Below are 115343 nucleotides of genomic sequence, written 5' to 3' on the forward strand. Positions count from 1 at the left end.
CCGCCGCCGCTGTCGTTTCTCAGGCGGCCGGCTGGAGTTCGCGTCGCTCGAGGGGCGCGACGGCCGAGCCGGCCCGGCGCGCCCCGCGCAGCCCGGCCCGCAGGAACAGGAAGAACAGCACGAGGAGCAGGGCGGTGCGCAGCCACACACCGAACTGGACGATCCCCTCCATCAGCTCCACCCCCTCGCCCGAACCCAGCGCGGCGAAGTAGCGGAACACGCCGACGCCCACCGCCGCGTCGGCCACCAGATACGCCGCGACCAGCGACCACGGCACCCGCAGCAGCACCAGGAACGGAATTATCCACAGGGTGTACTGGGGTGAGTGGACCTTGTGGAAAAGCATGAATCCGCACAGCATCGCGCCGCTCACACCCACCCACGGGAAGGGCGAGGCCGGCGTCCAACGACGCAGGCCCAGCCACATCGCCAGCACGAACGACGCCAGGATCAGCGCGGGCGAGGCGAGGGCGACCATGTCGTGCCAGGTGGTCGTCGTCTCGGCGTCGCGGCCGAAGATCAGCTGATGTCCCCAGTACCAGATCGAGTTCGTGGTGATGTCGGCCTGGCGCATCTGCTGGAAGGTGATCGAGGCCCGCCAGCCCTCCACCCCCGCTACCACGAACGGCAGATTCACCGCTGCCACCGTGCCCATCGCCGCCAGCAGTGCCTGGGCCGCGCCAGCCACGTCCAGATCGCGCACTCGCCGCGCGTCTCGCGGCGCGCCCCCGGTGAGGATGTAGACCGCCAGCGGCAGCAGGAAGATGCCCGGATAGAGCTTGAAGCAGAAGCCGATGGCGAGCAGTACCGCGGCGATGATGCCGCGGGTGCGTATCGACAGGCCGGTCAACATGGACATCACGTAGACCGCCGCCACCGCGGTGCACACGACCGGCAGTTCCCAGTTGTGGAAGGCGTAGAGCACCAGCGGCGGGCCGATCGCCCACAGCAACGCGGCCGGGCCTGCCAGCCGGGCCAGCATCCAGGCCGTCAGCAGCGCGAACGGCGTGAGCAGCAGCGCCGAATGCCACAGGAAATCCGCGTCGTTGGTGACCCCGATCGCGCCTGCCCACATGAGCACGCCGCTGAGCACCGGATACTCCACCGCGCCGCCGGTGAGCGCGCCCTCCTCGGTGATCCCGCCGTCGACATACGGGAACACGTGATTGTCGATATCGCGGCCGATCCAGAGGAACTGGATATCGGAATAGCAGACATCCGAATCCTTGCGGACGTCGAATACCTGGCTGCGACCGGATTCATCGATCGCGCCGCCCGCGCAGCGCGCCTTGTTGGCGTAGGCCATCGCGAGGGTGAGCGCGCACAACAGCACGATCAGGAACGTCAGCGCCGTGGCCCGCGCCGCGCCACGTGCTGCGCGCTGCTGTGGGTCGGCTGTGGTCATGTCGACCACATTATGCGGCGGCGCGGCGATCCAGGAGCCCACCCGCGGGGTAGATCGATTTCGCTGCTCAGGACCCGCTCATGTAGCCTTACCGGGTTGCTGACGCAACGAACCCTCCTGCCATGGAAAGTCCATGGCCGTTTCCTAGTCCACAGGAGGTGATTGGTCCGTGCGTCAATATGAAGTGATGGTCATCCTCGACCCCAGCCTGGACGAGCGCATCGTCGGGCAGTCCCTGGATAACCTGCTCAACGTCGTCAAGACCGAGGGCGGCAAGGTCGACAAGGTCGACATCTGGGGCCGCCGCCGGCTCGCCTACGAGATCGCCAAGCAGGCCGAAGGCATCTACGCGGTCGTCAATCTGACCGCGACCCCGGCCACCGTGAGCGAGCTCGATCGCCAGCTGGGCCTGAACGAGACGGTGCTGCGCACCAAGGTTCTGCGCAACGACAAGTAGTCCGCAGAGCGAACTCTCGTTTTCGTCGGTGCCTATCTTTAGGCTCTAGCGCGACAGCGAGACGCGGACTGCACCCCGAGCAGGAGGAACCCCCATGGCAGGCGACACGGTCATCACCGTCATCGGAAACTTGACGGCAGACCCTGAGCTTCGTTTCACGCCCGCGGGCGCAGCGGTGGCAAATTTCACCGTCGCTTCGACTCCCCGCGTGTTCGATCGCAATTCGAACGAATGGAAAGACGGCGAGGCCCTGTTCCTGCGCTGCAACATCTGGCGTGAAGCAGCGGAGAACGTCGCCGAGAGCCTGACCCGAGGCGCTCGCGTGATCGTGAGCGGACGGCTCAAGCAGCGCTCCTACGAAACCCGCGAGGGTGAGAAGCGCACGGTCGTCGAACTCGAGGTCGACGAGGTCGGCCCCTCGCTGCGCTACGCGACTGCCAAGGTCTCCAAGGCCGGTCGCGGCGGCGGAGGCGGTGGCTTCGGTGGTGGTTCCGGCAATGCCGGCGGTGGTGCAAGCGCAGGCGGCTACAACGCCAACAGTGGCGGCGGACAGTCGGGCGGCGGTAACGCCGGCAACGACGATCCGTGGGGTAGCGCGCCCGCGGCCGGCTCCTTCGGGGGCGGCGGCCGCATGGATGACGAACCGCCGTTCTGAGGAACGGCACTCATAGTACGGAGAGAAGACCATGCCTAAAGCGCCCGCGCGCGAAAAGGTACTGAAGAAGAAGGCTTGCACTTTCTGCAAGGAGAGCAAGTCCGGAATCGTCAATATCGATTACAAGGACACCACGCTGCTGCGTAAGTACGTCAGCGATCGCGGCAAGATCCGTGCTCGCCGCGTCACCGGCAACTGCGTCCAGCACCAGCGTGATATCGCTGTCGCCGTCAAGAACTCGCGTGAGGTGGCCCTGCTGCCTTACGTGTCGACCGCTCGCTGAGAAAGGGAGTCAGACAGATGAAGCTCATCCTCACCGCTGATGTCGACAACCTCGGTGCCCCGGGCGATCTCGTCGAGGTCAAGGACGGCTACGGCCGCAACTACCTGCTGCCCCGCGGTCTGGCCATCGTGGCCACCCGTGGCGCCCAGAAGCAGGTCGAGGGCATCCGCCGGGCGCAGGACGCCCGTAAGGTGCGCGACCTCGATCACGCCAACGAGCTGAAGCAGGCCATCGAGGGCCTGGACTCGGTCTCGCTGGCTGTGAAGACCGCCGACAGCGGCAAGCTGTTCGGTTCGGTCACCACCGCCGATGTCGCCGCCGCCATCAAGGCTGCCGGTGGCCCCGTGGTGGACAAGCGCAGCATCGAGCTGCCGAAGTCGCACATCAAGGCGACCGGCAAGCACGGCATCGTGGTGCACCTGCACCCCGATGTGGCTGCCAAGTTCAACCTCGAGGTTGCCGCGAACTGAGTTCGCTGAGAACCACCCCCGTGTTCGACATGGGGGTGGTTTCTCGTTGCCTTTTTCCGGTCGAAATAGCGATAACTGGACGATAGCCGAAGATCGCTCCCGTGCAGGTCACCCGAGGCGGCCGACGGTCGGCAATTCGCTGACCTCCGGTTATTCAGCCTGTGGATGACTGCGGAAACCGACCGGCAGATTTGTGACTCCAGTCATAGCGTGCACCATCGCTGTTTACCCAACACGCCCGGCCGTTCACCTTGACCGACACGCCGGAACTTCTTTCATCCACAGGTGGAGAGTTGGGTAAAAGGGGGCCTAGCAGGGCGTTCCACCGCACTGACCAGGGTTTTCCCCACGTTTTCCACAGGAGCTGCACAACACTGGGTGAACTACCCCCAAGTTATCCACAGTTGTGTGCACATATGGGGTTGGCGGCGCCCCGAAACGTCGCCTAGGTTCGTCGCATTGCCCTGCGCGCGACCCCGGGAATCACGCAGGCAACCGATTGCTGACATCCGTGTCGGTGCCCGGGAGTACAACGAGTTCATCGATGTGAAACCCCCGGTTCTGCGGGCAGAGAGGACGGTCGATTCTGGTGACCACCACCGGTGACCGCGCGCATACTGACTTCCCGCCCGAACCCCCCGGCGAGGACTTCGGCCGCCAGCCCCCGCACGACATGGCCGCGGAGCAGTCCGTCCTCGGCGGCATGCTGCTGAGCAAGGACGCCATCGCCGACGTGGTCGAGGTGCTGCGCCCCGGCGACTTCTACCGCCCCGCCCACCAGGCCGTCTACGACACCATCCTCGACCTGTACGGCCGCGGCGAACCCGCCGACCCCGTCACCGTCGCCGCCGGACTCGACCGCCGCGGCGAACTCAAGCGCATCGGCGGCCCGCCCTACCTGGTCACCCTCACCCAGACCGTCCCGACGGCCGCCAACGCCGGCTTCTACGCCGAGATCGTCGCCGAGAAGGCCATCCTGCGCCGCCTCGTCGAAGCGGGCACCCGCATCGTCCAGTTCGGCTATGCGGGCGCCGACGGCCAGGACGTCGCCGAAGTCGTCGACCGCGCCCAGGCCGAGATCTACGAGGTCACCGAGCGCCGCACCACCGAAGACTTCACCCCGCTGGAGGAACTCCTCCAGCCCACCATGGACGAAATCGACTCCATCGCTTCCCGCGGCGGCATCTCCCTCGGCGTCCCCACCGGCTTCACCGAACTCGACGAACTCACCAACGGCCTGCACGCAGGCCAGATGATCATCGTCGCCGCCCGACCTGGAGTTGGTAAGTCGACCCTGGGAATGGATTTCATGCGGAGTTGCTCGATCAAGCATGGGATGGCCAGTGTCATCTTCTCGCTCGAGATGAGCCGGACCGAGATCGTCATGCGTCTGTTGTCGGCGGAGGCGAAGATCAAGCTCGGTGATATGCGGTCGGGGCGGATGAGTGATGACGACTGGACCAAGCTGGCTCGGCGGATGAGTGAGATCAGTGAGGCGCCGTTGTTCGTCGACGATTCGCCGAACTTGACGATGATGGAGATTCGGGCGAAGGCGCGGCGGTTGAAGCAGCGTCATGATCTGAAACTCGTTGTGGTGGACTACCTCCAGCTGATGAGCTCGGGTAAGAAGGTCGAATCCCGGCAGCAGGAAGTCTCGGAATTCTCGCGACATCTCAAGCTTCTCGCCAAGGAACTCGAAGTTCCGGTGATCGCGATCTCGCAGCTGAACCGTGGTCCGGAACAGCGAACGGACAAGCGGCCCATGGTGTCCGACCTCCGTGAGTCCGGCTCGCTGGAACAGGACGCCGACATGGTCATCCTGCTGCACCGCCCCGATGCCTTCGAACGCGACGACCCCCGCGGTGGCGAGGCCGACCTCATCGTCGGCAAGCACCGTAACGGCCCCACCGCCACCATCACGGTCGCCCACCAGCTGCACCTGAGCCGGTTCGTGGACATGGCGAGGGGCTGAGTCGCAGGCGACTTTCGTGTCGGGTCAGTCGACGACGGCGTAGGCCTCCACCTCGACCAGGACGTCGGGTTCGAAGAGGTAGTCGACGCCGATGGCGGACAGGGGTGGGAGCGGGTTGGGTAGGGCGAGTTCTGCGGCGACCTGGTTGATGCCGTCGAGGAAGTCGGCGTATTTGTCGGGGGTCCAGTTGGTGACGAAGAAGCGGAGGCGGACGACGTCGGCGAAGGTGGCGCCTGCGCCGGCCAGGCCGCGGGCGGTGTTGCGCAGGGATTGGGCGAGCTGGCCCGCGAGGTCACCCTCGGCTACCCGGTTGCCGTCGGCGTCGCGGGCGATCTGACCGGCGACGTGGACATGGCGCGTGCCGGTGCTGATCGAAACATGGTGGTACGGAACGGGACCGAACATGTTCGGCGGGGTCATGAGCTGCACTGTCATGGGTGGTTCCCTTCACGATCGGACTAGGTATCCGATGTATACGTGGTATTCGAAGGGCACTTCAACGAGACTAGGTGTCATGCAGGAAACCGACGAGGTCCCCCAGCTCACCGCGCAGCACCGTGAGTTGCTCGATCAGATGCTCGACAAGTGGTCGCTGCAGATCATGGAGGCGCTGTGCGATCAGCCGTTGCGGTTCAACGAACTCCGCAGGGCGATTCCGGTGGTGACGCAGAAATCGCTCACGGCGGCGCTGCGTCGACTGGAACGCAATGGGATGGTCGAGCGGGTGGTGACCCAAACCCGGCCGGTCGCCGTCGAATACCGCATCTCCCAGATCGGCCGGACTCTGCAGGGACTCATCGACGCACTGCTGCTCTGGACCACCGACACCTTGCCCGAGGTCGAGCAGGCACGTGCCCGGTTCGACGACTTACAGCGGGAAGAGGTCCGATCGCGGTGAGGCGGAGGCGGGGCCTGCGGTTTTCCAGAGTGTCGGGATGAAGTCCGCAGGCCCCAGGTCCGCTGCTCAGCGCACGACGTCGTAGACGAGCTTGGCCACGCCGTTGGAGTACGTCGCGGAATCCCGCAGGCGCAGCTGCTGCTTGTCCCGATCGACCCTGTTGAACAGGCTCTTGCCCTCGCCCAGGAGCACCGGGAACACGAGCAGGTTGTACCGGTCGATCAGATCGGCGTCGGACAGACGCCGGGCCAGCTCGGCGCTGCCGTGGATGAAGATGGCACCACCCTCGCTTGCCTTCAGCGCGGCGATGTCGTCGATCGACCGCAGGATCGTGATCGGACCCCATCCCTCGATCACGGCGTCGTCGGTGAGGCTGGTCGAGACCACGTACTTGGGAAGCTCCTTGTAAGCGGCGTGATCCGCGGAGTCGCGCCAGAACGGGGCGAACGCCTCGTAGCTGCGCCGGCCGAACATCAGTGCGGTCGTGTGAGCGAGTTCTTCACCCTTGAGCGAGTAGGCCTCGGGGACGAACTCGGTGTCCATCACCCAGCCGCCGCTGCGGTGCCCTTCCTCCTTGCCGCCCGGCGAGTCCACTACGCCGTCGAGCGACATGAAGCCCGTGTAAACCAGTTCACGTGTCAAAATTCCTCCTGCGGTGTGAAAGTGGTGTCTATCGTCGCCGGTCCGACTGACACCCACCTGACACCGACCTGACACCGCGTCGGCCATCGACGCGCCGGTTGTTCAGTTCGCGTCGCGAGCGACTGGTAGTCCGAGGCTCGCGACGGCGACGGATACCTCGCGTGGCACCAGTCCGCTGCGGAAACCATCGGCTGCCCCCCGCGACGGTGACCTGCACGCGGTGGCCTGGTTCGAAGCGGTGCACGGCAGCGGGCACCGTCACCTCCACGGTGGTGTCGGAGCTGACGCGCGTGGGAACGGAGTTGCCGACGCGCGTTGCGGTGCCGTCGGGGGCGAGGTCGTACACGGTCACGAACAGCACCGCCGCGTCGGCGGCGGTCGCCGCCGACGCCCCGGAGACGTTCAGTGTCACCTGGGGTGCCCCGACCTGCACGAGATCACTGGTGAGCGGCTCGCTTGTCCAGGCCGCGGCGTCCTCGGGGTTCGCATCGGGGCCTGAGCGCACGGAGTGGGCACCGGGGCCGAGCGGAAGGCCGGTGAGGACGGCCGCGGCGTCGAGATCGGGTGCGGTGGCGTATGCGGGTTCGGAGTTGCCCTCGTAGGAGATCCAGTCGCGGAACCAGGAGAACTCGGGAGCCGGTGCGACGGACTCGTCTTTGAGGTGGCGGTCGAACCAGTCCAGATAGCGCGAGACCAGGTAGTCGGAGTCGCGGTGCGGCGCCAGTTCGTTCAGCTCGCCCGGTATCGGGTCGCCGCCGTGCCCGCGGTAGTGCCAGAGCCCTCGACGCCGGGAGACAACACCCCGATGGTCGCGAGCCCGGTCACCCACGTGGACTTCGTGGCGCCGGTTCCGCCCTTGCCACGTCCCGCGGGGCCGACAGCACCGTCGGGTGACAGCGAGTAGCTCAGGTCGTTCCAGGTGATCATCGGCACGATGGTGTCGCTGGTCGGTCTGGATGAAGTCGACAGCAGCCGCCGGATTCTGCAGCGCCGGATCGGTGTACGCGATCCCAGCCGCACCGCCGAGGAAACTCACCAACTAATGCAAAGCTGGCCCAATTAGCGTTAAGTAGGCTCGAAATTCAGGCCTCTGACCTGGGCAGACCGAGCTGGTTGGCGAGCATTTTGGTGAATACTCGCATGCCGGCGACCATGTCGAAGTTCTCGTCCAACAACCACAGGTGCTCCAGCCCGACGAGGAGGGTGGCGATGATCAGATCAGCCATTCCCGTGATGTCGTTCCGCTCGACCGCCGACACCTCGCCGTCGCGCAACGCGTGCTCGGCCACCACCTCCGCAGCGCCGCGCAGTCGTTCCAGCCGCAGGCGCGACCAGTGCGCGGCCAACTCCGAGCTGTCGCCGGGAGCGAGCGCGCACACGTGCTCCAAGCGAATGTGGGAGTATCGGCTGAATGCGACGCCGGGCGGAATTGTCGCGGTGACGAGGATCGGAATCAGGGTGGGGACTTATCCGTTCGCGCGCCGCGACAGTTCGGCCCGCATCTGCAGGAATCGAAACAGCCCCGGCCTGCCGATGACGGCTTCGTAGCGGTCGACCACCTCATCCACGAAAGCGGGGACGTCGGTGGCGGGTAGACGGGCGGTCCAGTCGGCGAAGCCGACCGTGCACCACCGGGCGAAGGCCGCGCGGGAGCCGAAGTCCCATTCGCGGTCGGTCACGGATTGCGCGGTGAGCTCGAAGCCTGCGCTCGCCGCGATCGCGATCAGCGCGCCGGGTTCGATATGCACGTAGGGGCGCGTGAAATCGGCGAATGCCGCCGCCCACCGCGCATCGCCGGTGACCGCCATCGCGATGTCCTCGACGCTCGGGCGAGGTCCGCCGCAGACGTACTGCACGAGCGCCCGTCCGCCGGGTGTGAGGGCGGCGGCGATGTGCCGGTAGGCGGTTTCCTGGTCGACCACCCAGTGCAGGGCGTTGAACGAGACGACGAGATCGAACTCGCGGGTGAAGGTCATGGTCGTGACATCGCCAACCTGGAATTCGACGTTCGTGAGCTGGTCGTCGGCCGTGCGGGCGACCTCGATCATCCGCGGTGACGGGTCGACGCCGAGCACGGAACCGCCGGGCACCCGCGCCGCGATCAGACGCGTCACATAGCCGTCGCCACAACCCACATCGAGCACCCGCTCGGCACCCGCGACCGTGACCGACTCCACCGCGTCCGTCGCCATCGCCCGCTGGAGTGCGCTGATGTGGGCGTAGCCCGCGCCGTCCCAGTCGGCCATCGGCTACGACCCGCCCTGCGGCGGAACATCTTTCTTGACCGGCGGGGCGTCGTCGGGCGCGAGATACGCACCGATCTTGCGGAACAGCGTGTCACCACCGTTCGAGTAGCCGCCCGAGGCGCTGAACGCTTGGGGCAGGAAGGTGACGGCGACCGCGATCGCGATCTTCTGCGCCGGCAGGTAGGCGTTGACCGCGGCGCCGCCGAAGAACAGCGGGTTCTGGTAGGACCAGTCGCCGGTGAGCCACAGGCCGAGACCGTAGGTCTGGAAATCGTCGAGCGGGCGGCAGTTGACGCAACCGGGGACCGTTGTCGTCTTGCCGCGCAGGTCCGTGGTCGTCATCGCCCGGTACGACTCCTCGGACAGCAGTTCGCCGCTGCCGATGGCGACGGCACTGCGCTCGAGGTCGTAGATGTTGCTCGTCTGGATCGCACCGTGGCTGATCGTCCACGACGGATTCCAGTAGGTCGATTCCTCGTAGAACGGGACGTCGGGCGCCAGTTCGAAGTACTCGCGTCGTTCCGAGGTGAACGAGTGCAGGACCGGCTCGGGGATGTAGGGCGTGAGGTTCGGCACGGTGTTCTTCAGGTCGAGCGGGCCGAGGACCTTCTCCTGCAGGGCATCCGCGAGCGACTTACCGGTGACCTTCTCCAGCACCAACCCGAGGAGTACGTAGTTGGTGTGCGCGTAGGCCCAGTTGGTTCCCGGCTCGAACCACAGGGGGTCGTCGATCGCCAGCGCGAGTTGTTCCTGGGTGGTCCACGCCTTGTACGGATCCGCGAATGCGATCTCCGCGAATTTCTCGTTCCCGAGCACGAAATCGTGGTAACCCGAGGTCATCTGGGCCAGCTGACGCAGATTCACGCGGTCGGCGTCGGGAATTCCGGGCAGGTATTTCGAGAGCTTGTCGTCGAGGCTCAGTTTCCGCTCGTCGGCCAGGATCAGCAGCAGGGTCGACACGTAGGAGATCGCGACGGCGCCGTTGCGGAAGTGCATGTCGGTGGTGGCGGGCACGCCCGTCATGGACTCGCCTCTGGCCGCGGTGACGATCTCTTTGCCGTCGACCGTCACGCGCACGATCACCGACTTCAGGTGCGCTTCCGCCATGTAGTCGTCGACGATCTCCATGATGGCGTCGGCTTTCGCCGGGTCGTCACCGGAGAACGTCGGGTGCGCGCCCGAGGTCGAGCCCGAATCCTGCGCAGTGTCGTTCGATGAACATGCCGCCGCCAGGAGACCCAGCGTGCAGGCGAACACCAGAACATTCCGAGAAACGGACATTGGTCACCTTCCTGGTTACCGGAAAATCCGACTGCCCTGGTGTCCTCCGCAAATGTGCGAACAGCCAATTCTATGGCCGCCTAGCCGAGTCGGCGGGAAACCGCGCGGTGCGGTGTCAGCGGATGCGTCAGGCGCGTGTCAGGCCGGTGTCAGGTCGGGTCGTGAAAGTAGTTGTCATCACGAAGGACGAACCGAAGGGGTGATCGCGACATGACCGCGCAGCACACGAACCGCACCGAATCGAAGAACACCGCGTGGAGCGGCATGGTGGCCGTCGACGATACGGCGCTGGCCGTCACCGACAGCGGTGGTGACGGGATCCCGGTCGTCTATCTCAACGGGCAGTTCGCTACCCAGGGCTACTGGCGCAAGACCATCGCCGAGCTCGGGCCGGGGTTCCGGCACATCACCTACGACGAACGGGCGCGTGGCAGGAAGTCGAAGCTGTCCGCCGACTACTCCTTCGAGGCCGCCGTCCGCGATGTCGACGCGGTGCTCGCGGCCAGGGGCGTCGACCGGGCGCTGGTGGTCGGCTGGTCCTACGGCGCGGTGGTCGGGGCGCATTGGGCCGAACGGAATCCGGAACGGGCCATCGGCGCGGTGCTCGTCGACGGCGCGTTTCCGTACGATTGGCTCGACGATGCCATGGAGCAGCGGATTCGCACGCTGTTCAAGCGATTGAGCTGGTTCATGCCGTTGATGCGGCCGACCGGGTTGGCCCCCCGCATGACCGCCGCGCAGCAGGCCGAGAGCAATATCGAGCTCGGCAAGCTCTCCCGCGAGAGCGAACTGGGTCCGGTGCTGGACGCGATCACCGTTCCGGTGCGGTATGTGGTCGCCTCGGGCACGTCGTTCGGCAGCAAGCGCGACGAGCAGGAGAAGATCCGCAGCGGGCTCGACGCGGCGACCACCCGCAACCCGAATGTCCGCATCGGGGCTAAGGTGCCCAGCAATCACGGTGCCATCCTGGGCAAGGACTTCCGGGCCATCGCCGACTCGGTGCGCGAAGTCGCGGAACTCGACCAGGCGGGGAAGTAAGGAGATAGGAAGCGAGTATGACTGCGCTGCTGCACGAACGGTTCGAAGAGCTACGGAATACGTTGCCGCACATCCGGCTCGGTTCCGGGCCGACTCCGGTACGCACGCTGTCCGGGCTTTCCGACGGGTCAGCGCAGTTGTGGCTCAAGGACGATGGGGTTTTCGGAGACGGGGGGTGGGGCGGAAACAAGGTCCGCAAGCTCGAGTGGCTGATTCCCGATGCGCTGCGGCGGGGACGGCGGACGATCTTCACCGTCGGTGGGCTGGGAACGAATTGGGGACTCGCTACCGCGTTGTACGCGAAGGAGTACGGGCTGAAGACGGCGCTGGCGCTGGTCGATCAGCCGGTCGACGAGCATGTGCGCGCTCAACTCGAGCGGCTCGAACGCAGCGGTGCCACACTGCATTTCACCCATACGAAGGCGCGCACGATCGCGGCTGTCCCCTATCTCCTCGCGCGGCATTCGGCAGGCGGCAAGCTTCCTTATCTGCTGCCCGCGGGTGGGTCGTCGACGGTCGGCGTGCTCGGCTATGTCGAGGCTGCGCTGGAGTTGGCTGACCAGGTCGCCGCGGGTGTGGTGCCGGAACCGACGCATATCGTCACGGCGATCGGGTCGGGTGGGACCGCGGCCGGGCTGCTGCTCGGGCTCGAGCTCGCGGGGCTGTCGACCAAGGTGGTCGGGGTGGTCGTCAACGATCAGCTTCGGCTGGATGCCACCACCCTGCTGCGGTCCGCGCGACGGACCGAGGCGCTCTTGCGCAAGCGTGGCGCTCCCCTGCCACGGCTCGAGCTCGCGCCCGAGAGGCTGATCTCGGTCGAGGACCAGCTCGGTGCGGGCTACGGGCACCCCACCGAGCAGGGTGAGCGTGCCCGCGCACTCGCCGCCGACGCCGGGCTGATCCTCGAGCCCGTCTATACCGCGAAGGCCATGGCGGCGACTCTCGCCCTCGATGCCGGCGGTGCGCTGGGCAAGGGCGATGTCGTCTTCCTGAACACCAACGGACCCCGCCTTCCCCAGCGGTAGCCAAGTGCGGCGATATTGCTGCCACGCTGCGACATTGGCGATAGCCAGGGCTGTGGGGAACGTCGCCGGTCGTCCAGGCCGGGCGGTCGAGTTGCCGAGGGGTCGCCACTGTAACCTCCCCGACTATGACCACGATCACAGCTGCGGTACCTGCAGATGACACTGTGCGACCGGACACGTCGCGCGGGGATCTGCATTTTATTGGCCGGTTGAGTTCGTTCAGACCACGGATGGCACACGCATCGTTGATTGTCACGGCAGTGGTGGCGGTCAATTCGTTTCAAATGTCCTTCGCCGCTTTACATGATCTATCGATACGAAATCTGGTGCCGCCCGAACTCGCGGCGAACGTGCCGATCGCCATAGTCGGGTTGGTCGCCGCTTCCATCATCGCCACCGCCTCGTTCCGGCAGTGGAGCGCGGGCTGGTGGTACGCGACCGTGTTGTTCGCCTTCTCGACCTTGATTTCTGTTTCCGGAAATATCCAGTATGCCAACGAGATCGGTGGCGGCGTCGTGTCGATGTCGATCTACGCCGGCATGCCGTTGACGATGCTGTTCGCCGTGCATCTCACGCTGATGCTCTGGGAACGCGGCCGACAGGTCTCGGCCGAAGGTAGTGCCGAGGCCGCGGCACCAGAGCCCACCGTCACACCCGTCGAGGTGGAGGTGGAGGTACCGAAGGTCTACCCGCTCGACAACACCGGGCCACTGTTCACCAGACGGCAGACCACCGGTGTCGGATCGCAGCACTGGCCGACGTCCGTGGATGTCATCGACGGACCCCAGTTCACTACGACCGGCATACGTTTCTGACTATGCACGCCGCTCGACGTTCTCAGTCACCCCAAAACCACTCGAGGGAGCAGAAAATGGCGATGACCGTGTGGCAGGACCAAGGTTTGGAACAGTTTCGGGAACTCGCGATCCGATTGGCTTCGATCATTCAGAGCAGTCTGGATCGATCGGGTTCGATGACCCAGCTCACCGAAGCGATCGGCAATGCGGAAGCATTCACCGATCTGATGATCGAATACTCGGGACGCTGGTTCATCGAGACAGGTGGTCGCTCGACCCTGATGGGGCCGGAACTGTTCTGGATGCTGTCCGAGCCGGGACCTCGGCGCGGCGCCGCGGCCGGAGTACGCGGTCAGGAAACCTCCTCCGAACCCGAGCTCAGCGGCGGACAGCGTGGCCGGAAATTGCTGTTGATCTGCGTTTTCGAGGCGCTCGCGCACACCCAATGGCTGCCCGAGGGTATGGCGGAGCATCCGGTGACCAACGGAAGCGGAATAGGCTGACCTACCACCGAGAATCCGCCCACCCCGGAGACGTTCCGGTAGCCGAATGTTTCCGGGCTGGGAGGTAGGACCGGTAGGCCGGACCCGGCGGCCGGGCCGGGTGCCCCCGGAACCGGGGGCAATGGTTCCTGTTCGCGGCAGTAACGATCTTGCTGAGTGGGACGACAAAGGTCGTGACAAACGGCCCGTCGGGGGGCCTGCCCACCTGTAGGTCATTCGAACGGGATCAGAATATGAATCTGCGCGAGTTCCTTGCGAAACATCGCATCGCTTCGGCTGTCGCCGCACCGGCGGCGCTCGGTGTCGCGGCCATTGTCGCCGCGTCGTTCGCGGTGACGTCGCAGCCCGAGTCCCCCACCTACCAGCTGACCACCTCGGTCACCGAGTGCCGCGAGATGGTGACCATCTCGGTGGCCGGTCGCAACGACACCCCGGTCGAGGGCACCACGGCGATGCTGCTCGACGCCAACGGCAACCCGCTGCCGGCGGCGCTGTCGGGCGATCACAGCAGCGTCTGGGTCGACCCGGTGGTGAACGCGCCGCGTGACGACCTGGCCGAGGGCCAGTACGCGGCGATCTACATCGCCTACCCGGCCGACATGCGGACCTACGAGGACGCGGTCAACCAGGGCGTCGCCAACACCCAGCAGGTGATGCGCGAGATCTCCGCCGCCTGCCCGGACACCAAGTTCTCCATCGTCGGCTACAGCGAGGGCGCCGACGTGGTGCGCCGCGTCGCCGAGGGCATCGGCAACGACAACCCCGCCGACGGCTACTCGGTCGTCGACCCGGACGACGTGCTCGGCGTGGTGATGTTCGCCGACGCCGGTCGCAAGGCGGGCGAGGGCACCTTCATCGGCGCCGAGGACCCGTTCGCCAACCCGGACGGCTTCGACCAGAAGTACCAGGACGGCACCAAGCCGATCTCGGGCAAGGGCGTGACCACCGGCGGCGACTTCGGTGCGCTCAACGGCAAGATCGCCTCGTTCTGCTCCGAGGGCGACCTCACCTGCGCGGCGCCGGAGAACATCTCCCTGCTGCAGCTGGCCGCCAATGTCGGCAGGCAGATCAACGTCGACGACCTGCAGCGCGACGGCCTGACCCCGGCCACCGGCCAGGACATGGCCTTCACCCTCGGCCGGATCGCGATGGCGGCCTTCTCCGACATCGCCGCCAACCCGAACTGGATGGCCAGCGACGAGACCTTCCTCGACGTGCTGCTGAAGGTGTCGGATCCGGACTACAAGCCGGGCGAGACCAAGGCGCCCGCCAAGGTCGACACCATCGCCGGTGAGCAGCTCTCGCCGCTGGCGTACCTGCCGCAGAAGGTGTTCAACGAGATCGTCGGGCTGATCGTGACGAACCAGAACACCATCCCGGTGGCGATGAGCGATCCGTACCAGCTGACCCTCGGCCCGAACGGCACCGGTCATCACTTCGACTACTGGCGTGACTCCGACGCCGCCAACGGCAAGCCGCTGACCTCGGCCGAGTACGCGGCGGCGTGGCTGACCCACCTGGCCAAGCAGGCGCAGGCAGGCGAGACGGTGGACACCAAGGCGGCGCCGACCGATGACGACGTGACCGCCGCGCTGGCGGCACCGACGAAGCCGGCCACGACCACCACCGCGGTGGCGCCGAGCACCACGACGGCGAAGTCGACGACCACGGCCAAGACGTCCTCGCCGACCACCACGTCGAAGACGGGCACGAGCACGACCACCTCGACCACGACGGTCGCCCCGTCCACGACGACGCCGTCGACCACCACGCCCGCTCCGGCGCAGGAACCGGCGACGAACCAGGCCGCGGCGCCCGAGCCGACGACCACCACCCCGGCACCGACCACCACCACGGTGGCGCCGACCACGACAGTCGAGCCGACGACCACCACCCCGGCTCCGACGAACTGATCGAGACCGAGCAATCCCCGGTGGGCCACGCCGCCCACCGGGGATTGTCGTTTCTCAGCAGCTGTCGGCGGGCGCGGGCAGTCTGTCCTTGACCCGGGTGGCACTCCGGGTACCGATGATCGAACCGATGACGACCAGCGGGAACCCGATCGCCATCCCGATCGTCAGCGGTTCGCCGAGGGCCGCAACGCCGAGGACGATCGCGACCGCCGGATTGATATAGGTGATGACGGTGGCGCGCGCGGGGCCGACCTCGGCGATGAGCGCGAAGAAGACGAGAAACGCGATGGCCGTGCAGATCACGGCGAGACCGAGCACCGACCAGGCCGCGTCGGCGGGGATGTGCGCGGGCCAGGACGCGGCGGTGAACGGGGTGTAGACCAGCGCGGCCAGCAGCAGCGACGCGGTGACGACGCCGAGCGCGGGCAGGTCGGCGAGGGTGCGGTCGTAGATGATCGGGCCGATCGCGTAGCCGATCGTGGTGACCGCGACGGCGGCCAGCGCGGCGGGGTCGGTCAGGTCGAGGTCGAGGCCGACAAGTGTTGCGACACCGGCGAAGCCGATCAGCAGGCCGATCGTGCGCCGTCCGTCGAAGCGATCGTGGCCGAGCAACGTCACGATGACGATGGCGATCAGCGGCACCGCGGCCACGAGCAGGCCGACGGTCGAGCTGTGCAGTGTCTTCTCGGCGTAGCCGAGCAGCACCCACGGGCCGACGATCTCTACCGCGGTGTAGGCGAGCAACATTCGCCAGCGGGCGGCGATACCACGGAAGGCGTTGGTGTACAGCGCGATCGGCAGCAGGAGCAGCCCACCGATCGCGGTCCGCCCGAAGGCGACGACCACCGGGTCGACGCTCTCGACCGCGATGCGGATCATCGCGTACGGCACACCCCAGATCACGCCGAGCGCCAGGAACAGCACCCACCCGCGCTTACTCACACGTCACCACCATTTCGATCCCGCGACGAGATCCACCCTCGCGCAGTTCATCCTATGATTTGAAACGGCCACTGCGAGTGGCGCGACCGACATCTTTCGTCGATATCCGGCCACGACACTCCGGGCGACATCGCCAGGCAACGCGCCGATCATGATGACTGTGCGGTGCCTCGGTGCAATGATCGGCGGGTGACTCAGTGGCTCCCACTCCTCGGTTCGCTCGTCGTCGCCGCCGCAGTTCTGGTCGGTGTCATCGCCAACAACCGCACCCACCGCGACGGCATCGCCGCGGCCGACGAGCGCGGCAGGCAGGCACTCGACGCCGCACAGCGCAATGTCGAGCTGTCGAACATGGTGGGTGACCAGCGCGATCACGAGGCGTGGCGCCGGGAGGCGGTACTCGCCGCGGTCGCCTCGATCCTGGAGACCTCGGCCTCGGTGCGTGCCGATCTGACCAGCTGCGGGGAATGGGATCTCGTCACCGCGGAGGAGATCGACAACGTCGGCGCGCAGATCCACAAGGTGATCTGGGATCGGCCGAACGGCATGCTGACCCGGCTGCGGGTCGTGGCGCACCGCCGGATCCCGAACAAGTGCGAAGACCTGCTGCGCACCCTCACCGCCGCCCAGCACATCACCATGCAGCGGCTGAAGCTGCATATCGACGTGGAGGCCACGGTCGAGGAGCTCGAGGAGATGGCCTCGCTGTGGCAGAAGGCGATGCGCCATGCCGCCGAGCAGGAGCGGGCGCTGGTGGAGACGACCCGGATCGAACTCGGCATCGACATCGCCACGAAAGGCCCTGCGGTCCCGCCGGTTCCGGCGCCCGCGCCGCCGGTGGCCGAGCCGGTGGTCGAGCCGGTCGCCGAGTTGGTCGACGAAACTCCCGTCGAGGAAGCGGCTTTCGAGCCGGAAGCCGAGGAGCAGACCGCCGAGCTGCGCGTCACCGAGGTCGCCGAGGACGAGGTCGAGGCGCTACAGGCCGAGCCCGCCAAAGTCTGACCTGGGTGCGGCAACGGCGCGTGCGCCTGTCCGCTCGAGCGTCCAGTCGGGTTCGCGGATCGAGCATCCGGCGTCGGCAGGTACGGCGGAGTGGCCGTTCACCTGACGTGACCGGGGTGAGCCGGGTAACTTGGAACCCGGCATGTGATGCGTCACCATGCCGGCCCGACAGCGTGGTCGATTGTCTACAGACTTGCACCGAACCACTCTCGTCAGGGGGCGATTTGTGATGGAGTTCATCGCGCCGTTGGATGCGCTGTTCCTGCTCGCGGAATCCCGTGAGCACCCGATGCATGTGGGCTCACTGCAACTGTTCGAGCCGCCGGAGGACGCGGGCCCGGACTATCTGCGCGAGTTCCGCGACACCTTGCTCGCCGACAACACCTGCAGGCCGACCTTCCGCAAGCGGCCGGCCACCTGGCTGGGCGCGCCCCAGCTGGCCTGGACCCAGGACCACGAGGTCGACCTGGACTATCACGTCCAGCGCAGCGCGTTACCCGCGCCGGGCCGGATCGGGCAGCTGCTCGATCACGCCTCGAAGCTGCACAGCGCCCTGCTCGACCGGCACCGCCCGATGTGGGAGCTGCACTTCGTCGAGGGCCTGGCCGACGGCCGGTTCGCGCTGTACTCGAAGATGCACCACTCGCTGATCGACGGCGTGTCGGCGCAGCGGCTGTTGCGGCGCACACTCACCACCGATCCCTTCGCCACCGAGATCAAGACGCCGTGGAACCTGCCGCGCAAGCAGCGCACGGACGAACCGCGCGAACACCGATCCCGGCTGGGCGGGTTGCTCGGCAACCTCAACTCGGCGGGCTCCTCGACCGCCGCGCTGATGCGGGCGACCCGCACCGGCCTGCTCCAGCAGCAGCTGACGCTGCCGTTCGAGGCGCCGCGCACGCTGTTCAACGTGCCGATCGGCGGTGCGCGTAAGTGCGTGGTGCGCACCTGGTCGATGGACCGGGTCAAGCAGGTGAAGAAGGCGACGGGCACCACCGTCAACGATGTGGTGCTGGCGATGTCGGCGGGCGCGCTGCGCGCCTACCTGCTCGAGCGCGACGCCCTGCCGGACAAGCCGATGATCGCGATGGTGCCGATGTCGCTGCGCGACGAGGACGACACCGACACCCAGGGCGTGAAGATCGCGGCGCTGCTGTGCAATCTGGGCACCGACATCGCCGATCCGCTGGAGCGGCTGCGGGTGGTGAGCGAGTCGACGCGGCGCAACAAGGAGGTCTACCGCTCGCTGACCCCCGCCCAGACGCTCGCGGTCGCCGGGGTGATGCTGAGCCCGATGGCGGCGATGCTGCTGCCCGGTTTCGCCTCGATGGCGACGCCGCCGTTCAACATCGTCATCTCGAATGTGCCGGGCGCGCGCGAGCCGCTGTACTGGAACGGCTCGCGGCTGGACGCGAGCTACCCGCTGTCGATCCCACTCGACGGCCAGGCCGTGAACATCACCCTCACCTCGAATGGCGACAACCTCGATTTCGGCCTGGTCGGCTGCCGCCGCACCCTGCCCGACCTGCATCGACTGCTCGATCACCTGGAGGACGCGCTGACCGAGCTGGAGGCCGCGGCCGTCTGAAATTTGCCCTTATCGAACAAACTAGAACGTGTTACAGTTCGGTATGCGTACCGAATTCTGCGAACAACTCGGCATCGAGTTCCCCATCTTCGCCTTCACTCACTGCCGCGATGTCGTGGCAGCGGTGAGCAACGCGGGCGGACTCGGCGTGCTCGGCGCCGTCGGCTTCACCGCCGAACAGCTCGAAGTGGAGCTGGCCTGGCTCGACGAGCACGTCAACGGCATCTACGGCGTCGACCTGGTCATCCCGTCGAAGTACGAGGGCAAGGGCGTCGAAGGCCTGACCCCCGAACAGCTGGAGAAGCAGCTGGCGCAGATGGTTCCGCAGGGCCATCGCGACTTCGCCCAGAAGATCCTGGCCGACCACGGCGTACCCGCGCTGCCCGACGGTGAGCACCACAACGAGCTGCTCGGCTGGACCGCGACCACCGCGGGCCCGCAGGTCGACGTGATCCTGAACCACCCGAAGGCGAAGCTGGTCGCGAACGCGCTCGGCACTCCGCCCGAGGATGTCGTCAAGCGCATCCAGGATTCCGGCCGCGTGATCGGCGCCCTGTGCGGTTCGGTCAAGCACGCCATGAACCACAAGGCGGCCGGGCTCGACTTCGTGGTCTGCCAGGGCACCGAGGGCGGCGGGCACTGCGGCGAGGTGTCATCGCTGGTGCTGTGGCCGCAGGTCATCGACGCGATCGGCGATACGCCGGTGCTGGCCGCCGGTGGTATCGGCAACGGCGCGCAGGTCGCGGCGGCGCTGGCGATGGGCGCGGCGGGCGCCTGGACCGGCTCGCTGTGGCTGACCGTCGAGGAGGCCAATGTGCCGCCCGCGCAGATGGACACCTACCTCGAGGCCACCAGCCACGACACCATCCGCTCGCGTTCCTGGACCGGCAAGCCGTGCCGCATGCTGCGCAACGACTGGACCGACGCGTGGGAGGACACGGAGAACCCCGACCCGCTGCCCATGCCGCTGCAGATGATGGTCGCCCTCGACGGCGTGAAGCGCGGACACCGCTACCCCGAGGCGGCCAAGGACGTGAACTTCAATCCGGTCGGCCAGGTGGTCGGCATGATGAACAAGATCGAGCGCAGCGCCGACGTGGTCAACCGGCTGGTCGAGGAGTACGTCACCGCGTACGACCGGCTGACCAAGCTCAACGGCTGACCGGTCGGGTGCGGCCGGTCAGTCACCGGCCGCACCCGACCACCGGCCGAAATCCGACCCAGACAGCCGCGCCGGCGCGCTCAGGCGGTGGCGGCCGCGGATTCGACGGGCGTCGCGCCGACGAGCTCGTCGAAGCGGGCGATCACCTTCTCGTGATACAGCGCGAACAGATCCTCGAACAGGGCGAGCTGGGCCTCGGTCGGCGCCGATTCGGCATCCCACACCGCCAGCAGCGCCCGCCAGACGAGCACGTGCAGATCCGGCGCCACCGCGAAGTAGGCGGCGATCGCCTCGGGCACCTCGACGACCATGTCGGCCACCGAATTCAGCACGGCGCGTTGCATGCTCATCCCGAGGACGCCGAGCAGCTTGCGCACGAGGGCGATCTCGGCGTCGATGATGCGGACGTGATCGGGCACGGACTGGCGGGCCATCGCCTCCAGCTCGTCGACGGCGGCGGCCAGCTCGGCGGGATCGAGCACCTTCTCCGCCTCGGTGTAGCCGAGCAGTGCCTCCAGCACGATGCCGCGTTCGACCTCGACTATGTCGGTGAACATCTCGGCGGCGACGTCGGGCGCCGTGACGGAGAACCGGAACAGGTGGCGGTAGACATCCATCCCGCCCTCTTCCCTGACGTCGCGGATCGTGAAGCCCTTGCCGCGACGGGCCTCGACGAAGCCGTAGGACTCGAGCCTGCCGAGGGTGAGTTGTGCGGTGGCGCGGTTCATCCCGAACTCGTCGGCGACCTGGCGGACCGACGGCATCAGCTCGCCGGGCCGGTACTCGCCGGTGGCTACCCGGCGCGCCAACTCGTCGGCAACGTCGGCGACCACCGTCCGGGATCCCATCGAAACAACACCTCTCGGTCATCATCCGGCTACGTCCCAGACAGTTTATGCGCAGAATCCCCACCCCGCACCCACCTGCGGTCGCTGTGGGACGGTTCACGTCGGGCGGCCGATCATCGCGAAGAACCAACCGACCGGCCCGATCGGCAATCCACCGGTTATTCCCCACGACCCTGCCACCGACAGAGGAACCGGCGGAAACATCGCGGCACAGCACCTGGCGTGGATCAGACAGCGTTGCGCGCCACCATGTTTGAATGCGCGGGCAACTGGACAGCGATCACTGTGGCGACCAGCTACGTCAGATCATTTCCTTCTCGCCCATCCAGCGCATGATCGGCCAGCCGAGGGCGACGGGGATCCAGCAGGTCAGGACGCGGTAGAGCAGAACAGCGGGGACCGCGATCTCGGCGGGAACGCCGAAGGCGGCGAGACCACCGATCAGCGCGGCCTCGACCGCGCCGACGCCACCGGGTGTCGGCGCGGCCGAGGCGAGCGTGCCGCCGATCATGGTGACGATCGTGACGGCGACGAAATCGGTACCGCCGCCGAAGGCTTCGACACTCACCCACAGGGCGAACGCCTTCCCGAGCGTGATCGCACCGCAGCCGCCGACGATCAGCGAGAACCGGATCGGGTCGCGCGCCAGGTCGGCGAGTTCGCCGAGGACTTCCGTCAACTGCGGGCGCACCGATTGATTCACCCAGCGGCGCAGTTTCGGCACGAACATGAACGCGCCGATCAGGCCGACACCGACGCCCGCTGCCAGGTACAGCACCGTCGCGTCGGGCACGATGTGGGCGAGGTTGGTCGACGTACCCGCCACCACGCTGAACACGATGAGCAGCACGACGTGGGTGATCACCTGCACCGATTGCTGCAGCGCCACCGCGGCGGTGGCGCGCATGGTCGTCATGCCGGCCTGCTGCAGGAACCGCACGCTCAGCGCCAGACCGCCGACGCCGGCGGGGGTGGTCGTGGCGACGAAGGTGTTGGCCAGCTGCTCCAGGAACAGGTAGCGCATCTTGACCACCCAGTCCGCGCACGCGCCGAGCGCGACGGCCGCGGCGAGGTAGGTGAGCGCCGTGATCACCAGGCCGAGCAGCGCCCACCACCAGTTCAGGGTGCGCAGCTGACTGAAGAAGGTCGGCACCTGGCTGAAGAACGGATAGGCCACGTAGACCAGCGCGAACAACAGCACCAGCTGGATGATCTGGTTGCGGGTGAAGCGGGTGAGCTGCGCGGACTGGATGCGGTCGTGCCCGGTCTGCTCGCGGATCTCCTCGCGCGCGGTGGCCATCACCTTGGTCCAGTCCGGCACCGACTTGCGGATGCCGGTCGGCATGGCCGATTTCGTGAGCCGCCTGGCCGCGGTGACAACGGTGCTCTCCCCGAGCACCTCGATCGCCGCCGACACCGCTTCGTGTTTGCCGTACAGCGAGGTCGTGGTGACCAGGAGCTGGGCGATATCGGTCTGCCGCTGCGACTCGGAGGCGCCGAACTCGGCGGCCGCGAAGCCCCCGAACAGCGTGTCGCCCTGGTGGACTCGCACATTGCCGGGCTGCAGATCACCGAGGCTGATCTGGTTCTCGTGCAACCGCAGCAGGGAACGCCACACCCCGGGCAGCACCTGCGCCGACAGCTTCTGGATCGGCGTGCCATGGGGAACGGTGTGCGCGTACAGCATCCAGCCGCGGTCGAGGCCCGCCACGGCGACCTGGCGGCAGTCGGCCATGCCGAGGTCGCCGATCGCGATGCCGAGCAATGCCCGATGCTCCACCGCCCGGTGCATCGATCCGTGCAGCGGCGCGGTTTCGCTGGAACGGAAGGTGATCCAGCGCCACAGCTGTTTGACCGCGCCGAAGCTGCGCTGGTTCTTGCCGTACATCTCGACGACGAGCTCGGACTCCGGGCCGTCGACCTCCGTCGCGAGCAGCAGCGGACCGCGCCCGGCGGGCCGGTCGACCCGGAAGGCACGCACGGTATAGCCGCGCCGGGCCAGCACCCGCACCGCCGCCTCCAACGGCACCTCGAGCGCGGGCGTGCCGACCAGCCACACGATCACCGCGCCGACCAGCCAGCCGACCACCAGCCCGAGCATGGCCCTGGCGGGCACCACCGAGCTGACCAGCAGGTGAATGGGCGCGAACATCAACAGCAGGAACCACATCCAGCGCCGCGGCCGCACCGGCAGCCACGGGCTGGAGACGGTGAGCATCGCGGCCAGCATCGCGATCCAGCGCGGGTCGTCGAGGAATTGCGCCAGGAAGGTGTCGAACCGGTCCGGCACCGGCAGATGCCATTTCGGCGTGGAGATCCCTGCCCCGGTGATGGAGAGCGCCAGCGCAGCGAGCAGACCCGCCGCCGCGTATCCCGCGAGCAGCTTCCACTGCCTGCGCACCACCAGTTCGATCAGGATGGCGAACGGCAGGGCGAGAATGAGCATTCCGTAGACCAGGTAGACCATGGTGGACTGGTCTTGGCTGAGGAAGTCGACGATCTTGGACACCGACCGTTCCAGCGCCAGCCATTCCGGCCTGGTGATCAACGAGCCCGCGACCACCACCCCGACCCCGATAGCCGCCAGCACGACCCGGATGATGTCGCTGGTCCGCCGGGTCAGCGGCTGCAGGAGACTTCCCGTGACCGGGATCTCCCGACCGTCGACTCGCATGAGCCGCACGATACACACCGACACGCCGTCGACCCGCCGTGACATCGCACAAGTTTCCGGTCGCCGCAGGCCAGGTGAAGCCGGTCACAGAGCGTCACATCGTCGCGTCGAAGCTCGTCCAGGTAGCAGGGAAACACTCGCTCGCCCGGAAGGAACTCTCATGCAGGTTCTGCTCGCAGGCGCCACCGGCGCCATCGGCCGCCCGCTCATCCGCGCGTTGACCGCGAACGGTCACCACGTGTCGGCCATCGTGCGTAATCCCGATTCCCATCCGCTCGTGCGCGAACTCGGCGCCGAGCCGATCACCGCCGACGTGCTCGACCGCGACGGGCTGCTCCGCGCCCTCGACGGCGCCGCCGCCGACGCCGTGATCCACGAGGCGACCGCGCTGCGCGATGCGAAGGTGCAGCGCCGGATTCCGGCCGACGATCCGACCGGCCTGCTGCGCACCGTCGGCACCGCCAACCTGCTCGAGGCCGCCGGGCTGGTCGGCGCGGGGCGCTTCCTCACCCAGTCGCTGATCCTCGGGTACGGCTATCACGATCACGGCGACCGGCCGGTGACCGAGGGCGATCAGTTCGGCGTGTACAACGGCGGCGTGGCCGACGAGGTCGTGCGCGCGACCGTCGCCGGGGAGGATCTGGTGTTCGCGGCGCCGGTCGACGGAATCGCGTTGCGGTACGGGCTGTTCTACGGCCCCGGCGCGTTCAGCGATCTGTTCGCCGACATGATGCGCAAGCACCGCCCGGTCGGGCCGCTCGGTTCCGGCGGGGTGAACAGCTGGATCCATGTCGACGATGCCGCCGCCGCTACGGTCGCCGCGCTCGAACGCGGGAAGGCGGGGCGGGCGTACAACCTGGCCGACGATACGCCGATCACCTGGCGTGAGTTCTTCGGCGAAGTCGCTCGCAGTCACGGCACGCCGCGGCCGATCCGGTTGCCCGCGTGGATGATCCGCCTGGCTGTTCCTTATATCGGCGCGCTCATGTCCGATACTTCGATGCGGATCTCCAGCGCGCTGGCGCACGAGGAGCTGGGCTGGCGGCCGCGGTACGCGAGCGTTGCGGAAGGACTCGCCGGCTGAGGATCAGTGCGCGGTGCGCGCGGTGACAGCGGCGCGGTCGTGACCAGGGATCAGCTCGATTTCCGCGGGCAGCGCGTGCAATCGGTGCACGGTCTCGAAGGCCGCGTCGCGATCGTCGTCGAAGAGTTCACCCGGCATCGGCGCCTTCTCCCGCAGCAGCTCGACCTGCAGCGTGCTCCACACCGCGTCGCCGGCCAGCAGCACCCGCGACCCGTCGTCGACGGCCAGCAGCACGCCGACGCTGCCCGGCGTGTGCCCGGCCAGGTCGACCAGCAGGACCGAACCGTCGCCGAACAGGTCGTGGCTGCGGGCGAAGGTGAGCACCGGCGGTCCGTCGAGGTCGTAGAGATCGAAGACGCGGCCGCGCAGCGGACCGCGCGCGACGCCGATCGGCGCGTGCGATCCGCCCATCGCCCAGCGGTATTCGATGTCGGGTACCCGGATCGGCACCCACCCGGGCAGCTCGTACAGCCCGGCGACGTGGTCCCAGTGCAGGTGGGTCGGCAGGACGAAGTCGATGTCGGCGCCGGTCAGCTCGTTGGCGGCGAGCAGCTCGCTCAGGCCGTGCACCGGCTGCTCGGGCGCGACCAGCAGCGGGACCGGGAACGGCAGCTCAGGCAGCACCCGCTCGTGCACGCCGGCGCAGATCGCCGGGTCGACCAGGAAGGTGGCCGACGGATGCCGGACCAGGAAGGTCGCCATGGTCAGCGGAGTCGAGCGCAGTGTCCGCACGCCTTCGGCGACGATCGCCGTCGGCGCGGTCAGGTCGGCCTGGACCAGTGCAGTGAGTTCGACGGTGTTGTGCGCCGGGGGAAGCGGGGCCGACTCGAGTTCGGCGAGAAAAGCGGCGTTGGCCTGCCGCGGCCACAGCAGGCGCGGGACCGTGGCGGCGACGGCGACACAGCAGGCAAGAAGCGTCGATAACAACGGCCTGCGCTCACCCATAGCTGCCACCGTAGGCGATCGCCCACAACCCGACCACCACGTACTTTTCGGGGAGGGGCGCGCACATACCGATCGCGCAAACAAGCGACAACATCCAGCGACTGTCCCGCTAACTCCGACGACACCGGCGGATGATGATCCGATGGCAGACCAAATCGTCCAGGTGCAATGGAAGGCCGCGCCCGAGGAACACGACTATCCGGCCGCCGCCGACTATCTCGAGCTACTCGGCGACGCGGCGGTGGTCGAGGCGATCGTGGCCGCACTCCGCAGCGCACCGGTGGTCGTGAAGAAGGCGAAGGACATTCTGCGCGCCTCCCAGCTCGAAGCGCTCACGCCCGACAACCCGCACGTGCGCAAGGACCTGCTCAAGATCAACGAGGGCAAACGGCTCTCGCCGATCCTGCTGGTGCGCGGTGACTGCCGCAAGAATGTGCCGATGCTGATCGCCGACGGGTACCACCGGGTGTGCGCGCTCTACTTCGCCGATGAAGACGCGGAGATCCCCGCCAAGATCGCCGCGATGCCGTGACCTTCGCGACCCTGGCGCTGGTCGTCGCGCTCGGGGTCGCCGGGCCGCTGCTCGCCCTGCCGCGACGGCTGCATCTGCCGGTCATCCTCGGCGAGCTGATCGCCGGGATCATCTTCGGCACCACGGGATTGCGGATCCTCGACGCCGAGGACCCGATCTTCGTCTTCCTCGCCGATATGGGTTTCGCGCTGGTGATGTTCGCGGCGGGCACCCATGTTCCGGTCCGCGATCCGGCCGTGCGCGGCGCGCTCGGCGCCGGGTTGGTGCGGGCCGCACTGGTCGGCGTCGTCGCCGCGGTCGCGGGCTGGGCGGTGGCACAGGCCTTCGGCATCGGCCACGGCGCGATCTACGCGGTGTTGATGGCGTCGTCCTCGGCGGCGATCGCGCTGCCGATCGTCGACTCGATGCGGTTGAGCGGACCGCCGGTGCTCGCCCTCACCGCCCAGGTCGCCATCGCCGACACCGCCTGCATCGTGGCGTTGCCGCTGGTGATCGACCCGGGCAATGCGGCGCGGGCCGCGGTCGGTGCGGTGGTGGTCGCCGCCTGTGCGGTCGTGATGTTCCTGATCCTGCGGTATCTGCAGAAGACGGGCGCGCAGCGGCAGGTGCATGAGGTGTCCGAGGAGCGCAAGTTCACCCTGGAGCTGCGGGTGAGTCTGGTACTGGTGTTCGCGCTGTGCGGGGTGGCGAGCGCGACGCACGTGTCGATCATGCTCGGCGGTTTCGCGGCCGGGCTGGCGGTGGCCGGTGTCGGCGAACCACGCCGGGTGGCCAAGCAGGTGTTCGCGATCAGCGAGGGTCTGCTGGCGCCGTTGTTCTTCGTCTGGCTCGGGGCGCGGCTGGATCTGCGTGAGCTCGGGGAGCATCCGCAGTTCATCCTGCTGGGGCTGGCGCTCGGTGTCGGCGCGGTCGCGGTGCACTGCACGACGCGAGTCATCGGGCAGCCGCTGGCCCACGGTGCGCTGGCGGCGGCACAGATCGGGGTGCCGGTCGCCGCGGTGACGGTGGGTAGTCAGCTGGGCGTGCTGGTGCCGGGTGAGAGTTCGGCGATCATGCTGGCCACCCTGTGCACGATCGTGATCGCGACGGTGGCGGCGAGCAGGCTGGCGGCGAAAGCGCCGGTTTAGTCGGAGCGGCCCATCAGCCGGTCCGTTTCGCGGCGTTCGCGTTTGGTCGGCCTGCCCGCGCCGCGCTCACGCTGCGGGATGGACGCGAGGACTTCCTTCGGCGGTGGCGGCGGGCTGCGGTCGATCATGCACTGCGCGGCGATCGGTGGTCCGACGCGCTTGTGGATGACCCGTTCCACGACGACGATGCGTTCGACGCCCGCGTGCCGGATCCTGACCTCGTCCCCGAGCTTCACCTGGTGCGCCGGTTTCACGGTCACACCGTTGACACGCACGTGCCCGCCACGACAGGCTTCCGCCGCGGCCGAGCGCGTCTTGAACAATCGCACCGCCCAGATCCACGAATCGACGCGGACCTGGGTGATGGAGCGTTGTTCGGCGGGGCTCACCCCTTAGACGATACGGCGAGCCGTGACGACGTCGTCGGCGCTGAGGTGGGTGTAGGACACCGGGGTGCCCGACTGCACAGCGTTCAGCAGCTGACCGTTGCCGGCGTAGATGCCGACGTGGCCGCCACCGTTGGTGATGACGATGTCACCGGCCTGCAGGTTGTCGAAGGACACCGGCGCGCCGACGTGCGACTGCTCGAAGCTGGTGCGCGGCAGTTCGATACCGGCCTGGCGGTAGGCCCACTGCACGAGGCCGGAGCAGTCGAAGCTCGAGGGGCCTGCGGCACCCCAGCTGTAGACCGCGCCGAGCTTGGTCCGCGCTGCGTCGAGAGCGATGTTGCCCGCCGACTGCTGCTGCTGGAACGGGTTGTCGAAGGTGACGCTCGGCAGCTGCGGGGCGGCCTGGCCCTGCGGCGCGACCATCGCCTGGAGCTGCTTCTCCACCTGCTGCGCGGGCTGCTCGAGCTCCGGCGGCAGATCGAAGTTACCGAGGCCGGGAATGTTGATCGTGGCGGCCTGCGAAATCGCGGGCATCGCACCGGTCGTGGCGGCCACTGCACCCATGACGAGTGCACCCTTGACGGAATTCGGCAGTCGAGAATCCCGCTGCAAGCTGTGTTTACCCACCGAGACGAGTCTCCGATCTTGCTGCTCCACCACCGCGTCGTCGGGATCGCTTGGTGCGACGACTTGTTCGGCGGTGACTCAATGGCGCCGTTTCTCTGACGAAGCGACAGACTCCACTAAGTCACGAGAAGATTACGGCCTGTGATGCAGGCTGTCCAGCGAAGCGCGCAAGTTGATTTCCCGCATCCGCAAAACTCCCAGAACAGGGGGCATTTGCCCGGCGTGTCGCCACGCGTAACGGTCCGATCTCCGCATCGGGAGTTCGTTATCAGCCGCGGCGGCCGAGCCGTCGCTCCAGTTCCGCGATGCGCGTGCGCGCGTCGGCCAGGTCGACTTCCAGCCTGCCGAGCGCGATCACCAGCGGCCCGATCGCCAGGTCGGCGATCGCCGCCGGATCGTCGTATCCGGCGTCGATGGTGGCGAGCACGCCGCGCCGGATGGTGTCGGCGAGGAACGCACCCGCGGGCAGCTCCCAGCCCGCGACGATCTCGGCGGTGGAGACCACCTCGGGCTCGGCGTCGTGACCATCGCGCCGGGATTCCTCGAACATGCCGCTCCGTCCCCGTTCCGCTCGTCTTGCGTTCGCTAGCAGTATCTAGGACACAGCCCAGAGTTACCGAGATTCTGCCGTGCCGACGCGCTACGGTTGTCCGGCATGGACCCCGTGCGCAATCCCTACGCCCCCGGCGCCGGCCAACGTCCACCCGAATTGGCCGGGCGCGACAAGCAACTCGCCGCCTTCGACATCGTGCTCGAGCGCGTCGCCAGGGGCAGGCCAGAGCGCAGCGTGATGCTCACCGGTCTGCGTGGCGTGGGAAAAACGGTGCTGCTCAACCAGCTTCGCTCGGCCGCGGTCTCGCGCAGCTGGGGCACCGGCAAGATCGAGGCGCGGCCGGATCAGGACCTGCGCAGGCCGCTGTCGTCCGCGCTGCACATGGCGGTGCGCGCGATCGCGATGGCGCACCGCAATCCCGAACACGTCGACGACTTCCTCGGCATCCTCAAGGCCTTCGCCCTGCGCGCCACCGCCGACAAGGGCATGCGCGAACGCTGGCAGCCGGGCATCGATGTGCCCGCGGTGACCGGGCGCGCCGATTCCGGCGATATCGAGATCGACCTGATCGAGCTGTTCAAGGAGGCCGCGGCGCTGGCGGCCGACATCGGCGTGGGGATCGGCATCTTCATCGACGAGATGCAGGATCTCGGCCCGGCCGACGTGTCCGCGATCTGCGGTGCCTGCCACGAGCTGAGCCAGGACGCCGCGCCGCTGATCGTCGTCGGCGCGGGCCTGCCGCACCTGCCCGCGGTGCTGTCGGCGTCCAAGAGTTACTCGGAGCGGCTGTTCAGTTATCACCGCATCGATCGGCTCGACCGCGAGTCGGCCGATCTCGCGCTGATCGCCCCGGCCGAGCGTGAGGAAGTGAAGTTCACCTCCGAAGCCCTGGACTCGCTGTACCACAAGGCCGACGGCTACCCGTATTTCGTGCAGGCCTACGGCAAGGCGGCCTGGGATCAGGCGCCGGAGAGCCCGATCACCGCCGAGGACGTCGAGGTCGCTTCACCGACGGCCGAGGAGGAACTGGCGGTCGGCTTCTTCGGATCCCGGTATGAGCGCGCCACGCCCGCCGAACGCGAGTACATGCGCGCGATGGCCGACCTCGCCGGCGACGACGGTCCGGTGGCCACGTCGGCGGTGGCCGCCGAGCTCGGCCGCAAGCCCGCCTCGGTCTCCCCCGCGCGCGACGGCCTGATCAAGAAGGGCCTGATCTACTCGGCCGAACGCGGCACGATCGGCTTCACGGTCCCCCACTTCGGCCGGTATCTCCGGAGCGTATAGCTCTCTGCGGCCATCTAGCTCTTGACCTAGATATGCCGATACAAACCTCACGTGGCTGCGTTCGAGGCTGATCTACAGATTTCTAGCGATAACGCTAGAGAGCCGAAGAATTTCCTTGATAACGACCGGAGCCCGTCCGGATTCGGTTGCGCATCAGCTGGATAACGCGAGGATTCGCGGGCTAACGGCCCGGAAATCTGATTCGAAACACCCAGTACGCGTCCGGAAACTCAGGAGGCCGTCATGTCGAAGACCTTCGCTGCTTCCGAAGGACGTCGAGCAACCGTCACCGCCGACGACGGCGTGCCGATCGCGGTCCGCACCTTCGGCGCCCACGACGCGACGCTGACCGTCGTCTTCGTCCACGGCCACTGCCTGCACACCGAGTCCTGGGCGATTCTGCGCGAACAGCTGCTCCGGCACTGGGACGCCGGCACCAGGATGGTGTTCTACGACCACCGCGGCCACGGCGAATCCGGCCACGCCCACCACGCGACCTACACGATCGACCAGCTGGCGGCCGACCTCGACGCCGTGCTGCGCGCGGTCGCGCCGACCGGGCCGGTCGTGCTGGTCGGCCATTCGATGGGCGCGATGGTGCTGCTGGCCTATGCCCGCCTGTTCCCGGCGGCGATCGGCGAGCGCATCGCCGGGATCGGATTGATCGCGGGCGCGGCGGGCGGGATCACCGAGGTCGGCCTCGGCAGGCTGCTCAACCGGCACGCCGTCGCCTCGCTGCAGCGCGCCGTCGTGCACGCGCCGCGGGTGATGCAGGCCTCGAAGCGCTTCTCCCGCTGGATCTTCGGGCCGCTGATCCGGGAGGCGAGCGCGGGGACGCGGCGGGTGAACCCGCGGGTCGCCGCGATCGCGACCGCGATACTCAACGAGACGCCGCTGCTGACCATGTCGGGATTCCTGAGCTCGCTGCTGACCTTCGACGAGGCACACACCCTGCCGCGACTGAGCGGGCTGCCCACCTTGGTGCTGGCGGGCTCGGCCGACCTGATGGTGCCGTTCACCCACTCGGTGGTGCTCGCCTCCCAGCTGGCGGGCGCCGAACTGGTGCGGATCGAGGGCGCGGGGCACAGCGTCATCCTCGAGTGCGCCGAGGAGGTCGCCCACTCGATCGCCGCGCTGGTCGAGCGCGCGGCAGCGGGCGTCCGCAAGCACTATGCCGTCGCGGGCTGAGCCAGGGAGTTACCGGACGGCAACCTCGGAATCCGAGCCAACTTCGGGCGTAAACCGAAAAGCTCGGTTATTGTGGTGGAGATCACGTTGTGTGGTGAGTCACACGGCTCGGTGCAGTGCGGCCCGGGAGTTCACGGGCGTGCCAGGTGATCCGACGAGTCGGTATGCCCGCCATATACACAGGAGGTAACGATGACACGCAGCGATATCGCGGAACTGCGCTACGCGGTCGGCCAACTCCGGCAATCGATCGGCGCACTGCGCTCCAACTACGGCGACGCGGCCACCGTGCGCAGGTTGGAGAACGACCTCGAGCGGCTCGTCATCGATGCCGAGGAGTTCGAGCAGGCGCCACCGCCGGAGCTCGCCGCCCCACGCAGGGCAGAACCGATCTACGTCCCGGACAGCAAGTCCGACGAGGCCGCCTGGATGGGCGCGCAGGACGAAGGGCTCGGTTTCCACTCCCGGCCGCGAACCAAATAGCGAAGACCTGTTCACCGGCGCGGCGGTCCTGCCACCCAGGGCCGCCGCGCCGACCCCTGTTCAGACCCGGTGCCTGCCGAACCGCCGCCCGGTGCGGACGCCGTGGAAGCGGGCGCCGCGCGGTGTCTCCACCGGATCGTCGGACTCGGCCGATTCGAACAGCGCGGCGATGCCGTGGTCGGGTCCGAGCGCGATGGCCTCCAGTCCGTAGCGGCCGCCGGTGCGGCCGAGTTCGTGCAGCATCGTCGTCATGATCCGCAGGCCGGTGGCGCCCACCGGATGCCCGAGGGCGATATCGGAGCCGTTCACATTGAGCCGGTCCAGCGGGTCGAGTTCCCATTCGGTGGCCAGCGCGAGCACCTCGACCGCGTATCCCTCGTTGATCTCGAGCAGGTCGACCTCGGCGAGCGAGCAGCCGGTGCGGCCGAGCAGCTTGGCCACCGCGGGCGCGGCGCCGAGCGCGGGGCCGTCGCCGTCGCAACCCGCCGCGGCCCAGCCGGCCAGGAACGCCATCGGCGTCAGTCCCAGTTCGGTGAGGCGGTCCTCGGCGACGACCAGGCAGGCCGACGCGCCGAGCCGGTGCGTGCTCATATTGCCGACGGTGACGACGCCGTCGGCGAGCAGCGGCCGCAGCCCGGCCAGCGTGTGCGTCGACAGGTCGTCGCGCACGCCTTCGTCGCGCCGGATCTGATGTTCGAGCGAACCCGTCGCGACGCCGACCGGCACGACCTCGGCCCCGAACGCGCCCTGACGCCAGGCTCGCGCCGCCTTGCGATGGCTGGCGACGGCGAATTCGTCGGCGGCGGTGCGGTCGATGCCGTAGTAGCGCGCCAGCCGTTCGGCGTTGTGCAGCCCGGCCGTGCCGCCGGGCAGACTCGCCGACGTCGTCGCGCACTCCACTCCGCCGGCGACCACCACGTCGGCGGCGCCGGTCTGCACCATCATCGCCGCGGTGATCACCGCCTGCAGGCCGCTGCCGCCGTGCCGCTCGGTCGGAAATCCGGACACCGCGAACGGCAGCCCGGCGCCACGCGCGGCCAGCGCACCCAGGGCGGGCACGCCGGAGCGCCCGCCGTCGACACAGGCCATGCCGACGTCGTCGATGCGTAGCGGGTCGATCCCCGAGCGCTCGATCACGGCGGCCAGCACCGTGGTCGCCAACCACTCGGCGGGCATCCCGGCCAGTGCCCCGCCCTCGACCCCGCTGGGCGTGCGGACGGGCGCCACGATCGCGGCTCTTCTCATGCACACAGGGCACCACAGGTTTGTTGCACCGGCGTGACCGGTTGTCACGGGAGTCATTGCTGTGACAGAGATCACCGGCATGCGAATCGAGCGGTTGAGGGAGACCCGGCTCGAGCGGCGACAACACAGGCGTATGGTGCTCCACATCACAATCCATCGCGGTGGGGAATGATCAACCGCCGCACGGCCTAGATCAGCGAGGCATCCAGCGTGAGTGCCGCACCGACCACCACCCCGCCGTCCGGCACGGGCGTCTTCAGCAAGACGAGAGCCCGCATCGCCGCGCGCACCCTGCGCACCGACCGATGGTGGCTGCCACCCCTGCTCACCGCGCTCGGCCTGGCCGCCTTCGTCGGCTACGCGACGATCAGATCGTTTGTGCGCACCGCCTATTGGGTGCCGCAGTACCACTATCTGACGCCGTTCTACTCGCCCTGCCTGAGCGACTCCTGCGCACCGGGTTCGAGCCACTTCGGCACCCCGTTCGGCGAGCTGCCGATGTGGATCCCGCTCGGCTTCGTCGTGCTGCCGTTCCTGCTCGGCTTCCGGCTGACCTGCTACTACTACCGCAAGGCCTACTACCGGTCGGTGTGGTTCTCCCCGCCCGCCTGCGCGGTCGCCGAACCGCACGCGCGCTACACCGGCGAGTCGCGGCTGCCGCTGATCATCCAGAACTCGCACCGCTACTTCTTCTACGTCGCGGTGGTGGTCTCGCTGATCAACACCTACGACGCGATCAGCGCATTCCACGGCGACACCGGCGGTTTCGGTTTCGGTCTCGGCAACATCGTGCTGCTGGTCAACGTCATCCTGCTGTGGGCCTACACCCTGTCGTGCCATTCGTGCAGGCACATCGCGGGCGGCAGGCTCAAGCACTTCTCCGCGCATCCGGTGCGGTACTGGTTCTGGACCCAGGTCTCCAAGCTCAACACCCGCCACATGGCGCTGGCCTGGATCACCCTCGGCACCCTCGTGCTCACCGACTTCTACGTGATGTTGGTTGCGAGCCAGACCATTTCGGACCTGCGGTTCGTCAACTGATTTCGCGTCGACTCGAGGAGCTTCATCGACATGCCAGAAGTGGAACAGCACGACTACGACGTCGTGGTGATCGGGGCGGGCGGCGCGGGCTTGCGTGCCGTCATCGAGGCAAGGGAGCAGGGACTCTCGGTCGCGGTGGTGTGTAAGTCGTTGTTCGGCAAAGCGCACACCGTGATGGCCGAGGGCGGCTGCGCGGCCTCGATGGGCAATGCCAACGAGAAGGACAACTGGCAGACCCATTTCAAGGACACCATGCGTGGTGGCAAGTTCCTCAACAACTGGCGGATGGCCGAACTGCACGCGCGCGAAGCCGCGGACCGGGTGTGGGAGCTGGAAACCTATGGCGCGCTGTTCGATCGGACGCCCGACGGGCGGATCAGCCAGCGCAACTTCGGCGGCCACACCTATCCGCGCCTTGCTCACGTCGGCGACCGGACCGGTCTGGAACTGATCCGCACCATGCAGCAGAAGATCGTCTCGCTGCAGCAGGAGGACCACGCGGCCACCGGCGACTACGAGGCCAGGATCAAGGTCTTCGCCGAGTGCACGATCACCGAACTGCTCACCGACAACGGCCGCATCGCCGGCGCCTTCGGCTACTGGCGCGAGTCGGGCGGGCTGGTGTTGTTCAAGGCGCCCGCGATCGTGCTCGCCACCGGCGGCATCGGCAAGTCCTACAAGGTGACCTCGAACTCCTGGGAGTACACCGGCGACGGGCACGCGCTGGCACTGCGCTCTGGCGCGACGCTGATCAACATGGAATTCCTGCAGTTCCATCCGACCGGCATGGTCTGGCCGCCGAGTGTGAAGGGCATCCTGGTCACCGAGGGCGTGCGCGGTGACGGTGGCGTGCTGAAGAACTCCGAGGGCAAGCGGTTCATGTTCGACTACATCCCGCCGGTGTTCAAAGGCCAGTACGCCGAGACCGAGGCCGAGGCCGATCAGTGGTTGCGCGACAACGATTCCGCGCGCCGCACCCCCGACCTGCTCCCCCGCGACGAGGTCGCCAGGGCGATCAACGAGGAGGTCAAGGCCGGGCGCGGCACCGAACACGGTGGCGTCTACCTGGATATCGCCTCCCGCATGCCCGCCGACGAGATCGTGCGCAGGCTACCGTCGATGCACCACCAGTTCAAGGAACTGGCCGATGTCGACATCACCGCCGAACCGATGGAGGTCGGCCCGACCTGTCACTACGTGATGGGCGGTGTCGAGGTCGACCCCGACACCGGCGCGGCGGTGGTACCCGGATTGTTCGCCGCCGGTGAGTGTTCCGGCGGCATGCACGGCTCGAACCGGCTCGGCGGCAATTCGCTGTCGGACCTGCTGGTGTTCGGCAGGCGGGCCGGGCTCGGCGCGTCGGCCTACGTCCAGCAGCTCACCGAGCGGCCCGCACCGGCCGACGCCGACATCGCCGCCGCCGCGAAAACCGCACTGGCACCGTTCGATCCACCCGCGGCGGGTGCGGGCGAGAACCCGTACACCCTGCACAGCGAGTTGCAGCAGACGATGAACGACCTGGTCGGCATCATCCGCAAGGAACACGAGGTGCGCGAGGCGATCGAGAAGCTGGCGCAGCTGCGCGCCCGATACGCCAATGTCACGGTGGAAGGAAAGCGGCAGTTCAATCCGGGCTGGCACCTGGCGCTCGACCTGGCCAACATGCTGCTGGTCAGCGAATGCGTGGCCGAGGCCGCGCTGCTGCGCACCGAGAGCCGCGGCGGGCACACCCGCGACGACCACCCCGGCATGAACCCGGACTGGCGCAACAAACTGCTGGTCTGCGCGATCGACCCCGCCACGGCGGGACAGCCGATGCCGGCGATCACGGTCACCCCGGCCGATCAGACGCCGATGCGCGAGGACCTGCTCGCCCTGTTCGAACTGAGCGAACTCGAGAAGTACTACACCGAGCAGGAATTGGCCGAACATCCGGCCGCGGGCTCGACTGAGGGAAAGGCGTAGCGATGGGGTACGACGCCCGGTTCCGGGTCTGGCGCGGTGATGTCGACGGCGGCGGTCTCGAGGACTTCACGGTGCTGGTGAACGAGGGCGAAGTGGTGCTCGACATCATCCATCGCCTACAGGCCACCCAGGCGCCCGATCTCGCGGTGCGCTGGAATTGCAAAGCGGGCAAATGTGGTTCGTGTTCGGCGGAGGTGAACGGCAGACCGGGGTTGCTGTGCATGACGCGAATGTCGACGTTCACCCAGGACGAGGTGATCACGGTGACGCCGATGCGCACCTTCCCGATCATCAAGGATCTCGTCACCGACGTCTCGTTCAATTACGAGAAGGCAAGGGAGATACCATCTTTCACGCCGCCGGCAGATCTCGCACCGGGCGAGTACCGGATGAAACAGGTCGACGTGGAGCGTTCACAGGAGTTCCGCAAGTGCATCGAGTGCTTCTTGTGCCAGAACACCTGTCATGTGGTGCGTGATCACGAAGACAACAAACAGGCCTTCGCCGGGCCGCGCTATCTGATGCGCATCACCGAACTGGAGATGCATCCGCTCGACACCGCCGATCGCCGGGAAATGGCGCAGGAGGAGGCGGGTCTGAGCTATTGCAATATCACCAAATGCTGCACCGAGGTCTGCCCGGAGGGCATCAAGATCACCGACAACGCGTTGATTCCGTTGAAAGAGCGTGTTGTCGATCGCCGATACGACCCGATTGTCTGGCTCGGCAACAAACTGTTCCGCCGGTAGGCAGCTGCGCTGCGGGGTCCGCGCACGCGAACCCCGCAGCGACTGCTACCTACAACACGGCTACAGTCCCTACCGCGACTAATCCGACCAGTAATCCGATGAACAGCGCCGCGAGCAACGAGCCGGTGAGCACATAGATTCCGACCGACGACACCGCGAAAAGCAGTATCACGATCAGGCGCTCCACTCCGTCCTCAGGCGCCAGCCTCCGGTACCGGGGTGGCATTTTCTTCAACCCTCGGTCCATAACCTAGGGCTACCCGCCGTGTCTTGATCCAAACGTGATCAAGGACGATCGAACTCACCGTCGTGCACGCCTGCGGTGAACGCGGCCCATTCGCTCGGGGTGAAGATCAACACCGGTCCGTCGGGGTTTTTGCCGTCGCGTAGCGCGACATAGCCGTCCGCCAGCATGGCGACCTCGACGCTGCTGCCCGCCCCGGCGGTGCCCGCCCGCAGCCAGGTGGCGCCGGTGGTGTCGATGGTGCGCTTGCTGTTCACCGTGCGCCCAGCGCGCAGGCGAACGCGCCGTTGTCGATGCCGCGGGTGAAGGCGTCCCAGCTCGGCCCGTCGAAGACCAGCGCGGGGCCCGCCGGGTTCTTGCTGTCACGGACGCCGACGCGCCCGCCGTACAGGAACGCGACTTCGACGCAGTCCTTGCCCGCGCCGCTGCGCGTGCTCTTGAACCAATGTGCGTCGACGAGATCGAAACTCATGCCACATACTCCTTCGCGACCCGCCGCAGCAGGTCTCTACTCGGTTGAATATCCAGCGCATGACGCTGGAGGCACTCGTGAGCCCGGTCGTACCTTCTGACATCCGCGCGTCGTTCCAGGTAGAGATCGCCGGTGAAGCCTTCGGCATACACCACCGGCGGTTCGACCGGTTGCCCCTTGCTGTCGGTGCCGAACTCGAGAACCGTGAAAGGTCCGGTGGAGACTCCGAGTGGAACACCGGCGGCAAACGGCAGGATACGCAGAGCCACATTGCTTCGGGTACTCGTGTCGGCAAGATGTCGCAGCTGCGCAGCCATTACCTTTGCATCACCGACGATGCGATGCAATACCGATTCGTGCAGAACCACATCGATCTCGGCGGGCGAATGCTTGCGGGTGATCAGCGCCTGCCGTTGCAGCCGCAACGCGACCCGGCGATCGAGTTCGTCGACCGAATCCTTCGGATAGCCCAGATGATTCAGCGCCCGCGCGTAGTCGGCCGTCTGCAGCAGACCGAGGACCAATTCGGACTGATAGGCCCGTAACCGATGTGCCGATGCCTCCAAACCCACATAGATGTCGAAGTTTTCGGGAATCAGATCGCCGTAGGCGTGCCACCAGCTCTTGACAGCGGCCTGCTGCGCGAGACCGGTCAATCCTTCGGCGAGATCGTCGGGGATGCCGTAGATCCGGCACAGTTCGTGGATGTCGATCGTCCGAATGCGATCGGCCTGACCTTTTTCCAGGCGCTGCAGTGTGCTGGCGCCCCATTCCATCAACTTGGCCGCCTCGGCGATGGTGAGACCCGCCTGGGTTCGCCAATCGCGCAGGTAGCGCCCGAGCTGTCGGCGCGGCAGCGTCGAGGAGACCCCCGCCGCCGTGCCGCCCGTTCCGGTCGATGCGTTCGTTGCCACAGCCCCGCTCCTCCTGTGTTGTTCGCATCCCGCCACGACCCACAGCCCCGGCCTGGCGGCGGATTTCGTCCACTATGGGGAATCCTGCACTCCCCCTTGGATCTTGTGCTGGGAATTCGCGCTAAATATCGGGATCGGCGTGTACTGACCGTTAGCCGGACGGTTGCGTGCTGTGCTTGGTTCATGCAATTGAGCGATGTGAACATGCATATTGCCGCTGCACTACTCGGTTGCGGCACCGATCCGGGGCCGATGGATGCCGAACAGGCCCATGCCGCAATGCAATTGCACCTCGACTGCACTGTCGACGAGTGCCGGGTGCGCAGGCGGGCGCGCGACACCCTGGTGAACTCGGGGCGCTGCGTGCTCGACCAGCGCGCGATCCGTTAGCGGCGCCGGTGGTCGGTGATCGGGGTGCGCGGGCCGAATTTCGGCTTGTGCGCCTGGCCGCTGAGCGCGAGCAGCCGGACCGCTCGATAGCGGTGCGGGCGTAGCGGTTCCAGGTACTCGATCATCTCCGCGTCGTCGATCGGGCGGCCGAGCAGGCTCCAGCCGACCACCGCGGCCAGGTGATAGTCGCCGACCGAGAGGGCGTCGGCGTCACCGAAGGCTCGTTGCGCGGTCTCGGCAACCGTCCAGACACCGATGCCGGGGAGGCTGCGCAGCCGTTGCGCGGCTTCGGCGGGCGGCAGGTCGGCGGTGCGCTCGATCGAGTCGGCCACCCGGGCGGCGCGCACGATCGTCTGCGCGCGCTGCGGTCCGACATTGGCCCGGTGGTACTTCCACGACGGGATGCGCCGCCAGGTCTCGGCGTCGGGCGCGACCATCAGTCCGGCGGGTCCGGGGCCCGGCGCCTTCGTCCCGAACTCGCGCACCAGGCTCCGCCAGGAGGCGAACGACGACTTCGTGTGCACCTTCTGCTCGAGGATCGCGGGTACCAGCGATTCGAACACCAACCCGGTCCGCAGCATGCGCAGGCCGGGCACCACGCGATGGGCTTCGACCAGCTTGGGATGGGCGGGAGCGAAGCCGGTGAGGTCTTCCTCGAGGCAGAGCATCCGGTCCAGACCGGCCAGGAATTCCTCGGCGCCCGGCCCCCAGGCCCGCGCGTGCGCGCCGTCGCGACCGTCCTGGGTGAGCCGGTAGGTGACCACGCCGCTGCGCATCCGCGAGGCGTGCCAGTGCGCGCCGTCGAGGCCGACGTGGTGGCACGGATCGCCGCCGCCGCGCCGCAGCGGGGTGACGGTCAGCCCGATGTCGAACGGCCTGCTCGACCGGACGGTCCTGGACAGCCCGGCCGTCGACAGGCCGGGGTCGAGGGTCTGATCGCGCACCCGACCATTGTGCGCGCCCGATCCGGTGCCGACCTGGATTCGTAATATTCACCACGTGGACCGCGATACATCCTCCGTTGGCAAACAACCGGCATCCCATCGCCGCAGGAGGTAAACCGATGATCACCAACGCGCTCAACTGGCTGCTGGCAGCGTGGGGCAGTGGGTCCGCGGGCAGCTCGGGTTACCAGATCGCGCCGGGAACGCTGCCGCACGGTAGCTGAGCTCCGTTCGACGGATACTGCGAGGCCGTCGAACGGGCAAGCTCCTGCACCGGTCGGCTGACCCGCGTCAGTCACCGAGCAGGTAGGACGCCAACGGCACACCGCGGGTGCCGGCCAGCTGAGCGGCCTGGGTTCGGCAGGAGAAGCCGTCCGCCAGGAACGTCGCTCCAGGTGGGGCGGCGCGCAGAGCCGGGAGCAGCGCGTTCTCGGCGACGGCCACCGAGACGTCGTAGTGGCCTTTCTGCATGCCGAAGTTGCCGGCCAGCCCGCAGCACCCGGCGAGCTCGTCGACGGTGACGCCCATCGCGGCCAGGATCGCCCGTTCCGCGGCGAAGCCACCCACGGCGTGCTGGTGGCAGTGCGGCTGAACGACGACCGTCTCGCCGGTGCGTCGCGGCGGCTGCCAGCCGGGGTGCTCGAGCAGGAATTCGGCGAGCGTGCGCACGGCGGCGGCAACCTGTGGTGCGCGCGGGTCTTGGGGGAGTAGTTCGGGCAGGTCGGCGCGCAGTGCGGCGGTGCACGACGGTTCGAGGCCGACGACCGATCCGCCAGCTGCCACGTGATCGGCCAGCGCGTCGAGAGTGGCCCGCAGGCGGGCGCGGGCGCCGCCGAGCTGCCCGGTGGTGATCCAGGTCAGTCCGCAACAGACGCGAGCCGCCGGGATACGGACGCGATAGCCGAGCTGTTCGAGCAGCAGGGTCGCGGCCACGGCGTTGTCCGGGGCGAACGTGTCGGTGAACGTATCCACCCACAGCATGACCTCGCCGCAGGTACCGATCAGCGGACCGGCCGCCGCACCCACTGCCGCGCCGCTCGCTGCTGCGTCACCTGTAGCCTGGCCGCCCACAGCTGCGTCACCCGCAGCCGTGCGGCCTGCGGCGGCGTCACCTGCGGCGCCGTCACCCGCAGTCGTGGCGGCAGGTGTTGCGGCGGTATGCGTTGCGGCATCTAGGGGCAGGTTCATCAGGAGGTGTCGGTGGGGGGTGCGTTGCAGGGCGATCGGGGCTGGATCGGTGCGGTTGTTGCCGCCGATGTCCTGCCAGATTCGGCGGAATGAGGTGGCCGCCAGGGCGGGGGCCTCGCGACGGGGGTCGATTCCCGCGGCGCGCATGGCGGTGCGCCGGAGCATTGGGCGGGCGGCGAGGGCGTTGGCAAGGCGGGGGAAGCGTTGTGCGGCGGTGAGCCAGCGGGGGAGTTGGCCGAGGACGTAGTGGTCTAGGGGGCGGGGGCGATGGTGGTAGCGGCGGTGGAGGACTTCGGATTTGTAGGTCGCCATGTCGACCCCGGCCGGGCAGTCCGATGCACAGGCCTTGCAGGACAGGCACAGGTCCAGGGATTGCTCGACTGCTGGTGCGCGCCAGTCGAGTTCGCCGCGGACTACCTCCTGGAGCACCCTGGCGCGCCCGCGTGTGGTGTCTTTTTCGTCGGCGGTCGCCAGGTAGGACGGGCACATGAAGCCGCCGGAACCGCGAGTGTCGGCGCGGCACTTGCCGATTCCTACACATCTGTGCACAGCTGTGGATAAATCTCCTGCGTCGGCGGACAGGGCGAAGCCGCCTGCCTTGGCCAGTGGCCGGAGCCCAGCCACGCGCAGATCGGCGTCTACGGGATTCGGTGCGACCAGTACTCCTGGATTCAGCACGTCATCGGGGTCGAACAGGGCCTTGAAGCCAGCGAAGGTGGCGCGGGCGGCAGGGGAGTACATCACCGTGAGCAGTTCGGATCTGGCTCGTCCGTCGCCGTGTTCGCCCGACAGTGAGCCACCGTGGCGCACAACCAATTCGGCTGCCTCGAACAGGAAGGAGCGGAACTTTTGTGGCGCGTCCGCGATCGGGAAGTCGAGCCGGACGTGGATGCAGCCGTCACCGATGTGGCCGTACAGCAGTCCGTCGACCTCGTATTCCGCAGTGAGTGCGGCGAATTCACGGAGGTACGTGCCCAAGCGCTCCGGCGGGACAGCGGCGTCCTCCCAGCCGGGCCACGCCGGTTTACCGTCCGGTGTCCGCCCGGCCAATCCCGCACCGTCGGCGCGGATTCGCCAAAGAGCCGCAGTGGCAGCGGGATCGGTGACGATCCGGTAGTCGTCGGCGTTGGCTTCCCGGCACAACCGCTCGGCGGCGGCCAGTGCTTCGGCGGCACTCGCACCAGCGGTTTCCACGAACAGCCATCCACGGCCGCGCGGCAGCTCGGGCACCGTCCCCCGATGGGCGCGCACCCGGTCGACCAGTCCGGCGTCGATACCCTCTACCGCGACGGGCGCGCACCCGGTCACCGCGGCGACATCGTCTGCCGCCGTGGCGATATCGGGATAGCCGAGGACAGTCAGCACAGTCGCGGCAGGCAATGGCGTGAGTTCGATCTCGGCCTCGAGCAGCAGTCCACAGGTGCCCTCGGTTCCCACGAACGCTTTCGCGATCGACGCACTGCGTTCCGGCAGTAGATGTTCCAGCCCGTAGCCGGAGGCTTGCCTGTCGAACCTGCCCAGTTCGGTGCGCAATACCGCGAGGTTGCTATTCGTGAAACCGGAAAGACCTGGGACCTCGGCGAGATTCGTGCCGAGCACGCGCTGCGTGGCGGTCCCGTCGATGACGCGCAGCGATCGCACGGTGTCGGACGTGCGTCCCCAGGCCAGCGCGTGTGGCCCACAGGCGTTGTTGCCGATCATCCCGCCCAGCGTGCACCGGTCCTGCGTGGACGGATCGGGTCCGAACCGCAGGCGCTCGGGTCGCAACCGTCGTTGCAGGTCCGACAGCACGACGCCCGGCTGGACCACCGCCGTACGCGCCTCGGGATCGACCGCCCGGATGGCCCGCATATGCCTGCTGAAATCGAGCACGATGCCGGGGCCGACCGCATTGCCCGCCACCGAGGTGCCCCCGCCGCGCGCGGTCACCGCCAGCCCCTGTTCGCGGGCGAAGGTCACTGTCGCGGCGACGTCGGCATCGTGGCGGGGAAACACGACCATCGCGGGCCGGACCCGGTAGTTGGAGGCGTCCGAGGAGTACTCCGCGAGTCTGCGCGTCGAGGCGTCGACCGCACAGGTGACCCGGCCACGCAGGGCATCGGCCAGCAACTCCGCACTCCGGATCTCGTCCACCCGACCAGCCTATTCGGCATTCCCCGCCCGGTTTCGCTGTGCGCGGAACCGGCCGCCTACGGAAAGTATTTGCGGTCAACCTTTGTTGAGGTTTTAGTGTCGGTGGGCAGGAGTTCGATGGGTGGGGAGCGAAGAGGAGCGTGGCAGTGAGTATCGAATCGGTGGCCTACAGCCAGATGTACCGGCGGATGAACGCACCCGAGGAGGATCGGCCCTTCCGCCTGGCCACGGCCCGGCGCATCCTCCGCTTCGCGGACCCGCACCGGCGCCGGATCTCCGGCTTCCTGCTGCTCAGCGTGGTGGCCGCGGTCCTCGGCGTGGCGACCCCGGTGCTCGCCGGGCGGGTCGTCAACGACATTGTCGGCGGTTCGGCGCCACGGACGGTCGTACTGCTCGCCCTCGCCATCGCCGGGCTCGCCGTCCTCGACGCGGGGCTGGGCATGGTCATCCGCTGGCTGTCCGCCCGGATCGGTGAGGGGCTGATCCTCGACCTGCGCACCGCCGTGTTCGATCATGTGCAGAAGATGCCGGTCGCGTTCTTCACCCGCACCAGGACCGGCGCCCTGGTGAGCCGGTTGAACAGCGATGTGATCGGCGCGCAGCGCGCGTTCAGCGACACGCTGTCGGGCGTCGTCACCAACCTGGTGACGCTGGCGCTGACGCTGGCCGTGATGCTCAGCATCTCCTGGCAGATCACCCTGCTCGCCCTTGTGCTGCTGCCCGTGTTCGTCATCCCGGCTCGCCGGGCCGGCAACCGGCTCGCCGCCATGCAGCGCGAGGCCGCCCAGCTCAATGCCGCCATGAGCACCCAGATGACCGAGCGCTTCTCCGCGCCCGGCGCCACGCTGGTCAAGCTGTTCGGCAGGCCGCAGCAGGAATCGTCGGAGTTCGCGGTGCGCGCCACCCGGGTCCGTGACATCGGCGTGCGCACCGCCATGCTGCAGACCACCTTCGTCACCTCGCTCACGCTGGTCTCGGCGCTCGCGCTCGCGCTGGTCTACGGCCTCGGCGGTTGGTACGCGCTGCAGGGCAGTCTCGACGCAGGCTCGGTCGTCGCGCTGTCGCTGCTGCTGACCCGCCTTTACACCCCGCTCACCGCACTGGCGAGCGCGCGCCTGGAGATCATGGCCGCCCTGGTGAGCTTCGAGCGCGTCTTCGAGGTGCTCGACCTGAAGCCGCTGATCGAGGACGCGCCCGACGCGGTCCCGGTCCCGGACGGCCCGGTGGCGGTGGAGCTGGACGCGGTCGACTTCGGCTACCCCTCGGCCGACAAGGTGTCGCTCGCCTCGCTCGAAGACGTCGCGACCCTGGACACCCGCGGTGGCGTCGAGGTGCTGCACGAGGTGACGCTGCGGGCCGAACCCGGCCAGCTGGTCGCCCTGGTCGGCTCGTCGGGTGCGGGCAAATCGACGATCGCCCAACTGGTTTCGCGGCTCTACGACGTCGACTCCGGCGCGGTCCGGCTCAACGGCACCGATGTGCGCGAGCTGACCACCGAGTCGATCCAGCGCACCGTCGGCCTTGTCACCCAGGACGGGCACCTGTTCCACGACACAATCCGCGCGAATCTGCTGCTGGCACAGCCGGAAGCGACCGAGGAACAGCTGTGGGACGCGCTGCGCCGGGCGCGCCTCGGCGACCTGGTCGGCTCGCTCGCCGACGGCCTCGACACCGTCGTCGGTGAGCGCGGCTACCGGCTCTCCGGCGGCGAACGGCAACGCCTGACCATCGCCAGGCTGCTGCTCAAGCAACCGCGCGTGGTGATCCTCGACGAGGCCACCGCCTCACTGGACTCCACCTCGGAAGCCGCGGTGCAGGAAGCGCTCACCGAGGCGCTGCACGGCCGGACGGCCCTGGTGATCGCGCACCGGCTCTCGACGATCCGCTCCGCCGACCAGATCGTGGTGCTCGAGCAGGGCCGGATCGTCGAGCGCGGCACCCACGCCGACCTGCTCAATGCCGACGGTCGCTACGCCGAGCTCTACCGCACCCAGTTCGCCGACGACACGGTCCCGGTCAAGACCGCGGTCTAGATGAGAACTGTTCCCCCCACCGCTCGCTGTCAGCGGTGGGGGAACAGTGGGCTGTCCGCTCAGAACTCGCCGGCGACTCCGATGACGGTGCGACCGGAGTGGGTGCCGTCCTTGATCGACTGCAGTACCCGGCCGACCTCGGTGATCGGGGCGAAGGACTCGATCGTCGAGAGATGTTGCGGGCGCAGCTCTTTGCCCAATGCCGACCACAGGGCGCGGCGCTTCTCGATCGGCAGGAAGACCGAGTCGATGCCGAGCAGGCTGACACCGCGCAGGATGAAGGGCAGCACGGTGGCGGGCAGTTCGGCACCGCCGGTGAGGCCGCTCGCCGCGACCGCGCCGCCGTAGCCGATGGAGCTCAGGACGTGGGCCAGCGACGCGCCGCCGACGCTGTCGACCGCGGCCGCCCAGACCGCCTTGTCGAGGGGGCGCGGCTTGGCGTCCGGGTCGAGCGGGAGCCTGCCGATGACCTCGTTGGCGCCGAGCTCGGCGAGCAGGTCGCCCGCGTCGGTCTTGCCGGTGGAGGCGATGATCTCGAAGCCGAGGCCGGAGAGGATGTCGATGGCGACGGTGCCGACACCGCCGGTTGCGCCGGTGACCAGCACCGAGCCGTCGTCGGGGGTGAGGCCGTGGTCGAGCAGGGCCTGAACGCTCATCGCCGCGGTGAAGCCCGCGGTACCGATGGTGGCGGCGTCGCGGGTGTCGAGGCCGTCCAGGCGCACCACCCATTCGGCGGGCACCCTGGCGTACTCGGCGAAGCCGCCGTTGCGGGCGACGCCGATCTCGTAGCCGTGCGCGATCACCTGGTCGCCGGGGGCGAAGTCGTCGGTCTCGGACGCGACCACCTCACCGGTGAGGTCGATGCCGGGCACGATCGGGTAGTTGCGCACCACGCCGCCGCGCGGGGTGATCGCGAGGAGGTCTTTGTAGTTGGCACTCGAGTAGTGGACCTTGATCGTCACCTCGCCCGAGCCGAGGAAATCGTCCCCGACCTGCTCGCGGGCGAGCACGATCTGGCCGTCATCTTCCCTGGCAACCATCGCAGAAAACACAGTTCCGCCTCTCCGTGTATTTGGCCAGGTTTATGCGCATCGTCAGTACTCGACGCGGCCGCCGGTCGGGCGGACTGGCGTTGGCCCGTTCCCGGCGAGTTACCCATGTCCTCGCCAAACATAGTTGAAAGGGGGTCGCGAAATCACCGGCTCGGTGGGAGGAGTTCGAGGCGCACACCGAGGAGGCGGACGGGGCGGTCGAGCTCGAAGCGGTCGATGACGGCCAGGGCGGTATCGACGATGGTGGCGATATCGGAGGTCGGCTCGGGGAGTTTCTGCTGCTTGCTGCGGGTGTAGAAGGTCTTGGTCCGGACGGTGACCGAGACGCGGGTGCTGATCCGCCGGTGCTCGATCATCTCCTCGGCGACCTCGGTGGCCAGCCTCGCCACTTCGCGGCGGATCTCGTCCGGCTCGGTGAGGTCGTGCGGGAAGGTCTCGGACTTGCTGCGGCCCACCGGGATTCGCGGTGCGGTCGTGAGCTCGGTGTCGCCTTTGCCGTGGCCGAGGACCCACAGGTAGGGGCCGGTGTTCGGGCCGAATTCGGCGGCGAGGCGCTGCCGGTCGGCGGCCATCAGGTCGGCGACGGTGGCGATACCGAGGGCGGCCATTCGATGCGCGATTTTGGCGCCGACACCCCACAGCGCGTCGGGGGGGCGATGCCCCATCAGCTCGGTCCAGTTGGCCGCGGTCAGCTCGAAGACGCCGGCCGCCGCGCCGGGGTCGTGTTCGGGCTCGGCGGAGGACTTGCCCGCCGACTTGGCGAAACCGGTGGCCAGTTTCGCGGTGAGCTTGTTGTCGCCGATGCCGACCGAGCAGGTCAGGCCGAGTTCGATGACGGCGCTGCGGATTTCGGCGGCCAGCGGCCATGGGTCGCCCTCGGTGGCCACGAACGCCTCGTCCATGCCCCACACCTCGACCGCGCCTGCCACCCGGCCCAGGGTCGCCATGATCTCGTCGGAGGCTTCCTCGTAGGCGGCCATGTCGACCGCCAGGAACACACCGTCGGGGCACTTGCGCTGCGCAATCTTCAACGGCATGCCCGCGCGCACGCCGTAGGCCCTGGCCGGGTAGGACGCGCAGGTGACGACCTTGCGCGGCTGGTCGGGATCGCCGGTACCGCCCACGATGACCGGCTGTCCGCGCAGCTCAGGGCGACGCCGGAATTCCACCGCCGCCTGGAACTGGTCTAGATCGACATGCAGCAGCCACTGGGGCACGGTTGAAGTATTACCGCACGGTACCGACAAACCGCCGCAACCCGGCGCTGACGGGTGCGGCACTGGGGTACTCGCCGCATCGGCCGGATGGCAATATCCGTAGCGCGCCAACCGATGTCACGACAGAGCTCGAAGAACGGAACACCCGATGCCGACCGAAGCCACCACCCTCGACCTCGACCTGGCCCGCCAGGTACTAGCCGCGCAGCCGTTCGCGCGCCTCGTCGGGACCGAACTGACCGAATTCGGGGACGGTGCGGCCACGCTGGTCATCGAGATCCAGCCCGAACACGGTCAGCAGTTCGGTTTCGTGCACGGTGGGGTGCTCGCCTACGCGGCGGACAACGCGCTGACCTTCGCCGCGGGCACCGTCCTCGGCCCCAATGTTCTGACCGGCGGCTTCACCATCACCTACCTGCGGCCTGCCCAGGGTGAGCGGCTGCGCATCCACGCCACCGTCCTCGGCGCCACCCGCCGTCAGGCGGTCACCCACTGTGACGTCTACGCCGAGACCGAGGGTGAGGAGCCGATCCTGTGCGCGGTCGCGCAGGGGACGACCCGGCGGGTGGAGAAGGACCTCGCCCCGTCTGCCGCGGCCGACGCCGCCGAAGACCCGGAGTTCGACGACGACGCCGATTTCGACGACGAGTTCGGGGAGGAGCAGGACACCTTCGAGACCGATGAGTTCCCGATCGTCACTGTCGGTCCGGATGAGGCGCCGCAGCTGCCGCCCACTGTCAGCAGGTAGAAAACTGGCGTAATCGTGCACGACGCGACATGCACGATTGCGCCAGTTCGGGGGATCAGGCCGTGTACGCCAGCTTGTCGGCCGCCGGCTCGGCGATCGGCTCGATGGCGTAGGCCAGGATCTCGGCCACGTCGGCGACGGGGCGGACATCCAGGGCGGCCAGCACTTCCGCCGGGACCTCGTCGAGGTCCGGTTCGTTGCGGGCCGGGATGAAGACCGTCTTCAGACCGGCTCGCTGGGCGGCGAGCAGCTTCTGTTTCACGCCGCCGATCGGCAGGACGCGGCCGTTCAGCGTGACCTCACCGGTCATGCCGACATCACCGCGCACCTGACGATCCAGGGCCAGCGACACCAGGGCGGTCACCATGGTGACACCCGCCGACGGTCCGTCCTTGGGCACCGCACCCGCCGGGAAGTGGATGTGGATATTGCGGTCGAGGACCTTCGGTTCGATGCCGATCTCCTCCAGGTGCGAGCGCACGTAGGTGAGGGCGATCTGCGCCGACTCCTTCATGACATCGCCGAGCTGGCCGGTGAGGGTGAGCGAGCGCTCGCCTTCGGCGGCATTGGCCTCGATGTAGAGGACATCGCCGCCCGCACCGGTGACCGCGAGGCCGGTCGCCACGCCGGGGACCGCGGTGCGTTCCACCGAGTCCGGGGTGAAGCGGGGACGGCCGAGGTAGTCGGTCAGGTTGTCGACGTCGACGGTCAGACCCGTTGTCGCACTGTCGTATCCGAGCGACGGATCGTAGCCGAGACCGATGTCGATCACGTCGGCACCGGAATCGGGCGCGTCGCCTTCGGACAGCTTCGTCGCAGCCTTGCGCAATGCCTTGGCGACCAGCCGCTCCATCTGGCGCACACCGGCTTCCCTGGTGTAGTTCGCCGCGATCTCCCGCAACGCCGCGTCGGTGATCGAAACCTCCTGTGCGGTCAGCGCATTGCGTTCCAGCTGCCGTGGCACCAGGAAGTCGCGGGCGATGGCGACCTTGTCGGCCTCGGTGTAGCCGTCGACGGTGATGAGCTCCATCCGGTCCAGCAGCGGGCCGGGGATGGTGTCCATGACATTGGCCGTCGCGATGAACAGCACGTTCGACAGGTCGAGGTCCAGGTCCAGGTAGTGGTCACGGAAGGTGTGGTTCTGCGCGGGGTCGAGGACCTCGAGCAGCGCCGCCGCCGGATCACCGCGGAAGTCGGAGCCGACCTTGTCGATCTCGTCCAGCAGGACAACGGGATTCATCGAACCCGCCTCCTTCACCGCACGCACGATCCGGCCGGGCAGCGCACCCACGTAGGTGCGGCGGTGGCCACGGATCTCGGCCTCGTCGCGCACGCCGCCCAGGGCGACGCGAACGAACTTGCGGCCCAGCGCCTTCGCGACGGACTCGCCCAGCGAGGTCTTGCCGACACCGGGCGGACCGACCAGCACGAGCACCGCGCCCGAGCCGCGTCCCCCGACGACCTCCATGCCGCGCGAGGCCCGGCGCGCACGCACCGCCAGGTACTCGACCATGCGGTCCTTCACCTCGTCCAGGCCGTGGTGATCGGCGTCGAGCACGGCACGCGCGGCCGAGACATCGGTGCTGTCTTCGGTTCTCACCGTCCACGGCAGGTCGAGCACGGTGTCGAGCCAGGTGCGGATCCAGCCCGATTCCGGGCTCTGATCGCTGGCCCGCTCCAGCCTGCCGACCTCGCGCAGCGCCTCGGCGCGCACGTTCTCGGGCAGGTCGGCGTTCTCCACGCGGGTGCGGTAGTCGTCGGCGCCGTCGGGTTCGTCCTCGCCGAGCTCCTTGCGGATGGCGTTGAGCTGCTGGCGCAGCAGGAACTCGCGCTGGCTCTTCTCCATGCCCTCGCGGACGTCCTCGGAGATCTTGTCGGTGACCTCGACCTCGGCGATGTGGTCCTTGATCCACTCGATCTGCTTGGTCAGCCGGACGGCGACGTCCGGGGTCTCCAGCAGTTCGCGCTTCTGCTCGTCGGACAGGTAGGGCGCGTAGCCCGCCGTGTCGGCGATGGCGTCCGGCTTGTCGAGCTGGTTGACGATGTCGATGATCTGCCACGCCTCGCGCCGCTGCAGCACGGCGACGACCAGCTTCTTGTATTCGGCGGCGAGTTCGGTGGTCCGCGCGTCGGGCGCCACCTCCTCGACCGGTTCGGCCTCCACCCACAGGGCGGCGCCCGGCCCGGTCACGCCGTGCCCGATCCGCGCCCTGCGCTCGGCCTTGAGCACGGCGGCGGGAGCGCCACCGCGCATGCGTCCGACCTGCTCGATCGAGGCGACGACGCCGTAGGAGGCGTACCCCTCGTCCAGCCGGGGCGCGACGAGCACGGCGCCGGTCTTCCCGGCCTGCGCGGCGTCGATGGCGGCCTGCGCGGATTCGTCCAATTCGATGGGCACGACCATGCCCGGCAGCACGATCGGATCGGTGAGGAACAGCACCGGCAGGTTCTGAGCTGTAGTCATGTCGACCCTTCCAAGGTTGAGCTTTGCTGACTCAACCCACCACCCCACCGGTTTGTTCCTGTCGGTGCCGCCGTTCACCGACGGCGAACGCAACACGGCCTCCCCGGAGTGATCCGGGGAGGCCGTGTTGTGCAGGGGAACCGAGCTAGAGGTTCGTGGAGCGGAGTTGTTCGGTGGGCGGGTCGTAGGTGCGACGCGAGGTGGAGCCGCCTGCGCTCATGACGCCGAGGACGGCACCCGCGATGAGCAGGATCGCGGCGAGGATGCCCAGGATGATCGGCAGGGTCTTGCCGAACAGGTCGAGCTTGTCGAGGCTCTCCTGGGTGACGGCCATCTGCGCGTCGATGGTCTCGGAGTCGAACACGAGGTGCGACTTCAGTGCGGTGACATCGACCTGGTTGGCGCTGCGGCCGTAGTACAGGTGGATGGACTCGCCGCCCTTGAGGACAGCGCCGGTGCGCGGCTCGACCCACAGGTCGCGGGTGTTGGTGTAGAAGCGGGTCATCGTGACCGGCTCGTCGCCCTCGAGGCCCCACTTGGCGGCGGGGAGGGTGAGCTTGTTGGTCGCGGCGGGGACCACGTCGTTCATGTTCGTCACCGGGATGGTCTGCCGGAAGTGGTAGACCGGCACGCCGTTGATCTCGGTTTCCTCGACGAAGTCGATGGGCCGGGTCGAGCGGGCGTTGGTGTCGAAGTAGGGGTACGACTTCTTCTCGGTGCCGATCGGGAAGCGGTACTGCAGACCCTGACGGGTCAGGGCGTCGGCCACCGAGGCGCCCGACTTGTCGACGGTGACCGCGAGCGAGCTGTTGGGCGAGGCATCGACGGGCTCACCGGTGACGCGGTCGATGGTGACCCGGTCGATCGAGGCGGTGAGGATGCCGGTGTCGCCGTCACGGTCGTCACGACGCAGGGTCTGGCCGGCCTGGACCGTCATCTCGTCGGAACCCGAGGGCTCCTCGACGGTCAGGAAGCGCTGCGAGACGACCGGGACGTTCTTGTCGACCTTGGCCGAGCCCTCCGGCGAGGTCAGCGACTTCGCGTCCAGGACAAGGCTTTCCTCGCCGGGCACATTCTTGGCAATCGTCGTGATCCGCAGATCCAGCGGGGTCTTGGCGACCTTGCCGACGGTGTAGGTGGGAATCATGACGGCGGCGGCGAGCAGCAGCGCGCCGAGTCCGACGAGAATGCAGGCGATCATCCTGCGCCCGCTGTTCATCGGCTGCCGTACTGCACGTTGCCGAGCACCGAGGAGCCCGGGTCAGCGGTGGTCTCGGGTGCTGGGATCGAATTCTGTTGCGCGCCTGCGGTGATGCCGAGCACGGCAATCACCCCGAGGATCGCGCCGGCCAGACCGCTGATCAGGCCGGGGACGGCAAACTTCATAGATCGAAACTCCAATATCCGGCGTCGGCTCAAGCGACGGAGAAGAACCCGAGGGTCGGGGCGAACGAGCAGGTCCGGTCACCGTCGGCGGTGGTCGTGGTGAGCGAACCGGTGATCACCGCGGCGACCCGGCCCGAACCGGTGTCGGCGATGGCGGACAGGGTGGCCGGACCGTCCGGGTTGATGCCGGCCGCGGTGGTGAGCGGCAGGGTGCCGGAACGTCGGTTGTCCAGGTTGACCCACTGCACGGTCATCGGCGGGTTCTGCACGACGGTAGCCGTTTTGGTGCCGAGCGCGGTGAAAACGAAACCGGTCTGGCCCGCGGCCGGTCCTGGCGGCGGCAGCTCGGCCGGGCCGGGTACGGCCAGCGCGGTGCCGACGGAATCGGAGGTCGGGCCGATGCAGCCCTTGCCGATGGTCGGGTAGATGAACTGCGCGATCCGCGGTCCGTCGGACGGCGGGAGCTCGGGACCGCCGCCGCCGCTGCCGTCGAGGAAGGTGATGACCCGCTCGAGCGTCGACTTGACCTGCGCCGGGATGCCCGGCGTCGCCAGCAGGACACGGGCCTGGGCCAGGATCGCGGCCTGCGCACCGTCGGCGATGGGGCCGGGGGCGGAGACGGCGCTTACGATCGACGGTGCCAGCGCGGCCAGCGTCTCGGAGGGTACGTTCTCCGCGATCGCCGGAACGCTCGGCTGTGCCGCAGGCTGCGGGGCAGCCATGGTCGATGCCGGTGCGGCGAGTGAGGCACTCACCGCTAGTACGAGAGCGGACAAAGCGGTCCGCGAGCCTCGGGTGCGCAGCACTGGTCAGCCGTCCTTCTTTGTGGGGATTGGTTGGAGCAGTCCGGAAATGTAAGTGTTATCCCGGGTTTCATATACATTGGAAAGGTGACTACAGCGGACAGGCGGTATGGGGGTCGTACAGTCGTCGCGCGTAAAGCCGAACGGCGCCAGCGGTTCCTGGAAGCAGCGACGCGAATCTTCGCCGAACGCGGGTACGTCACGTGCTCGCTCGCCGAGGTGTGCGCGGCGGCGGGATTGTCCAAGCGGCAGTTCTACGAGGAGTTCGAGACCCGCGAGGACGTGCTCATCGCGGCCTACGACCGCATCCAGGACGACGCGTCGACCGCCGTCGCCGCTGCGGCGGCCGCGCACTCCGACCCGGAGGCCGCGATTCGCGCCGGCCTGGCCGCCTACCTGGAATCGCTCAGCTCCGACCCGCACCGCGCGCAGGTGGCGCTGATCGAGGTCGTCGGCGTCAGCGATCGGATGGAGAACCATCGCCGGGAACGCCGCCACGCCTGGTCGGTGCTGATCGAGACCGCGCTGGCAGGCAAGGGCTTCCGGCTGCGCGGCGACGCCCAGCTCACCACGGGACTGCTCACCGGAGCGGTCAACGGCGTCGCGCACGAATGGCTGCTGCTTGACGCGCGCCCGCCGGTCGGCGAGCTGGTCGATCTGCTCACCGCCGCAGCGTTCTCGCTGGTCGATCAGGACTGATTTCCACGCAACCGCCGGGAGGGTGGCAACTTCACGCACTTGCCGCTTGCTCAACCCACTCCCTTTCCGGACATTGTGAGACCGGACGGCTTCACAGTGTGGGACGAGAGTCTGGCATAGTAGTGACCCAGATCGCAACGGCTGAAACTTTGCGATCGGCATCACCTGGGGGGATGTGCTGGTCACGGGTCCAAACAAGCTCGTGGTGGTAGTGAACCACCACCGGCCTCGCGGGGTGTCCGGTTCGCCGTTTCGCACCCATCGGTACGTGCTCGGCAATCGACCGGCAACCGGCGATCAGGACTTGCGCAGCACCCCGGCGATGCTGCCGCCGAGTGCGCCCGGCGTGCTGTAGTCGAGGGTGCCGTCCTGGCGCAGGGTGACCGTCGATGTCGCGCCGTCGTCGAGACAGCCGCTCGAACTCTTACCGGTCAGCTTCGCCCGGAAGACCAGGCGGTCGGTGGTGGCTTCGACCAGGGTCTCCGACCGCTCACAGCGCTCACCGGAGATCATCCCGGTGTTCGACGAGGTGGCCACCTTCTGCCCGACCTTGCCGTTGTCGATGGTCAGCTCGATCGTGAAGCGCACCGGGCCGTCCGCCGCCTGCCCCTGCCAGCTCCCGACGAAGGCGCTGGGCACCCTGGTGGCCGGGGCCCCGGTGGCGGTCGGCGCGTCCGTGTTTTCGGCGACCGGCGTCGAGATGGGCACGCTGCCCGCATCCGGCCGGCCGCGCAGCTGGGCGCCGATCAGGAACGCACCCGCCGCGACCGCCACCGCGACGGTCACCGCCGCGGCCACGAGGAGGTTGCGGGTGCGGCGCGAGGCCGCGCCATCGGGCAGGACCGGATTCGGTCCCGAGCCAGTATCCGGACGGGTCGCCAGGTGCCAGGCTGTCGGCGACAGGGTGGGGTCGCCGGCTCCGCCGACCGGCCGACGGACAGGCGAATACGGCGCGGGGGTGTACCCGCCGACGTTCGCCGCAGGCAGGGGAGCGCCAGGGGGCGGTGTATGGCCGCCGGTGGTCGCCGCAGGCAGGGCAACGCCAGGGAACGCCGCGTGCCCGCCGGTCGTGGCAGGCGGGACGGCGCCGGTGTGCCTCCCGGTGGCAGCCGGGCTCGGTATCGGGGTATCCGGTGTGCCGAGGCCGGCTGGGAAATCGGCAGGGCCGGAATCCAGGTCGAGCAGGCGCACCGCGCGCATGCTGACTTCCTCGAGCACCGCGGGCGGCAGCCATCCGGATCGCTCGGGCCTGCCGAATCCGGCGAGCTCGGCCAGCACTTCCTGCGGTGTCGGCCTGGCGGCGGCGTCCTTGGCGACGCAGGCGGCGACCAGCGGGCGCAGCGACGGCGGCAGGCCCTCCAGGCGTGGCTCCTCGTAGACGATCCGCCACAGCATCTGCACGATCTCGGCGGAGCCGAACGGGCCATGCCCTGATGCGGCGAAGGTCAGCACACCGCCGAGCGCGAACACATCGCACGCGGGGCCGAGCGGTTCGCCGGTGACCTGCTCCGGGCACATGAAACCCGGTGAGCCGATGACCTTTCCGGTGGTGGTGAGCGCGGTGTCCTCGACCGCGCGCGCGATGCCGAAGTCGACCACCTTGGGTCCGTCGACGGCCAGCAGCACATTCGACGGCTTCAGATCGCGATGCACCACGCCCGCACCGTGAATCGCGACGAGCGCTTCGGCCAACCCGTAGCCGAGGGCGAGCAGCGACGGTTCGACGAAGGGACCGTAACGGGCGACCGCGTCCGAGAGCGCGAGTCCGGCAACGTAACCCGTGGCCAGCCAGGGCGGATCGGCGTCGACGTCGGCGTCGAGCACCGGCGCGGTGAAAGCCCCGCCGACGCGCCGCGCGGCGACTACCTCTCGGCGGAACCTGACCCGGAATTCGGGGTCGCCCAGCAGATCCGGCCGGATCACCTTCACCGCGACGGTGCGCCCGCCCGCATTGCGGCCCAGATACACCTTGCCCATGCCACCGGCGCCGAGGACGCCGAGCAGCCGGTACGCCCCGATCCGGCGTGGATCATCGCTGCCGAGGGGTTGCATCGCGTGTGGATCCTTCGAGAAATCGGCTGAACCTGCCCGGTCACTCTAACCGCAAGAGCCGTAGACGAACTGGGCTCGCGACCAGCACCGTCTGTCTACAGATCGGCCAGTGCCAGGCCGGTCAGTGGGTTTCCCAGCCGGACCAGGACGGTGTCGGTGCCCGCGCCCACGTCGACCAGTCTGATGGTGCCGCCCAGCTCGCTCACGTAGAAGCAGGTGCCGAGGGCGGCCAGGCCGATCGCTTCCCGGAAACCGTGGGAGAGGACCTGCGGAACGCCGACTTCGGGTTGCACGGTGGCGGTGTAGAGGGCGTTGCCGTCGGGGGCGGCGCCGCGATCGGTCCACACCAGGTGGCCGATGCCGTGCAGCGCGAGGTCGACGGGTTCGGGCAGGTTCTGCCACAGCAGCTCGAGATCGGAGCGGGCGGCCGGGTCGGCGCCGGGTGGCAGGTCCATCGGGGCGCGGAAGATCCGGCCGTCGCCCGCCTTGGCCGCTCCCTTCTGGGTCCAATAGACGAGGCGGCGGTCGAGATCTAGACAGATGCCGACGCACCAGTTCCTGGACTCGCGCGCGTCGGCCTCGCCCTGACCGGTCACCACGATCGGATGCAGGTCGCCGCCGTTCAGATCGCAGGTGAGCACCGCCATGCCCTCGCGGTCGCACCAATACAACCGGCCCTTCTCGAAATCGGCGGCGATCTGCTTGCCGGTGGTGAAGGTGCCCGGCGGCACGATGGTGGTGCGGTTGCCGCCGTCGAGGTCGACCCGTTCGATGGAACCGTTGCGCGTGAAGAACTCCGGGTCGGTGCCCGACGCGGCGCCGGGGTCGGGCGCGCCCATGTTGGTCCAATAGATATGGCCGCGCAGCTGATCGACGACGACGCCGTCGGGGAACTGGTCGAGCCCGTCCACGACCGTGCGCACCGCACTGCCGCCGAGCGAGACGGCGAGCATGGCTCCGGCGTTCAGATCGAGCGTGAGCAGCTCGGTCATGACTTCGGCCTCATCGCTCCAGACTATCGCCGCCGCCTGGGCAAACGGGGTCGCGACGCCGTACCCCGTCGCGACCGGTCAGAATGTGATTGCCTTATCCTCACGTTCTTCACGTTCTTCACGTTCTTCGCACGTCAGCACCAAGGGGGCTGCTCGATGACCACACTGGCCTCCGGACTCTTCATCGATTGGGAAGAGCTGACGGGGCAGTCGAAATTCGTGGTCGACCTGGTGAGTTTCCCCATCTTCAGCGCGCTGGCAGGCTGGCTCACCAACTGGACCGGCGTGCTCATGCTGTTCTGGCCGGTGCAGTTCAAGGGCTTCCGGGTGCCGATGCTGCACGTGCTGTACCCCTATCTACCGCGCCGGGTGCAGGTGCTGCCGACGTTCTCCGGTGACGGGCGCAGGCTCGGTTTCCAGGGCTTCATCCCGGCCCGTGCCGAGAAAATGGCCAGCATCTGCGTCGACAAGGCGCTGATGCGGATCGGCAGTCCGCGCGATTTCATCCACGAACTCGACCTCGACGGCATCGGCGACTACCTCGCCGAACGGGCCCGCGACCAGGTACGCCCGATCGTCGACGAGATCATGTACCGGGAGAATCCCGACCTGTGGCGCTCGCTGCCGCGGCCGGTGAAGCAGGCCGTCTACCAGCGCGTCGACCGGCAGCTGCCCGCGCTGGGCCGACGCGCGTTCGCGAGCCTCGGCGACAATATCGACCAGCTGCTCGACGTCAAGAACTTCGTGATCAGGTACCTCGAGAAGAACCCCGACATCCTCAAGGACCTGACCACCACCATCGCGGCGCCGGAGCTGAAGTTCATGGTGCGGGTCGGTCTGCTCGGCGCGCCGTTCGGCCTGATCCTGGCGCTGTACCTGCACGTGCACCCGCAGATCCCGTACTGGGGGCTGGTGCCGACGTGGGTGATCGTGCTGCTGGCCTCGGCGGCGATCGGCGTCATCGTGAACGTCATCGCGATCAAGATGGTGTTCGAACCCGGCGATCCGCAGCCGCGCTACAAGTACCTGTGGCGCCAGGCCCTGCTGGCCAAGCGCCAGCCGCAGGCGGCGACCGACCTCGCGCACATCCTGGCCTACCAGGTGCTGACCGTGGAGAACCTGTCCAACGAGCTGCTCGATGGGCCGAACGGCGACAAGACCAAGCAGCTGATCGAGCGGGTGGTCGCCGAGGAGATCCGTCAGCAGCTGGGCCCGACCGCGTTCATGGTGCGCGCGGCGATGGGCAAGAAGGGCTACGAGAACCTGGCCCTCGCCGGTGCGGGCGCGGGCATGAGCCTGGCACCGGAGATGGTCGACGACGAGAAGTTCGTACTGGAGCAGGCGAAGAAGATCGACGAGTTCGCCGACCGCAAGCTGCAGAAACTGACGCCGGGCGAGTTCATGGAGATGTTCTACGCCGCGGTGGAGCAGGATGCGTGGCTGTTGTATCTGCATGGTGGCGCGCTAGGTATCGCCGTCGGCGGGATGCACCTGCTGACCTTCGGTTGGTAGCGGCCAAGAACAAGCACGCATGCTTGCATTTTTCTGGGGTCGCTGAGATTCTTGGTGACGAGGCGCACCCGTACCGGGTCGCGCCATGATCGGCAAGGGAACAGATGGCTGACCTCGCAGCGCTCCTCGACGACTTCGCCGCCGAATGCGCGGATCTGGAAAACCTGGTCGCACCACTGACCCCCGAACAGTGGCAGACGCCCACCCCGTCGCCCGGGTGGGACATCACCACCCAGATCGCCCACCTGACCTGGACCGACGAGGTGTCCAAGCTCGCCGCCACCGACGGCGAGACCTTCACGACGTTGCTGACCGAGGCCGCGCCGAAGATGTTCACCTTCGTCGACGAGGCCGCCGAGGAAGTGGCGAAGACCCCGCCCGCCGAGCTGCTCGTGCGCTGGCGCGCGGGCCGCGAGGAGTTGATCGCCGCGCTGGCCGCCGTGCCCGCGGGCACCAAGCTGCCCTGGTTCGGCCCGCCGATGAGCCCGGCGTCGATGATCTCGGCCCGCATCATGGAAACCTGGGCGCACGGGCAGGACGTCGCCGACGCGCTCGGCGTCGACCGCACGCCCACCGCCCGGCTGCGCACGGTCGCCCACATCAGCGTCCGCACCAGGAACTTCGCCTACACCGTCCACGGTGAATCCGGCCCCGCCGAAGAATTCCGGGTGGAACTGACCGCACCCGACGGCACCCTGTGGACCTGGGGCCCCGAGGACGCGAAGCAGCGCGTCAGCGGCCCGGCCGTCGACTTCTGCCTGGTCGCCACCCAGCGCCGCCATCGCGACGACACCGCACTGGTCACCGAGGGCCCGGACGCCGAACACTGGCTCGGCATCGCACAGGCCTTCGCCGGTCCGCCCGGATCCGGTCGCGAAGCAGGCCAGTTCGCCTGAGAAGTACTGCTGAACAGGCGAGCGCCGTTCTCTGAGCGCCATCCGTGCCGACTGCCCCGGACTTCGTTGGCCGGGGGTTGACCACCGTGGCAGTCGTGAATGACGCTCGCCTGCCTAGCCGGGATACCCACCGAGCGGATGTGAGAAACAACCACGCCCTCGATACACCGCGCTGACTACGACTTATAGGTCGCGCGTCCAGATGTGGTCCTGATCTCACCGACGGAGAGTGCTAACTCCAGCTAGCACCCCGTACGGTGGAATTCAGCGCGTGGCTTTCAACGATGCGGGCCCCGTTCCCTCGGGTTTACCCACACGCAGGAAGGACCGCATCGTGACCGCACATCGACCAGCGCAGATCGTGCGCCTGTCCGCGACCGTCATCGCCGGCGCCGCCAGCCTCTGCCTCACCGTGGCCGCGGGCGCCTACATCGTCAATCACATGCCCGAACTCGCGCCGCCGCCGGCTGTCGACCACGCGACGCCTTCCGATTCACCCGGCAACGGGCACCCTCGCCCACAGCTCGCCGGAGACTCTTCGCCGCGCTCCGCCAGCGATATGGTCGAACTCGCGATGTGGTCCGACCGTGCGGTGCCGACGACGGCGCGCACCGCGGCGACAACACCGCAGTCCGGCACCGGTGCGACACCGGACAATTCGACACTGGGCGGACGACTGCGGATCGGCACGAGCAGCTACGTCGGCGCGCAGGTCGCGCCCGCGCGCACCGACACCATCGCGTTCACGGTGGACACCAATCTGGTGACGACCATCGCGACGAAATACCTCGGCATCACGGCCGATCCGACCGGTGTGACCGCGCTGCGCACCGAACTCGACACGCGCCGTGGCGAACTGGTTTTCGTCCTGTCCGATCCCGGTCTCGGCAGCCATACCCTGCGCGTCGAGCGGGTGCAGAAGCCGTCGACCGATGTACAGAACGGCACCGAACCGGCCGCGGCCGCGACGCCGGCACCGGAGTCGCCCGACGACGAGGCGCCGACTACCGTCGGCGTGTGAGTTCTGGCGGCACCGCGGACGGTGTGTACGACTTCTGCGTGCTCGGCGGCGGCATCGTCGGCGTGGCTACCGCACATCGGCTGCTGACCAAGTTTCCCGGGGCGAGCCTGGTGCTCGTCGACAAGGAGTCCGCCCTCGGCGCGCACCAGACCGGGCACAACAGCGGTGTCATCCACTCCGGGATCTATTACCCGCCGGACAGTTTGAAGGCCCGGCTGTGTCGCGCGGGTGCGCAGTGGACCAAGGAGTTCGCCGCCGCCAACGACATTCCGTTCGAGGTGTGCGGAAAGCTACTGGTGGCGACCGATTCGGCCGAGCACGCGCGAATGCTCGACCTCTACGAGCGGTCGATCGCCAACGGTGTCGACGTGGAGGCGATCGACGCGGCGGAGCTGGTCCGGCGTGAACCCGGGATCACCGGTGTCGGTGCGCTGTTCGTGCCTGCCACCGGCATCATCGACTACGCGAAGGTCACCGCGGCACTGGCCGACCAGGTGAGGGCCATGGGCGGCCGGATCATGCTCGACACCACGATCGATGCGATCAGCGAAACCGACTCGGCCGTCACGGTTTCCGGGCCGACCGGCTCGACCACCGCCCGCACGCTCGTGGTCTGCGCCGGCTTGCAGGCCGACCGGATGGCGCGAATGGCCGGTATCCGCACCGACTTCCGCATCGTCCCGTTCCGTGGTGAGTACTACCGGCTGCCTGCCGCCAGGGCCGACCTCGTCAGCACGCTGATCTATCCGGTGCCGGACCCGGCGCTGCCGTTCCTCGGCGTCCACCTGAGCCCGACCATCGACGGCGAGCTGACTGTCGGACCGAACGCGGTGCTCGGGCTGGCGCGGGAGGGTTATCCCAAGGGCAGCGTGAACGCACGCGACGCCCTCGACGTACTGAGTTTCCCCGGTGTCCATCGGGTGGCCCGCAACCACGTCCGGACCGGCGCACGTGAGCTGCGCAATTCGCTGTTCAAGCGCGGCTACCTCGCCGAATGCCGCAAGTACTGCCCAGAACTCACGTCAGCGGACCTGCTGCCGCATCGCGCGGGGATCAGGGCGCAGGCGGTGCTGCGCGACGGCACCCTGGTGCACGACTTCCTGATCGAGCGGACACCGCGCTCGATTCACGTCCTCAACGCGCCCTCACCGGCGGCTACCTCGTCGATGCCGATCGCGGAATACCTCGTCGACCAGCTCTGACGGCCATTCCGGCGAATAAAGAGGAGATTTGTAGTAATTTTGGGGCCATCCGTGATCAGGGAGGGCCGATGGGCCACATCAAGTATGCGTGCGACGTCGGCGCACCGGTCGACGTCGCCTTCGCCTACGCCGAGAACTTCCGCTTCGTCCCGCACTGGATGTCCGGCGTCGCCGGCATCGAGCCCGCGGGCGAACCCGACCGGGGGCTCGGTGCCGCCTTCGCGATGAAAGTCCGCCTGTTCGGCGTTATTCCGCTCCGATCCACCTGTGAGATCACCGAATACCGGCGCAATGCGGTGATCGGGTATACCCTGCGTGGGCGGGTATACGGAACCGTGACACTACGGTTCGACCCACTCGGCTACGAACGGTCGGTGCTGACCTCCGAAGCCGACTATCCACCACCACGCGGTGTGTTCGGCCGCCTGTGCCATGGCCTCGTAGACGCGGCCGCGAGATCGGCACTGCGCCGTACGGAGTCGCGGTTGCGAAGGGAGATAGAGGCATTCCACGGTACCGATCTTGTCGGCCGCATCGCCTAGGGTGGCGGTCATGATCATCGTGAGCACCGACGGGTCCTGCCTGCGCAATCCCGGTGGTGCCATCGGCTGGGCCTGGGTGAATCACCAGGGTCCCGCCGACAGCGGAGGAGCGGTCAGCGGTACCAACCAGATCGCCGAACTGCGCGCGGTACTGGAAGCCATTCTCGCCCACCCCGGCGGCGAGCCGATGCTCATCGAGAGCGATTCCCAGTACGCCATCAAGTGCGCCTCCGAGTGGATCGGCAGCTGGCGGCGCAACGGCTGGCGCACCTCCACCGGCGGTGCGGTGAAGAACGTCGACATCATCAAGCAGATCGACCGTGCCATCACCAGCCGCGAAGGACCGGTGCGCTTCCGCTGGGTCCGCGGGCACGTCGGTAACTATTTCAACGAACAAGCCGACACACTGGCCGGCGCGGCCGCACGCGAGGCCGCCGCCCGCCCGGCGCAAGCCGAAACCACCAGACCGCGGACCACGGGGAAGCCGGTCGAGCCGGCAGCGCCGTCCGGAACACTCACCCTGTTCTGACGAGTCGGCACGACCGGGGTTGGTCCGCACGAAAACGCCTCCGGCGGCAGAGTCGCTCTGCCGCCGGAGGCGTTCGTATCGACAGCTCAGTTGCCGGGAGCAGGCGCGGGCGCGGGCGCCTGCGTCGTCGGCACCGGCTGACCGGGCGCGGCGCCACCGGGGGCCCCGCTGCCGCCCTTGAGCAGCGGCGAATCCAGCTTGCTGACCAGCCACTTGCCGCCGTCGGACTTCTCGAGGGTCATCTCGACGGCGAACATCATCCGGTCCGGTTCGGTCTGGGTGAAGTTGGTCCGGTACTGGGTCATGGTGACCATGGCCTTGACATCCTCGGTGGTGCCCGAGATGTAGGCACACTGCACGTCCTCACCGCGGGACTTCACCTGGGCCTGGACCATCGCGCCCTTGAGCGCCTCGCTGGCGTCGCTGAATTCCTTCAGGTAATCGCCGGTGGCCCCCGCCTTCATCGAGGTGATGTAGCCGTCGAGGTCCTTCGAGTAGTCGTAGTTGGCCAGGATGTTGCCGTAGTCGCAGGCCGCCTTCGTCGATTCGGCGATGGCGTCGAGCTTGTCGGCCTTGTCGTTGCTCTGCAGGAAGAACACCACGGCCGCGGTGGCCGCGCCGAGCGCAACCACACCGGCCACACCAGCCGCGATCCAGCCCGTTGAGCTCGATTTCCCCGCAGCGGGGGCCGCCGGTGCATCCGCAGGCGCGGGCACCGTCGCCGCCTTGACGGTCGGAGCGTCGCCCTCCGGCGTTGCGGCCGCACCCTCGACGGTGGGCTCAGACTTGGCCAGATCGGGCTTGTCCGCCGTCGAAGCGTCCTTCTTGCTCTCGGCGTCGTCGCTGGTCATCGAATCAATCCTGCTCTTTCCCGGCACGCAAATCGCACCGATATCGTTCGTGGGCCCGTGAGCCGGACCACACGCTCTCCCCAGCGAGTATGCCCGGTCCGGTGCGTGCGCGTCCGGGCCGGGCATCAACTCAGTTCGCCGGGATGGGTGTCCGCTCGTTCGGATCGACCCCAGGCGGCATCTGCGCGCCGTTGTTCGGCACGTTCGGTCGCGGCGCGTTTGCCGAACCGCGGATCTGCTGATCGGCGGGCGGGTTGACGCAGTAGTTCCACTTCGGGATGGACCCGTCCTGGACTTCCTCGTTGCGCCGGTATTCCGTCGCGTAGTAGCACGTCGGACGCGGCCAGATGTCGATGATGGTGTGGAACTCGCCGTCGTGCGCCGGAGCGGAGATCGAGTCCAGACCCAACGCAAGGGACGGGAACAGCAGCCGCAGCGCGGGCTGACGCAGCTGCGCCGCCCTGGTGATGGTCACGAAGTTGGCCGCCAGGCTACTGATCGGATCGGCTGTCTTGTCCAGGACAGCGCCGAGCGCCTCGAACTGGGCAGGCGCGTTGTCCAGGACGCCCTGCAGCTCCGCGTTGGCGTTGTTGAACTGCGCGAGCAGCGTGCCCGAGTTGCTGGTCAGTGTCTGCAGATCGGGCTGGGCGTGCGAGGTGGTCTCGGCAATCACCCGCAGATTCGCGATCAGGTTCACCGTCTGCGGCAGCAGGTTGTCCAGACCGGCCACCACCAGGCTGACCCCGTTGATGAGACCACGCAGCTGATCGGGACCACCACCGAGCGCGATGTCGAGCTCGTTCAGGATCGTCTTGAACTGCTGCGGGTCCACCTGCGAGATCAGCGCGCTGGTGTCGTCGAGCACGGCCCACACCGGGGTCGGCGTCTTGATCTGCTCGGGGTTGAACTTGATCACCGCGCCGTCGGCGAGGAACGGGCCGACATCGGTCTTCGGACGGAAATCGATGTACTGCTCGCCCGCCGCCGACAGCGCCGCCACCTGGATCATGGTGTCGACCGGGATCTTGTAGCTCTTGTCGATCTGCGCCCTGACCGCGATCGCCTGACCCTGGTCGATCAGCTCGACGGTGCTGACCTTGCCGATCCGGTGCCCGCGCAGGGTCACGTCGTTGCCCGGCTGCAGACCGCCGGAGCGGTCCAGATTGACCGTCACCTCGTACTCGGACCGCAGCGGGTTCACCCGCATGACGTTGACCAGCAGGTAGGTCGCGCCGACGATCAGCACGACCACCAGGGCCGCGTTCGCCAGCACGATCTTGCTACCGAAGAACTTCTTCGCCTTGCTCATCGGTGGCCTCCCACTCGGCCCTGAACGATCTGCAGCACCTGGATGAAGGTGCCGACGAAATCGTTCACGTCCTTGAGATCCGGGAACTTGCTGTTCGCCGGATCGGTCAGCAACCCGATGTCGAGGTTGGTCAGCGTCGCGTACGGCGCGAGCGACTTGCCCTGGAACGTCTGGTTCGCGCCGGGGCGGATCGCGTGCAGCTGATCCATGACGTAACCGAAGTCGTCACCGGTCGCGGCCAGCGCGTTCATCAGGTTGTCCAGGTTGGTGAGCAGCTCGGAGAGCTGATCACCGGTGGTGTTGGAGTAGTCGCCGAGGGCGGCGCTGGCCGTGGCCACCTTGGTGAGCAGATCGCCGATCGCCCTGTTGTTCTCGGCGATGGCGCCGATGGCCTGCGGCAGGGTGTCGGCCACCTGACCCAGTTGGGTCTTGTTGTTCTCGATGGTGTTGGCCAGGGTGTTGAACTCGGTGAGCACCGTGTCGACCCTGGCGCTGTTGTTGTTCAATTCGCCGATGACACCGGTCATCTCGGTGATCAGGTGCGCCAGATTGCCGCCCTGGCCGTTGAGGATCGAGCCGAGTTCGGTGCCGAGCCTGCTCAGGCTGGCCACGCCGCCGCCGTTGAACAGCATCGACACCGAGATCAGCAGCTCTTCGACAGTGGCTCCCGCCGAGGTGAACTCGCGGGTGAGCGTGTCACCGTCCTGCAGGGCGGCGCCCCCGCTGGTGTCGTCCTTCGGCTTGGACAGCGCGATGAAGACGTCACCGAGGGGAGTGGCCTGACGCAGCTCGGCCGTGCTGCCCTTGGGCAGCTGGATGTCCGTGCTGATCTGCATGTCGACGACGGCCTGGAAATTCTTGGTCGAGATGTCGGAAACCACACCGACATCGGAACCACCGATCTTGACCTTGGCCTGATCAGGCAGGTTCAGCGCGTTGTCGAACACCGCGTGAATCGTGTAGGTATCGCCTTCGGCGCCCGGCTTGGGCAGCGGCAGATCCTCCACGGTGAAACCGCAGCCGGAGGTGATCGCCACCGTGGCCGTCGCGGCCGCGGCGACGAGCGCGCGGCGGGCTTTCATCGTCATACGTAGGGTCATTTCGTCAGTCCGAGCAGTGCGGCAGTCAGGCCATAGTCAGGGCCGAAATCCTGCATGTTTCCGGAACGGCAGCCATCGGACTTCATCTGGATCCGCTCACAGAACACGCTGACGATCTCGCCCGAGAGGGCGGTACCGATCAACCCGTGCAGGCGGACGAAGCCCTTCTCCTTGTTTATCGCGCCGTCGATGTTCTGCATCAGCAGCGGGACGATGTCGACGATCTCGACCATCGCGCCCGAGTTCGCGCGCAGCTGGTTGGTGACGTTGGTCAGACCGGTCAGCGAGGTGGACAGCTCGTCGGCGTGCTCACCGAAGGTCGTCGAGGTGTTGGCCAGGAACTGGTTGAGCTGGTCCAGGGTGGCCTGCAGGCCGGGAGCCTGTTCGGCCAGCAGCCCCGACATGGCGGTCACCCTGTTGCTGAAATCGCGGACCGACTGATCGTTGTCGGCCAGCATCGTCGTCAGCTCGTTGAGCTTGATGATGATGTTGGAGATGGCGTCCTTGTTGTCGACACCGACCTTCAGCGCGCTCGAGAGCGCGTCGAGGGTTTCGCGGATTCGCTGACCGTTGCCGTTGAGCACCGGGTAGAGCACCCGGCCCGAGAGCGGGCCGAGTCCTTCCTGGCCGGGTTCGGGCTTCAGGGCGGCGGAGAACTGGTCGATGGTCTTGATCATCGTGTCCAGCTCGACCGGGGTCCTGGTATTGGCCTTGGTCAGGTGCTGACCGGACTTCATCGCCTCACCGCCGGTGTAGGGCGGGGAGATCTCGATGTGGCGGTCGGTGACGATCGAGGGCGAGATGATCGCGGCGATCGCGTCTTTCGGGATCTTCACGCCGGCGTCGATGGTCATGTGGACCTCGACGTAGGTGCCCTTGGGGATGATCTTGTCGACCTTGCCCACCGCGAGGCCGAGGACCATGATCTCGTTGCCCTCGTACATGCCCGCGATGTTCTCGAAGTCGGCGGTGATCTTGGTCGAGCGGCCGAGCGCGTCGTTCACCTGGCCGGGCAGCAGCGAGCAGCTGCCCAGGGTCAGTGCGGTGGCGCCGATCATCAGGGATCGGGCCAGCGTCTTGCCGCGGAACTTGGAAGTCAGTTTCATCCTGCGCACCCCTGGATCACCTGAACGAAGCACAGCCAGTTGTCGGGGAACAACCACGGCAGCGAGACGTCGCCGTAGTTGCCGTTGCCGAGCGCGTTGTTGAAATAGCGCGCCGTCGGCTGGCCGATCTGCAGCAGCTTGTCGAGATTGTCCTTGTTCTTCTGCAGACCCTCGGCCATCGTGTTGAGCTGACCGATGGTGCCGCCGAACTGATCACCGTTCTCGGCGCCGATCTCCTCCAGCTGACGGGTCAGCGTGGCGATGTTGTCGAGCAGCTGACGCAGCAGGTTCTGCCGTTCCATCACCCGGTTGGCGATGGCCTCGCCCTGGGTGATGACCAGCAGGATGCTGTTGCGGTTGTCGGCCAGCAGCTGGGTGACCCGGTTGAGGTCCTTGAGCAGGCTGTCGACCTCGGTCTTGCGCCGGTCGACGACCTTGGCCAGCGCGCCGACACTGTCGAGCGCCTGCGCGACGAGCTCCGGCGATTCGCCGAGCTGGCTGTTGATCGTGTTGAGCGAGGCGGCCAGCTTCTTGGTGTCGAGTTCCTCGAACTTCGGCGTACCGACCTGCACGACATCGGCGATGTCGTAGGGCACGTCGGTGTTGCTGCGCGGGATGGTCTTGCCCTTCAGGCCCGACCCGTCACCCGGCTGCAGGTCGACGTAGCGGGCGCCGAGCAGCGTGGCCATCTTGATCGCGGCGTGCGCGTCGGGACCGAACTTCAGCGAGTTGTCCACGTCGAGGGTGACCACCACGTGATCGCCCTCGATCCGCGCACCGGTGACAGTGCCGACCTGCACACCCGAGACCGCGACCTTGTCGCCGGTCTTGATGCCCGCGGCCTGCACGAACTCCGCCTCGATCGACTGCCTGCCGATACCGATGAACTGGTAGACGGTGGAACCGACCAGCAGCAGCACGATGGCCAGCGAACCGATGACACCGAGCCAGAAGTTGCGATTGCCGAGGAAGGTCTTCTTCAGCTTGCTCATCTGCAGACCTCCGAGTGGGAGGTGCCACCGATCTGGCTGAACAGACCGCGCGGGAAGAGGACACCGTAGAGCGAGACGTCCAGGCCACACAGGTAGGCGTTGGCGTGGGTGCCCTCGGAGGTCATCCGGCCCAGGTCGGCGAGCATCGACGGCATGTCGATCGCGACCTGGTCGAGCTTGGCGCCGTTGGCCAGCAGCAGGGTCAGCGCCGCGGTGGACGAGTTCTGCGCCGCCGCCAGCTGGGGCTGGATCTTGCCGACCATGCCGACCAGCGAGGTCGTCGCGTCGGCGAGCACGACCGTGGAGGCCTGCAGCGACTGTCCCTGTTCGTAGAGCCCGCCGATCAGCGCCCGGGTCTGGGTAACCAGGGTCTCCAATTCATCCCCTCGCTTGGCCAACCCGGCCATCACACCGGACAGGTTGGTGATCACGTCGGACAGAATCGCGTCCCGACGCTGGAAATCCGAGGCCAGCTGCGCCGCCTGGACGATGAAGGACGACAGCGAGACCCCGTCGCCCTGCAGCGCCTGGATCAGCGTCTCCGACATGGCGTTGACCTCGGCCGGCTCCAGCGCCTGGAACAGCGGCTGGAAACCGTTGAGCAGCGCGGAGATGTCGAACGAGGGCTCGGTGCGGTCGATCGGGATGACCGAACCACTCTTCAGTGCCTGCGGGCTCGGCGCCTTGCCCGGGGTCAGCGCGACGTAGCGCTGACCGATCAGGTTCTGGTACCTGACCAGGGCCTTGGTGTCGTCGAAGACCGTCTGGTCGCTCTGCACGATGAACGACACCTTGGCGTCGTTCTTGCCGTCGAGCTCGATCTTTTCGACCTTGCCGACGCGCACGCCCGCCATGCGGACATCGTCGCCGGGCCGCAGGCCCAGGACATCGGTGAAGATCGCGGTGTACTTGCGGGTGTCTCCGTCGACCGTGCGGGCGAGCGTGTTCCACACGACCACGATGACCAGCAGAGAGACGAGTGCGAAGATACTGAACCCGATCAGTGGCTTGCGGATACTCATGCGCCACCCCCGTTTTCGGACACTTGCAGGGTTCCGCCCTTCAAAATCGGACCGAGCAGCAGGAATTCGGATGCCGTCGGCTTACGCCCCAGCAGTTGAGTCATCGCCGCGTCGCCCTGATAGGAGATCGGCTTGCCGGTGGTCGCCGGCTGTTCCGGCGCCGCGGCGGGCGCGGCCGCCGGAGCGGGCGCGCCACCGAGCACACCGGGCAGACCCGGAATCTGGATCGACGGAACCAGGCCCTCGAGCGGCGTACCGGCGAACGGCTTCACCTCGGTGCCGTTGGCCGTCTGCATCGGCGCGATGCCCGGCGTGGTGAGGCCCGGGATCTCGGGCATGCCCGGGATCGCCACCAGCGGCGGCAGTCCGGCGGCCGAGTCGAGCGCGCGGGGGCGCACGCTCTCCGGCAGCGGCGGCAGGCTGACCTCGGCGGGCGCGGTGAAGCAGCTCGGTCCGAGCAGGTCGCCGTAGCGCGGGCAGTCCGCGACGGTGTTCGGCTGGTACGGGGTGAACGTCAGACCCGCGTTCCACACCATCTGCTTGCCCGAGGGGCCGCCGTGGAAGGTGGTGTTCAGCTTGGCCAGCGAGGGGCCGAACACGTCGAAGGTCTTGGTGATCGCGGCCGGATCGTTGGCGACGGCCCCCAGGGTGGCGTTCATGCCGGTGGTGACCTCCTTGCCGACATCGGGGTTGGCCGCGAACAGGTCGTTGACCCGGTCGGTGGTGGCGCTGGCACCGGCGAGCAGCGCGATCAGCTGGTCGCGCTTGGTCGCGATGGTGTTCGCGGTCTGCACCGAGCTGCCGAGCACGTCGAGCAGTTCCGGCGCCGACGCGTTGAGCGCGTGCGCCGAGGCCGAGAAATTGTCAAGCATGCCGCCCAGGTTCGGGCCCGCATCGGCGACGGTGGTCAGCCAGTGGTCGAGGCGCTGGATGGTGGAGCCGGGCACCCGGCCGCTGCCGTCGAGCGCCTGGGTGAGGGTGCCGAGCACCCGGCCGAGCTGCACCGGGTCGACCTCGTTGAGGATGTCGCGCACCGTGGTGAGCGTGTCCTGCAGCGCGATGGTGCCCTGGCTGGTGTCCTCGGGGATCTGCGAGCCCTCGTGCAGGTACTGGTTGGACGCGCCGTTGAAGACCAGCTCGACCGAGGTGACCGCGAACAGGTTGCTCGGCACGACACGGGCGGTGACGTTGGCCGGGATGTCGCCGGCGAACTCGGGCTTGAGCTCGATGTTCACCTTCTGCACCGCGCCCTTGTCGACGATCTCGACGTCCTTGACGACGCCGACGAGCACCCCGCGGAACTTCACGTCGGCGTCCGAGGGCAGACCGTCACCGGTCGTCGACAGGTTGGCGGCCACATTGACCTTGGGCACGAAATAGCCCTGGTACCTGGCCATCAGGAAACCGAGAATCACCGCGAAGACGGCGAGACCACAGATGCCGGCGATGTAGAGCTGTTTCATCGTGGGACCGCGCCCACTGGGATCGATGATCATCGCGCGCCTACCCCGAGATCCTGATTCCGGGGTCGACGCCCCAGATCGCCAATGTCATGAACAGGTCGGCGAACACGACCAGGATGATGCACATCTTGATCGCGCGGCCGGCCGCGACGCCGACGCCTTCGGGACCACCCGAGGCGAAGAAGCCGTAGTAGCACTGGATGAACGTCGTGATCATGACGAACACCACCGCTTTGAGCAGCGAGTACAGCACGTCGGTCGGCACCAGGAATTGGTAGAAGTAGTGTGAGTACGTACCGGCTGCTGTTCCGCCGATCAATTGCACGGTGATCGAGCAGGACACGTACGCCATCACCAGGCCGATGCAATACAGCGGCACGATCGCGATGACCGCCGCCATCATCCTGGTGCTGACCAGGTAGGGCAGCGGGCGGATGGCGATCGAGTCGAGCGCGTCGATCTCCTCGGAGATGCGCATGGCGCCGAGCTGGGCGGTGAATCGACAACCCGCCTGTGCCGCGAAGGCCAGCGCCGCGAGCAGCGGGCCGAGCTCACGGGTGGTGGCGAAGGCCGAGATGGCGCCGGTGATCGGGCTCAGGCCGAGCAGGTTCAGCGAGGTGTGGCCCTGGATGGCCACCGTCATGCCGCCGAAGGCGCTGATGATCAGGATGACGCCGATGGTGCCACCACCGACGACGATGTTGCCGTTACCCCACGTGACGTCGGAGAGCAGCCGCCAGATCTCCTTCGGGTACTGCTTGAACGCCAGCGGGATCGAGCCGACGGAGCGCAGGAAGAAGAAGACCTGGTGACCGAGGCGGGCGAGCAGGTCGACCGGCGCCTTGCCCGCCGCCCGGAGTTGGCGTAGCGGCCGCAGCAGCGGGGGTACGTATGTTGAAGATGACATGGCTCAGACCACCTGTGGGGGAAAGACTGCGGCGTAGATCTGCGTGATCGCCACGTTGACACCGAGCAGCATCACCATGGAGCTGACCACCGCCGAGTTCACCGCGTTGGCGACGCCACCGGGGCCGCCGCGGGCGTTCAGACCGCAGTCACAGGCGATGATCGAGGCGAGCAGGCCGAAGATGACCGACTTGAGCAGGGCCACCGCGAGGTCACGGGTGACCGCGAACGAGGCGAAGGTGCTCATGTAGGAACCGGGGGTACCCGCCTGGGCGAAGATGTTGAACATGTAGCCGGTGATGAAGCCGACGAAGACGACGAAACCGCACAGCAGCAAGCTGACGAGCATCGCGGCGCCGAGCCGGGGGGCAACCAGCCTGCGCAGTGGGTCGACGCCCATGACCTTCATCGCGTCGATCTCTTCGCGAATGGTGCGCGAGCCGAGGTCGGCGCAGACCGCCGAGCCGACCGCGCCCGCGATCATGATCGAGGTGACCAGCGGTGCGCCCTGCTGGATGATGCCGAGGCCGTTGGCGGCGCCGATGAACGAGGTCGCACCGACCTGGCCGGCGACCGCGCCGACCTGGATGGAGACGATCACGGCGATCGGGATGGCGACCAGCAGCGTCGGCGCGGCGGCGACGCCTGCCATGAACGCGCACTGACGGACGAATTCGTCGAAGGGGAAGCGCCTGCGGAAGATCGCGACGATCAGTTCCGTGACCGCTTCGATGCCCATCGTGATCTGTCGACCGAAGGTCTCGAGGGACTTCTTCGGATGGTCGTCCCAAAGGCCCTTGGTTCGGTCGACAGCTTCGCTGACTCGTGAACGGGCGGGCGGACTCTCGGTCGACTGCACTGCTAATACCCCTCTCGACGCCAGGTCATGTACACCCCGACGACTTGTTTGCTTGACGCACCTTACTACGGAGTAGCGCAGAACACACCACCGACATGTGAGCGCTGTCATAGACAGAGGTCACTGTCGCGAACAGCTATGAGTCCTGCCATGTCGGACCATACAGCCCGTAATTGTGGGCGGCACCGCGATTAGATGTGATGGCGTTTTCCGTGCGGATTCCCAGTACCAGCGGTCGCGCCAAATAAATATTGCGGAAAACTGTCATTCATAACGAACCCCCCGCGGGAATACCCGAACAGATCACAGGAACAACTCGAAACTGGACATTTGATCACTTTTTTCATAGATAACCGCTATGACAAAGAGTGGGTGCGGCGCGGGGCGCGCCCGGGACGGTTTACAGGCACGATAGGCAGAGCGAATTGATATCGTGCGGACTTCCGACGTCTGGAGGGACATGTTCACCACACTCGCCAAGGTGGCCAACGCTGCCTTCGCCGTCGCCCTCGGTGCCGCACTGCTCGGCACCGGCGCGGGCGCTTCGCAGGCACAACCCGGCCCGCCGGTGCTCGGTGGCGGCTCCGGAATCGTCATCGACAACATGTTCGAATGCACGCTCACCACCGTCGGGCACGACGGCGCGGGCAGACTCGTCGGCCTGACCGCGGGCCACTGCGGCGACGCGGGCGCCTCCGTCGCGGCCGAGGCCGACCGCGGATTCGGTGAGATCGGCCGGTTCGCCTACAGCAACAACCAACTCGACTACGCGGTCATCGAGTTCACGCCGGGGCGGATCATCCCGGTCAACCGGATCGGCAACGTCACCATCACCGGCGTCGGCGGGCCTGCCCAGTTCCCGACCATCGTCTGCAAGGAAGGCCGGACCACCGGCAATACCTGTGGCATCACCTGGGGTGACGTCTTCCAGACCAATACCGAGACCTGGACCCAGATGTGTGTCGTGGAAGGCGATTCCGGCGCACCGGTCGTCGTCGGCTCGACCCTGGTCGGCATGGTGAACGCCTATCTGGCCGTTGCCTGCTTCGGTCCCGAGGTCGGCACGAACATGAGCTCGATCATGAACGACATCAATGCCCGCGGTGGCGTGGGATCAGGTTTCCACCCGATCTAGCCGCGCTGTTCAGATCGCCGGAGACCGAGCGGGCCGCGTGGGATCGTCCACGCGGCTCGCTCATTTCGGTGGGGTCGGCGCGAGCGCCGGGCCGTCGGCACCCGCGCAGTGCGGCAGGCAGTCGACCCGCTCGGGCTCGGGCGTCCGGCGGGGCACGCGCAGCAGCACACCCGCGATGACCGCGCCGATCAGCAGCAGCACCGCGCACCAGCGCATCGCGGTGTCGAAACCAACGGCGAAGGCGACCGGGTCGCCGAAGGCGCCCGACAACCCTGCCAGCCCCGGCAGCGCGGCGACGGCGAGCAGCTGGGCGGTCCTGGCGACGGCATTGTTCACCCCGGAGGCGATGCCGGCGTCGGCGACGGGCACGGCGGCCAGCACGGCACCGGTCAGCGGCGCGACCAGGACCGAGAGCCCGAGCCCGAAGACCAGCACGCCGGGCAGCACATCGGTCAGGTAGTTCGCTTCTGGCCCGACCCGTTGCAGCGCGAAGACGCCACCCGCGGCCAGCAGCGGACCGGCCGTCATCGGAATCCGCGGCCCGTGCCGTTGCGCCCAGCGCCCCGCCGGCGCGGACAGCACGAGCATCAGCAGCGTCACCGGCAGACTCGCCGCGCCCGAGGCCATCGGCGAGTACCCGGCGACCAGCTGCAACTGCAACACCAGCAGGAAGAAGACCCCGCCCAGCGCGGCGTAGACGAACAGGGTCACCAGGTTCGCCACGGTGAACACCCGCGACCCGAACAGCGACGGCGGTACCAGCGGATTCGGGCTGCGCAGCTCGACGACCACGAAACCGCCCAGGGCCACCGCACCGACGACCACCAGGACGGGATAGCCGTCGATCAGGCCGAGCGTGAGCGCGCCGAGCGCGACAGCCACGATCACCGCGCCCGGCACATCGATGCGCGTCGGCGCGTCCGGATCACGGCTCTCCGGCACCCACCGGAGCGCGACGATCGCCACGACCAGCGCCAACGGCACATTGAGCAGGAAGATCGCGCGCCACCCGACGAGGTCGATGAGCCCGCCGCCGAGCAGCGGCCCGAACGCGCCGGCCACCCCACCGAGACCGGACCACAACCCGATCGCGCTGCCCTGGTCGCGCTCGTCGATCGACGCCGAGATCAGCGCGAGGCTGCCCGGCGTGAGCAACGCGCCTGCCACGCCCTGCAGCAACCGGGCGACGACCAGCATCTCGATATTCATCGAGACCGCGCACAGCAGCGAGGTGATCGCGAATCCGACGATCCCCCAGACGAAGACGCGTCTGCGCCCGAGCCGGTCCCCGAGCGAGCCGCCGAGCAGGATGAACGAGGCCAGGGTGAGGGTGTAGCCGTTGACCGTCCACTGCAGACCGGCGACGTCGGTGTGCAGCGATTCGCCGATGCGCGGCAGCGCCACCGAGACGACGGTGGCGTCCAGCGACGCCATCGAGGAGCCGAGGATGGTGGCCAGCAGGATCCACCGTCCCGTGGCGGAGTTGAGCCGAACCGTCCTGGTCGGAGCCACCTGTCCAAACTAGCTGGCGCCGAGTCGTTTCGCCGGGCTACAGACTTTCCACGCAGACGACGACGCGGCGCTCGGGGTACTTGAAGCCCGAGTCGGCGCTGTCGGGGCAGTCCTCGACGCTGTCGGTGTTGTTCTTGATCGTGACGACCTTGACCGGCTCGGAACCGGTTTCGCCGCAGTCGATGCGCTTGGGCTCGTCGCCGCCGACGTCCATGCAGCCGCCGACCACCCAGTCGATGTCGAGACACAGCGCGCCGGTCTCGATGCCGTTGAGGGTCTCGGCGTAGAAGTTGTCGCGGTCGCTGACGCACCCGCTGCTGTTCTCGGCCTTGCCGATGACCTTGTAGTTCGACGAGCGGCTGCCGCAGGAAGCCTTGGTGATGGTGGCGTCGTTCACGGTGCCGCCGAGCGCGACGCAATCGCCGATGCTTGCCTGGAAGTCGGTGTCACCACGGCCCGAGGTGGGCGCGGGTTTGCTCGTCGTCGGTTTACCCGACGTGGGTTTGCCCGGCTTGGTGGTGGGCGCGGTGCCGGTGGCGGGGACGACGTCGATCGCCGGCTGTGCGTGGCCGTCGATGGTGCCACCGCATCCGGTCGAGACGAACGCGGTCACCGCGATGGCGACGGCGCCGACGAGCCGGCCGATGGACAGGTCTGCAAACACCTTCTGTGAATACACCACCGGAGCCACCGGCGTCGACTCCATCCCGATGGGTGGGGCGCTGGGCTACCCTTGGGATTCCGGCCCCCCGGCCGAACCTGCATCAGGAGGTGAACCCGATGGTGGCAGCAGCGGCGGGAGATTTCGGGCCCCTGACACGTCCCGGCGGTACGCCGATCGCGGCGCCGCGGCAGATGCTGGTCGATCCGCGGTTCATCCGGCTGGCCGACCATTTCTTCGGCATGTTCCCCCAGCCCAACCGCGGCGGCGGCGCGCTGGCGATCTATCTGGACGGCAGGCCGGTCGTCGACATCTGGGCAGGCTGGGCCGCCAAGGATCAGCGCTGGAACGGCGAGAACATCGCGCTCACCTTCTCCACCGGCAAGGGCGTCGCGACGACGGTCGTGCACCGGCTCGCCGAGCGCGGGCACATCGACTACGAGGCGCCGGTCGCGCAGTACTGGCCGGAGTTCGCCGCGCACGGCAAGCACGACATCACCGTGCGCGATGTGCTCTCGCACCGCGCGGGCCTGCACCGGGTGCGCGGGCTGGTGCCCGGCCGCGAGGGGATTCTCGACTACGGCGCCGTGGTCACCGCGCTCGCCGAGAGTCCCGCCGATCCGCGCCGGATCCGCACCTCGGGCTATCACGCGATCACCTTCGGCTGGCTGGTCGCCGAGATCGTGCAGCGCGTGACCGGGGAACCGTTCACCGAGGTGCTGCGGCGCGAAGTGGCCGAGCCGCTCGGCACCGACGAGTTCTGGTTCCAGGTGCCCGCCGCGCAACGCCACCGGATCGCCAAGATCTTCCCGCACCTGGCGCCGCCGGGAATCCGCTGGAACACCGCGTCTTCGGTGCTGTCGTGGGTACGGCCCGCGCGCGGGCTGGCCGAGGCCGGCATGCCGGAGAGTTTCGACGAGCTGGTCCGCGACCCGCGCGTGCACGACGCGGTGATGCCCGGCTGGAACGGTGTCTTCTCCGCGCGTGCGCTGGCCAGGATGTACGGCGCGCTTGCCAACGACGGCGTCATCTATTCCGAAGATGCCGAGAACCCGGCGCCGGGGGCCAACTCGGCGGTGCAGTTCCTGCGGCCGGAGACGATCGAGCACGCCAACCGGACCCAGCAGACCGACAGCCGCGATTACGTCCTCGGCCTGCCGCTGCGTTTCACCCTCGGCTATCACCGGCCGGTGCTGATGACCAAGCAGCAGCCGCGACGGGCGTTCGGCCACTACGGAATCGGCGGCTCCGGCGCGTACGCCGACCCCGATCTGCGGATGTCGATCGCGTTCGTGACGAACCGGCTCGGCAATGCCGTCACCGCGCTCGGTGACGCGCGGCTGGCCAAACTGTCGGCGATCGCCCAGGGCACGGTCCGCAAAGTCCGCGCCGAGCAGGAATAGCCGTTTCGAACCGGCCACCGGTGCGCGCCGTAGTAACCGACATGACAGCGCTGAGCCCGGCACCGGCGACGCCACGCCTGTCGCTGCTGCACGGGCTCGCCGCGGGCTGGGATTTCGGAGGCTACCTGCGGCGACGCGCCCGTCGCAGCGATCCGTTCGCGGTCGGTTTCCCCGGCTTTCCGCCCGTGCTGTTCACCGGGACGGCCGAGGGCGCGCGTGAGCTGTTCCGCGCGCCGACGGCGCTGGTCGGACCGCCACTGCCCAATCCGATCGAACCGATGGTCGGCGCTGCCTCGCTGATTCTGAGTTCCGGTGAGCGCCATCGCACCGACCGCGCACTGCTCGCGCCCGCCCTGCACGCTCAGCGTGTGCGCGCGCTGGCGCCGGTGATCAGGGACGCCACGCTGCGCGAGATCGATGGCCGCCCTGCGGGTTCCTGGCAGGTCGGCAGCCGGATCGACGGGCTCGCCGCGGCACACAGCATCACGCTGCGGGTCATCCTGGCCGCCGTGTTCGGCACGAAGTTCGACCGGGAATCCGAATACGCCGGTGCCGTCGCCGATTTCCTCGCCACGTTCACCACGCCGTTGCTGGTCGCGCCCGTAATACGCCGTCGCATGGGTGGTTTCGGCCCGTGGCAGCGTTTCGTCGCGGCCCGGACGCGGCTGGACCGGCTGCTCCTCGCCGAGATCACCCGACGGCGGCGCGTGAGCGGCTCCGAAGCGGCCGACCTGCTCGATCTGCTGCTGACGATCCGCTACGACGACGGCAGCGTCCTCACCGACACCGAGCTGTGCGAGCACCTGCGCGCCCTGCTCGTCGCCGGCCACGAGACCGCCGCGACGACGCTGACCTGGGCGCTCTATCACCTGCACCGCGAACCGGGCTTGCTGGCGCGGGTCACCGCCGAACTGGCCGCCGCGGGTGACGACCCCGCCGAGCAGGCCACATTGCCGCTGCTCGGCGCCGTCTGCCAGGAGACCCTGCGCCTGCATCCCCCGGTGCCCATCGTGCTGCGCATGCTCACCGAGCCGTGGCGGTGGCGCGGGGTCGACGTGGCGGCCGGGCAGACGATCGGCCTCGCCGTCGGCGTGCTGCACAGTCAGCCGTCGATCTGGCCCGCCCCGCGGCTGTTCCATCCCGACCGCTTCCTCGACCGCAAGGTCTCGCCGTTCGAGTTCGCGCCGTTCGGCGGCGGGCATCGGCGCTGCATCGGCGTCACACTGGCCGAATACGAGTTGCGGATCGTGCTGGCAACCCTGTTGACCGAGGTCCGGTTGTCGCTCGACCCCGATCTCGCCCTGGGCAGGCGGCCGCGCACCGTGCCGCGCAATATCGCCGTCGCGCCCGATCGAGCGATCCACTTCACACGGACGGCGTGATTTCGATCACCCCAGGTTTGAGGCTCACACGGGTGTGTTTCGACGCTGTTGCACATCACCGTTTCCGACTCGCCGGTGTGAGCGCGGCGTTTGACGAAAGCCGATGGATAACAACGCGTTATGTGACCTGGGGCACAGAGTTGCCGGTCTGTTATCGCCGCGCATCGCCGCTGGCACGTTGTCACCGGGGACGGGTAGGAATGGACGGTCAGGGTCTCCGGCGTCGTTACCCCGTGGAGACCTGTCGCGGACTCCGCGACGATCACGAAGATCTTGGAATGGACGAGTAACCATGCACTACGAGGCAAATACGCGGCAAGCGCGCCGGCTTCGCCGGGGCCTGCTGCTGACGGCGGCGTTCGCGGCGACCGGCGTGCTGATCGCCGTCCCCGTGCAGGCCGAGCCGACCCTCCCGGGCTCCGGTTCCAGCCAGCCCGCGGTGGACGCGCCGGCCGCCCAGGCGCCGTTCGCGCCGCCGAACATCAATATCGCCGACGGCGAGACCGTCGGCGTCGCGCAGCCGATCATCATCACCTTCAAGGACCCGGTCGAGGACCGCACGGCCGCCGAGAAGGCCATCAAGGTCACCTCGAGCCAGCCGGCGCCCGGCCACTTCTACTGGACCGGCGACAAGCAGGTGCGCTGGAAGCCGAACGACTTCTGGCCGGCCAACACCGACGTGACCGTCGCGGCAGGCGGTACCACCAGCTCGTTCCACATCGGCGACGCGTTCATCGCCACCGTCGACGACAACACCAAGATGATCACCGTGACGGTGAACGGTGAGGTCGTCCGCGAGATGCCGACCTCGCTGGGCAAGCCGGGCTACGAGACCCCCAACGGCACCTACATCGTGGGTGAGCGGTTCGAGAAGATGACGATGGACTCCTCGACCTACGGCGTGCCGGTCACCGACCCCGAGGGCTACAAGCTCGAGGTCGAGTACGCGACCCGCATCTCCAACAGCGGCATCTTCGTGCACGCCGCGCCGTGGTCGGTGGGCCAGCAGGGCTACTCCAACGCCAGCCACGGCTGCCTGAACGTGAGCACCGAGAACGCCAAGTGGTTCCTGGAGAACTCGCGCCGCGGCGACGCCGTGATCATCACCAACACCCAGGGCGGAACCCTGAGCGCCGGTGACGGACTGGGCGACTGGAACTGATTCACTGAAAAAAGCCGAACAATACGATCAATGACGGTCGTGTTGTTCGGCTTTTTGCTGTACTCGCCCTTGTGCGCCCGATGTTCAGAGGATCGGCGGCCAAGGTTAACCGACAGTTCGCCATGCGCCGTAAAACTGCCGCGGTGCGAAGCAGTCCAGAGCGGGTTCTCCCCGCGCCACGCGGACGCGGGCTGAAAAACCGCCCGTGGCAAGACTATGCGCTGTTCGCAGTGCTGGTCGTCCCCAACCTGGCACTGCTGACGCTGTTCGTTTACCGGCCGCTGGCCGACAACATCCGGCTCTCGTTCACCGACTGGAACATCGCGGATCCCGTTGCCACGCCGATCGGTTTCGACAACTACCTCGAGTGGTGGCAGCGCGACGATTCCTGGAAGATCGTCGGCAACACGGTGATCTTCACCGTCGCCGCGGTCGTGGTGAGTATGGCGCTCGGCCTGGCGCTGGCGATGCTGCTCGACCGAAAACTGTTCGGGCGCAATGTTGTTCGATCCGCTATATTCGCGCCGTTCGTGATCTCGGGCGCGGCGATCGGGGTCGCTTTCCAATTCATCTTCGATCCGAGTTTCGGTCTGGTACAGGACGTACTGCACCGGGTCGGCGTCGAGCGGGTGCCGGATTTCTATCAGGACCCGCACTGGGCCCTGTTCATGGTGACGATCACTTACATCTGGAAGAACCTCGGCTATACCTTCGTCATCTATCTGGCCGCGCTGCAGGGCGTGCGCGCCGAGTTGCTGGAAGCCGCCGAAATAGACGGTGCGAGCCGATGGACGACTTTCACGAAAGTGCTGCTGCCGCAACTACGTCCGACGACATTCTTCCTGTCGATCACCGTGCTGCTCAACTCGCTGCAAGTCTTCGACATCATCAATGTGATGACCCGCGGCGGGCCGCTCGGCAACGGCACGACGACCATGGTGTTCCAGGTGTACGAGGAGTCGTTCCGCAATTTCCGGGCAGGCTACGGCGCGACCGTCGCCACGATCATGTTCGTGGTGCTCTTGGTGGTCACGCTGATCCAGGTGCGCGTGATGGATCGGGGCGATCGATGAAACACATAGGTCCGCAGACTCTTTCGTATAGGCGCCGCGAACGCGCCGTCACCGTGCTCGGCTACGCCGCGATGGTGTGCGTGCTGATCCTGATCGGGGTGCCGCTGTTCTGGATCCTGATCACCTCGTTCAAGGACCGCGCCGACATCTACACCCAGCCCGCGGTCTACTGGCCGCACAGCTGGCATCCGGAGAACTACGGCCAGGCCACCACCACGGTCCCGTTCTGGACCTTCCTGCGCAATTCGCTGATCGTCACCGGCGTGGTGTCGGCGGTGAAGTTCGTGCTCGGGGTGTTCAGCGCGTACGGCCTGGTGTTCCTGCGTTTCCCCGGCAAGAACATCGTGTTCCTGGTGATCATCGCGGCGCTGATGGTGCCCAACCAGATCACCGTCATCTCCAACTACGCGCTGATCGCGCAGCTGGGCTGGCGTAATACCTTCCAGGGCATCATCATTCCGCTCTGCGGCGTCGCCTTCGGCACCTTCCTGATGCGCAACCACTTCCTGTCGCTACCCGGTGAGGTCATCGAGGCGGCGCGGATGGACGGCGCGAACTGGTGGCGGCTGCTGACCAAGGTGGTGCTGCCGATGTCGGGGCCGACGATGGTCGCGTTCGCGGTGGTCACGCTGGTCAACGAGTGGAACGAGTACCTGTGGCCGTTCCTGATGGCCGATTCCGCCGAGGTCGCCACGCTGCCGGTCGGGCTCACGCTGCTGCAGAACACCGAGAACCCTTCGGTCACCAACTGGGGGCCGGTGATGGCGGGCACCGTGCTCACGATGCTGCCGATCCTCATCGTGTTCCTCGCCCTGCAACGTCACATGATCAAGGGCCTCACCTCCGGTGCGGTCAAGGGTTGATTCTCGAACAGGAGATCCACGTGTCCACTTCACGATTCCCCGAGCTCAGCCGCCGCGGCTTCCTCGGCTTGACCGGCGCGGCGGTCGCCGGCCTGGCGCTCACCGCGTGTGCGGGCACCGGCGGCGGATCCGGTGACGGCGGCGACGCCGACACCATCACCTTCTGGTCCAATCACCCCGGCACCTCCAAGGACCTCGAGCTGGAGCTGATCAACCGGTTCCAGGCGAAGTACCCGGACCTGAAGGTCAACCTGGTCGACGCGGGCAAGAACTACGAGGAGGTGGCGCAGAAGTTCAACGCCGCGCTCACCGGCGGCGACCTGCCCGATGTCGTTGTGCTGTCGGATGTCTGGTGGTTCAACTACGCGCTGACCAGCGCGATCGAACCGCTCGACGGCCACTTCGGCGCGGCGGGGGTGCAGCTGGACGACTACGTCGACTCGCTCGCGGCCGACTACCTGTTCGACGGCAAGCACTACGCGCTGCCGTACGCCCGCTCGACTCCGCTGTTCTACTACAACAAGGACGTGTGGGCGAAGGCCGGGCTGCCCGATCGCGGCCCGAACTCCTGGCAGGAATTCGACGAGTGGGGCCCGAAGCTGCAGTCGGTCGTCGGCGCCGACAAGTTCGCGCACGCCTGGGGTGACGCCAAGAACTACCTGGGCTGGACCTTCCAGGGCCCGAACTGGACCTTCGGCGGCGCCTACTCCGATCAGTGGAAGCTGAAGTTCACCGACCAGGGTTCCATCGCCGCGGCCACCTACCTGCGCGATTCGATCAACGTCAAGAAGTACGCGGCGATCCGCCCGCAGATCGCGGTCGACTTCGGCACCGGCGTTGCCGCCTCGACGATCGCGTCCACCGGTGACCTCAAAGGCATCAAGAAGAACGCCGACGGCAAGTTCGAGTTGGGCACCGCGTTCCTGCCGCATCCGAACGGTCCCGGCGTGACCACCGGCGGCGCGGGTCTGGCGATCCCGTCGCGGATCTCGGACGGTCGAAAGACCAACGCGCTCAAGTTCATCGAGTTCATCACCAATGCGGCCAACACCGCGTACTTCTCGCAGAACACCGGGTACATGCCGGTGCGCAAGTCGGCGGTCAGCGATCCGTCGGAGATCGACTTCCTGGCGAAGAACCCGAACTCGAAGGTCGCCATCGACCAGCTGTCGGTGACCAAGTCGCAGGACTACGCGCGGGTGTTCGTGCCCGGCGCGGACCAGATCATCGGCACCGGCTACGAGCAGATCGGCCTCCAGAACGCCGATCCGGCAACCGTTCTGGCGAAGGTCGCCGCCGATGTGCAGGCGATCATCGACCGGCAGATCACGCCAAAGCTGCCCAAGTAGCGGAGAGGAACTCGCCATGGCGACAGTGCAGTTCGACGGTGTCACGCACCGCTATCCCGGCGCCGACACCCCCGCTGTCGACGCACTCGATCTCGATATCGCCGATGGCGAGTTCCTCGTGCTTGTCGGCCCGTCGGGCTGCGGCAAGTCGACCAGTCTGCGCATGCTGGCCGGTCTGGAATCGGTGGCGGAGGGCACCATCCGGATCGGCGAACGCGATGTCACCGGGTTGCCGCCGCGCGCCCGCGACGTGGCGATGGTGTTCCAGAGCTACGCGCTCTACCCGAACATGACCGTCGCCGAGAACATGGGCTTCGCCCTCCGCAATGCGGGAATGAACAAGGCGGACACCCTGATTCGCGTGCGCGAAGCCGCCGCGATGCTGGAACTCGAGCCCCTGCTCGACCGCAAACCGGCCAAACTCTCCGGCGGCCAGCGCCAGCGCGTCGCCATGGGCCGCGCGATCGTGCGCCGCCCCCAGGTGTTCTGCATGGACGAACCACTGTCCAACCTGGACGCGAAACTCCGCGTCAGCACCCGCTCCCAGATCGCCGCCCTGCAGCAGCGACTCGGCACCACGACCGTCTACGTCACCCACGACCAGGTGGAGGCCATGACGATGGGCCACCGAGTGGCAGTCCTGCGCGACGGCACCCTCCAGCAGATCGCCTCCCCTCGCGAGCTCTACGACAACCCGGTGAACACCTTCGTCGCCGGCTTCATCGGCTCACCCGGCATGAACCTGCTCGAAGCACCCGTGGTCGACGGTGCGGCGGTGCTCGACGGCCTGCGAATCCCGGTGCCGCGCGCGGTATCCGGCCCACGCGTGATCCTCGGCATCCGCCCGGAGTCCTGGCAGGTCACCACCGACCCCGAAGGCATCACCGTCGTCGCCGAACTCCTGGAAGAACTCGGCGCCGAATCCTTCGTCTACACCCACGGCGCAGGCACCGACTGGAAAACCCGCTCCGGCAAGATCGTCGTCCGCGTAGGCCGCCGCTTCCACACCACCCTCGGCGAAACCCTCCACCTCCGCCCGAAAACCGACGAGATCTTCTTCTTCGACGCCGAGACCGACCTACGAGTGCGCTGATCAGCCCTTCTAGCCCATCGCTTCGACAGTGCGTTTGCCGATTGCCGAGCTGAGGGCGTCGAGTTCGGTGAGGATGTCGGTGGCGGCCCAGACACGGTTGCGCTTGGACTCCGACAGGACGACCAGAACACCGGCGGCGGTGAGTCGATCCAGAGCTCGATAGGTACTCGCCTCGGTGGTTCCGGTGAGTCGGCCTGCGATATCGATGTTGAGGATCGGGTTGTCGAGCAGGTTCGCCAGCAGGGTCTCATCGGACGAGCCGGACCTCGGTCGGGCGATATCGCGCCACTGTTGGGGCAGTGCGGCCAGAGCACGGGCGGAATCCACCGCAGCCGAGCTGGAGTGCACCGCGGCAAGGGCGACGTACTCGACGAAATCGTCTGCTCCACCCGCGCGATAGCTGGTCAGCTCGGCGAAGTACCGCATGGTGTTCGCCAGCATGACCGAAGCCATCGGGACGGTGACCCGGCTGGTCAGGCCGCGAAAGCGCAGGATCGCACTGATGAGGGCGCGGCCGATTCGGCCGTTGCCGTCGACGAAGGGATGGATCGACTCGAATTGCGCATGCGCGATCGCGGCCTGGGCGAGAACCGGTAGGTCGCGACGACCGGCGAAGGCCAGCAGATCGTCCATCAGTTCGGGAACAAGTTCGGGGGGAGGTGGTACGTAGAGCGCGTTGATCGGGGTGTAATCGCTGCCGCCGATCCAGTTCTGGACATCGCGGAAACTGCCTGAGTCCCTGGCTGCGTAGTAGTCCGGAGCCATCAGCAGCCGATGTGCCGCCAGCAGGTCATCGATCGTGATCGGGCCGCTGCCCGCCGCGTCGACCAGCGCCGTGAGCGCCTGCACCGCGGCCAGCTGGGAGCGCGCCTCGTCGCTGGCCTTGGCGCCACCGATGGCTTTGCCGAAAGCGCGCCACCCCGCGTCGATGTGCTCGATCTTCGACGACGCGACGGATTCGCTGCGCAGGAGGAAGTCACCCAGCGGAGCGAGATACTGGCCATGGCCTGCTTCGAGACGCGCCACAGCGATCACCGCGTCCTCGTGGGCTCTGGCGACCTTGCCCGTCGGGTCGTAGTCGAGATCGGCGATGCGCGGAGGAATCGCTACAACGATCCGCTCCAGCGTCCGGTCGTCGCGGGAGCCCTGCCGGTGGCGCGGTTTCCACGCCCGGTCCTCGGCGCGGTGAGATGGCCATTTCATTTGTCAGGAGAGCCTGAAAAGTACAGTAACCATCGCTTTACTATACTTTACCAGACTTAAACTACATTAACGGCGAAGTGCTCGCGTTTACCGGGGCAAAATACAGGACTCGGCGCCTGGTCAATCCCGTTGGTGGGCTGCGTTTTCCCTGGCCTGAGCTACCGCGGTGGCTATACCGTCGCGCCATATCGGGCCGTGGCCGGGGAGCACGAGGTCGGCTGGGACCGATTCCAGTGCCGCGTAGCTGGCGATGGTGGCTGGGGTGTCGTGGTTGAAGAAGTTCGGGAGTGGTTGGGGACCTTTGATTTTCGAGGTGGGGTGGGCGGTGACCAGGGTGTCGCCGGTGGCTATGGCGCCTGCGGTGGGGAGGTGGAAGGCGGAGTGGCCGGAGGTGTGGCCGGGGCAGGGGACGGGGATGGGGGTGCCGGGGAGGTCCAGTGGGCCTTCGGTGGGGAAGGGCTGGATGTGGGGGACCGTGTTCTTGCGGAGGCCGCCCGCTGCGGTGATGCGGGCGGCCCAGGCGAGGGTGTCGCGGTCGGTGAGGCGTTTGATGACGTCCAGGGGCGTGGCGGATTCGTGGCATTCGCCGCGGGCGTGCGCTACCTCGGCGGGGCTGGTGTAGGCCGGGATCGCGTAGCGGTGGTGCAGGTGGTTCATCGCACCGACGTGGTCCAGGTGGGCGTGGGTGAGCAGGATGGCGACGATGTCCTCGGGACGGTGGCCCAGGGCGCGGATCGTCTGCTCGATGGTGCGGGCGTCGCCGTACCAGCCCGCGTCGATCAGGGTGAGGTCGCGGCCGTCGCGCAGCAGGACCATGTTGACGTCGGTGCCGCGGATCGTGAAGACGTCGTCGGCGACTTGCTGGTAGCGCATGCGCGAATCCCTCCGTGTGGAGTTACAGCTCGGCGACATCACCAGATCGTCACACGTTCACCGGGAGCCAGGTAGAGCTGGTCGTCGGACGTCACGTCGAAGGCCTCGTAGAAGCTGTCGATATTGCGCACGACCGCGTTGCAGCGGAACTCCGGCGGGGAGTGCGGGTCGACGGCGAGGCGGCGGATCGCCTCCTCGGGGCGGGCCTTGGTGCGCCACACCTGCGCCCAGCCGTAGAAGACGCGCTGCAGACCGGTGAGGCCGTCGATGACCGGCGGTTCGGCGCCGTCGAGCGAGATCTTGTACGCGGCCAGCGCGATCGACAGGCCACCGAGATCGCCGATGTTCTCGCCGATCGTGAACTCGCCGTTGACGGTGTGCTCGTCGGCCAGGTCGGCGGGGGAGAGTACGTCGTACTGGTCGATCAGTGCCCTGGTGCGCTTGGCGAACTCGGCGCGGTCGGCGTCGGTCCACCAGTCCTTCATATTGCCGTCGCCGTCGTACTTGGCGCCCTGATCGTCGAAACCGTGGCCGATCTCGTGGCCGATCACCGCGCCGATGCCGCCGTAGTTGGCGGCGTCGTCGGCGTTCATGTCGAAGAACGGCGGCTGCAGGATGGCGGCCGGGAAGACGATCTCGTTCATGCCGGGGTTGTAGTAGGCATTCACCGTCTGCGGGGTCATGAACCATTCGCCGCGATCGACCTCGCCGCCCAGTTTGCCCAGGTCACGGTCGTGGTCGGCGGCGTAGCCGCGCCGGTAGTTGCCGACCAGGTCGGCCGGGTCCACCTCGACCGCGGAGTAGTCGCGCCAGGTGTCGGGGTAGCCGATCTTGGGGGTGAACTTCTCCAGCTTGGTCAGCGCCGCCGCACGGGTGTCGGGGCCCATCCACTCGAGGTCGGTGATATTGCGGCGGTAGGCCTCCTGCAGGTTGGCCGCCAGCTCGACCATGCGCGCCTTGGCCTGCGGCGGAAAGTGCCTGGCCACATAGAGTTTGCCGACCGCCTCGCCGAGCAGCTCCTGCACCAGGGACACGCCGCGCTTCCAACGCTCGCGGTTCTCCTGCGCACCGGTCAGCGTGCGGCCGTAGAAGTCGAAGTTCTCGGCGACAATCTCGTCGGTCAGGTACGGCGCCCTGGCGCGCAGCACCTGCGAGACCGCCCAGTCCTGCCAATCCGCCTGCGGCACAGCGGCCCACGCCTGCGCGAAGGCACGCACATAGCCGGGCTGGCGGACCACCAGCTCGGCGAACAGCTCCTCGCCGCTGCGGTCGAGTCCCGAGGCGACGGCGTCGACCCAGGCGGCCCAGTCGAATTCGGGGTTCTCGGCGACCAGATCGGCGAAAGTGGTGAGGTTGTAGCTCTTCTCGGCATCACGACGGCGCACCACGTCCCAATGGCCCGCGGCGAGTGTGCGTTCCAGCTCGAACACGCGGCGCGCGGCGTCGGCCGGGTCGGCGGGCAGCAGCCCGGCCAGCGCCGGGTCGGCGGCGGCGATGGTGAACATCTTCGCGAGATGGACCTGATAGGCCTCGCGGATCTCGGCGAACTCGTCGGAGCGGTAGTACGACTCGTCCGGCAGGCCGATCCCCGACTGGGTGGCGTGCACCAGGTACCGGGTGGAGTCCTTGTCGTCGGTGTCGACGTAGTAGCCGAGCGCGCCGCGCACGCCGGTGCGCTGCAACCGGCCGAGCAGCGCGGCGAACGCGCTCGGGCCGTCGACCTCGGCGATCTCGCGCAGCTCGCCCGCGACCGGCGTGAACCCGGCCGCGGCCACGGCGTCGGTGTCCATGAAGCTCGAGTACAGGTCACCGATCTTGCGGGCATCGGCATCCTCGGACGCGCCCGCCGCGCTGTCCTGGATGATCGCCTGCACATCGAGCTCGGCCTGGTCGTACAACGTCCGGAAGGCGCCGTCGACCGCGCGGTCGGCCGGAATCTCGTACTCGGCCAGCCACTGCCCGTTGACGTGCGCGAACAGATCGTCCTGCACCCGCACCTCCTGGTCGCGGAAGGACAGATCGATACCGGAAGGACTGCTCAGGTCGGAAGTCACGCGCTCCAGTATGCCGACAACCGCCGACCCGTGTGGCTGCTCGCGGCGGGCGAGCTAGACGCAGACGAACTCGTCGTCGCCGACGCCGGCGACGAAGGCCTCCCACTCACCGGCGGTGAAATGAAGCAGGACGTCGTCGTGGCGGAGAGTGGCCGAACCGTCGGCGGATACATGGGCGACCAGGTCGGGATGACGCCGGGTGCTCAGCAGGCAGTGCAGGAACGCGGTCCACAGCTCGGCGTCGACGGTGATGATCGGCTCATCGAGACCGACATTCAGCGGATTGCGACGGAATTTGCTGTCACGTATCTGAACCGTGTCACCATCGAAACGGACCTCGACACATTGGTTGCCGTTATTGGAGCGTGACGAGGTGAACCAGCCGTGATCGGCCGGGCGGCGACGAGCGGTGGTGGACATGATCCGAATCTTACACGCTCGCATAGTCGCTGATCAGAGCCAGAGATTCGGTGCGCGAGAGGGATTGTTCCCTGGCGCGCAGGTAGGCGAAGCCGAGATCGCGGACCTGTTCGGCGTCGTCGACCGGACCGCCGAAGACGGCACTCTCGGCCCACGCGAAGGTAGGTAGCTGATCGCTTGCGAAGTCGAGCAGATGGAAACTGGAGCCACCGAGGACAGCACCTTCGGGCGCACTGAACGGAATGACGCGCACGTCGACGGTGTCCAGTTCGCGCATCAGGGCGGCGAGATGACGCAACTGCCCGCGCAGCACCTCGGGCCCGCCGGTCTGCTGACGCAGCGTCGCCTCGCCGAGCACCGCGGTGAGCTCGAGCGGCTCCGGCCCGCGCAGGCGCTGCTGGCGGCGCATCCTGATCGCGACCAACTGGTCGACCTGCACCGGACGGATCATCACATCGGCGCTGATCAGGGCACGCGCGTAGGCCTCGGTCTGGAGCAGGCCCGGCACGATCAGGCTGTCGTAGCTGCGGATGCTCAGCGCGCCGGCCTCCATGCCGTAGAGGCGCTGTAGCTCGGGGCCGATCAGCGCCGACGAGGTCGACCACCAGCCGCGCCGCTTGCTCGTCTCCAGCAGGGCGAGCAGTTCCCCGCGCTCGTCGGCGCCCACGTCGAGCACGTCGAGGACCGGCTCGATGGTGGTGCGGGTGAGCACCCGCCTGCCCTTCTCGACATGGGACCAGTTGGCAGGGGTGAACCCGACGCGACGGGCGAAGCCGGCCGAGTCGAAGCCGCGCTGCTCGCGCAGTTCGCGCAGGCGCAGCACCAGTTCCCAGCGCGCCGCGGTCGGCGAAACGGGTGCCATGGGCGAATATCGTACGCCGATCGACACGCCAGCTACTGACTATTGTCAGCGCGGTTGTGCGGCATTAGGCTGTTGTGAACGGCATTTTTCCCCTGGTCTCAGCCGTTATAGAAAAGTTTCCCGCTTCACCCGGTTCGTGATGCAGAGTTCCTCCCCGTTCGAGCGAATCCACAGCTACATCGAGTCACCGTCGACAGAGACGAGGTCGTGATGAGCACGTCGCGCACTGATGAAAAAGGCGGGTATACCGCGGCCGAGGAGTACTCGGCCACCCAGGATGCGCTGGCGCGCTGTCGCCACTATCGCAAGCACAACGGGCTCTACGGCGTGGTCGACTCCGCGATGGGCCGGATCATGCTGGAAATCGGCGCGGTCGGCGCGGTGGTCATGCCGTCCACGCTGGGTGAGCGGGTCCGCGGCCTGCTGATCGGACGCGGCCAGCGCTGCGGACCGATCATCGCCCATCCCCGCTCCGGCCGCTGGACCTTCCTCACCGGCCCTACCGACAATTCCTATCTCGACACCGTGCTGTTCGCCGACCTGTTCCGGGTGTGCGCCTCGGTGGCCTTACCCGGCAGCGAGATCGTGCTGCCATCGCCTGCCGACGAACGCAGCGGCTACCGCACCTGGGTGCAGGAGCCCGACGGCGACTACCGGCCGGACTTCGCCCAGATCGTCGCCGCCACCCGCAGCAACGCGCGGTCGGTGATCCTGGCGCAGGAGTCCGGCTCGGCCTGAGATCACTGCCCGCCCAGGCGGGCGTGCATCTCCCACACCAGCACCTCGGCGTCGCCGTGCGGGCGCACCAACTGGCCGCCGGAACGGGTCAGCCGGACCGCGTCACCCTGGTACAGGGTGCCGATCCCCTCCACGTCGACCTCGCCGCGTGCCACGAAAACATGCAGGTAGGGGGCATCGGGAAGGGTGACACCCGGACTGTCTTCCTGCATCCGCGCGACGTGCATGGCGGCGTGCGAGGAGTTGATCGCGATGGCGGTGCGATCGCGGTAGCGCGGCAGGCCGGAGGCGACCGTCACCAGGCCGCCGCGCGCCAGTTCGTCGTCGATCTCGAGCTGCTGATAGCCCGGGTCGACGCCCGCCTCGTCGGGTACCACCCACATCTGGACGAAATGCACCGGTTCGTCGTGCTCTGGCACCTTGCCGTCCAGGCGCCAGGAGTCGTTCTTCTCCGAGTGCATGATCCCGGTGCCCGCGCTCATCCGCTGCGCGAGACCCGGGTAGATGATGCCGTTGTGGCCGAGTGAGTCCTGGTGCACCAGGCTGCCGCCGAGCACCCAGGTGACGATCTCCATGTCCCGGTGCGGGTGGGTGTCGAAGCCCTCGCCGGGCAGCACCACGTCCTCGTTGTTCACCAGCAGCAGGCCGTGATGGGTGTTGTCGGGGTCGTAGTGCTCGCCGAAGGAGAACGAGTGTTTGGAATCGAGCCAAGAGATCCGCGTCTTCATCCGGTCACCGCCGCGATGGAGTTCGATCCGCGGTGTCGTCGATGTGGACATACGTTCCTCCTGCTCGCACCCGTACCGCCGACTCAATTCTGGCACCACTATTCTCACGAGGTGTCGACTGATCGCCATGACGGCTCGAATCCGGCAGGTGAGCGGCCGATCTCGATGCGAAATCTGCTCCGCGAGAGCCGCGGGGTCTTCCGGCGGAATCCGCAGATGCCGCGGCTGGCGCTGCTGCGTCTCGCGGCCCAGTTCGGCGACGGGATGTTCCAGGCCGCGCTGTCGGGCGCCATCCTGTTCAACCCGGAACGCGAGACCGATCCGCTGGCGATCGCCGCCGGTTTCGCGGTCCTGCTGCTGCCCTATTCGGTGCTCGGGCCCTATGCGGGCGCGCTGCTTGACCGGTGGGATCGGCGCAACGTCCTGCTGACGGCCAGCGTGGCCAGGGCGGTGCTGATCGGCCTCGCCGCGCTCGGGCTCGCGGTGGGGATCGGGGAGACGCCGCTGTTGCTGCTGGCGCTCGCGACCGTCGGCATCAGCCGGTTCGTGCTGGCCGGCGTCTCGGCGGCACTGCCGCGGGTGCTCGAACAACGGTGGCTGGTGCCGATGAACTCGGCGCTGGCGACGGTGGCCTCGGTGTGCGCGGGCATCGGCGCCGCGGCGGCGGTGGCGGTGATCGCGCTGATCGGGGCGGGCGATGCCGCCTCGGCGGTGGCGGTGGCGCTCAGTGGCATCGGTTCGATCCTCGGCGCGATCCTCGCCTTCGGCTTCCGGCGCCGGGTGCTCGGGCCCGAAAGTGGTTCGGCCACTTCGGAGAGCACGGTGCACGCCATCGCGACCGGCTTGCGCACCGGCGCGGTCACGGTGTGGCGATCGGTGCAGGTGACGACGGCGATGATCGGCATCGGCACGCACCGCGTCGTCTTCGGCATGAACACCCTGATCATGGTGCTGGTGCTGCGCCAGCCCACCGACGACACCGAAATGAGCGGCGGCCTGGTCGGATTCGGTGTCGCGATCGGTTTCGCCGCGGCGGGCATGCTGCTCGCCGCGATCCTGGCGCCGGTGCTCATTCCCCGGCTCGGCAGGCCGCGCACCGTGCTGCTCGGGCTGACGACCGCGGTCGCCGTGCAGTTGACGCTGGTCACCCCGATCGCGCTGGCGACCGGTTCGGCCGTCGACAACGCGCACCGGCTGCTGCTCGCCGGCGCGTTCGGGCTCGGCCTGGCGGGCCAGACGATCAAACTGACCGGCGACGCGAGCATGCAGATCGACATCGACGACGACCAGCGCGGCCAGGTGTTCGCCCTGCAGGACACGGTTTTCAACATGACCTTCGTGCTGGCGATCGCGGCGACCGCGCTGGTCATCCCCGCCGACGGCCGCTCGATCGGGGTGGTGCTGGCCGGCGCGGCCGTCTACGCGCTCGGCATCGTGGCGATCGCGCTCAACTCCCGTCGAGCCAGGGCGGCCTGCTGAGCGGACTCGCCGTTTCCTGCGCGAGCACCGCCCGGTGGTCGACGGTGAACTGCGGGATGTCCGGCAGCAAGGCCGAATCGAGAGCGGCGGGCCCGTCGCGGTCCCAGGGGACCTCGTCGTTGCTCGTGTCGCCGTCGAAGTCGAGCCATAGCGTGTCGGCGATGCCGGTGTCGGCCAGTTCGGCCTGTCCCGACCAGTCGTGCACGATGCCGTCACCGGATCCGAGGACGTACTCGATTTCGTTCACATAGGGATTGGACGCACGAAAACCCTGTTCGGTTCCGGTAAGTTCATGGTCGAGTCGGTGGTATTTGTTTGTTCGTTCGGATATCCATTCGAGGGAGCACATGCGCGCATCGCACGGATCGACCGCACTCGGCGCCCTGCTGGCGGTGACGCTCGCCATCCCCGCCTACGCCGCGCCGTTCCCCTGGATGCCGCCGCCCGTAAACATGTGCGGTGAAACAGGATTCGACCCACTCAACCGGTTGCCCGATCCGGCCGCGCCGCCCGCGCCGCTGCCGCCGTACGTTCCGCCGAGCATCGACATTCCCGTCGTCGTGCCGGAGTTGACCCCGGTGCCGCTGCCCGACCCGCCGCACGACAACACCCGCGTCGCGCAGGTGCCGTTGCCCTCGGATCCGTGCCTCAATCCGTGTCCCGAGGTCAGAGACACGCCCGAACCCGAAGACGGAATCGAGGAGTCGGACGACACGTCACCGAGTTCGGGTTCAGGCTCGGGTTCCGGAACGGGTTCGAGCTCGGGTTCGGGGCTGCCGCGCATCCGGCTCAAGCCCGAGCGGGAAACCATCCCGATCCCGGTGCCCGGCGGCGAGGGCGAACCGGCCCAGGAAGCGCCGCCGCGCGTGGTGCGTCCGGTCGAGCCTGGTCCGTTGCGGCCCGCTGTCGCTGCGCCGGTGGTGGAGTCGGTGCGGCTCGTCGAGCAGGTCACCGGGCACGGCTCGAACAATCGGACCGATATGCGCTGGCAGGTCGACGGCACCGACCTCGGTCTGTTCTGGGAGACCGAACCGGGCAAGGTGGCCATGGTTTTCGGCGACACGTTCGGCGAGGGCTGGGAATACGGCGGCGCGGGCTCCGATACCGCCGACTGGCGGTCCAACGTGCTCGCCTACAGCACCGACACCGACCTCGACGACGGACTCGTCATCGACTCGATGGTGCAGGACAGTCCCTGCCACGCCGCCGAACTGCTCGGCAGCCGCAAGATCGAGAACTGGGAGACGACCACGATCCCGACCTCGGGTTTCGCTATCGGGAACAGGCAGTACCTGAGCTACATGTCGGTCAACCACTGGTCGAAGATCCCCGGCATGTGGCTGACCAACTACGGCGGGCTGGCGTACTCCGACGACGGCGGGCAGACCTGGACCAAGGATCAGCATGCCCGCTGGGAGAACATGTTCGGGGTCGGCCGGTTCCAGGTGGCGGCGATGGTGCCGCACGGCGAGTACGTCTACATGTTCGGCACGCCCAACGGGCGGATCGGCGTGATCGGCCTGGCCAGGGTTCGCGCGGCCGACGTGCTCAACAAGACGGCCTACCAGTACTGGGTGGACGGCAATTGGGCGCCCGCCGCGGAGAATTCGGCGACACCGCTCGTCGGCGGCACGGCCAGCGAACTGTCGGTGCGCTTCGACGCGGACAGCGGGCAGTGGCAGATGGTCTATCTGGACGCGGTCGCCGGGAAGATCGTGCTCCGCACCGCGGCGCAACCACAGGGACGGTGGACCTCGGCGGTGCCACTGCTGTCCACGGAGGACTATCCGATGGCCTACGGCGGCTTCATCCATCCCTGGTCGACCGCGCGCGACCTGTACTTCACGATGTCGGCGTGGCAGAGCTACAACGTGTACCTGATGCACGCCCGGCTGAATCCGCCCGGCTGATCAGCGCGCGGGCACGAAACGTAATCGCTCGCCCGGCCTGGCCTGCGCCACCCGGTCCACATCCGCGTCGAGCACCACGGCGATCACCGGATAACCGCCGGTGATCGGGTGATCGGCGAGGAAGACGACCGGCTGGCCGCTCGGCGGGACCTGGACCGAACCCAGGGCCACTCCTTCCGCGGGCAGTTCGTGGGTGACCGACCGGACCAGCGGTCGGCCCTCGGCGCGATCGAGGCGGGCGCCGACGCGATCGGTGTCGGCGGAGACCACCCAGGAACCGTGGAACAGCTCGTCGGGGTCGGCGAACCAGTCGTCGCGTGGGCCGGGCCTGGCCCGGACGGTCAGCACCTCCGGTGGCACCGGCAGCGGGGCGAACTCGACGGTCGGCAAGGTGCGTGGCGACGGTCCGACCGGGAGCTGCATGCCCGTCTGTAATGGCTCGGGACCGATGCCCGACATGGTGTCGCGACTGCGGGAACCGAGCACCTTCGGCACATCGATCCCGCCGCGCACCGCCACGTAGCTGCGCAGACCCGACATGGCCAGGCCGAGACGCAACACCCGGCCCTCCGCGAGTTCGAGCACGCTGGCGTGGCCGACCGGCATGCCGTCGACGGTCGCGGGCGCGGCGGCACCGGTGACCGCGACCGTGAGGTGGGCGTCGGCGCGCAGGGCCAGCCCGCCGAGCAGCACCTCGATCGCCGCGAAGTCCTCCGGATTGCCGACCAGCCGGTTCGCCAGGCGTAGCGAAGCGCGGTCGGCCGCCCCCGCCTGTCCCACCCCGGAATCGAACCACCCGGGCCGCCCCAGGTCCTGGACCGTCGCGAGCGGTCCCACCCGCTCGATGAAGATCAGCATGCGATCACTCCCCGATTCGCTGTCGAGGCGGCGCATCGTTGAGCAGCCCTGGTGTTATTCCGTGGTCGCCGTGTCGACGAACCGTACCGCCGTCCCCGCCCGCACCAGCGCCGGTGGATCACGGTCGACCACCCACATCCGCAGATCGGTCATGCCGATCAGCTGCCAGCCGCCCGGCGTGCCCCGCGGATACACCGCGGAGTAGCCGCCTGCCAGCGCGACCGCGCCGGGTGGGATGGCGGTGCGGGCCTGGGCCCGGCGCGGCACGGTCAGCCTGCCGTCGGGCGAGGTCAGATAGCCGAAACCGGGTGCGAAACCGACGAGCGCGCACCGCCAGACGGTGCCGGTGTGCGCGGCGATCACCTCGGGGACCGACAGGTCGAGCAGCCGGGCGACCTCGGGCAGATCCGCGCCGTCGTAGCGGACCGGAATCTCCACCACGTCGTCGGGAATCTCGCTGTCTTGCACTGTTCCACGGGAAACATCGGGCGAATCCGCTTGCGGGGGTTCCTGATCCAGCCGGTCGAGCAGCGCGACGAGCTCGCGGCGGACCTGGACGCCGTAGCTCACCGAATGCATGGTCACCAGAACGGTTTCCGCCGCGGGCAGCACGTCCTGCACGCCGGCGATCGCGTGCACGCGCAGGGCGGAGGCGAGCCGTTGCACGGGTCGGGGATCGTCGAGCGTGATGAGCATGGCGCGGTCACCCGCGGGCCGGATCCGCGAGTTCCAATCGTTGGTCGTGTCCCTCGGTCCTGCCTCGTCCATCCTGCCTCCCACCCTCAGCCGAACGGCTCCACCGGAACGCCTGCCTCGTCGAGCGCCTGCCGGATTCGGCGGGCCATCTCCACAGCGGCAGGGGAATCGCCGTGGACGCACACACTGGCCACGGTCACGGCGACCGTACCGGGACCGTCTACGGTACGCGCGGTCCCTGACACCGCAAGAGAAACAGCCTGGGCGACGGCCGTGTCGTGCGGCAGCACCGCGCCGGCAACTCCGCGCGGGGCGAGGGAGCCCGTCGCGGTGTAGGCGCGGTCGGCGAAGCCCTCGCCGACGAACCGGACGCCCAGTCTGCCCGCGGCGCGCTCGAGCTCGGTTCCGGCCGGTCCGAGCAGGGCGAGTCCTGGTTCGGCCTCGGCCACCGCGGCCAGCACGGCGTCGGCGAGCAGGCGATCGCGGGCGGCCGCGTGATACAGCGCGCCGTGGGGCTTGACGTAGCGCACCCGGTCGCCCGCCGCGCGGGCGAACGCCGCGAGGGCGCCGATCTGGTACAGCATCTCGTCGCGCAGGTCGGCCGGGGCGATGGCGATATCGCGGCGGCCGAGGCCGACCATATCGCGGTAGCCTACGTGGGCGCCGATCCGCACGCCCTTGGCGACCGCGAGTTCGCAGGTCCGGCGCATGATGGACGGGTCGCCGGCGTGGAAACCGCAGGCGATGTTGGCGCTGGTGACGATGTCGAGCATCGCGGCGTCGTCACCCATCCGCCACGGGCCGAAGCCTTCGCCCAGATCACTGTTCAGGTCCAGCGGCATGCGATGCCCTCCAGTGTTCGCGCGGCACTCCCAGGTGGTGATTCGAGCATGAACGACTCCGTTCGCGCTGTCACCACCGGGGCGTGGTTCAACAGGCGTATACCCGAACCTCGGTGGCTTTGACCGCGAAGAACACCTCCGCGCCGACGGCGAGACCCAGCTGGGCGACGGCGGCCGGGGTCAGGTCGGCGCTCAAGTCGGCCTGCGGTGCGTCGCCACGGACCCGGACGATGCCGCCGTGATCGGTGATGTCGACGATCTCGACGGCGAACACATTGCGCGGACTGCCGACCGGTCGTTCGGTGAACACCGAGACCGCGGCGGGGGAGAAGACGGCCGCGGCGTCTGTCCCGGGTACGAAATCACCGACCACACAACCGTCGACGCGCAGACCGTCGATACGGACAGCGCCGAACGCCTGCGCTGCCACCGGAGCGTCGACACGCCCACCCGCCGCACTCGGCCAGGGCGCCCGCTCAGCTCGGCGACCCGGCGCGTGCTCGACCTGACCCGCCCGATCTGGCGCGTGCTCGACCCGCTCCGCCAGACCTCCCGCGTGCTCGACCTGATCCGCCAAGCCTGGCCGGTGTTCCACCTGGTCAGACGGCCGGGGCGGGCTTTCGGACGGGACGGGTGCCGCCGCCTCGATGCCGGTGCCATGCAGGAGGTTCAGGCCCGCGATGCGGGCGGCGAACGGGCTGCGGGGGTGGGACATGACGTCGGTGACCGGGCCGGATTCGGCGATCCGGCCTGCCTCCAGGACGACGATCCGGTCGGCCAGGGTGATGGCGTCGATGATGTCGTGGGTGACCAGGACCGCGCAGCGCGGGTGGGCGCGGCCGGGTTCGTCGCGTAGGACGCGGCGCAGGAGGGTGCGCATGGCGGGGGCGACGTCGACGTCGAGGGCCGACATTGGTTCGTCGAGGAGGAGCAGGTCGGGGTCGACGGCGAGGGCGCGGGCCAGGGCGACTCGCTGGGCCTGGCCGCCGGAGAGGGCGCCGGGGTGGCGATCGGCCAGGGTGACGGCGTCGACGGCGGCCAGCCAGTCGGTGGCGATCGACTGTGCCGCACGGTTTCTCGCGCCCCGGCTGCGCGGCCCGAAAGCCACGTTGTCGCGCACGCTGAGGTGCGGGAACAGCAACGGGTCCTGGGCAAGTAGCGAGATGCCGCGCCGATGTGGCGGTAGCGCAATCCCTTTCGCGATCTCGGTCAGTGTGCGATCGCCGAGCCGCACATGTCCCTCGTCGGGGACGATCAGCCCGGCTATCACCTGCAGCAGACTCGATTTGCCCGCACCGTTCGGCCCCAGGACAGCAAGGACTTCACCCGGGGCGACCTCGATCCGCACGTCGAGATCACGATCGGCGATGCGGGCGGCCACCGACAAACCGGCGTGCTGCGGTGCGTCGGTCCCGGTCATCGCGCCGCCTCCCCGCCGCTGTCGGGATCCTGCCGACCGGCGCCGTGGCCTGGCGCCCCGGTATCCGGTGTCATCGCACTGCCCGTCCCCGCAGCCTCGCTCTGACCTGCGGCTCCCTTCGACCCGGCGGGGCTACCGTGTGCCGCGCCCCTGCCCGATCTGTTGGTCAGTGAGCCGGGGCGGCCGGAACTGCGCAGCTGGGTGCCGGGAATCGGGCTGGTCCGGCGGTAGGCGAGCAGCACGATCAGCACGGCGACGATGATCAGCACCACCGAGAGGGCAACGGCGGCATCGGGATCGGCTTCGCGCTGCAGGTAGATCTCCAGTGGGAGTGTGCGGGTGCGACCCTGGAGGCTGCCCGCGAAGGTGAGGGTGGCGCCGAATTCGCCTAGGGCGCGGGCGAAGGCGAGGACGGCGCCGGAGATCAGGGCAGGTCGCAGCAAGGGCAGGGTGATCTGCCACCAGACTTTGCTCGGACGCGCGCCGAGGGTGGCGGCGATCTGCTCGTATCGGCTGCCCGCCGTCCGCAGTGCTCCTTCGAGAGTCAGCACCAGGAACGGCAGGGCCACAAAGGTTTGCGCCAGCACCACCGCGGTCGTGCTGAAGGCGATGGAAATGCCCGCTGCCTCCAGGTGCTCACCCAGCAGCCCGCGCCGACCGAAGGTGTAGAGCAAGGCGATGCCGCCGACGACCGGCGGTAATACCAAGGGCAACAGCACAAGTGCGCGCAACACCGGCAACCCTCGCCAGCGCGCTCTGGCCAGTACAGCGGCCATCGGCACCCCGAAGACGAGACACAACACCGTGCTCGCCGTGGCGGTCCGCACGCTCAACCACAGTGCGTCCCTCGATGCTTCGGTACCGATCAGCTCGACGAACCGGCCCCACTCGACGCCCGCCGCCAGCGCCGCCAACGGCAACACCACGAACGCGAAGCCGACGACCGCCGGCGCGAGCAGCCACCGGGGCAACCCGGCACTCACCCGGCACCGACCCTTGTCGGAGCAGCGGCCGTGCCGACCACGATCACGGCGCGCCGAACCCGGCCGTCGCGAGTGCCGCTCGACCGGACGGGCCGGTGACGAGCGCGGTGAACTTCGCGGCCGTCTCGGCCTGTTTCGAATCGGCAACCACCGCAATCGGATACGTGTTCACCGCCGCCGAGGCCTGCGGGATCGGCACCGAAGTCACCTTCGCGCCCGCACCGGCCGCATCGGTGACATAAACCAGTCCGGCATCGGCCTGGCCCGAGGTCACCTTGGTGAGGACGTCGGCGACCGAGGACTCCTCGCTCACCGGGCGCAGTGTCTGGCCCGCCGCATCGGCGACCTTCTTCGTCGCGCGTCCGCACGGCACCTGCGGTGCGCAGACGACCAACGCCGCACCATCGAGATCGTCGATTCCGGTGATGCCCTTGGGGTTTCCCGGCGCAGTGACCAAGGTGAGGACATTGGTGGCGAAAGTGGCCGGGGTGGCGGTGATCCGCCCGCCCTGCACGACCTTGTCCATGGTCGGCTGATCCGCGGCGGCGAACACGTCGGCGGGAGCACCTGCCAGCAGCTGGGCGGCCAGGTCGGACGAGCCTGCGAACGAGAACTGCACATCGACACCGGGATTCGCGGTCTCGAAGTCCTTCTCCAGCCCGATGAAGACGTTCTTCAAGGACGCGGCGGCGAAGACGGTCAGCGTCGATGTCGGCGCCTCGGTGGAGTCGGCGCCACCGCAACCGCTCGCCGTGAGCACCACCAGCGCCGCGCCCAGCGCGACCCGGCGGATCATTCGGCGGCCCGCTCGACCACGACCGTCGTCGCCTTGACGCTCGCCAGCGCCACGCTGCCGGGTTCGAGCCCCAGCTCGCGCACCGATTCGCTGCTCATCAGCGAGACCACCGTGAAAGGACCGCATTGCATCTCCACCTGCGCCATCACCGTGTCGGCCACCACCCGGGTGACCAGACCGGGGAACCGATTGCGTGCCGAGCTGGCACTACCCACCTGGGTGTGCGGCGGACGCGCCTGCTCGACCGCCAGCTCCGCGAGGTCTCTGCCCTCGATCACCAGCCGCCCGGCCGAATCCTTGGACGCCGCGAGCGTGCCCGCGTCGATCCACCGACGCACGGTGTCGTCGCTGACGCCGAGCAGATCGGCCGCTTCCTTGATTCGCAGTGTCGCCACCGGAACAGAATAGTTCCGCAGAATCGGATGAAACAAGAAACTATCTCCGCACATGCGGAACCTTCCGGCCGTGATGCGCGCACAACACGCCGCTGACCATGGCCGCTGGGGTCGCGGCCAAGTACGCTCGGACCATCATGGCCACGTATTTCGATCCGAAGTCCTGGTCACTGTCGGGCGCTGTCGACCTGGGCAGACGCCTGCTCGACCCGTCGTGGATCGACCAGTGGCTCGGCTTCACCACGTCCTGGGCCGACCCCGTCGCCGACCTGGGCTCCGGCACCGTCACCGCGCTCATGCCCGATGTGTTGATGACCGTGCTCAGCGAGGGGATCCTCAGCAGGTTCGGCGGGCAGGAAGTCAGCGCCACCCTGCTCGGTCACGACCTCACCGCCACCCTCGACGTGTTCAAGGTGCGCAGGCGCGGCGCCCATTTCCAGAGCAAGACGGTGCTGTCGGACCTGGTCTGGGACTCGCACCCGTTCGACAACGTCACCGTCATCGCGCACGGGGTGCGGCTCATCCCCGGCGTGCCGACCAAGGTCCGCGTCCAGCAGCTCGACATCGAGGGCACCATCGGCATCGGGGCGCTCGTGGAATGGGTGGACGCGCAGAACCTGGACTGGCGGGTGCATCTCGACGAGCGCGGCCGCATCGTCGCGACGCATCGCACCCGCAAGATGCGAGCAATCGTCGACGCGCAGGTCTACGACAACCTGCTCAGCATCGACATCCGCAAGGCCAGCTGGCACGGCATCCGGCTGCCCAAGCGCGCAGTACCTGCGCCCGCGCTGCTGCTCGACGACCTGCCCAACCGGGCGAGCATCACCTACGCCCACCGGCGCGGTGACAAGGTGCGCTTCCGCATCGAACTGCCCGAGACGACCGGCTCGTTCGACCTGGCGCAGATCCGCTCGGCCATCGTCGCAGGCACCACGCTGATCGTCTTCTGATCAGGCGTTCTCGGCGGCCCACCACTCGAGCAGCGCCGCTTCGGCTTCCTCGCGGGTCATCGGGCCACGGTCCAGGCGCAGGTCCTTGAGGTAGTTCCACGCCTTGCCGACCTGCGGACCCGGGGACAAGCCGAGCAGCTCCATGATCGAATTGCCGTCCAGATCGGGCCGCACCCGCGCCAGATCCTCCTGCTCGCGCAGCGTGGCGATGCGCTCCTCGAGCTCGTCGTAGGTGGCGCGCAAGGCCGCGGCGCGGCGCTTGTTGCGGGTCGTGCAGTCGGCGCGGACCAGCTTGTGCAGGCGATCGAGCAAGTCGTCGGCGTCGGTGACGTAGCGGCGCACCGCCGAATCGGTCCACTGCCCCTTGCCGTAGCCGTGGAAGCGGAGGTGCAGGAACACCAGACGCGCAACCTCTTCGGTGAACGCCTTCGGATACTTCAGGGCGCGCATGCGCTTGCGCACCATCTTCGCGCCCACCACCTCGTGATGGTGGAAGCTGACCCCGCCGCCGGGCTCGTTGCGCTTGGTGTCGGGCTTGCCGATGTCGTGCAGCAGCGCCGCCCACCGCAGCACCAGGTCGGGATCGCCCTCCTCCTGGTCGATGGCCTGGGAGAGCACGGTCAGCGAATGCTGGTAGACGTCCTTGTGCTGGTGGTGCTCGTCGATCTCGAGCTTCATCGCCGGCACCTCGGGCAGTACCCGCTGCGCCAGGCCGGTGTCGCACATCAGGTTGATGCCGTCGATCGGGTGATCGGCGCCGATCAGCTTGTCGAGTTCGGTGCGCACCCGCTCGGCGGTGATCCGGTCGATCTGGTCGGCCATCTCCACGATCGCGGCCCGCACCCGCGGCGCCACGTCGAAGCCGAGCTGGGCGACGAAGCGGGCGGCGCGCAACATCCGCAGCGGATCGTCGTCGAACGAATCCTGCGGCGCGGCAGGGGTATCGAGGACGCCGTCGAGCAGGGCGTCGAGACCGTCGAGCGGATCGACGAATTCGAGCGAGCCGTCACCGGCGATCTTCACCGCCATCGCGTTGACCGTGAAATCGCGGCGAACCAGGTCACCCTCGAGCGTGTCACCGAAGGTGACCTCGGGATTGCGCGAGACCCGGTCGTAGGTGTCGGCGCGGAAGGTCGTGATCTCGAGCTGCTGGTCGTCCTTCGCGGCGCTCACGGTGCCGAAGGCGAGGCCACCGGTGTCCCAGAGGTGGTCGGCCCAGCCGCGCATCATCTCCTGCACCACGTCCGGCCTGGCATCGGTGGTGAAATCCAGATCGGTGCCGAGCCTGCCCAGCACCGCGTCGCGCACACTGCCGCCGACAAGATAAAGGGAATGCCCGCGCTCGGCGAACATCTCACCCAACGGCGTCAGCACATCCGACAACTGCCCCAGCGTCACCGCCGCCGCGGCCAGCAGCCGAGCTCGACGATCCGCCACAGCATCAGGGACAACGTTGGGGGAAACCACGAACAGCCAGCCTACTGGGCCACCCGCCCATCTATCCAGGAGGTATCGCCCCACCCACTGATCACGCGAGAACATGGGTAACTCCCCGACCCCCTCCCACCTGCCCCGAACGCGCGCGAGACCGACTGCCAACAGTCGAGCTACCGGACGGCCCGCTGGAGTCGCGGAGAGGCGGATAAGCTTGCTGGGTGTCTCCTCCGGCCGATCGCGCGAACAGTCGACGCCGCCAGCCGCGGCGGCGGGGTTCGGCGAGCAATGCCGGTAAGCCGCGGATGCGCACGGTGCGCGAGACCTCGGCGGGCGGTCTCGTCGTCGACGGCCTCGACGGTCCCAGTGAGCACCGCTCCGCCGCGCTGATCGGGCGCACCGATCGCCGGGGGCGACTGCTGTGGTCGCTGCCCAAAGGGCATATCGAAGCGGGGGAGACCTCCGAGCAGACCGCGATTCGCGAGGTCGCCGAGGAGACCGGCATCAACGGCGAGGTGGTCGCCGAGCTGGGCAGCATCGATTACTGGTTCGTGACCGAGGGCAGGCGGGTACACAAGACCGTGCACCATTTCCTGCTGCGCTCGCTCGGCGGTGAACTGTCCGACGCCGACGTGGAAGTCACCCAGGTTGCGTGGGTTCCGTTGAGCGAGTTGGATTCCCGATTGGCCTATGCCGACGAACGGCGGCTGGCCGAAGTGGCGAATCGAATGATCGACCGGATGGAGACCGGCAAGCGATGACGGGTGGACTGTTCCGGCTGATCACGGCGGTCCTGACCATCTTGGGTTCGGTGACGCTCCTGCCGGCGGTCGGGCACGCGCAACCGGACGGGTCGGGCGCGTCGGCACCGAAATTCCTCAAGCTGACCCTGGACGCCATCGCGCCGGGCACGGTCACGACGAGCAGCGACCCGGTGCTGACGGTGTCGGGCACCGTCACCAATATCGGCGACCGGGTCGTCGACGATGTCGCCGTGCGGATCCAGCGCGCCGCGCCGGTGGACTCGCCGAGCGGGCTGCGCAGTTCGCTACGGCTCGACCAGGTGAACTACGAGATCACCGGGCCGTTCCAGGATGTGGCGCAGCGGTTGAGTCCCGGTCAGCGCAAACAGTTCTCGGTGCGGATCGCGCTGCGGGCAGGCGGTGACGGCGCCTCGCTCGGGCTGACCGATCCCGGGGTGTATCCGCTGCTGCTGAACGTCAACGGGGAACCGGCCTACGGCACCCAGGCCAGGCTCGACGACGCCCGCTTCCTGCTGCCGGTGCTCGGACTGCCCGCAGGGGACGGTGGCGCGTCCGAGCCGGTGCCCGCGCCCGCCGACGCGACGCCGGTGGCGACCACGCTGATCTGGCCGCTCGCCGACCGGCCGCGCATGGTCGCGGGCAGGCCGGGGTCGGTCAACGGGCAGGCCGAACTGCTCGACGACGAACTGGCCGTGTCGGTCGGCAAGGGCGGACGGCTCGAACAGCTGGTTGCCGCGCTGGAATCGGTCGCGCCGACGCCAGGTCGCGAGCGCGGGGTGGCGAGCTCGGTGTGTATCGCGATCGACCCCGACCTGGTGTCGACCGTGCAGACGATGACGCGCGGCTACCGGGTGCTGGCCAGCCCGTCCGACCCAGAAGGCGCGACCAGGGAGGGGACCGGGGCCGCGAGCGCGCAGGCCTGGCTCGACCGGTTGCGCGCGCTGGCCGGGTCGATGTGCACGGTGGCGTTGCCGTTCGCGCAGGTCGACGTGTCGGCGCTGGCCGCGGTGAACGATCCAGGGCTGTCCGCGCGGGCGCTGCTGGCACCGGCCGACGTGGTGGACGCGATTCTCGGCACCCAGTCGCTGCGTGGGGTCGGCCTGCCCGATTCCGGCAGCATCGACGATCCGGCCGGGCAGCTGCTGCGCGGTCACGGGTACGGGACGGCGGTGCTGGCGAGCACGGCCGTGACCACCGACGACGCGCCGAGTGATACCGAGAACGCCCTCACCTCCGCGCCGGTGACGCTCGAACCGGGCGTCGTCGTCGGTGGGGAGCAGGCGGCGCCGGACGTCGTCCGGGTGCCCGGGGTGAGCATCGACCCGCCCGCGGCCGCACCGGCGACGACAGACCCCGCGCTGCGCGTGACGACCTTCGACATCTGGACAGCGACCGCGCTGGCCGCCGTCGGCTCGAACCCGCCGACCCCGTCGTTCACACCGTCGAAGGTGCGCTTCGACGTCACCAACGACTCGCGCGCGGCCCGGTTGCAGGACGCGCTCGGCGCGATGGCCTGGACGGCGCTGAACCCGGCGGCGGACCGGCCACGCTCGCAGCTGCTCATGCCGCCGCAGCAGTGGGGCGCCAACCGGGAAGAGGGCATCGCGCTGCTCAAGCAGGTCGAGCTGCTGACCCGCAACAATCTCGCGAGCCCGCGTAGCTTCGCCGAGCTCGTCGCCCAGGCGCCCGACCCGCGCCCGTTCGCGCTCGAATACCTCCCGCGCGCCGCCCAGGACGCCGCGCCGGAGCGGTTCGTGCCACCGATCCACGCCCAGGGCGCGCGCATCACCGAACTGATGCGCGCACTGGTCGAGCTGCCGGAATCCGAGCTCACCCCGCACGCCTTCATGACCCCGGCCAGGGAAGACCTGCTGCGCGCGCTGAGCCTGTCCGACCGCAGGACCGACGACGACACCCAGGCCGATCTGCACGCCCAGCGCCGCATCGATCAGGCCACCCGCGAACTCGACAAGATGTTCGCTTCGGTGTCGGTGCTGCCGCCGGGCGGGGTGTACACGCTGGCCTCGGAACAGAGCCCGCTGTTGCTGGTTGCCCGCAATGAACTGCCGGTCGCGATCCGGGTGCAATTCCGGATCGAGGCGCCCGCCGAGACGAACATCACCGATATCGGCGAACAGCTGCTTCCGCCGTCCGGCACCCGCTCGTTCCAGATTCCGACCGAGGTGAGCGACAGCCGTAAGCTGGTGATTCCGATTTCCCTTACCACGCCCGACGGCGTTGCGCTAGGCGAGCCGACCTCGGTCTCGGTGCGCTCGAACGCCTACGGACAGGCCTTGGCCATAATTACCGCATGTGCCGGAATACTGCTGTTGCTGTTGGCCGGGCGCCGGTTGTGGCGCCGGTTCCGCGGACAGCCCGATCCCGCCGACGAGGGATTCGAACGGCACTGATCGCCCGCGCCTGACACGCGGGCGGGGGAACATGGCAGACAAGGACGAGAGTGGCACGGGTGAGCGAAACGCTCATCGGACCGGCGGGATTCGCGGGTTACGCCGGGTACAGGAGGCATGATGGGCGACGATGATTCCGCTCATCGGCACGACCACGACGATCGTCGCGACGGACCGGCACAGCGCCCTGCGCCCGTCGCGCCGTGGGAGCGTGGGATGACTGCCGGGGAGCACGAGGGGAACGTCGCCGCACCGCGTCCTGGTGAGCCGGGGCATCGACCGCAGCCGCCACACCGGGCTGGAGAACCTGGCTTCGACCAGCCGGGTGTGCGTCGTCAGCCTGGACCTCAGCCAGGCGCCGGACCCCGGCCCGGCATGCCGCCGGGTCAGCCTGGGTACCGCCCCGCTGAGCAGGCGCCACCGCCCGGGTTTCGGCCCGTATCACCGGATCATCCCGGCGCACCGCCCGCGGGATACCGTGGCCCGGATCAGCCGCGCGGTCGCTATGGCGACGGTCGTCAGCAACCGCCCCCGGCCGGTCGTTCCGGTGAATTGCCGCGCGTGCAGCAGCCGGGGCAGTCCGGTGAATTTCCACAGCAGCAGCGGCCCGGTCAGCTCGGCCGTCCCGGCGTTCCGCCGCAGCAGCACCCCGGCCCTGCTGATCGTTCCGGCGAGTTCCCGCAGCAACAGCGGCCTGGTCAGATCGGCCGTCCCGGCGTTGGGCCGCAGCAACCTGGTGCCGCCGGTCGTTCGGGCGAGTTCCCGCAGGCACAGCGCCCGGGTCAGCCGGCATCGCCGCGTCCAGACCCCGCCGCGCGGCCGGGGGACTTTCCCCCGTCGCGTCAGCCCCGGCCTCCGCACCCCGCCCAGGGTGCTCGTCCTGGTCAGCCACCCCAACCCCCTCGTCCGGGTTCGGGTGCACGCCCGGGTGAGTTCCCGCCCGACCAGGCACCGCGCTCCGGCGAGTTTCCCCAACAGCGGCCCCCGGCGCCCAGCTCCGGTACGCGGCCGGGGGAGTTTCCGCAGCGACCGGGGCAGCCCCCGCGGTCAGGTGAGTTTCCCCAGCAGCGCCCCGCGTCGGCGCACGGGTCGCCCTCCGGTGCGATTCCGCGGCAGGCGCGTCCCGATCTCGACGCGGGGGTACGCCCCCAGCGGCCGCAGGAAGGTGCGGTTCCGCCGCGGCCCGCGCCCGGTGCGCGCGCGGGAGACTTTCCCCCGCGCGGTCCGCAGTCCGGTGCTATCCCCAGGCAGGGTCGCCCGGAGCGGCGGTTCGGTGAACAGCCCGTCAAGCCCGGCGGCGGTCAGGACACCGCTGGGCGACGACCGGAGGGTCAGGAGCGTCGCAACGCCACGCAACGCCCCTCGTACCCAGGGATGCCTGGCACGCCGATCGGCGCTCATGCGGAATCCGCACGTAGCTCGGCGCGTGGTCGAGGCACCGCCGTCGACGACCAGGCTGCCGCCAAGACCCAGAGGATCGCGCGCCCCAAGCGGGTGACGGCCGACAAGCCCGACACCCCGCAGAGCGCCAACGCGAAACTGCTCAAGGACTCCGGTTCGATCGCCGTCGCGACGCTGATCAGCCGCATCACCGGGTTCGCCAAGCAGCTGCTGCTGCTGACGGTGCTCGGTCCCGCCATCGCCAGTGCTTTCATCTCGGCGAACCTGATCCCGAACATGATCGCCGAGCTGGTGCTCGGCGCCGTGCTGACGGCGATCGTCGTGCCGACCCTGGTCCGCGCCGAACACGAGGACGCCGACAACGGCGCCGCGTTCGTGCGCCGGTTGGTGACGGCGGCCTTCACGGTGCTGTTCGTCGCGACGGTACTGACGCTGGCCGCGACCCCGATCCTGGCCGGCCATGTGCTCGTCGACTCCGACGGCAAGGTCAACACCGACCTGACCACCGCGCTGACGTACCTGTTGGCGCCCGCGATCCTGTTCTACGGCATGTCGGCGCTGTTCACCGCCATCCTCAACACCAGACAGGCGTTCAAACCAGGCGCGTGGGCCCCGGTCCTGAACAACATCGTCGTGCTCGCGGTACTGGCGCTCTACGCGTTGACGCCGGGCGAGATCACGCTCGATCCGGTGCGGATGAGCGACCCGAAACTGCTGGTTCTCGGCATCGGCGTCACCGCGGGTGTGGCTACCCAGGCGCTGAGTCTGCTGCCCGCGATCCGCAGGCACGGCATCAATCTGCGTCCGCTGTGGGGCGTCGACGCGCGGCTCAAGCAGTTCGGCAAGATGGGTGGCGCGATCATCCTGTACGTGCTGATCAGCCAGATCGGCCTGGTCGTCGCGAACAACATCGCCTCCGCCGCCGACGAGGCCGGTCCCGCGATCTTCGCCAATGCCTGGGCGCTGCTGCAGCTGCCCTACGGCGTCCTCGGTGTCACGCTGCTCACCGCGATCATGCCGAGGCTGAGCCGCAACGCCGCCGCCGACGACACCCCGGCCGTGGTCGACGACCTGTCCGTGGCCACCCGGCTCACCATGATCGCGTTGATCCCGGTCGTCACCTTCCTGACCCTGGCGGGTCCGGAGATCGGCCAGGCGCTCTACGGATACGCCCAGTTCGCCGGCGATGCCGAACGCCTCGGCAGTGCGGTCAGCTGGTCGGCGTTCTCGCTCATCCCGTACTCCCTGGTGCTGATCCACCTGCGCGTGTTCTACGCGCGCGAGCAGGCGTGGACCCCGACCTGGATCATCCTCGGCATCACGACGGTCAAGATCCTGTTCTCCGCGCTGGCGCCGGTCCTGGCCCGCGACAGCGACGACGTGGTGATCATTCTCGGCGTCGCCACCGGCCTCGGTTTCACCGCGGGCGCGGTGATCGGCGGCCTGCTGCTGCACCGCAGTCTCGGCGATCTGCGCATGGCCAACGTCGGGCGCACGGTCACGCGCGTGCTGCTCGCCTCGGTGGCGGGCGGCGCGGTGATGCTCATCGTCGACACGGTGACCAGGATGGACCACCTCACGGGCGGTCCGGCGTCGCTGCTGCGCGTGACCGTCGGCGCGCTGGTGATGTTCTCGGTGGCGTTCGGCCTGATGCGCCTGGCCGGAATTCCCGAGGTCGTGGCGATCACTGTCGCGGTGTCGCGCAAGCTGGGCATCACCCCGCCCGCGCCGGAGCTGGACCTCGACGAGAGCCCCGCCGACGACATCTACGCGACCACGGTCCTGCGCAGGCCCGACACCTACGGGTTCCCGTCGTATGGGCCGTCGATGGATACCCAGACGATGATCCTGCCCGTAATCCGGCCGGGTGCTGTTGACCTCACCGGCCAAGCGCAGTTCCCGTACGCTGTTCGGCAGACCGACATGGGTAGTGATGTCGTGAACACGCGGAAGGATCCGCGAGATCAGGGCGAAGGAGGACCGAGGGTGAGCGATGACGCGGTGGGCGGCGTCCCGGCCGCTGATTCTGCGGCGCGCAAAGCAGGAGGAATGTCCACCGATGTCGATCCTGCCGCGTCCGCGACAGGATCCGAGCACGCCGCCACGCCCGACGAAGCCGAATCGCCACATCACGGCTCGGCGGACGACGAGCGACATCCGGCGGACGAACCACGGCAGGACATGCCACACGATCCGACCCACGACACCGGCATGTTGCCGATCCCGCCGCAGGTCCAGCCCTCGGCGAACCGCGCGCAGCGCGGCCCGAAGCTGATCCCCGGCGCGTCCGTCGCCGGTGGCCGGTACCGGCTGCTGGCCGGTCACGGCGGTGCGCGCGGGCTGAGGTTCTGGCAGGCACTCGACATCAAGCTCGACCGCGAGGTCGCGCTGACCTTCGTCGACGCCGATCAGAAGTCGGGGGAGAACTCCGGCCACGACGGCCCGCAGGCGATCCTGTCGCGCACGCTGCGCCTGGGCCGGATCAACTCGCCCGGCCTGGCCAGGGTCCTCGACGTGGTCCGCGGTAGCTCCGGCGGCATCGTCGTCGCCGAGTGGACGCCCGGTCGCTCGCTGCGCGAGATGGCCGAGACGGTGCCGTCGCCGATCGGCGCGGCCAGGGCCATCAGGGCACTCGCCTCGGCGGCCGAACTGGCCCACCGCGGCGGTGGCTCGCTCTCGATCGACCATCCCGACCGGATCCGGATCAGCGCCTCCGGTGACGCCGTGCTCGCGTTCCCCGGCACCCTCGGCGATTCGGACGCCCAGGCCGACGTGCGCGGCCTCGGCGCGATGCTCTACGCCCTGATCACCGCCCGCTGGCCGATCCGGGTCGGCGGTGTCACCGGGACCGCCGCCACCATCGGCGGTCTGCACCTCGCCGACTTCGGTCCGGACGGCACACCGGTGGAACCGCGCCAGATCCGGCCGGAGGTCCCGTTCGAGATCTCGGCCGTCGCGGTCCGCTCGCTCGAGTCGAACAAGGGTGTGCGTACCGCGGCCACCGTGCAGCACGTGCTCGAGCAGGCCTCGGTCGTCGACCAGAAGACCGATTTCATCCCGGTTCTGCGGCTGGGTCAGCGCGCCGTGGCGAGCGGACCGGATTCGCTCGCCGATCCGGAGCTGCTCGCCGCCGAGCGGGATCGCTCCAAGCGGATGATGTGGATCATGGTCGGCCTCGGCGTGCTCGCCGCGCTGGTCGTCGGCATCTTGATCTGGTGGATGGTCAGCATCTTCGCGCCCGGCGCCTCGGACAAGCCACTGGACGAGCAGATCAACATCGGGCTCACGTCCAGCGTCGCGCCGCCTGCCGCGGCGCCGCCCGCGGGCCAGACCCCGGCCGCGCCGCCGACCAGCTTCCCGGTGCCGGTCACCGGGGCGGCGGTGTTCTCCCCGGAGGGCACCCCGGACGGTGCGGCCACGGCGGGCGCGGTGCTCGACCAGAACCCGGCGACGGTGTGGCACACCGATCAGTACTTCCAGCAGTTCCCCGCCCTCAAGAAGGGCGTCGGCCTGCTGGCCACGCTGCCGACGCCGGCCAAGGTGACCAATGTTTCGATCACCTCGCCCAGCGCGGGCAGCACCGTCGAGATCCGCACCTCGCCCACCGAGGCGCCAACGCTCGACCAGACCCAGCTGATCGGTTCGGCCAAGCTCGGTGACGGGATCACCGACATCGCCGTGCAGACCGATCAGGCCGCGCGGTTCGTGCTCGTCTGGATCACCGGACTGGCGAACTCGGGCGGGCAGTTCCAGACCGAGATCGCCGACGTTCGTTTCGACGCGGCGCCCTAGTCCGCGCTGCCATCTCCCACCGCTATCAGCGCAGGTGGCCGCCCACTTCCGCGCCGGATGCCGACCGTCATCGAACGCGGTTCGGTTGGTGCGCAATTGTTATCGACGATATGATCGCCCCGCGCTCTCGGCAGGGAGCTACCCAGGATCTGTCGACGTCGATCCTGGACGCCGCGTAAGTAGTCAGGTGATGGATCGGCCTCGTTCGCCGACGTGAAGTCGCCGTAATGAGCGCTGTCCAAGGGGTCAGGTGTCGCCGGAAGTCAACGAGCAACTCCGCGGGGAGGGAACGCGGCAGGTCGCCGCATACCGCGACCGCTCGTTCCTCCTGGAGAACGGCAGTGACAAGCAATTGCTGGCCGCCCATGTCCGTGGCGAGCCGCACGCGTTCGCCGAACTGCTGCGCAGGCACAAGGACCATCTGTGGCAGACCGCCCTGCGCACCTCCTACAGCCGCGAGGACGCCGCCGACTCGCTGCAGGACGCCCTGCTGTCGGCGCATCGCACCGCGCACTCGTTCCGGGCCGAGGCCGAGGTGCGCAGCTGGCTGCACGCCATCGTCGTCAACGCCTGCCTCGACCGGATCCGCCGCAACAAGACCCGGCGCGCGATATCGATCACACCCGACGTCATGCCAGAGGCGGTCGACCCGCGCGACGAGTTCGCCGAGTTCGAATTGTCGACCGTGGTCGAGGAGGCGCTGTTCACCCTGCCGGAGGATCAGCGGCTTGCCCTGGTCATGGTCGAGATGGAGGGGCGCAGCGTGTCCGAAACAGCCGTCTTGCTCGGCGTGGCGGAGGGCACTATCAAGAGCCGATGCTCCCGAGCGCGCGTACGTTTGCAAGAACGTTTGGACTTTTTCCGGGATCCGGGGAACCGGATCTAGTCCGGATGCGTCAATAACAGTGACGAACAAGTCTGCGATGTAATCCTGCGATCCGATCTCGACAGAACAGGGGAGGTGCGAGGGTGTCTCGATCCGTGCCGCAGCCTCCGTTCCCGTCGGAACTGCTGGCCGATCTGCATGCCGACAACCTCGCGCCGGAACTGCGCGAGCAACTGTGGCCGACCGTCAGCACCGACCCAGACGCGCTGCGTTACCTGAATCAGCTCGACGAGGTGAACGCTCACCTCCGCAGGCTCGGCAACGACGAGCGGGTCATGCACCGCATGCCCGACGACGTCGCCGACCGCATGTTCCGTTTCGTCGCCGACCTGGACGCGGGCGACGGTCCTACCGAACGACTCACACCGCAGGCCGCGGCGCCGGAGCTACCGGCCGAACCGCCGGTCTCCCTGGCGCAGTACCGATCCCGTCGCCGGATGGGCCTGCTGGCCGCGGCAGCCGCCACGGTGGCCGTCCTCGCGGGCGCAGGCGCGGTCGTCAGCACCCTCGACAGCACCGACGGCACCCCGACCGCGGCGCAGTTCACCGAGCCGGCCACCCCGGGCGACGAACTCACCACCGCGGCCGCGCTCAGCGCACTGGGCAAGCGCGAGGTCCGCGGTCCGCTGGCCGACGACACGGCACTGACCCGCTGCGTCCAGGCCAACGGCATCGACCGTGCCGTCCTCGGTGCGTCGAGTATCACCTTCCGTGGCTCCGACGCGGTCCTGGTGCTCGTCATCGGGCCGGAGCCGCCGACCATTACCGCGCTGGTCGTCGGCGCGGGCTGCACCACCGGCGCACCCGAACAGCTGGAGCTCCGCGATATCGGCTGACGCGGCTGCTTCTCGGACAGCGCCGTAGCACCGGGAACAACACCGTTTAGGCTGTTGTTGACCGACACGTCCCCAGCTTGTCTTTCGGAAGGGCCCCATGAGCACGCCAGTTCGCGACCTGATCATCGTCGGCTCAGGACCCGCCGGCTACACGGCAGCCGTCTACGCCGCTCGCGCGGAACTACAGCCCCTCGTCTTCGAGGGCACCCAGTTCGGCGGCGCCCTGATGACCACCACCGAGGTGGAGAACTTCCCCGGCTTCCGCGAAGGCATCATGGGTCCCGACCTGATGGAGCAGATGCGCGAGCAGGCCAAGCGTTTCGGCGCCGACCTGCGCACCGAGGACGTCGACGCGATCGACCTGTCCGGCCCGATCAAGAAGGTGACCGTCGGCGACGAGACCTTCGAGGCCTACGCCATCGTCCTCGCCATGGGCTCGGCCGCGCGCTACCTGCACGTGCCGGGTGAGCAGGAGCTGCTCGGCCGCGGCGTGAGCGCCTGCGCCACCTGCGACGGCTTCTTCTTCAAGGGCCAGGACATCGTCGTGGTCGGCGGCGGCGACTCGGCCATGGAGGAAGCGACCTTCCTCACCAAGTTCGCGGCCAGCGTCACCGTCGTGCACCGTCGCGAGGAGTTCCGCGCCTCGCGAATCATGCTCGAGCGCGCCAAGGCCAACGACAAGATCAAGTTCCGGCTCAACGCCGAAGTGGTGAAGGTCAACGGCGAGAACAGCGTGTCCAGCCTCACCCTGCGCGACACCCGCACCGGCGAGGAGTCCGAGCTCGCCGCGACCGGCCTGTTCGTCGCCATCGGCCACGACCCGCGCAGCGAACTGGTCAAGGGCCAGGTCGCGCTCGACGGCGAAGGCTATGTGCAGGTGAGCGAGCCGGGCACCGCCACCGACGTGGCGGGCGTGTTCGCCGCGGGCGACCTGGTCGACCACACCTACCGGCAGGCGATCACCGCGGCGGGCACCGGCTGCCGCGCCGCGATCGACGCCGAGCGCTGGCTCGCCGAGCAGGGCGACATCACCGCGAACACCCTCGAAAACGCCGACGGCTCGGCAGCAGTGTCCACCAACTGATTTCGAGCACGTCGAGTTCCACCCCAGCAAGGAGTACACCCATGGCCGAGAGCGCCAACACCATCACCGTCACCGACCAGTCCTTCGCCGATGACGTCCTGCTCAGCGAGAAGCCGGTGCTGGTCGACTTCTGGGCCGACTGGTGCGGTCCGTGCAAGATGGTCGCCCCCGTGCTGGAGGAGATCGCGGGCACGCACGCCGACAAGCTGACGATCGCCAAGCTCGACACCGAGGCCAACCCCGGCACCGCCCGCGATTACCAGATCCTGTCCCTGCCGACGATGATCCTGTTCCAGGGCGGCAAGCCCGTGAAGCAGATCGTCGGCGCCAAGGGCAAGGCCGCGCTGCTGCGCGAACTCGACGGCCTGATCTGACAAAAGCACCTCCTACCGGCCGACGCGCCGTAGGATGCCTGGACCCGGGATTCCCGTAAAGCGCCCCGGGTCTGAGACAATCGAGGCGACGCTCCGGCCGAAGAAAGGGCTCTTACGCATGCACCGACTTCGTCACGGCGATTCAGGACCAGCCGTCGCAGAGGTTCGGAGCACCCTCGCAAGCCTCGGCTTCCTGCATCCCCAGCACGGCGACTACTGGAAGGACACCGACGCGGAGTTCGACCGCCCGCTCGACTCGGCGGTTCGCGCGTTCCAGCAGCAGCGCGGTCTGCTCGTCGACGGGGTCGTCGGTCCGGCGACCTATCGCGCGCTGAAGGAAGCCTCCTACCGCCTGGGTGCCCGCACGCTGATCTACCAGCTGTCCGCGCCGCTCTACGGTGACGACGTGGCCACCCTGCAGCGCAAGCTGCAGGACCTCGGCTTCTACGTGCACCGGGTCGACGGCTACTTCGGCCCGCACACCCACGACGGTCTCAGCGCCTTCCAGCGCGAGATCGGCCTGTCCGCCGACGGCATCTGCGGTCCCGACACGTTGCGTTCGCTGGATCTGCTCGGCGCGCGCGTCACCGGCGGCAACCCGCATCGCATCGCCGAGGAAGAGGTGGTGCACCGGGCGGGCCCGCAGCTCACCGGCAAGCGGATCGTCATCGATCCCGGATTCGGCGGCGCCGACAAGGGTTTCGCGGTGCCCACCGAGTTCGGTGACGTCTACGAGTCGGAGATCCTCTGGGATCTGGCCTCCCGGCTCGAGGGCCGGATGGCCGCCACCGGCATGGAGACGTTCCTGTCCCGGCCGTGGGGCGCCAACCCCACCGATGCCGAACGCGCGGAGACCTCCAACGCCTTCGACGCCGACCTGATGATCTCGCTGCGCTGCGCCACCAGCGACAACCCGTCCGCCAAGGGCGTCGCCGGTTTCTACTTCGGCAACTCGCACGGCTCGGTGTCGATGATCGGGCAGGTGCTGGCCGGGTTCATCCAGCGCGAGGTGGTCGCCCGTACCTCGGTGCAGGACTGCCGGACTCATCAGCGCACCTGGGATCTGCTGCGGCTCACCAAGATGCCGACGGTCCAGGTCGATCTCGGCTACCTCACCAACGAATACGACGCCTCGGTGCTCACCAATCCGCGCATGCGCGACGTGATCGCCGAAGCCATCCTCATCTCGGTCAAGCGGCTGTACCTACTCGGCCAGGACGACCAACCCACCGGTACCTACACCTTCGCCGAGCTGCTTGCCGAAGAGCTGGCCGCCGCGGAGTCGGGCAACGTCCCCGTGCCGCGCGCCTGACGCTTTCAGGACGCAAAAGGCCCCGCGGATTCACCATTCCGCGGGGCCTTTCCACTGATCTCGCGACTACATGGGTAACTCACCGGGAACGGGCCGACGTACCCTCATGCTCGCCGCCGGCCGCGTCGCTACCCACTCCGCACCTAAGACTG

General features: G+C 68.0%; 109 protein-coding genes and 2 pseudogenes (1 of these 111 cut by a window edge). 54 read left to right on the top strand and 57 right to left on the bottom strand.

The genetic code is table 11. The annotated features are described in order from the left end of the window. Positions 1-19: 19 nt before the first annotated feature. On the bottom strand, positions 20-1405 hold the full coding sequence (locus tag IEY60_RS21920) for a glycosyltransferase family 87 protein (RefSeq protein WP_189031504.1): 1386 nt from the start codon (positions 1403-1405) through the stop codon (positions 20-22). A 169-nt stretch (positions 1406-1574) separates the two neighbouring features. Here IEY60_RS21920 and rpsF point away from each other — a divergent pair, with 169 nt between their 5' ends. The 5 genes from rpsF to dnaB all read left to right on the top strand — a co-directional run bounded on the left by rpsF (position 1575) and on the right by dnaB (position 5242). Beyond that, positions 1575-1862 (top strand): 30S ribosomal protein S6, encoded by a 288-nt coding sequence (gene rpsF / locus IEY60_RS21925; protein ID WP_189031506.1) that lies wholly within the window; start codon positions 1575-1577, stop codon positions 1860-1862. A 94-nt stretch (positions 1863-1956) separates the two neighbouring features. Then, the gene (locus IEY60_RS21930; protein ID WP_019050000.1) at positions 1957-2517 is read left to right on the top strand and encodes a single-stranded DNA-binding protein; all 561 of its coding nucleotides are present in this window, start codon (positions 1957-1959) and stop codon (positions 2515-2517) included. A gap of 31 nt (positions 2518-2548) precedes the next feature. Continuing rightward, the gene (gene rpsR / locus IEY60_RS21935; protein WP_019050001.1) at positions 2549-2800 is read left to right on the top strand and encodes a 30S ribosomal protein S18; all 252 of its coding nucleotides are present in this window, start codon (positions 2549-2551) and stop codon (positions 2798-2800) included. A gap of 17 nt (positions 2801-2817) precedes the next feature. Further along, positions 2818-3270 carry a 50S ribosomal protein L9 gene (gene rplI / locus IEY60_RS21940; protein ID WP_189031508.1) on the top strand — a complete coding sequence of 151 codons (453 nt, stop codon included), beginning with the start codon at positions 2818-2820 and terminating at the stop codon, positions 3268-3270. Between the two features lie 589 nt (positions 3271-3859). Continuing rightward, positions 3860-5242 (top strand): replicative DNA helicase, encoded by a 1383-nt coding sequence (gene dnaB / locus IEY60_RS21945; RefSeq protein WP_189031510.1) that lies wholly within the window; start codon positions 3860-3862, stop codon positions 5240-5242. 24 nt (positions 5243-5266) lie between these two features. On the opposite strand, the gene IEY60_RS21950 is transcribed toward dnaB, so the two are convergent. Then, complete coding sequence (locus IEY60_RS21950) at positions 5267-5677, bottom strand: Rid family hydrolase (RefSeq protein WP_189031512.1); 411 nt, start codon at positions 5675-5677, stop codon at positions 5267-5269. A 79-nt stretch (positions 5678-5756) separates the two neighbouring features. Here IEY60_RS21950 and IEY60_RS21955 point away from each other — a divergent pair, with 79 nt between their 5' ends. After that, the gene (locus IEY60_RS21955) at positions 5757-6140 is read left to right on the top strand and encodes a winged helix-turn-helix transcriptional regulator (protein ID WP_189031514.1); all 384 of its coding nucleotides are present in this window, start codon (positions 5757-5759) and stop codon (positions 6138-6140) included. Positions 6141-6206: 66 nt separating this feature from the next. On the opposite strand, the gene IEY60_RS21960 is transcribed toward IEY60_RS21955, so the two are convergent. Further along, entirely contained in the window at positions 6207-6782 is a 576-nt protein-coding gene (locus IEY60_RS21960; protein WP_229740030.1) for a dihydrofolate reductase family protein, read from the bottom strand. A gap of 28 nt (positions 6783-6810) precedes the next feature. After that, positions 6811-7611: a CocE/NonD family hydrolase C-terminal non-catalytic domain-containing protein gene (locus IEY60_RS21965; protein WP_189031518.1), complete on the bottom strand. Its 801-nt coding sequence runs from the start codon at positions 7609-7611 to the stop codon at positions 6811-6813. Between the two features lie 90 nt (positions 7612-7701). On the opposite strand from IEY60_RS21965, the gene IEY60_RS21970 reads away from it, so the two are divergent. After that, complete coding sequence (locus tag IEY60_RS21970) at positions 7702-7845, top strand: hypothetical protein (protein ID WP_189031520.1); 144 nt, start codon at positions 7702-7704, stop codon at positions 7843-7845. A gap of 19 nt (positions 7846-7864) precedes the next feature. Here IEY60_RS21970 and IEY60_RS21975 read toward each other — a convergent pair whose 3' ends face one another. The 3 genes from IEY60_RS21975 to IEY60_RS21985 form a co-directional block, all read right to left on the bottom strand. Next, the gene (locus IEY60_RS21975; protein ID WP_189031522.1) at positions 7865-8128 is read right to left on the bottom strand and encodes a hypothetical protein; all 264 of its coding nucleotides are present in this window, start codon (positions 8126-8128) and stop codon (positions 7865-7867) included. A gap of 120 nt (positions 8129-8248) precedes the next feature. Beyond that, positions 8249-9028: a class I SAM-dependent methyltransferase gene (locus IEY60_RS21980; protein WP_189031524.1), complete on the bottom strand. Its 780-nt coding sequence runs from the start codon at positions 9026-9028 to the stop codon at positions 8249-8251. A gap of 3 nt (positions 9029-9031) precedes the next feature. Next, entirely contained in the window at positions 9032-10309 is a 1278-nt protein-coding gene (locus tag IEY60_RS21985; protein ID WP_189031526.1) for a serine hydrolase domain-containing protein, read from the bottom strand. 210 nt (positions 10310-10519) lie between these two features. On the opposite strand from IEY60_RS21985, the gene IEY60_RS21990 reads away from it, so the two are divergent. From IEY60_RS21990 to IEY60_RS22010, 5 genes are all read left to right on the top strand, one after another. Further along, positions 10520-11347 (top strand): alpha/beta fold hydrolase, encoded by an 828-nt coding sequence (locus tag IEY60_RS21990; protein WP_189031528.1) that lies wholly within the window; start codon positions 10520-10522, stop codon positions 11345-11347. A 17-nt stretch (positions 11348-11364) separates the two neighbouring features. Beyond that, entirely contained in the window at positions 11365-12372 is a 1008-nt protein-coding gene (locus tag IEY60_RS21995) for a 1-aminocyclopropane-1-carboxylate deaminase/D-cysteine desulfhydrase (RefSeq protein ID WP_189031530.1), read from the top strand. Between the two features lie 125 nt (positions 12373-12497). Further along, positions 12498-13187 (top strand): DUF2637 domain-containing protein, encoded by a 690-nt coding sequence (locus IEY60_RS22000; protein WP_189031532.1) that lies wholly within the window; start codon positions 12498-12500, stop codon positions 13185-13187. A gap of 56 nt (positions 13188-13243) precedes the next feature. After that, positions 13244-13672: a hypothetical protein gene (locus IEY60_RS22005; protein WP_189031534.1), complete on the top strand. Its 429-nt coding sequence runs from the start codon at positions 13244-13246 to the stop codon at positions 13670-13672. Positions 13673-13905: 233 nt separating this feature from the next. Then, on the top strand, positions 13906-15585 hold the full coding sequence (locus tag IEY60_RS22010) for a cutinase family protein (RefSeq protein ID WP_189031536.1): 1680 nt from the start codon (positions 13906-13908) through the stop codon (positions 15583-15585). 54 nt (positions 15586-15639) lie between these two features. Here IEY60_RS22010 and IEY60_RS22015 read toward each other — a convergent pair whose 3' ends face one another. Continuing rightward, positions 15640-16527 (bottom strand): DMT family transporter, encoded by an 888-nt coding sequence (locus IEY60_RS22015; RefSeq protein ID WP_189031538.1) that lies wholly within the window; start codon positions 16525-16527, stop codon positions 15640-15642. A 189-nt stretch (positions 16528-16716) separates the two neighbouring features. On the opposite strand from IEY60_RS22015, the gene IEY60_RS22020 reads away from it, so the two are divergent. The 3 genes from IEY60_RS22020 (at position 16717) to IEY60_RS22030 (ending at position 20279) form a co-directional block, all read left to right on the top strand. Continuing rightward, positions 16717-17529, top strand: coding sequence for a hypothetical protein (locus IEY60_RS22020; protein ID WP_189031541.1), 813 nt, complete (start codon positions 16717-16719; stop codon positions 17527-17529). Between the two features lie 229 nt (positions 17530-17758). Further along, a complete protein-coding gene (locus IEY60_RS22025; RefSeq protein WP_189031543.1) occupies positions 17759-19117 on the top strand; it encodes a WS/DGAT/MGAT family O-acyltransferase in 1359 nt (452 codons plus the stop codon). A 43-nt stretch (positions 19118-19160) separates the two neighbouring features. After that, a complete protein-coding gene (locus tag IEY60_RS22030) occupies positions 19161-20279 on the top strand; it encodes an NAD(P)H-dependent flavin oxidoreductase (protein WP_189031545.1) in 1119 nt (372 codons plus the stop codon). Between the two features lie 80 nt (positions 20280-20359). Here IEY60_RS22030 and IEY60_RS22035 read toward each other — a convergent pair whose 3' ends face one another. Further along, positions 20360-21127 carry a GntR family transcriptional regulator gene (locus IEY60_RS22035; RefSeq protein WP_189031547.1) on the bottom strand — a complete coding sequence of 256 codons (768 nt, stop codon included), beginning with the start codon at positions 21125-21127 and terminating at the stop codon, positions 20360-20362. 301 nt (positions 21128-21428) lie between these two features. Beyond that, positions 21429-23801: a lysylphosphatidylglycerol synthase transmembrane domain-containing protein gene (locus IEY60_RS22040; RefSeq protein WP_189031549.1), complete on the bottom strand. Its 2373-nt coding sequence runs from the start codon at positions 23799-23801 to the stop codon at positions 21429-21431. A gap of 160 nt (positions 23802-23961) precedes the next feature. Between IEY60_RS22040 and IEY60_RS22045 the strand changes: the two genes are divergently transcribed. After that, on the top strand, positions 23962-24885 hold the full coding sequence (locus tag IEY60_RS22045; RefSeq protein WP_189031551.1) for an NAD-dependent epimerase/dehydratase family protein: 924 nt from the start codon (positions 23962-23964) through the stop codon (positions 24883-24885). Positions 24886-24888: 3 nt separating this feature from the next. Here IEY60_RS22045 and IEY60_RS22050 read toward each other — a convergent pair whose 3' ends face one another. Then, positions 24889-25830, bottom strand: coding sequence for an MBL fold metallo-hydrolase (locus tag IEY60_RS22050; RefSeq protein WP_189031561.1), 942 nt, complete (start codon positions 25828-25830; stop codon positions 24889-24891). 154 nt (positions 25831-25984) lie between these two features. Between IEY60_RS22050 and IEY60_RS22055 the strand changes: the two genes are divergently transcribed. Both IEY60_RS22055 and IEY60_RS22060 read left to right on the top strand, forming a co-directional pair. Then, positions 25985-26362 carry a hypothetical protein gene (locus tag IEY60_RS22055; protein ID WP_229740073.1) on the top strand — a complete coding sequence of 126 codons (378 nt, stop codon included), beginning with the start codon at positions 25985-25987 and terminating at the stop codon, positions 26360-26362. Beyond that, positions 26359-27489 (top strand): cation:proton antiporter, encoded by a 1131-nt coding sequence (locus IEY60_RS22060; RefSeq protein ID WP_189031565.1) that lies wholly within the window; start codon positions 26359-26361, stop codon positions 27487-27489. The genes IEY60_RS22055 and IEY60_RS22060 overlap by 4 nt, the downstream gene beginning before the upstream one ends. Here the strand turns inward: IEY60_RS22060 and IEY60_RS22065 are convergent. The 3 genes from IEY60_RS22065 to IEY60_RS22075 form a co-directional block, all read right to left on the bottom strand. Continuing rightward, positions 27486-27878 carry an RNA-binding S4 domain-containing protein gene (locus tag IEY60_RS22065; RefSeq protein WP_229740031.1) on the bottom strand — a complete coding sequence of 131 codons (393 nt, stop codon included), beginning with the start codon at positions 27876-27878 and terminating at the stop codon, positions 27486-27488. The genes IEY60_RS22060 and IEY60_RS22065 overlap by 4 nt on opposite strands. Positions 27879-27881: 3 nt before the next feature. Further along, positions 27882-28442: a C40 family peptidase gene (locus IEY60_RS22070; protein ID WP_189031567.1), complete on the bottom strand. Its 561-nt coding sequence runs from the start codon at positions 28440-28442 to the stop codon at positions 27882-27884. 331 nt (positions 28443-28773) lie between these two features. Then, positions 28774-29055 (bottom strand): hypothetical protein, encoded by a 282-nt coding sequence (locus IEY60_RS22075; protein ID WP_189031569.1) that lies wholly within the window; start codon positions 29053-29055, stop codon positions 28774-28776. A 105-nt stretch (positions 29056-29160) separates the two neighbouring features. Between IEY60_RS22075 and IEY60_RS22080 the strand changes: the two genes are divergently transcribed. The 3 genes from IEY60_RS22080 to IEY60_RS22090 all read left to right on the top strand — a co-directional run bounded on the left by IEY60_RS22080 (position 29161) and on the right by IEY60_RS22090 (position 32013). Then, entirely contained in the window at positions 29161-30342 is a 1182-nt protein-coding gene (locus tag IEY60_RS22080; protein WP_189031571.1) for a DUF8462 domain-containing protein, read from the top strand. Positions 30343-30585: 243 nt separating this feature from the next. Further along, the gene (locus IEY60_RS22085) at positions 30586-31530 is read left to right on the top strand and encodes an alpha/beta fold hydrolase (protein ID WP_189031573.1); all 945 of its coding nucleotides are present in this window, start codon (positions 30586-30588) and stop codon (positions 31528-31530) included. A gap of 192 nt (positions 31531-31722) precedes the next feature. Further along, complete coding sequence (locus tag IEY60_RS22090; protein ID WP_189031575.1) at positions 31723-32013, top strand: Rv0250c family protein; 291 nt, start codon at positions 31723-31725, stop codon at positions 32011-32013. Positions 32014-32073: 60 nt separating this feature from the next. On the opposite strand, the gene IEY60_RS22095 is transcribed toward IEY60_RS22090, so the two are convergent. Then, positions 32074-33258 (bottom strand): thiolase family protein, encoded by a 1185-nt coding sequence (locus IEY60_RS22095; protein WP_189031577.1) that lies wholly within the window; start codon positions 33256-33258, stop codon positions 32074-32076. 210 nt (positions 33259-33468) lie between these two features. Here IEY60_RS22095 and sdhC point away from each other — a divergent pair, with 210 nt between their 5' ends. Genes sdhC through IEY60_RS22110 form a run of 3 tightly spaced genes read left to right on the top strand, consistent with a single transcriptional unit; the run spans position 33469 to position 37013 of the window. After that, positions 33469-34299, top strand: coding sequence for a succinate dehydrogenase subunit SdhC (sdhC, locus tag IEY60_RS22100; RefSeq protein WP_189031579.1), 831 nt, complete (start codon positions 33469-33471; stop codon positions 34297-34299). Between the two features lie 30 nt (positions 34300-34329). Then, positions 34330-36264 (top strand): fumarate reductase/succinate dehydrogenase flavoprotein subunit, encoded by a 1935-nt coding sequence (locus IEY60_RS22105; protein WP_189031582.1) that lies wholly within the window; start codon positions 34330-34332, stop codon positions 36262-36264. A 2-nt stretch (positions 36265-36266) separates the two neighbouring features. Beyond that, on the top strand, positions 36267-37013 hold the full coding sequence (locus IEY60_RS22110) for a succinate dehydrogenase/fumarate reductase iron-sulfur subunit (protein ID WP_189031584.1): 747 nt from the start codon (positions 36267-36269) through the stop codon (positions 37011-37013). Between the two features lie 49 nt (positions 37014-37062). Here the strand turns inward: IEY60_RS22110 and IEY60_RS22115 are convergent, their stop codons facing one another. The 4 genes from IEY60_RS22115 to IEY60_RS22130 form a co-directional block, all read right to left on the bottom strand. Further along, complete coding sequence (locus IEY60_RS22115; protein ID WP_229740032.1) at positions 37063-37200, bottom strand: hypothetical protein; 138 nt, start codon at positions 37198-37200, stop codon at positions 37063-37065. Between the two features lie 98 nt (positions 37201-37298). Next, positions 37299-37514 carry a DUF397 domain-containing protein gene (locus IEY60_RS22120; RefSeq protein ID WP_189031588.1) on the bottom strand — a complete coding sequence of 72 codons (216 nt, stop codon included), beginning with the start codon at positions 37512-37514 and terminating at the stop codon, positions 37299-37301. After that, complete coding sequence (locus IEY60_RS22125; RefSeq protein ID WP_189031590.1) at positions 37511-37729, bottom strand: DUF397 domain-containing protein; 219 nt, start codon at positions 37727-37729, stop codon at positions 37511-37513. The genes IEY60_RS22120 and IEY60_RS22125 overlap by 4 nt, the downstream gene beginning before the upstream one ends. Next, complete coding sequence (locus IEY60_RS22130) at positions 37726-38643, bottom strand: helix-turn-helix domain-containing protein (protein ID WP_229740033.1); 918 nt, start codon at positions 38641-38643, stop codon at positions 37726-37728. The genes IEY60_RS22125 and IEY60_RS22130 overlap by 4 nt, the downstream gene beginning before the upstream one ends. 183 nt (positions 38644-38826) lie before the next feature. Between IEY60_RS22130 and IEY60_RS22135 the strand changes: the two genes are divergently transcribed. After that, the gene (locus tag IEY60_RS22135) at positions 38827-39033 is read left to right on the top strand and encodes a hypothetical protein (protein ID WP_189032571.1); all 207 of its coding nucleotides are present in this window, start codon (positions 38827-38829) and stop codon (positions 39031-39033) included. Here the strand turns inward: IEY60_RS22135 and IEY60_RS22140 are convergent. Continuing rightward, positions 39030-39977, bottom strand: a complete 948-nt coding sequence (locus tag IEY60_RS22140) for a DNA-3-methyladenine glycosylase family protein (RefSeq protein WP_189031592.1) — start codon at positions 39975-39977, stop codon at positions 39030-39032. The genes IEY60_RS22135 and IEY60_RS22140 overlap by 4 nt on opposite strands. Positions 39978-40268: 291 nt before the next feature. Then, positions 40269-43298, bottom strand: coding sequence for an FAD-binding and (Fe-S)-binding domain-containing protein (locus tag IEY60_RS22145; RefSeq protein ID WP_189031595.1), 3030 nt, complete (start codon positions 43296-43298; stop codon positions 40269-40271). Between the two features lie 146 nt (positions 43299-43444). Between IEY60_RS22145 and IEY60_RS22150 the strand changes: the two genes are divergently transcribed. Continuing rightward, positions 43445-45331, top strand: a complete 1887-nt coding sequence (locus tag IEY60_RS22150; RefSeq protein WP_189031597.1) for an ABC transporter ATP-binding protein — start codon at positions 43445-43447, stop codon at positions 45329-45331. 59 nt (positions 45332-45390) lie between these two features. Here the strand turns inward: IEY60_RS22150 and IEY60_RS22155 are convergent, their stop codons facing one another. Then, entirely contained in the window at positions 45391-46371 is a 981-nt protein-coding gene (locus IEY60_RS22155; RefSeq protein WP_189031605.1) for an acrylyl-CoA reductase family protein, read from the bottom strand. A 155-nt stretch (positions 46372-46526) separates the two neighbouring features. Continuing rightward, positions 46527-47600 carry a DNA polymerase IV gene (locus tag IEY60_RS22160; RefSeq protein ID WP_189031607.1) on the bottom strand — a complete coding sequence of 358 codons (1074 nt, stop codon included), beginning with the start codon at positions 47598-47600 and terminating at the stop codon, positions 46527-46529. Positions 47601-47748: 148 nt separating this feature from the next. Between IEY60_RS22160 and IEY60_RS22165 the strand changes: the two are divergent. Next, positions 47749-48156: pseudogene (locus tag IEY60_RS22165) on the top strand (PaaI family thioesterase); the annotation flags it as partial. 247 nt (positions 48157-48403) lie between these two features. Here IEY60_RS22165 and lon read toward each other — a convergent pair. The 4 genes from lon to IEY60_RS22185 form a co-directional block, all read right to left on the bottom strand. Beyond that, positions 48404-50812: an endopeptidase La gene (gene lon, locus IEY60_RS22170; RefSeq protein WP_189031611.1), complete on the bottom strand. Its 2409-nt coding sequence runs from the start codon at positions 50810-50812 to the stop codon at positions 48404-48406. A 145-nt stretch (positions 50813-50957) separates the two neighbouring features. Further along, the gene (gene pgfA, locus IEY60_RS22175; protein WP_189031613.1) at positions 50958-52031 is read right to left on the bottom strand and encodes a cell envelope lipid trafficking protein PgfA; all 1074 of its coding nucleotides are present in this window, start codon (positions 52029-52031) and stop codon (positions 50958-50960) included. Next, positions 52028-52198, bottom strand: coding sequence for a DUF2613 domain-containing protein (locus IEY60_RS22180; RefSeq protein ID WP_189031615.1), 171 nt, complete (start codon positions 52196-52198; stop codon positions 52028-52030). The genes pgfA and IEY60_RS22180 overlap by 4 nt, the downstream gene beginning before the upstream one ends. Positions 52199-52227: 29 nt before the next feature. Next, positions 52228-53004: an Rv1157c family protein gene (locus tag IEY60_RS22185; RefSeq protein ID WP_189031617.1), complete on the bottom strand. Its 777-nt coding sequence runs from the start codon at positions 53002-53004 to the stop codon at positions 52228-52230. Between the two features lie 84 nt (positions 53005-53088). Between IEY60_RS22185 and IEY60_RS22190 the strand changes: the two genes are divergently transcribed. After that, positions 53089-53700 (top strand): TetR/AcrR family transcriptional regulator, encoded by a 612-nt coding sequence (locus IEY60_RS22190; protein ID WP_189031619.1) that lies wholly within the window; start codon positions 53089-53091, stop codon positions 53698-53700. A gap of 297 nt (positions 53701-53997) precedes the next feature. Here the strand turns inward: IEY60_RS22190 and IEY60_RS22195 are convergent, their stop codons facing one another. Together IEY60_RS22195 and IEY60_RS22200 are read right to left on the bottom strand one after the other, a co-directional pair. Then, positions 53998-55752 carry a serine/threonine protein kinase gene (locus tag IEY60_RS22195; RefSeq protein ID WP_189031627.1) on the bottom strand — a complete coding sequence of 585 codons (1755 nt, stop codon included), beginning with the start codon at positions 55750-55752 and terminating at the stop codon, positions 53998-54000. A 95-nt stretch (positions 55753-55847) separates the two neighbouring features. Further along, positions 55848-56744 (bottom strand): hypothetical protein, encoded by an 897-nt coding sequence (locus IEY60_RS22200; RefSeq protein ID WP_189031629.1) that lies wholly within the window; start codon positions 56742-56744, stop codon positions 55848-55850. Between the two features lie 156 nt (positions 56745-56900). Here IEY60_RS22200 and IEY60_RS22205 point away from each other — a divergent pair, with 156 nt between their 5' ends. The 6 genes from IEY60_RS22205 (at position 56901) to IEY60_RS22230 (ending at position 62446) form a co-directional block, all read left to right on the top strand. After that, complete coding sequence (locus IEY60_RS22205) at positions 56901-58256, top strand: DUF445 domain-containing protein (protein WP_189031631.1); 1356 nt, start codon at positions 56901-56903, stop codon at positions 58254-58256. A 104-nt stretch (positions 58257-58360) separates the two neighbouring features. Next, positions 58361-59152 carry a TIGR03084 family metal-binding protein gene (locus IEY60_RS22210; RefSeq protein ID WP_189031633.1) on the top strand — a complete coding sequence of 264 codons (792 nt, stop codon included), beginning with the start codon at positions 58361-58363 and terminating at the stop codon, positions 59150-59152. Between the two features lie 334 nt (positions 59153-59486). Continuing rightward, positions 59487-60173, top strand: coding sequence for a hypothetical protein (locus IEY60_RS22215; protein WP_189031635.1), 687 nt, complete (start codon positions 59487-59489; stop codon positions 60171-60173). Then, entirely contained in the window at positions 60170-61375 is a 1206-nt protein-coding gene (lhgD, locus tag IEY60_RS22220; protein WP_189031637.1) for an L-2-hydroxyglutarate dehydrogenase, read from the top strand. Before IEY60_RS22215 ends, lhgD begins: the two co-directional genes overlap by 4 nt. Before the next feature lie 68 nt (positions 61376-61443). Continuing rightward, positions 61444-61917, top strand: a complete 474-nt coding sequence (locus tag IEY60_RS22225) for an SRPBCC family protein (RefSeq protein WP_189031639.1) — start codon at positions 61444-61446, stop codon at positions 61915-61917. A 10-nt stretch (positions 61918-61927) separates the two neighbouring features. Then, on the top strand, positions 61928-62446 hold the full coding sequence (locus IEY60_RS22230; protein WP_189031641.1) for a ribonuclease H family protein: 519 nt from the start codon (positions 61928-61930) through the stop codon (positions 62444-62446). Between the two features lie 86 nt (positions 62447-62532). Here the strand turns inward: IEY60_RS22230 and IEY60_RS22235 are convergent, their stop codons facing one another. From IEY60_RS22235 to IEY60_RS22275, 9 genes are all read right to left on the bottom strand, one after another. After that, the gene (locus tag IEY60_RS22235) at positions 62533-63297 is read right to left on the bottom strand and encodes a hypothetical protein (RefSeq protein WP_189031643.1); all 765 of its coding nucleotides are present in this window, start codon (positions 63295-63297) and stop codon (positions 62533-62535) included. Between the two features lie 130 nt (positions 63298-63427). Further along, positions 63428-64606, bottom strand: coding sequence for an MlaD family protein (locus tag IEY60_RS22240; RefSeq protein WP_189031645.1), 1179 nt, complete (start codon positions 64604-64606; stop codon positions 63428-63430). Further along, positions 64603-65694: an MCE family protein gene (locus IEY60_RS22245; protein ID WP_189031646.1), complete on the bottom strand. Its 1092-nt coding sequence runs from the start codon at positions 65692-65694 to the stop codon at positions 64603-64605. Before IEY60_RS22245 ends, IEY60_RS22240 begins: the two co-directional genes overlap by 4 nt. Positions 65695-65702: 8 nt before the next feature. Beyond that, positions 65703-66812 carry an MCE family protein gene (locus tag IEY60_RS22250; protein ID WP_189031648.1) on the bottom strand — a complete coding sequence of 370 codons (1110 nt, stop codon included), beginning with the start codon at positions 66810-66812 and terminating at the stop codon, positions 65703-65705. Next, positions 66809-67804 (bottom strand): MCE family protein, encoded by a 996-nt coding sequence (locus IEY60_RS22255; RefSeq protein ID WP_189031650.1) that lies wholly within the window; start codon positions 67802-67804, stop codon positions 66809-66811. Before IEY60_RS22255 ends, IEY60_RS22250 begins: the two co-directional genes overlap by 4 nt. Further along, on the bottom strand, positions 67801-68826 hold the full coding sequence (locus tag IEY60_RS22260) for an MCE family protein (protein ID WP_189031652.1): 1026 nt from the start codon (positions 68824-68826) through the stop codon (positions 67801-67803). The genes IEY60_RS22255 and IEY60_RS22260 overlap by 4 nt, the downstream gene beginning before the upstream one ends. After that, positions 68823-70289 carry an MlaD family protein gene (locus IEY60_RS22265; protein ID WP_189032473.1) on the bottom strand — a complete coding sequence of 489 codons (1467 nt, stop codon included), beginning with the start codon at positions 70287-70289 and terminating at the stop codon, positions 68823-68825. Before IEY60_RS22265 ends, IEY60_RS22260 begins: the two co-directional genes overlap by 4 nt. Positions 70290-70329: 40 nt before the next feature. Beyond that, positions 70330-71196 (bottom strand): MlaE family ABC transporter permease, encoded by an 867-nt coding sequence (locus IEY60_RS22270; RefSeq protein ID WP_189031654.1) that lies wholly within the window; start codon positions 71194-71196, stop codon positions 70330-70332. Between the two features lie 3 nt (positions 71197-71199). After that, on the bottom strand, positions 71200-72054 hold the full coding sequence (locus tag IEY60_RS22275; protein ID WP_189031656.1) for an MlaE family ABC transporter permease: 855 nt from the start codon (positions 72052-72054) through the stop codon (positions 71200-71202). A gap of 460 nt (positions 72055-72514) precedes the next feature. On the opposite strand from IEY60_RS22275, the gene IEY60_RS22280 reads away from it, so the two are divergent. Further along, positions 72515-73189 (top strand): S1 family peptidase, encoded by a 675-nt coding sequence (locus IEY60_RS22280; RefSeq protein WP_189031658.1) that lies wholly within the window; start codon positions 72515-72517, stop codon positions 73187-73189. Between the two features lie 60 nt (positions 73190-73249). Here IEY60_RS22280 and IEY60_RS22285 read toward each other — a convergent pair whose 3' ends face one another. Then, on the bottom strand, positions 73250-74701 hold the full coding sequence (locus IEY60_RS22285) for an MFS transporter (RefSeq protein WP_189031660.1): 1452 nt from the start codon (positions 74699-74701) through the stop codon (positions 73250-73252). A 37-nt stretch (positions 74702-74738) separates the two neighbouring features. Next, complete coding sequence (gene lppU, locus IEY60_RS22290) at positions 74739-75365, bottom strand: LppU family putative lipoprotein (RefSeq protein WP_189031662.1); 627 nt, start codon at positions 75363-75365, stop codon at positions 74739-74741. 191 nt (positions 75366-75556) lie between these two features. Between lppU and IEY60_RS22295 the strand changes: the two genes are divergently transcribed. The 7 genes from IEY60_RS22295 to IEY60_RS22325 all read left to right on the top strand — a co-directional run bounded on the left by IEY60_RS22295 (position 75557) and on the right by IEY60_RS22325 (position 83687). Next, positions 75557-76765, top strand: coding sequence for a serine hydrolase domain-containing protein (locus IEY60_RS22295; RefSeq protein ID WP_189032475.1), 1209 nt, complete (start codon positions 75557-75559; stop codon positions 76763-76765). Between the two features lie 41 nt (positions 76766-76806). Continuing rightward, on the top strand, positions 76807-78147 hold the full coding sequence (locus IEY60_RS22300; RefSeq protein ID WP_189031664.1) for a cytochrome P450: 1341 nt from the start codon (positions 76807-76809) through the stop codon (positions 78145-78147). A gap of 292 nt (positions 78148-78439) precedes the next feature. Then, a complete protein-coding gene (locus tag IEY60_RS22305; RefSeq protein ID WP_189031666.1) occupies positions 78440-79309 on the top strand; it encodes a L,D-transpeptidase in 870 nt (289 codons plus the stop codon). Positions 79310-79431: 122 nt separating this feature from the next. Further along, positions 79432-80382, top strand: a complete 951-nt coding sequence (locus IEY60_RS22310) for a carbohydrate ABC transporter permease (protein ID WP_189032477.1) — start codon at positions 79432-79434, stop codon at positions 80380-80382. After that, positions 80379-81245, top strand: a complete 867-nt coding sequence (locus tag IEY60_RS22315) for a carbohydrate ABC transporter permease (protein ID WP_189031668.1) — start codon at positions 80379-80381, stop codon at positions 81243-81245. The genes IEY60_RS22310 and IEY60_RS22315 overlap by 4 nt, the downstream gene beginning before the upstream one ends. 20 nt (positions 81246-81265) lie before the next feature. Beyond that, on the top strand, positions 81266-82594 hold the full coding sequence (locus tag IEY60_RS22320) for an ABC transporter substrate-binding protein (RefSeq protein WP_189031670.1): 1329 nt from the start codon (positions 81266-81268) through the stop codon (positions 82592-82594). Between the two features lie 16 nt (positions 82595-82610). Beyond that, a complete protein-coding gene (locus tag IEY60_RS22325) occupies positions 82611-83687 on the top strand; it encodes an ABC transporter ATP-binding protein (RefSeq protein WP_189031672.1) in 1077 nt (358 codons plus the stop codon). 9 nt (positions 83688-83696) lie between these two features. Here the strand turns inward: IEY60_RS22325 and IEY60_RS22330 are convergent, their stop codons facing one another. The 5 genes from IEY60_RS22330 to IEY60_RS22350 form a co-directional block, all read right to left on the bottom strand. After that, positions 83697-84890, bottom strand: coding sequence for a Fic family protein (locus IEY60_RS22330; protein WP_189031674.1), 1194 nt, complete (start codon positions 84888-84890; stop codon positions 83697-83699). 120 nt (positions 84891-85010) lie between these two features. Continuing rightward, on the bottom strand, positions 85011-85763 hold the full coding sequence (locus tag IEY60_RS22335; RefSeq protein ID WP_189031682.1) for an MBL fold metallo-hydrolase: 753 nt from the start codon (positions 85761-85763) through the stop codon (positions 85011-85013). Between the two features lie 38 nt (positions 85764-85801). Next, the gene (locus IEY60_RS22340) at positions 85802-87817 is read right to left on the bottom strand and encodes a M13 family metallopeptidase (RefSeq protein ID WP_189031684.1); all 2016 of its coding nucleotides are present in this window, start codon (positions 87815-87817) and stop codon (positions 85802-85804) included. Positions 87818-87871: 54 nt separating this feature from the next. Further along, positions 87872-88237 (bottom strand): DUF397 domain-containing protein, encoded by a 366-nt coding sequence (locus tag IEY60_RS22345; RefSeq protein ID WP_189031686.1) that lies wholly within the window; start codon positions 88235-88237, stop codon positions 87872-87874. 10 nt (positions 88238-88247) lie between these two features. Continuing rightward, a complete protein-coding gene (locus IEY60_RS22350; protein ID WP_189031688.1) occupies positions 88248-89099 on the bottom strand; it encodes a helix-turn-helix domain-containing protein in 852 nt (283 codons plus the stop codon). A 210-nt stretch (positions 89100-89309) separates the two neighbouring features. Here IEY60_RS22350 and IEY60_RS22355 point away from each other — a divergent pair, with 210 nt between their 5' ends. Continuing rightward, on the top strand, positions 89310-89837 hold the full coding sequence (locus tag IEY60_RS22355; protein ID WP_189031690.1) for a hypothetical protein: 528 nt from the start codon (positions 89310-89312) through the stop codon (positions 89835-89837). Positions 89838-89839: 2 nt separating this feature from the next. Here the strand turns inward: IEY60_RS22355 and IEY60_RS22360 are convergent, their stop codons facing one another. Beyond that, positions 89840-90616, bottom strand: a complete 777-nt coding sequence (locus tag IEY60_RS22360; protein WP_189031699.1) for a pirin family protein — start codon at positions 90614-90616, stop codon at positions 89840-89842. Positions 90617-90730: 114 nt separating this feature from the next. Between IEY60_RS22360 and IEY60_RS22365 the strand changes: the two genes are divergently transcribed. Beyond that, positions 90731-92044 (top strand): MFS transporter, encoded by a 1314-nt coding sequence (locus tag IEY60_RS22365; protein WP_189032479.1) that lies wholly within the window; start codon positions 90731-90733, stop codon positions 92042-92044. Here IEY60_RS22365 and IEY60_RS22370 read toward each other — a convergent pair. Then, positions 92013-92291 (bottom strand): hypothetical protein, encoded by a 279-nt coding sequence (locus tag IEY60_RS22370; protein WP_189031702.1) that lies wholly within the window; start codon positions 92289-92291, stop codon positions 92013-92015. The two genes, IEY60_RS22365 and IEY60_RS22370, sit on opposite strands and share 32 nt — an antisense overlap. A 100-nt stretch (positions 92292-92391) precedes the next feature. Between IEY60_RS22370 and IEY60_RS22375 the strand changes: the two genes are divergently transcribed. Then, a complete protein-coding gene (locus IEY60_RS22375) occupies positions 92392-93954 on the top strand; it encodes a glycoside hydrolase family 183 protein (protein WP_189031704.1) in 1563 nt (520 codons plus the stop codon). Here the strand turns inward: IEY60_RS22375 and IEY60_RS22380 are convergent, their stop codons facing one another. The 7 genes and pseudogenes from IEY60_RS22380 to IEY60_RS22410 form a co-directional block, all read right to left on the bottom strand. Continuing rightward, positions 93955-94812, bottom strand: a complete 858-nt coding sequence (locus tag IEY60_RS22380; protein ID WP_189031706.1) for a 5-oxoprolinase subunit C family protein — start codon at positions 94810-94812, stop codon at positions 93955-93957. 54 nt (positions 94813-94866) lie between these two features. Continuing rightward, the gene (locus IEY60_RS22385) at positions 94867-95580 is read right to left on the bottom strand and encodes a 5-oxoprolinase subunit B family protein (RefSeq protein WP_189031708.1); all 714 of its coding nucleotides are present in this window, start codon (positions 95578-95580) and stop codon (positions 94867-94869) included. Positions 95581-95594: 14 nt separating this feature from the next. Then, complete coding sequence (locus IEY60_RS22390) at positions 95595-96350, bottom strand: LamB/YcsF family protein (protein ID WP_189031710.1); 756 nt, start codon at positions 96348-96350, stop codon at positions 95595-95597. Between the two features lie 88 nt (positions 96351-96438). Beyond that, positions 96439-97770 (bottom strand): sulfate/molybdate ABC transporter ATP-binding protein, encoded by a 1332-nt coding sequence (locus IEY60_RS35900; RefSeq protein ID WP_229740034.1) that lies wholly within the window; start codon positions 97768-97770, stop codon positions 96439-96441. Between the two features lie 236 nt (positions 97771-98006). After that, a pseudogene (locus tag IEY60_RS22400) lies at positions 98007-98753 on the bottom strand (ABC transporter permease); the annotation flags it as partial. Positions 98754-98796: 43 nt separating this feature from the next. After that, on the bottom strand, positions 98797-99549 hold the full coding sequence (gene modA, locus IEY60_RS22405) for a molybdate ABC transporter substrate-binding protein (RefSeq protein WP_189031721.1): 753 nt from the start codon (positions 99547-99549) through the stop codon (positions 98797-98799). Next, on the bottom strand, positions 99546-99944 hold the full coding sequence (locus IEY60_RS22410; RefSeq protein ID WP_189031723.1) for a TOBE domain-containing protein: 399 nt from the start codon (positions 99942-99944) through the stop codon (positions 99546-99548). Before IEY60_RS22410 ends, modA begins: the two co-directional genes overlap by 4 nt. A gap of 98 nt (positions 99945-100042) precedes the next feature. Here IEY60_RS22410 and IEY60_RS22415 point away from each other — a divergent pair, with 98 nt between their 5' ends. Then, positions 100043-100897, top strand: coding sequence for a hypothetical protein (locus IEY60_RS22415; RefSeq protein ID WP_229740035.1), 855 nt, complete (start codon positions 100043-100045; stop codon positions 100895-100897). Here the strand turns inward: IEY60_RS22415 and IEY60_RS22420 are convergent, their stop codons facing one another. Beyond that, positions 100898-102364 carry a CCA tRNA nucleotidyltransferase gene (locus tag IEY60_RS22420; RefSeq protein WP_229740036.1) on the bottom strand — a complete coding sequence of 489 codons (1467 nt, stop codon included), beginning with the start codon at positions 102362-102364 and terminating at the stop codon, positions 100898-100900. Positions 102365-102636: 272 nt separating this feature from the next. On the opposite strand from IEY60_RS22420, the gene IEY60_RS22425 reads away from it, so the two are divergent. Both IEY60_RS22425 and IEY60_RS22430 read left to right on the top strand, forming a co-directional pair. Continuing rightward, a complete protein-coding gene (locus IEY60_RS22425; RefSeq protein ID WP_308426122.1) occupies positions 102637-103092 on the top strand; it encodes an NUDIX hydrolase in 456 nt (151 codons plus the stop codon). Continuing rightward, the gene (locus IEY60_RS22430) at positions 103089-105506 is read left to right on the top strand and encodes a DUF6049 family protein (RefSeq protein WP_189031728.1); all 2418 of its coding nucleotides are present in this window, start codon (positions 103089-103091) and stop codon (positions 105504-105506) included. Before IEY60_RS22425 ends, IEY60_RS22430 begins: the two co-directional genes overlap by 4 nt. A 441-nt stretch (positions 105507-105947) precedes the next feature. Here IEY60_RS22430 and IEY60_RS22435 read toward each other — a convergent pair whose 3' ends face one another. Then, the gene (locus IEY60_RS22435; RefSeq protein WP_189031730.1) at positions 105948-106367 is read right to left on the bottom strand and encodes a hypothetical protein; all 420 of its coding nucleotides are present in this window, start codon (positions 106365-106367) and stop codon (positions 105948-105950) included. Positions 106368-106880: 513 nt separating this feature from the next. Between IEY60_RS22435 and IEY60_RS22440 the strand changes: the two genes are divergently transcribed. The 6 genes from IEY60_RS22440 (at position 106881) to IEY60_RS22465 (ending at position 115191) form a co-directional block, all read left to right on the top strand. Further along, a complete protein-coding gene (locus IEY60_RS22440; RefSeq protein WP_189031732.1) occupies positions 106881-110699 on the top strand; it encodes a lipid II flippase MurJ in 3819 nt (1272 codons plus the stop codon). A 328-nt stretch (positions 110700-111027) separates the two neighbouring features. Further along, complete coding sequence (sigM, locus tag IEY60_RS22445) at positions 111028-111585, top strand: RNA polymerase sigma factor SigM (RefSeq protein ID WP_189032485.1); 558 nt, start codon at positions 111028-111030, stop codon at positions 111583-111585. Positions 111586-111680: 95 nt separating this feature from the next. Beyond that, a complete protein-coding gene (locus IEY60_RS22450; protein WP_189031734.1) occupies positions 111681-112421 on the top strand; it encodes an RsmA family anti-sigma factor in 741 nt (246 codons plus the stop codon). A 97-nt stretch (positions 112422-112518) separates the two neighbouring features. After that, positions 112519-113505 carry a thioredoxin-disulfide reductase gene (gene trxB / locus IEY60_RS22455; RefSeq protein WP_189031736.1) on the top strand — a complete coding sequence of 329 codons (987 nt, stop codon included), beginning with the start codon at positions 112519-112521 and terminating at the stop codon, positions 113503-113505. 41 nt (positions 113506-113546) lie between these two features. Next, positions 113547-113879, top strand: a complete 333-nt coding sequence (trxA, locus tag IEY60_RS22460; protein WP_189031738.1) for a thioredoxin — start codon at positions 113547-113549, stop codon at positions 113877-113879. A 118-nt stretch (positions 113880-113997) separates the two neighbouring features. After that, positions 113998-115191, top strand: a complete 1194-nt coding sequence (locus IEY60_RS22465) for an N-acetylmuramoyl-L-alanine amidase (RefSeq protein ID WP_189031746.1) — start codon at positions 113998-114000, stop codon at positions 115189-115191. A 143-nt stretch (positions 115192-115334) separates the two neighbouring features. On the opposite strand, the gene IEY60_RS22470 is transcribed toward IEY60_RS22465, so the two are convergent. Continuing rightward, on the bottom strand, positions 115335-115343 hold the 3' portion of the coding sequence (locus IEY60_RS22470) for a GNAT family N-acetyltransferase (protein WP_189031748.1). It continues 717 nt past the right edge of the window; the window shows 9 of its 726 coding nt (coding positions 718-726); its start codon lies off the right edge, out of view — the gene reads right to left on this strand; its stop codon occupies positions 115335-115337.

Origin of the sequence: Nocardia rhizosphaerihabitans (genome assembly GCF_014646295.1) — a bacterium.
GTDB lineage: Bacteria > Actinomycetota > Actinomycetes > Mycobacteriales > Mycobacteriaceae > Nocardia > Nocardia rhizosphaerihabitans.

Bases quoted from the DNA above. Each gene is read 5' to 3' on its own strand.
- IEY60_RS22070 (WP_189031567.1), bottom strand. From the start codon at position 28,442: ATGGGTGCAGTGGCCGCCACGACCGGTGCGATGCCCGCGATTTCGCAG.
- IEY60_RS22345 (WP_189031686.1), bottom strand. From the start codon at position 88,237: ATGTCCACCACCGCTCGTCGCCGCCCGGCCGATCACGGCTGGTTCACC.
- IEY60_RS22240 (WP_189031645.1), bottom strand. From the start codon at position 64,606: ATGAGCAAGGCGAAGAAGTTCTTCGGTAGCAAGATCGTGCTGGCGAAC.
- IEY60_RS22155 (WP_189031605.1), bottom strand. From the start codon at position 46,371: ATGGTTGCCAGGGAAGATGACGGCCAGATCGTGCTCGCCCGCGAGCAG.
- IEY60_RS21955 (WP_189031514.1), top strand. From the start codon at position 5,757: ATGCAGGAAACCGACGAGGTCCCCCAGCTCACCGCGCAGCACCGTGAG.
- IEY60_RS22035 (WP_189031547.1), bottom strand. From the start codon at position 21,127: ATGGGATCCCGGACGGTGGTCGCCGACGTTGCCGACGAGTTGGCGCGC.
- IEY60_RS22305 (WP_189031666.1), top strand. From the start codon at position 78,440: ATGCACTACGAGGCAAATACGCGGCAAGCGCGCCGGCTTCGCCGGGGC.
- IEY60_RS22040 (WP_189031549.1), bottom strand. From the start codon at position 23,801: ATGCGAGTCGACGGTCGGGAGATCCCGGTCACGGGAAGTCTCCTGCAG.
- IEY60_RS22080 (WP_189031571.1), top strand. From the start codon at position 29,161: ATGGACCCCGTGCGCAATCCCTACGCCCCCGGCGCCGGCCAACGTCCA.
- IEY60_RS22300 (WP_189031664.1), top strand. From the start codon at position 76,807: ATGACAGCGCTGAGCCCGGCACCGGCGACGCCACGCCTGTCGCTGCTG.
- IEY60_RS22330 (WP_189031674.1), bottom strand. From the start codon at position 84,890: ATGAAATGGCCATCTCACCGCGCCGAGGACCGGGCGTGGAAACCGCGC.
- IEY60_RS22135 (WP_189032571.1), top strand. From the start codon at position 38,827: ATGCAATTGAGCGATGTGAACATGCATATTGCCGCTGCACTACTCGGT.
- IEY60_RS22180 (WP_189031615.1), bottom strand. From the start codon at position 52,198: ATGAAGTTTGCCGTCCCCGGCCTGATCAGCGGTCTGGCCGGCGCGATC.
- IEY60_RS22350 (WP_189031688.1), bottom strand. From the start codon at position 89,099: ATGGCACCCGTTTCGCCGACCGCGGCGCGCTGGGAACTGGTGCTGCGC.
- IEY60_RS22025 (WP_189031543.1), top strand. From the start codon at position 17,759: ATGGAGTTCATCGCGCCGTTGGATGCGCTGTTCCTGCTCGCGGAATCC.
- IEY60_RS22310 (WP_189032477.1), top strand. From the start codon at position 79,432: ATGCGCCGTAAAACTGCCGCGGTGCGAAGCAGTCCAGAGCGGGTTCTC.
- IEY60_RS22425 (WP_308426122.1), top strand. From the start codon at position 102,637: ATGCGCACGGTGCGCGAGACCTCGGCGGGCGGTCTCGTCGTCGACGGC.
- IEY60_RS22030 (WP_189031545.1), top strand. From the start codon at position 19,161: ATGCGTACCGAATTCTGCGAACAACTCGGCATCGAGTTCCCCATCTTC.
- IEY60_RS21990 (WP_189031528.1), top strand. From the start codon at position 10,520: ATGACCGCGCAGCACACGAACCGCACCGAATCGAAGAACACCGCGTGG.
- IEY60_RS21980 (WP_189031524.1), bottom strand. From the start codon at position 9,028: ATGGCCGACTGGGACGGCGCGGGCTACGCCCACATCAGCGCACTCCAG.
- IEY60_RS22235 (WP_189031643.1), bottom strand. From the start codon at position 63,297: ATGACCAGCGACGACGCCGAGAGCAAGAAGGACGCTTCGACGGCGGAC.
- IEY60_RS22335 (WP_189031682.1), bottom strand. From the start codon at position 85,763: ATGCGCTACCAGCAAGTCGCCGACGACGTCTTCACGATCCGCGGCACC.
- IEY60_RS22415 (WP_229740035.1), top strand. From the start codon at position 100,043: ATGGCCGCTGGGGTCGCGGCCAAGTACGCTCGGACCATCATGGCCACG.
- IEY60_RS21995 (WP_189031530.1), top strand. From the start codon at position 11,365: ATGACTGCGCTGCTGCACGAACGGTTCGAAGAGCTACGGAATACGTTG.
- IEY60_RS22205 (WP_189031631.1), top strand. From the start codon at position 56,901: ATGACCACACTGGCCTCCGGACTCTTCATCGATTGGGAAGAGCTGACG.
- pgfA (WP_189031613.1), bottom strand. From the start codon at position 52,031: ATGAACAGCGGGCGCAGGATGATCGCCTGCATTCTCGTCGGACTCGGC.
- IEY60_RS22225 (WP_189031639.1), top strand. From the start codon at position 61,444: ATGGGCCACATCAAGTATGCGTGCGACGTCGGCGCACCGGTCGACGTC.
- modA (WP_189031721.1), bottom strand. From the start codon at position 99,549: ATGATCCGCCGGGTCGCGCTGGGCGCGGCGCTGGTGGTGCTCACGGCG.
- IEY60_RS22230 (WP_189031641.1), top strand. From the start codon at position 61,928: ATGATCATCGTGAGCACCGACGGGTCCTGCCTGCGCAATCCCGGTGGT.
- IEY60_RS22250 (WP_189031648.1), bottom strand. From the start codon at position 66,812: ATGAAACTGACTTCCAAGTTCCGCGGCAAGACGCTGGCCCGATCCCTG.
- IEY60_RS22045 (WP_189031551.1), top strand. From the start codon at position 23,962: ATGCAGGTTCTGCTCGCAGGCGCCACCGGCGCCATCGGCCGCCCGCTC.
- IEY60_RS22295 (WP_189032475.1), top strand. From the start codon at position 75,557: ATGCTGGTCGATCCGCGGTTCATCCGGCTGGCCGACCATTTCTTCGGC.
- IEY60_RS22265 (WP_189032473.1), bottom strand. From the start codon at position 70,289: ATGAAACAGCTCTACATCGCCGGCATCTGTGGTCTCGCCGTCTTCGCG.
- rplI (WP_189031508.1), top strand. From the start codon at position 2,818: ATGAAGCTCATCCTCACCGCTGATGTCGACAACCTCGGTGCCCCGGGC.
- IEY60_RS22260 (WP_189031652.1), bottom strand. From the start codon at position 68,826: ATGAGTATCCGCAAGCCACTGATCGGGTTCAGTATCTTCGCACTCGTC.
- IEY60_RS22200 (WP_189031629.1), bottom strand. From the start codon at position 56,744: ATGACCGAGCTGCTCACGCTCGATCTGAACGCCGGAGCCATGCTCGCC.
- IEY60_RS22440 (WP_189031732.1), top strand. From the start codon at position 106,881: ATGCCTGGCACGCCGATCGGCGCTCATGCGGAATCCGCACGTAGCTCG.
- IEY60_RS22085 (WP_189031573.1), top strand. From the start codon at position 30,586: ATGTCGAAGACCTTCGCTGCTTCCGAAGGACGTCGAGCAACCGTCACC.
- IEY60_RS22280 (WP_189031658.1), top strand. From the start codon at position 72,515: ATGTTCACCACACTCGCCAAGGTGGCCAACGCTGCCTTCGCCGTCGCC.
- IEY60_RS22385 (WP_189031708.1), bottom strand. From the start codon at position 95,580: ATGGACGAGGCAGGACCGAGGGACACGACCAACGATTGGAACTCGCGG.
- IEY60_RS22095 (WP_189031577.1), bottom strand. From the start codon at position 33,258: ATGAGAAGAGCCGCGATCGTGGCGCCCGTCCGCACGCCCAGCGGGGTC.
- IEY60_RS22245 (WP_189031646.1), bottom strand. From the start codon at position 65,694: ATGACGATGAAAGCCCGCCGCGCGCTCGTCGCCGCGGCCGCGACGGCC.
- IEY60_RS22195 (WP_189031627.1), bottom strand. From the start codon at position 55,752: ATGCAACCCCTCGGCAGCGATGATCCACGCCGGATCGGGGCGTACCGG.
- IEY60_RS22110 (WP_189031584.1), top strand. From the start codon at position 36,267: ATGGGGTACGACGCCCGGTTCCGGGTCTGGCGCGGTGATGTCGACGGC.
- IEY60_RS22125 (WP_189031590.1), bottom strand. From the start codon at position 37,729: ATGAGTTTCGATCTCGTCGACGCACATTGGTTCAAGAGCACGCGCAGC.
- IEY60_RS22270 (WP_189031654.1), bottom strand. From the start codon at position 71,196: ATGTCATCTTCAACATACGTACCCCCGCTGCTGCGGCCGCTACGCCAA.
- trxA (WP_189031738.1), top strand. From the start codon at position 113,547: ATGGCCGAGAGCGCCAACACCATCACCGTCACCGACCAGTCCTTCGCC.
- IEY60_RS22365 (WP_189032479.1), top strand. From the start codon at position 90,731: ATGCGAAATCTGCTCCGCGAGAGCCGCGGGGTCTTCCGGCGGAATCCG.
- IEY60_RS22315 (WP_189031668.1), top strand. From the start codon at position 80,379: ATGAAACACATAGGTCCGCAGACTCTTTCGTATAGGCGCCGCGAACGC.
- IEY60_RS22075 (WP_189031569.1), bottom strand. From the start codon at position 29,055: ATGTTCGAGGAATCCCGGCGCGATGGTCACGACGCCGAGCCCGAGGTG.
- lon (WP_189031611.1), bottom strand. From the start codon at position 50,812: ATGACTACAGCTCAGAACCTGCCGGTGCTGTTCCTCACCGATCCGATC.
- IEY60_RS35900 (WP_229740034.1), bottom strand. From the start codon at position 97,770: ATGACCGGGACCGACGCACCGCAGCACGCCGGTTTGTCGGTGGCCGCC.
- IEY60_RS21920 (WP_189031504.1), bottom strand. From the start codon at position 1,405: ATGACCACAGCCGACCCACAGCAGCGCGCAGCACGTGGCGCGGCGCGG.
- IEY60_RS22005 (WP_189031534.1), top strand. From the start codon at position 13,244: ATGGCGATGACCGTGTGGCAGGACCAAGGTTTGGAACAGTTTCGGGAA.
- IEY60_RS21950 (WP_189031512.1), bottom strand. From the start codon at position 5,677: ATGACAGTGCAGCTCATGACCCCGCCGAACATGTTCGGTCCCGTTCCG.
- IEY60_RS22360 (WP_189031699.1), bottom strand. From the start codon at position 90,616: ATGTCCACATCGACGACACCGCGGATCGAACTCCATCGCGGCGGTGAC.
- IEY60_RS22380 (WP_189031706.1), bottom strand. From the start codon at position 94,812: ATGCTGATCTTCATCGAGCGGGTGGGACCGCTCGCGACGGTCCAGGAC.
- IEY60_RS22000 (WP_189031532.1), top strand. From the start codon at position 12,498: ATGACCACGATCACAGCTGCGGTACCTGCAGATGACACTGTGCGACCG.
- IEY60_RS22390 (WP_189031710.1), bottom strand. From the start codon at position 96,350: ATGCCGCTGGACCTGAACAGTGATCTGGGCGAAGGCTTCGGCCCGTGG.
- IEY60_RS21985 (WP_189031526.1), bottom strand. From the start codon at position 10,309: ATGTCCGTTTCTCGGAATGTTCTGGTGTTCGCCTGCACGCTGGGTCTC.
- IEY60_RS22325 (WP_189031672.1), top strand. From the start codon at position 82,611: ATGGCGACAGTGCAGTTCGACGGTGTCACGCACCGCTATCCCGGCGCC.
- IEY60_RS22255 (WP_189031650.1), bottom strand. From the start codon at position 67,804: ATGAGCAAGCTGAAGAAGACCTTCCTCGGCAATCGCAACTTCTGGCTC.
- IEY60_RS22090 (WP_189031575.1), top strand. From the start codon at position 31,723: ATGACACGCAGCGATATCGCGGAACTGCGCTACGCGGTCGGCCAACTC.
- IEY60_RS22105 (WP_189031582.1), top strand. From the start codon at position 34,330: ATGCCAGAAGTGGAACAGCACGACTACGACGTCGTGGTGATCGGGGCG.
- IEY60_RS22355 (WP_189031690.1), top strand. From the start codon at position 89,310: ATGAGCACGTCGCGCACTGATGAAAAAGGCGGGTATACCGCGGCCGAG.
- IEY60_RS22010 (WP_189031536.1), top strand. From the start codon at position 13,906: ATGAATCTGCGCGAGTTCCTTGCGAAACATCGCATCGCTTCGGCTGTC.
- IEY60_RS22465 (WP_189031746.1), top strand. From the start codon at position 113,998: ATGCACCGACTTCGTCACGGCGATTCAGGACCAGCCGTCGCAGAGGTT.
- rpsR (WP_019050001.1), top strand. From the start codon at position 2,549: ATGCCTAAAGCGCCCGCGCGCGAAAAGGTACTGAAGAAGAAGGCTTGC.
- IEY60_RS22210 (WP_189031633.1), top strand. From the start codon at position 58,361: ATGGCTGACCTCGCAGCGCTCCTCGACGACTTCGCCGCCGAATGCGCG.
- trxB (WP_189031736.1), top strand. From the start codon at position 112,519: ATGAGCACGCCAGTTCGCGACCTGATCATCGTCGGCTCAGGACCCGCC.
- IEY60_RS22050 (WP_189031561.1), bottom strand. From the start codon at position 25,830: ATGGGTGAGCGCAGGCCGTTGTTATCGACGCTTCTTGCCTGCTGTGTC.
- IEY60_RS22375 (WP_189031704.1), top strand. From the start codon at position 92,392: ATGCGCGCATCGCACGGATCGACCGCACTCGGCGCCCTGCTGGCGGTG.
- IEY60_RS21930 (WP_019050000.1), top strand. From the start codon at position 1,957: ATGGCAGGCGACACGGTCATCACCGTCATCGGAAACTTGACGGCAGAC.
- IEY60_RS22430 (WP_189031728.1), top strand. From the start codon at position 103,089: ATGACGGGTGGACTGTTCCGGCTGATCACGGCGGTCCTGACCATCTTG.